Source organism: Microbacterium sp. SORGH_AS_0888 (genome assembly GCF_030818905.1).
In the GTDB taxonomy this organism is placed as follows: domain Bacteria; phylum Actinomycetota; class Actinomycetes; order Actinomycetales; family Microbacteriaceae; genus Microbacterium.
This window is the reverse complement of record NZ_JAUTAZ010000001.1, coordinates 1,304,428-1,418,311: the sequence shown is the minus strand read 5'-3', so window position 1 is coordinate 1,418,311 and position 113,884 is coordinate 1,304,428. Positions and strand designations below refer to the sequence as shown.

At 72.1% G+C, this 113,884-nt stretch carries 95 protein-coding genes and 5 pseudogenes (2 of these 100 running past the window's edge); 39 read left to right on the top strand and 61 right to left on the bottom strand.

All coding sequences use genetic code 11. The features are described from left to right. The 3 genes from QE381_RS06945 to QE381_RS06935 all read right to left on the bottom strand — a co-directional run. Nucleotides 1-878: the 5' portion of an NtaA/DmoA family FMN-dependent monooxygenase gene (locus QE381_RS06945; protein WP_307216685.1), read on the bottom strand. 613 nt of this gene lie to the left of the window's left edge; 878 of the gene's 1,491 nt are visible here — the first part of the coding sequence; its start codon is at nucleotides 876-878; its stop codon lies off the left edge, out of view. After that, nucleotides 875-2,377 carry an aldehyde dehydrogenase gene (locus tag QE381_RS06940; RefSeq protein WP_307216684.1) on the bottom strand — a complete coding sequence of 501 codons (1,503 nt, stop codon included), beginning with the start codon at nucleotides 2,375-2,377 and terminating at the stop codon, nucleotides 875-877. The genes QE381_RS06945 and QE381_RS06940 overlap by 4 nt, the downstream gene beginning before the upstream one ends. Nucleotides 2,378-2,550: 173 nt before the next feature. Next, nucleotides 2,551-3,147: a helix-turn-helix domain-containing protein gene (locus QE381_RS06935; RefSeq protein ID WP_307216683.1), complete on the bottom strand. Its 597-nt coding sequence runs from the start codon at nucleotides 3,145-3,147 to the stop codon at nucleotides 2,551-2,553. 40 nt (nucleotides 3,148-3,187) lie between these two features. Here QE381_RS06935 and alr point away from each other — a divergent pair, with 40 nt between their 5' ends. The 6 genes from alr to QE381_RS06905 are packed head-to-tail and all read left to right on the top strand — an operon-like array spanning nucleotide 3,188 to nucleotide 7,768. Then, nucleotides 3,188-4,309, top strand: coding sequence for an alanine racemase (alr, locus tag QE381_RS06930; protein WP_307216681.1), 1,122 nt, complete (start codon nucleotides 3,188-3,190; stop codon nucleotides 4,307-4,309). Between the two features lie 54 nt (nucleotides 4,310-4,363). Beyond that, nucleotides 4,364-4,864: a tRNA (adenosine(37)-N6)-threonylcarbamoyltransferase complex ATPase subunit type 1 TsaE gene (tsaE, locus tag QE381_RS06925; RefSeq protein WP_307216679.1), complete on the top strand. Its 501-nt coding sequence runs from the start codon at nucleotides 4,364-4,366 to the stop codon at nucleotides 4,862-4,864. A gap of 24 nt (nucleotides 4,865-4,888) precedes the next feature. Beyond that, on the top strand, nucleotides 4,889-5,557 hold the full coding sequence (gene tsaB / locus QE381_RS06920) for a tRNA (adenosine(37)-N6)-threonylcarbamoyltransferase complex dimerization subunit type 1 TsaB (protein WP_307216677.1): 669 nt from the start codon (nucleotides 4,889-4,891) through the stop codon (nucleotides 5,555-5,557). Next, nucleotides 5,554-6,159: a ribosomal protein S18-alanine N-acetyltransferase gene (gene rimI / locus QE381_RS06915; RefSeq protein WP_307216675.1), complete on the top strand. Its 606-nt coding sequence runs from the start codon at nucleotides 5,554-5,556 to the stop codon at nucleotides 6,157-6,159. The genes tsaB and rimI overlap by 4 nt, the downstream gene beginning before the upstream one ends. Next, the gene (tsaD, locus tag QE381_RS06910) at nucleotides 6,159-7,205 is read left to right on the top strand and encodes a tRNA (adenosine(37)-N6)-threonylcarbamoyltransferase complex transferase subunit TsaD (protein ID WP_307216673.1); all 1,047 of its coding nucleotides are present in this window, start codon (nucleotides 6,159-6,161) and stop codon (nucleotides 7,203-7,205) included. The genes rimI and tsaD overlap by 1 nt, the downstream gene beginning before the upstream one ends. After that, the gene (locus tag QE381_RS06905) at nucleotides 7,202-7,768 is read left to right on the top strand and encodes a hypothetical protein (protein ID WP_307216671.1); all 567 of its coding nucleotides are present in this window, start codon (nucleotides 7,202-7,204) and stop codon (nucleotides 7,766-7,768) included. Before tsaD ends, QE381_RS06905 begins: the two co-directional genes overlap by 4 nt. On the opposite strand, the gene QE381_RS06900 is transcribed toward QE381_RS06905, so the two are convergent. Beyond that, entirely contained in the window at nucleotides 7,747-8,961 is a 1,215-nt protein-coding gene (locus tag QE381_RS06900) for an SAM-dependent methyltransferase (RefSeq protein WP_307216670.1), read from the bottom strand. The genes QE381_RS06905 and QE381_RS06900 overlap by 22 nt on opposite strands. Before the next feature lie 139 nt (nucleotides 8,962-9,100). Here QE381_RS06900 and groES point away from each other — a divergent pair, with 139 nt between their 5' ends. The 3 genes from groES (at nucleotide 9,101) to QE381_RS06885 (ending at nucleotide 12,131) form a co-directional block, all read left to right on the top strand. Next, nucleotides 9,101-9,397: a co-chaperone GroES gene (gene groES, locus QE381_RS06895; RefSeq protein WP_047543013.1), complete on the top strand. Its 297-nt coding sequence runs from the start codon at nucleotides 9,101-9,103 to the stop codon at nucleotides 9,395-9,397. A gap of 186 nt (nucleotides 9,398-9,583) precedes the next feature. Further along, the gene (gene guaB, locus QE381_RS06890; RefSeq protein WP_307216666.1) at nucleotides 9,584-11,086 is read left to right on the top strand and encodes an IMP dehydrogenase; all 1,503 of its coding nucleotides are present in this window, start codon (nucleotides 9,584-9,586) and stop codon (nucleotides 11,084-11,086) included. A 199-nt stretch (nucleotides 11,087-11,285) separates the two neighbouring features. Further along, nucleotides 11,286-12,131 (top strand): endonuclease domain-containing protein, encoded by an 846-nt coding sequence (locus tag QE381_RS06885; RefSeq protein WP_307216665.1) that lies wholly within the window; start codon nucleotides 11,286-11,288, stop codon nucleotides 12,129-12,131. 79 nt (nucleotides 12,132-12,210) lie between these two features. Here QE381_RS06885 and QE381_RS06880 read toward each other — a convergent pair whose 3' ends face one another. Further along, a complete protein-coding gene (locus QE381_RS06880; protein WP_307216663.1) occupies nucleotides 12,211-13,638 on the bottom strand; it encodes a DHA2 family efflux MFS transporter permease subunit in 1,428 nt (475 codons plus the stop codon). Nucleotides 13,639-13,714: 76 nt separating this feature from the next. Between QE381_RS06880 and QE381_RS06875 the strand changes: the two genes are divergently transcribed. The 5 genes from QE381_RS06875 to guaA are packed head-to-tail and all read left to right on the top strand — an operon-like array spanning nucleotide 13,715 to nucleotide 18,404. After that, on the top strand, nucleotides 13,715-14,326 hold the full coding sequence (locus tag QE381_RS06875) for a TetR/AcrR family transcriptional regulator (RefSeq protein WP_307216661.1): 612 nt from the start codon (nucleotides 13,715-13,717) through the stop codon (nucleotides 14,324-14,326). Between the two features lie 43 nt (nucleotides 14,327-14,369). Continuing rightward, nucleotides 14,370-15,485, top strand: a complete 1,116-nt coding sequence (locus QE381_RS06870; protein ID WP_307220432.1) for a GuaB3 family IMP dehydrogenase-related protein — start codon at nucleotides 14,370-14,372, stop codon at nucleotides 15,483-15,485. After that, on the top strand, nucleotides 15,482-16,318 hold the full coding sequence (locus QE381_RS06865; RefSeq protein ID WP_307216659.1) for an SURF1 family protein: 837 nt from the start codon (nucleotides 15,482-15,484) through the stop codon (nucleotides 16,316-16,318). Before QE381_RS06870 ends, QE381_RS06865 begins: the two co-directional genes overlap by 4 nt. A 10-nt stretch (nucleotides 16,319-16,328) precedes the next feature. Continuing rightward, nucleotides 16,329-16,799 carry a DUF3817 domain-containing protein gene (locus QE381_RS06860; RefSeq protein ID WP_307216656.1) on the top strand — a complete coding sequence of 157 codons (471 nt, stop codon included), beginning with the start codon at nucleotides 16,329-16,331 and terminating at the stop codon, nucleotides 16,797-16,799. A gap of 21 nt (nucleotides 16,800-16,820) precedes the next feature. After that, nucleotides 16,821-18,404, top strand: coding sequence for a glutamine-hydrolyzing GMP synthase (gene guaA, locus QE381_RS06855; RefSeq protein WP_307216654.1), 1,584 nt, complete (start codon nucleotides 16,821-16,823; stop codon nucleotides 18,402-18,404). Between the two features lie 129 nt (nucleotides 18,405-18,533). Here the strand turns inward: guaA and QE381_RS06850 are convergent. Beyond that, nucleotides 18,534-19,413, bottom strand: a pseudogene (locus tag QE381_RS06850) (Bax inhibitor-1/YccA family protein). Between the two features lie 170 nt (nucleotides 19,414-19,583). Here QE381_RS06850 and QE381_RS06845 point away from each other — a divergent pair. Genes QE381_RS06845 through QE381_RS06835 form a run of 3 tightly spaced genes read left to right on the top strand, consistent with a single transcriptional unit; the run spans nucleotide 19,584 to nucleotide 22,605 of the window. After that, nucleotides 19,584-20,555 carry a glycerophosphodiester phosphodiesterase family protein gene (locus QE381_RS06845; RefSeq protein ID WP_307216652.1) on the top strand — a complete coding sequence of 324 codons (972 nt, stop codon included), beginning with the start codon at nucleotides 19,584-19,586 and terminating at the stop codon, nucleotides 20,553-20,555. Nucleotides 20,556-20,605: 50 nt separating this feature from the next. Next, complete coding sequence (locus QE381_RS06840) at nucleotides 20,606-21,517, top strand: ABC transporter ATP-binding protein (protein WP_307216650.1); 912 nt, start codon at nucleotides 20,606-20,608, stop codon at nucleotides 21,515-21,517. Continuing rightward, complete coding sequence (locus QE381_RS06835; protein WP_307216648.1) at nucleotides 21,514-22,605, top strand: ABC transporter permease; 1,092 nt, start codon at nucleotides 21,514-21,516, stop codon at nucleotides 22,603-22,605. The genes QE381_RS06840 and QE381_RS06835 overlap by 4 nt, the downstream gene beginning before the upstream one ends. 8 nt (nucleotides 22,606-22,613) lie before the next feature. Here the strand turns inward: QE381_RS06835 and QE381_RS06830 are convergent, their stop codons facing one another. The 10 genes from QE381_RS06830 to QE381_RS06785 form a co-directional block, all read right to left on the bottom strand. Then, complete coding sequence (locus QE381_RS06830; protein WP_307216646.1) at nucleotides 22,614-23,588, bottom strand: helix-turn-helix domain-containing protein; 975 nt, start codon at nucleotides 23,586-23,588, stop codon at nucleotides 22,614-22,616. A gap of 12 nt (nucleotides 23,589-23,600) precedes the next feature. Continuing rightward, nucleotides 23,601-24,587 carry an ABC transporter permease gene (locus tag QE381_RS06825; protein WP_307216644.1) on the bottom strand — a complete coding sequence of 329 codons (987 nt, stop codon included), beginning with the start codon at nucleotides 24,585-24,587 and terminating at the stop codon, nucleotides 23,601-23,603. After that, nucleotides 24,587-26,173, bottom strand: coding sequence for a sugar ABC transporter ATP-binding protein (locus QE381_RS06820; RefSeq protein WP_307216642.1), 1,587 nt, complete (start codon nucleotides 26,171-26,173; stop codon nucleotides 24,587-24,589). The genes QE381_RS06825 and QE381_RS06820 overlap by 1 nt, the downstream gene beginning before the upstream one ends. Beyond that, nucleotides 26,170-26,823, bottom strand: coding sequence for a hypothetical protein (locus tag QE381_RS06815; protein ID WP_307216640.1), 654 nt, complete (start codon nucleotides 26,821-26,823; stop codon nucleotides 26,170-26,172). The genes QE381_RS06820 and QE381_RS06815 overlap by 4 nt, the downstream gene beginning before the upstream one ends. 594 nt (nucleotides 26,824-27,417) lie before the next feature. Further along, entirely contained in the window at nucleotides 27,418-28,833 is a 1,416-nt protein-coding gene (locus QE381_RS06810; RefSeq protein WP_307216638.1) for an amidase, read from the bottom strand. A gap of 153 nt (nucleotides 28,834-28,986) precedes the next feature. Next, nucleotides 28,987-30,612 carry a DHA2 family efflux MFS transporter permease subunit gene (locus QE381_RS06805; RefSeq protein WP_307216636.1) on the bottom strand — a complete coding sequence of 542 codons (1,626 nt, stop codon included), beginning with the start codon at nucleotides 30,610-30,612 and terminating at the stop codon, nucleotides 28,987-28,989. Nucleotides 30,613-30,657: 45 nt separating this feature from the next. After that, nucleotides 30,658-32,526 carry a glycogen debranching N-terminal domain-containing protein gene (locus QE381_RS06800; RefSeq protein WP_307216634.1) on the bottom strand — a complete coding sequence of 623 codons (1,869 nt, stop codon included), beginning with the start codon at nucleotides 32,524-32,526 and terminating at the stop codon, nucleotides 30,658-30,660. 50 nt (nucleotides 32,527-32,576) lie between these two features. Then, a complete protein-coding gene (locus QE381_RS06795) occupies nucleotides 32,577-33,431 on the bottom strand; it encodes a carbohydrate ABC transporter permease (RefSeq protein ID WP_307216632.1) in 855 nt (284 codons plus the stop codon). Between the two features lie 5 nt (nucleotides 33,432-33,436). Beyond that, nucleotides 33,437-34,528 carry a carbohydrate ABC transporter permease gene (locus QE381_RS06790; protein ID WP_307216630.1) on the bottom strand — a complete coding sequence of 364 codons (1,092 nt, stop codon included), beginning with the start codon at nucleotides 34,526-34,528 and terminating at the stop codon, nucleotides 33,437-33,439. 2 nt (nucleotides 34,529-34,530) lie between these two features. Further along, a complete protein-coding gene (locus QE381_RS06785) occupies nucleotides 34,531-35,778 on the bottom strand; it encodes an extracellular solute-binding protein (RefSeq protein ID WP_307220430.1) in 1,248 nt (415 codons plus the stop codon). 152 nt (nucleotides 35,779-35,930) lie between these two features. Between QE381_RS06785 and QE381_RS06780 the strand changes: the two are divergent. After that, nucleotides 35,931-36,930: pseudogene (locus QE381_RS06780) on the top strand (LacI family DNA-binding transcriptional regulator). A gap of 67 nt (nucleotides 36,931-36,997) precedes the next feature. Here the strand turns inward: QE381_RS06780 and QE381_RS06775 are convergent. The 3 genes from QE381_RS06775 to QE381_RS06765 all read right to left on the bottom strand — a co-directional run bounded on the left by QE381_RS06775 (nucleotide 36,998) and on the right by QE381_RS06765 (nucleotide 40,704). Beyond that, nucleotides 36,998-38,866 (bottom strand): alpha/beta fold hydrolase, encoded by a 1,869-nt coding sequence (locus tag QE381_RS06775; protein ID WP_307216628.1) that lies wholly within the window; start codon nucleotides 38,864-38,866, stop codon nucleotides 36,998-37,000. Nucleotides 38,867-39,042: 176 nt separating this feature from the next. Further along, nucleotides 39,043-39,411: a gamma-glutamylcyclotransferase family protein gene (locus QE381_RS06770; protein ID WP_307216626.1), complete on the bottom strand. Its 369-nt coding sequence runs from the start codon at nucleotides 39,409-39,411 to the stop codon at nucleotides 39,043-39,045. 18 nt (nucleotides 39,412-39,429) lie between these two features. Further along, complete coding sequence (locus tag QE381_RS06765; RefSeq protein WP_307216624.1) at nucleotides 39,430-40,704, bottom strand: DUF445 domain-containing protein; 1,275 nt, start codon at nucleotides 40,702-40,704, stop codon at nucleotides 39,430-39,432. Between the two features lie 36 nt (nucleotides 40,705-40,740). On the opposite strand from QE381_RS06765, the gene QE381_RS06760 reads away from it, so the two are divergent. Further along, complete coding sequence (locus QE381_RS06760) at nucleotides 40,741-41,013, top strand: metal-sensitive transcriptional regulator (RefSeq protein ID WP_307216621.1); 273 nt, start codon at nucleotides 40,741-40,743, stop codon at nucleotides 41,011-41,013. Between the two features lie 3 nt (nucleotides 41,014-41,016). Here the strand turns inward: QE381_RS06760 and QE381_RS06755 are convergent, their stop codons facing one another. The 4 genes from QE381_RS06755 to QE381_RS06740 form a co-directional block, all read right to left on the bottom strand. Then, a complete protein-coding gene (locus QE381_RS06755; protein ID WP_307216619.1) occupies nucleotides 41,017-42,018 on the bottom strand; it encodes an aldo/keto reductase in 1,002 nt (333 codons plus the stop codon). 7 nt (nucleotides 42,019-42,025) lie between these two features. Beyond that, nucleotides 42,026-43,135 carry an acyl-CoA dehydrogenase family protein gene (locus QE381_RS06750; RefSeq protein WP_307220429.1) on the bottom strand — a complete coding sequence of 370 codons (1,110 nt, stop codon included), beginning with the start codon at nucleotides 43,133-43,135 and terminating at the stop codon, nucleotides 42,026-42,028. A gap of 44 nt (nucleotides 43,136-43,179) precedes the next feature. Next, on the bottom strand, nucleotides 43,180-43,929 hold the full coding sequence (locus QE381_RS06745) for an alpha/beta fold hydrolase (RefSeq protein WP_307216617.1): 750 nt from the start codon (nucleotides 43,927-43,929) through the stop codon (nucleotides 43,180-43,182). A 231-nt stretch (nucleotides 43,930-44,160) separates the two neighbouring features. After that, entirely contained in the window at nucleotides 44,161-45,366 is a 1,206-nt protein-coding gene (locus tag QE381_RS06740; protein ID WP_307216615.1) for an MFS transporter, read from the bottom strand. Between the two features lie 374 nt (nucleotides 45,367-45,740). Here QE381_RS06740 and nrdH point away from each other — a divergent pair, with 374 nt between their 5' ends. Genes nrdH through nrdF form a run of 4 tightly spaced genes read left to right on the top strand, consistent with a single transcriptional unit; the run spans nucleotide 45,741 to nucleotide 49,588 of the window. Beyond that, a complete protein-coding gene (gene nrdH / locus QE381_RS06735) occupies nucleotides 45,741-45,974 on the top strand; it encodes a glutaredoxin-like protein NrdH (RefSeq protein ID WP_307216613.1) in 234 nt (77 codons plus the stop codon). 3 nt (nucleotides 45,975-45,977) lie between these two features. Beyond that, the gene (nrdI, locus tag QE381_RS06730; RefSeq protein ID WP_307216611.1) at nucleotides 45,978-46,442 is read left to right on the top strand and encodes a class Ib ribonucleoside-diphosphate reductase assembly flavoprotein NrdI; all 465 of its coding nucleotides are present in this window, start codon (nucleotides 45,978-45,980) and stop codon (nucleotides 46,440-46,442) included. After that, nucleotides 46,424-48,580 (top strand): class 1b ribonucleoside-diphosphate reductase subunit alpha, encoded by a 2,157-nt coding sequence (gene nrdE, locus QE381_RS06725; protein ID WP_307216609.1) that lies wholly within the window; start codon nucleotides 46,424-46,426, stop codon nucleotides 48,578-48,580. Before nrdI ends, nrdE begins: the two co-directional genes overlap by 19 nt. Before the next feature lie 33 nt (nucleotides 48,581-48,613). Then, nucleotides 48,614-49,588, top strand: coding sequence for a class 1b ribonucleoside-diphosphate reductase subunit beta (nrdF, locus tag QE381_RS06720; protein WP_307216607.1), 975 nt, complete (start codon nucleotides 48,614-48,616; stop codon nucleotides 49,586-49,588). A 341-nt stretch (nucleotides 49,589-49,929) separates the two neighbouring features. Here nrdF and QE381_RS06715 read toward each other — a convergent pair whose 3' ends face one another. The 9 genes from QE381_RS06715 to QE381_RS06675 all read right to left on the bottom strand — a co-directional run bounded on the left by QE381_RS06715 (nucleotide 49,930) and on the right by QE381_RS06675 (nucleotide 58,945). Continuing rightward, complete coding sequence (locus tag QE381_RS06715) at nucleotides 49,930-51,336, bottom strand: AMP-binding protein (RefSeq protein WP_307220428.1); 1,407 nt, start codon at nucleotides 51,334-51,336, stop codon at nucleotides 49,930-49,932. After that, complete coding sequence (locus tag QE381_RS06710) at nucleotides 51,333-52,475, bottom strand: MSMEG_0565 family glycosyltransferase (protein WP_307216605.1); 1,143 nt, start codon at nucleotides 52,473-52,475, stop codon at nucleotides 51,333-51,335. Before QE381_RS06710 ends, QE381_RS06715 begins: the two co-directional genes overlap by 4 nt. Nucleotides 52,476-52,513: 38 nt before the next feature. Beyond that, nucleotides 52,514-53,368, bottom strand: a complete 855-nt coding sequence (locus QE381_RS06705; RefSeq protein WP_307216603.1) for a carbon-nitrogen hydrolase family protein — start codon at nucleotides 53,366-53,368, stop codon at nucleotides 52,514-52,516. 32 nt (nucleotides 53,369-53,400) lie between these two features. Then, nucleotides 53,401-54,660: an MSMEG_0569 family flavin-dependent oxidoreductase gene (locus QE381_RS06700; protein WP_307216601.1), complete on the bottom strand. Its 1,260-nt coding sequence runs from the start codon at nucleotides 54,658-54,660 to the stop codon at nucleotides 53,401-53,403. Continuing rightward, entirely contained in the window at nucleotides 54,657-54,956 is a 300-nt protein-coding gene (locus QE381_RS06695; RefSeq protein WP_307216598.1) for an MSMEG_0570 family nitrogen starvation response protein, read from the bottom strand. Before QE381_RS06695 ends, QE381_RS06700 begins: the two co-directional genes overlap by 4 nt. Then, complete coding sequence (locus QE381_RS06690; protein ID WP_307216596.1) at nucleotides 54,949-55,851, bottom strand: carbon-nitrogen hydrolase family protein; 903 nt, start codon at nucleotides 55,849-55,851, stop codon at nucleotides 54,949-54,951. The genes QE381_RS06695 and QE381_RS06690 overlap by 8 nt, the downstream gene beginning before the upstream one ends. Before the next feature lie 10 nt (nucleotides 55,852-55,861). Next, on the bottom strand, nucleotides 55,862-56,281 hold the full coding sequence (locus tag QE381_RS06685) for an MSMEG_0572/Sll0783 family nitrogen starvation response protein (RefSeq protein ID WP_307220426.1): 420 nt from the start codon (nucleotides 56,279-56,281) through the stop codon (nucleotides 55,862-55,864). Nucleotides 56,282-56,450: 169 nt separating this feature from the next. After that, the gene (locus tag QE381_RS06680) at nucleotides 56,451-57,851 is read right to left on the bottom strand and encodes an MSMEG_0567/sll0787 family protein (protein WP_307220424.1); all 1,401 of its coding nucleotides are present in this window, start codon (nucleotides 57,849-57,851) and stop codon (nucleotides 56,451-56,453) included. Further along, nucleotides 57,851-58,945: an MSMEG_0568 family radical SAM protein gene (locus tag QE381_RS06675; RefSeq protein WP_307216594.1), complete on the bottom strand. Its 1,095-nt coding sequence runs from the start codon at nucleotides 58,943-58,945 to the stop codon at nucleotides 57,851-57,853. The genes QE381_RS06680 and QE381_RS06675 overlap by 1 nt, the downstream gene beginning before the upstream one ends. A 233-nt stretch (nucleotides 58,946-59,178) precedes the next feature. Here QE381_RS06675 and QE381_RS06670 point away from each other — a divergent pair, with 233 nt between their 5' ends. Both QE381_RS06670 and QE381_RS06665 read left to right on the top strand, forming a co-directional pair. Further along, on the top strand, nucleotides 59,179-59,391 hold the full coding sequence (locus QE381_RS06670) for a hypothetical protein (protein ID WP_307216591.1): 213 nt from the start codon (nucleotides 59,179-59,181) through the stop codon (nucleotides 59,389-59,391). Between the two features lie 80 nt (nucleotides 59,392-59,471). Continuing rightward, nucleotides 59,472-60,149: a hypothetical protein gene (locus tag QE381_RS06665; protein ID WP_307216589.1), complete on the top strand. Its 678-nt coding sequence runs from the start codon at nucleotides 59,472-59,474 to the stop codon at nucleotides 60,147-60,149. 62 nt (nucleotides 60,150-60,211) lie between these two features. Here the strand turns inward: QE381_RS06665 and QE381_RS06660 are convergent, their stop codons facing one another. Further along, complete coding sequence (locus QE381_RS06660) at nucleotides 60,212-61,360, bottom strand: methyltransferase (protein ID WP_307216587.1); 1,149 nt, start codon at nucleotides 61,358-61,360, stop codon at nucleotides 60,212-60,214. A gap of 39 nt (nucleotides 61,361-61,399) precedes the next feature. Between QE381_RS06660 and QE381_RS06655 the strand changes: the two genes are divergently transcribed. From QE381_RS06655 to QE381_RS06645, 3 genes are all read left to right on the top strand, one after another. After that, the gene (locus QE381_RS06655; protein ID WP_307216585.1) at nucleotides 61,400-61,753 is read left to right on the top strand and encodes a hypothetical protein; all 354 of its coding nucleotides are present in this window, start codon (nucleotides 61,400-61,402) and stop codon (nucleotides 61,751-61,753) included. Between the two features lie 143 nt (nucleotides 61,754-61,896). Next, nucleotides 61,897-63,873, top strand: a complete 1,977-nt coding sequence (acs, locus tag QE381_RS06650; protein WP_307216583.1) for an acetate--CoA ligase — start codon at nucleotides 61,897-61,899, stop codon at nucleotides 63,871-63,873. A gap of 25 nt (nucleotides 63,874-63,898) precedes the next feature. Continuing rightward, entirely contained in the window at nucleotides 63,899-64,363 is a 465-nt protein-coding gene (locus QE381_RS06645; protein ID WP_307216581.1) for a MarR family winged helix-turn-helix transcriptional regulator, read from the top strand. A gap of 37 nt (nucleotides 64,364-64,400) precedes the next feature. Here QE381_RS06645 and QE381_RS06640 read toward each other — a convergent pair whose 3' ends face one another. The 4 genes from QE381_RS06640 to QE381_RS06625 form a co-directional block, all read right to left on the bottom strand. Beyond that, complete coding sequence (locus QE381_RS06640; RefSeq protein ID WP_307216579.1) at nucleotides 64,401-64,556, bottom strand: hypothetical protein; 156 nt, start codon at nucleotides 64,554-64,556, stop codon at nucleotides 64,401-64,403. Nucleotides 64,557-64,634: 78 nt separating this feature from the next. After that, a complete protein-coding gene (locus tag QE381_RS06635) occupies nucleotides 64,635-65,495 on the bottom strand; it encodes a 3-hydroxyacyl-CoA dehydrogenase (RefSeq protein ID WP_307216577.1) in 861 nt (286 codons plus the stop codon). Continuing rightward, a complete protein-coding gene (locus QE381_RS06630; protein WP_307216575.1) occupies nucleotides 65,492-66,118 on the bottom strand; it encodes a TetR/AcrR family transcriptional regulator in 627 nt (208 codons plus the stop codon). Before QE381_RS06630 ends, QE381_RS06635 begins: the two co-directional genes overlap by 4 nt. Nucleotides 66,119-66,136: 18 nt before the next feature. Continuing rightward, nucleotides 66,137-66,811, bottom strand: coding sequence for an EI24 domain-containing protein (locus QE381_RS06625; protein WP_307216573.1), 675 nt, complete (start codon nucleotides 66,809-66,811; stop codon nucleotides 66,137-66,139). A 240-nt stretch (nucleotides 66,812-67,051) separates the two neighbouring features. On the opposite strand from QE381_RS06625, the gene QE381_RS06620 reads away from it, so the two are divergent. The 3 genes from QE381_RS06620 (at nucleotide 67,052) to QE381_RS06610 (ending at nucleotide 70,887) form a co-directional block, all read left to right on the top strand. Next, the gene (locus tag QE381_RS06620) at nucleotides 67,052-69,601 is read left to right on the top strand and encodes an ATP-dependent Clp protease ATP-binding subunit (RefSeq protein ID WP_307216571.1); all 2,550 of its coding nucleotides are present in this window, start codon (nucleotides 67,052-67,054) and stop codon (nucleotides 69,599-69,601) included. Between the two features lie 117 nt (nucleotides 69,602-69,718). Continuing rightward, nucleotides 69,719-70,492: an LLM class flavin-dependent oxidoreductase gene (locus tag QE381_RS06615; RefSeq protein ID WP_307216569.1), complete on the top strand. Its 774-nt coding sequence runs from the start codon at nucleotides 69,719-69,721 to the stop codon at nucleotides 70,490-70,492. Continuing rightward, nucleotides 70,489-70,887, top strand: a complete 399-nt coding sequence (locus QE381_RS06610) for a hypothetical protein (protein ID WP_307216567.1) — start codon at nucleotides 70,489-70,491, stop codon at nucleotides 70,885-70,887. Before QE381_RS06615 ends, QE381_RS06610 begins: the two co-directional genes overlap by 4 nt. A 124-nt stretch (nucleotides 70,888-71,011) precedes the next feature. On the opposite strand, the gene QE381_RS06605 is transcribed toward QE381_RS06610, so the two are convergent. Beyond that, a complete protein-coding gene (locus QE381_RS06605; protein WP_307216566.1) occupies nucleotides 71,012-72,418 on the bottom strand; it encodes an MFS transporter in 1,407 nt (468 codons plus the stop codon). 113 nt (nucleotides 72,419-72,531) lie between these two features. Here QE381_RS06605 and QE381_RS06600 point away from each other — a divergent pair, with 113 nt between their 5' ends. Continuing rightward, nucleotides 72,532-72,912 (top strand): hypothetical protein, encoded by a 381-nt coding sequence (locus QE381_RS06600; protein WP_307216564.1) that lies wholly within the window; start codon nucleotides 72,532-72,534, stop codon nucleotides 72,910-72,912. A gap of 9 nt (nucleotides 72,913-72,921) precedes the next feature. Here QE381_RS06600 and QE381_RS06595 read toward each other — a convergent pair whose 3' ends face one another. From QE381_RS06595 to QE381_RS17830, 3 genes and pseudogenes are all read right to left on the bottom strand, one after another. Next, the gene (locus QE381_RS06595) at nucleotides 72,922-73,575 is read right to left on the bottom strand and encodes a response regulator (protein ID WP_307220422.1); all 654 of its coding nucleotides are present in this window, start codon (nucleotides 73,573-73,575) and stop codon (nucleotides 72,922-72,924) included. Continuing rightward, entirely contained in the window at nucleotides 73,572-73,793 is a 222-nt protein-coding gene (locus tag QE381_RS06590) for an ATP-binding protein (protein ID WP_307220420.1), read from the bottom strand. The genes QE381_RS06595 and QE381_RS06590 overlap by 4 nt, the downstream gene beginning before the upstream one ends. A 364-nt stretch (nucleotides 73,794-74,157) precedes the next feature. Then, nucleotides 74,158-75,198, bottom strand: a pseudogene (locus QE381_RS17830) (histidine kinase); the annotation flags it as partial. 151 nt (nucleotides 75,199-75,349) lie between these two features. On the opposite strand from QE381_RS17830, the gene QE381_RS06580 reads away from it, so the two are divergent. Beyond that, nucleotides 75,350-76,870 carry a CitMHS family transporter gene (locus tag QE381_RS06580; protein ID WP_307216562.1) on the top strand — a complete coding sequence of 507 codons (1,521 nt, stop codon included), beginning with the start codon at nucleotides 75,350-75,352 and terminating at the stop codon, nucleotides 76,868-76,870. A 44-nt stretch (nucleotides 76,871-76,914) separates the two neighbouring features. Here QE381_RS06580 and QE381_RS06575 read toward each other — a convergent pair whose 3' ends face one another. Next, on the bottom strand, nucleotides 76,915-77,778 hold the full coding sequence (locus QE381_RS06575; RefSeq protein WP_307216560.1) for an NYN domain-containing protein: 864 nt from the start codon (nucleotides 77,776-77,778) through the stop codon (nucleotides 76,915-76,917). Nucleotides 77,779-77,859: 81 nt separating this feature from the next. Here QE381_RS06575 and QE381_RS06570 point away from each other — a divergent pair, with 81 nt between their 5' ends. Continuing rightward, nucleotides 77,860-78,222, top strand: coding sequence for a PLDc N-terminal domain-containing protein (locus tag QE381_RS06570; protein WP_307216558.1), 363 nt, complete (start codon nucleotides 77,860-77,862; stop codon nucleotides 78,220-78,222). Nucleotides 78,223-78,226: 4 nt separating this feature from the next. On the opposite strand, the gene QE381_RS06565 is transcribed toward QE381_RS06570, so the two are convergent. Further along, nucleotides 78,227-79,219, bottom strand: coding sequence for a Gfo/Idh/MocA family protein (locus QE381_RS06565; protein WP_307216556.1), 993 nt, complete (start codon nucleotides 79,217-79,219; stop codon nucleotides 78,227-78,229). Between the two features lie 91 nt (nucleotides 79,220-79,310). Here QE381_RS06565 and QE381_RS06560 point away from each other — a divergent pair, with 91 nt between their 5' ends. From QE381_RS06560 to QE381_RS06550, 3 genes are all read left to right on the top strand, one after another. Continuing rightward, nucleotides 79,311-80,318, top strand: coding sequence for a LacI family DNA-binding transcriptional regulator (locus QE381_RS06560; RefSeq protein WP_307216554.1), 1,008 nt, complete (start codon nucleotides 79,311-79,313; stop codon nucleotides 80,316-80,318). 9 nt (nucleotides 80,319-80,327) lie between these two features. Then, on the top strand, nucleotides 80,328-81,035 hold the full coding sequence (locus tag QE381_RS06555) for an L-ribulose-5-phosphate 4-epimerase (protein WP_307216552.1): 708 nt from the start codon (nucleotides 80,328-80,330) through the stop codon (nucleotides 81,033-81,035). An 86-nt stretch (nucleotides 81,036-81,121) separates the two neighbouring features. Next, nucleotides 81,122-82,564 (top strand): LLM class flavin-dependent oxidoreductase, encoded by a 1,443-nt coding sequence (locus tag QE381_RS06550; RefSeq protein ID WP_307216550.1) that lies wholly within the window; start codon nucleotides 81,122-81,124, stop codon nucleotides 82,562-82,564. Nucleotides 82,565-82,804: 240 nt separating this feature from the next. Here QE381_RS06550 and QE381_RS06545 read toward each other — a convergent pair whose 3' ends face one another. From QE381_RS06545 to QE381_RS06465, 18 genes and pseudogenes are all read right to left on the bottom strand, one after another. Further along, nucleotides 82,805-83,746, bottom strand: coding sequence for an NADP-dependent oxidoreductase (locus QE381_RS06545; RefSeq protein WP_307216548.1), 942 nt, complete (start codon nucleotides 83,744-83,746; stop codon nucleotides 82,805-82,807). 37 nt (nucleotides 83,747-83,783) lie between these two features. After that, a pseudogene (hrpA, locus tag QE381_RS06540) lies at nucleotides 83,784-87,717 on the bottom strand (ATP-dependent RNA helicase HrpA). A 36-nt stretch (nucleotides 87,718-87,753) separates the two neighbouring features. After that, complete coding sequence (locus QE381_RS06535; protein ID WP_307216546.1) at nucleotides 87,754-89,715, bottom strand: hypothetical protein; 1,962 nt, start codon at nucleotides 89,713-89,715, stop codon at nucleotides 87,754-87,756. Nucleotides 89,716-89,749: 34 nt separating this feature from the next. Then, complete coding sequence (locus tag QE381_RS06530; RefSeq protein ID WP_307216545.1) at nucleotides 89,750-91,474, bottom strand: hypothetical protein; 1,725 nt, start codon at nucleotides 91,472-91,474, stop codon at nucleotides 89,750-89,752. A gap of 48 nt (nucleotides 91,475-91,522) precedes the next feature. Next, nucleotides 91,523-92,773 carry an FHA domain-containing protein gene (locus tag QE381_RS06525; RefSeq protein ID WP_307216544.1) on the bottom strand — a complete coding sequence of 417 codons (1,251 nt, stop codon included), beginning with the start codon at nucleotides 92,771-92,773 and terminating at the stop codon, nucleotides 91,523-91,525. Nucleotides 92,774-92,937: 164 nt separating this feature from the next. Then, nucleotides 92,938-94,437 (bottom strand): serine/threonine-protein kinase, encoded by a 1,500-nt coding sequence (locus QE381_RS06520; RefSeq protein ID WP_307216543.1) that lies wholly within the window; start codon nucleotides 94,435-94,437, stop codon nucleotides 92,938-92,940. Next, nucleotides 94,434-94,736, bottom strand: a complete 303-nt coding sequence (locus QE381_RS06515; protein ID WP_307216542.1) for an FHA domain-containing protein — start codon at nucleotides 94,734-94,736, stop codon at nucleotides 94,434-94,436. Before QE381_RS06515 ends, QE381_RS06520 begins: the two co-directional genes overlap by 4 nt. 80 nt (nucleotides 94,737-94,816) lie before the next feature. Next, nucleotides 94,817-95,521, bottom strand: a complete 705-nt coding sequence (locus QE381_RS06510) for a hypothetical protein (protein ID WP_307216541.1) — start codon at nucleotides 95,519-95,521, stop codon at nucleotides 94,817-94,819. Then, the gene (locus tag QE381_RS06505) at nucleotides 95,518-96,369 is read right to left on the bottom strand and encodes a PP2C family serine/threonine-protein phosphatase (protein ID WP_307216540.1); all 852 of its coding nucleotides are present in this window, start codon (nucleotides 96,367-96,369) and stop codon (nucleotides 95,518-95,520) included. Before QE381_RS06505 ends, QE381_RS06510 begins: the two co-directional genes overlap by 4 nt. 11 nt (nucleotides 96,370-96,380) lie before the next feature. Continuing rightward, on the bottom strand, nucleotides 96,381-97,733 hold the full coding sequence (locus tag QE381_RS06500) for a DUF5684 domain-containing protein (protein WP_307216539.1): 1,353 nt from the start codon (nucleotides 97,731-97,733) through the stop codon (nucleotides 96,381-96,383). Nucleotides 97,734-97,824: 91 nt separating this feature from the next. Then, entirely contained in the window at nucleotides 97,825-100,338 is a 2,514-nt protein-coding gene (locus QE381_RS06495) for a transglutaminase domain-containing protein (RefSeq protein WP_307216537.1), read from the bottom strand. After that, nucleotides 100,335-101,690, bottom strand: coding sequence for a DUF58 domain-containing protein (locus tag QE381_RS06490; RefSeq protein ID WP_307216535.1), 1,356 nt, complete (start codon nucleotides 101,688-101,690; stop codon nucleotides 100,335-100,337). Before QE381_RS06490 ends, QE381_RS06495 begins: the two co-directional genes overlap by 4 nt. After that, complete coding sequence (locus tag QE381_RS06485) at nucleotides 101,687-102,652, bottom strand: MoxR family ATPase (RefSeq protein WP_307216533.1); 966 nt, start codon at nucleotides 102,650-102,652, stop codon at nucleotides 101,687-101,689. The genes QE381_RS06490 and QE381_RS06485 overlap by 4 nt, the downstream gene beginning before the upstream one ends. A 43-nt stretch (nucleotides 102,653-102,695) precedes the next feature. Then, on the bottom strand, nucleotides 102,696-105,677 hold the full coding sequence (locus QE381_RS17825; protein WP_373426920.1) for a hypothetical protein: 2,982 nt from the start codon (nucleotides 105,675-105,677) through the stop codon (nucleotides 102,696-102,698). Nucleotides 105,678-106,062: 385 nt separating this feature from the next. Continuing rightward, nucleotides 106,063-107,928, bottom strand: a pseudogene (locus QE381_RS17820) (Ig-like domain-containing protein); the annotation flags it as partial. Nucleotides 107,929-108,699: 771 nt separating this feature from the next. Continuing rightward, nucleotides 108,700-109,839 carry a serine/threonine-protein kinase gene (locus QE381_RS06475; RefSeq protein WP_307216530.1) on the bottom strand — a complete coding sequence of 380 codons (1,140 nt, stop codon included), beginning with the start codon at nucleotides 109,837-109,839 and terminating at the stop codon, nucleotides 108,700-108,702. Nucleotides 109,840-109,953: 114 nt separating this feature from the next. Then, entirely contained in the window at nucleotides 109,954-110,967 is a 1,014-nt protein-coding gene (locus tag QE381_RS06470) for an FHA domain-containing protein (RefSeq protein WP_307216528.1), read from the bottom strand. Nucleotides 110,968-111,000: 33 nt separating this feature from the next. After that, nucleotides 111,001-112,545, bottom strand: coding sequence for a dolichyl-phosphate-mannose--protein mannosyltransferase (locus QE381_RS06465; protein WP_307216526.1), 1,545 nt, complete (start codon nucleotides 112,543-112,545; stop codon nucleotides 111,001-111,003). Nucleotides 112,546-112,580: 35 nt separating this feature from the next. Between QE381_RS06465 and rsmI the strand changes: the two genes are divergently transcribed. Together rsmI and metG are read left to right on the top strand one after the other, a co-directional pair. Beyond that, nucleotides 112,581-113,399: a 16S rRNA (cytidine(1402)-2'-O)-methyltransferase gene (gene rsmI, locus QE381_RS06460; RefSeq protein ID WP_307216523.1), complete on the top strand. Its 819-nt coding sequence runs from the start codon at nucleotides 112,581-112,583 to the stop codon at nucleotides 113,397-113,399. 76 nt (nucleotides 113,400-113,475) lie between these two features. Beyond that, nucleotides 113,476-113,884: the start of a methionine--tRNA ligase gene (gene metG, locus QE381_RS06455; protein WP_307216521.1), read on the top strand. It continues 1,163 nt past the right edge of the window; the window shows 409 of its 1,572 coding nt (coding positions 1-409); it begins with the start codon at nucleotides 113,476-113,478; its stop codon lies beyond the right edge, outside the window.

Genomic DNA, 113,884 nt, shown 5'->3' with positions numbered 1-113,884 from the left:
TCGGTCGGCGCGACCGTGACCGTCATCCCGGTCACGACCTTCACCTCGTCGGCGTCGCGACCGTGTCGTGCCGCCTGCGCGCGGATGTCGGCGACGTGCGCCGCCGCGGTCTCGATCGACTGCCCCTGGATGAACACGGCCTCGGCGTTGCGGGCGGCGTAGGCGCGGCCACGGTCGCTCGTGCCCGCCTGGAACAGCACGGGGGTCCGCTGGCGGGTCGGAGGCACGGCGAAGACGCCGGCGGCGCGCTGATGCACGCCATCCACCTCCACCCGGTGCAGCTTCGCGGGGTCGGCGTACACGCCGCGCTCGCGGTCGCGCACCTCGGCGTCGTCATCCCAGCTGTGCTCCCAGAACCGCAGGCATGTGTCCAGGAAGTCGTCCGCCGCGTCGTATCGGGCATCGTGGTCGAGCGTCGCCGTCACCCCGAACAGCTCGTCGGTCGTCGCCTGGGAGCTGCCGGTCACGACGTTCCAGCCGATGCGCCCGTCCGTGAAACGGTCCAGCGTGGCGAAGCGGCGCGCCGTCGCGTAGGGGCGCTCGACGGTCGTCGGGGAGGTCACGACGAAACCGATGTCGCGCGTCTCTCGCGCGAGGGCGGCGATCGCGAGCATCGGGTCGAGGGCGGGGAACTGGATCCCGTGGGCGGCGACCTCCTCCGGCATCCGGCCGCCCAGGGTCGCGTAACCGTACGTGTCGGCGAAGAAGAGGAAGTCGAAGCCCGCCGCATCCAGTTCGCGGGCCAGCCCCAGCCAGTAGCCGAGGTCGTCCCAGTCGTCGCCGCGTCCCTCGGGATGCGTCCAGGTCGGCATCCCGTTGCTGGGGTTCATCGTCTCGAACACTCCCAGCAGGATGCGTCCGCCCGCCGCCCCGCTCACAGCACCATCACCACGCTCTTGGTCTCCAGGTAGTTCTCCAGACCCTGTGGCCCGTTCTCGTACCCCCAGCCGGACTCCTTGTGGCCGCCCTTGGGCAGCTCCGGGCCGAGGAACGAGTGACAGTTGACCCACACGGTGCCCGCCTGCAGGCGCGCGGCCAGGCGGTGCGCATCGCCGAGGCCCTCGGTCCATACGCTCGCGGCCAGGCCGTAGTCGGAGTCGTTGGCCCAGCCGACGACCTCGTCGAGGTCGTCGAAGGGGGTGACGACCGCGACGGGCCCGAAGATCTCCTCCCGCATGAGGCGGGCCCCGGGCCGGACGCCGGTGAGCACCGTGGGGGAGTAGAAGGTGCCGGCCGCGCCGCTGCGCTCTCCGCCGGTCACGACCGTGACGCCGTCGGCGGCGCCCTCCGCGACGAAGCGCTCGACGCGTTCCGCCTGCGGCACGCTCACGAGCGGTCCGAGGTCGGCCTCCGGGTCGAGGCCGTGTCCGAGGCGCAGCTTCTCGCCGGCCGCCGCCATGCCAGACACCACGTCATCGTAGACGTCGCGGTGCGCGTAGATGCGGGCGCTCGCGACGCAGACCTGGCCCCCGTTGTCGAAGATGCCGCTGGAGACTCCCGCGACGGCCGCCGTGAGATCGGCGTCGGGCAGCACGATCGACGGCGACTTGCCACCGAGCTCGAGGGTCAGGCGCTTGAGATTGCCGGCCGCGCTCGCCAGCAGCCGCTTGCCGACCGCGGTCGATCCGGTGAAGGCGATCTTGTCGACGCCGCGGTGATCGGCGAGGGCCTGGCCCGCCTCGCCGCCGAACCCGGTGACGATGTTGACGGCGCCGGCGGGGAGCCCCGCCTCCTGCAGCAGCCGGCCGAGGAACAGCGCCGTCAGCGGGGTGTTCTCGGCCGGCTTCAGCACGATCGTGCAGCCGGCCGCCAGCGCCGGGGCGAGCTTCATCGCGGTCATGATCATGGGGGAGTTCCACGGCACGATCGCGCCCACGACACCCACCGGCTCGCGGCGGGTGTAGGCGAACAGCGACGCGCCGGGAGGCGTGCGTCCCACCGTCGCGGGCAGCACCTCGCCCATGATCTTGGTCGGCCATCCGGCGTAGTAGCGGAACTGGTTGATGGCCGCCGGGATCTCGCCGAACCGCGAGGTGCGCCAGTTCTTGCCCTGATCGAGGGTCTCCAGCTCGGCCAGCTCGTCGAGGTGCGACTCCATGAGGTCGGCGACGCGCCACAGCAGCTTCGAGCGCTCCGGCGGAGTCATGCTCGCCCAGGCGCCGCTCTCGAGCGCGCGTCGGGCCGCGGCGACCGCCCGGTCGACGTCGGCGGACTCTCCGCGGGCGACGTCGGCGAGGTGGCGGCCGGTCGCGGGGTCGGTGGTTGCGAACCGGCGGCCGGAGGCGGCATCCGTCCACTCCCCGTCGATCAGCAGGCGGCCGGGGTCGTCGGCGAGGAAGCGCGTGACGCCGTCGCGCAGGGGGATGTCGGTGGCCATGCCCCGACGCTAGCTACCTATCGTTGATAACCCATACCAATCACGTTACGCCCGCGTTACACGCCCCCGTCCATTCCGCGAGACCAGTCCGGCGCGCCGAGACCGGCGAGAAAACCGCCGGTCTCGGCGGCTCGGACTGGTCTCGCGGTCAGGGGAGGGGCATGGGGGCGCGGTCAGGGGAGGAGCGGAGCGTGCACGAGCAGCACGGTCGCGCCGGCCGCGTCGCGCACGGCCCACCGGTTGCGGAGCGCGCCGGGGTGCGCGAGCGCGTCGCCGGGGCCGAGCTCCCACTCGCCGCGACCGTCGATCATCACGGTGAGCTCGCCCTCGACGACGTAGATCGTGTTCTCGCCGTCCGACTCGAACCAGTCGCCCAGGTACGGGCCCGCCACCCGGTACTCCTGCACGGTCGCGCCACGCTCGGTCTCGGTCGAGATGATGCGGCTCGACGCGCGGTCGTCGCGCTCGGACACGGGCACCGTCTCACTGTCCGCGCGTCGGCTCACCCGCACGGGCGACGGCTCCGGCGGGCTCGGCAGCAGCGCCGAGGGCGAGATGCCGAGGACCTTCGCGATCCGGAAGAGGGTCGAGATCGAGGGCATCGTGTGGCCGGACTCGATCTGGCTGAGGAAGGGCTGGCTGATGTCGGCGGATGCCGCGACCTGCCGCATCGAGAGCTTCTTCGCCGTGCGGGCCGCCCGGATCTCCCGCCCGAGCGATAGCCCGATGAGCGCGTCGTCCCCCGCGGCGGGGCTGGGGGACGCGGACACGGCCCCAGCATAGGCGCGGGCACCCGGTAGCGTGGGACGCATGGGTCGACTGCCGGCGGGGGTCATGCGCGAAGCCACGATCGACGTGGGCGCGATCGAGGACAACGTGCGCCACCTGCGGCGTCTGGTGGGCGTCGATGTCATCGCGGTCGTCAAGGCCGACGGGTATGGCCACGGCGCGGCGCGTTCGGCCGCCGCCGCGCTCGCGGGCGGGGCGACCCGTCTCGGCGTCGCCGACCTCGCGGAGGCGCTCGCGCTTCGGCGCGGCGGGGTGGATGCGCCCCTCGTGGCCTGGCTGCACGCCCCGGGGGCGGCGTTCGGCGAGGCGGTGGAACGCGGTGTGGAGCTCGGGATCTCGAGCCTGGACCAGCTCAACGCCGCCGCCGCGGCGGCGACCGCCGAGAGGCCGGCGATCCTCCACCTCAAGCTCGAGACCGGCCTCGGCCGCAACGGCGTGCCGCCGGCGGAGTGGGCGCTCGTGTGCGCCGAGGCGGCCCGGCTCGAGCGCCTCGGGCGCGTGCGGGTCCTCGGCGCGTTCAGCCACCTCTCCAACACCTCGGCCGATGACGACCGTGCCGCGCTCGCCGCGTTCGAGGCGGGTCTGGGAGTCGCCGCATCCGCCGGGCTCGCCCCGCGACTGCGCCACATCGCGGCGACCCATGCCGCGATCGCGCTGCCCGAGACGCGGCTCACCTGCGTCCGGCTCGGGATCGGCATCTACGGCCTCTCGCCCTTCGAGGACCGCTCCTCGGCCGACCTCGGCCTCCGGCCGGCCATGACCCTGCGCGCTGCCGTCGCCGCGGTGCGGCGGGTGCCCGCGGGGCAGGGCGTGTCCTACGGCTACGCCTATCGCACGGACGCCGAGACGACCCTCGCCCTCGTGCCCCTCGGGTACGCGGACGGCGTGCCGAGGCAGGCATCGGGAACCGGACCGGTGCTGATCGGCGGGCGCCGCTTCCGGGTCGCCGGGCGCATCGCGATGGACCAGTTCGTGGTGGATGTCGGCGACGCGCCGGTCGCGGTCGGCGACGAGGTCGTGCTCTTCGGTGATCCGACGCTCGGGATGCCGGCCGCGACGGAGTGGGCGGATGCGGCTGGCACGATCAACTACGAGATCGTGACGCGGGTGGGCGCCCGCGTCCCGCGCCGGCAGGTGTCCTGAGGCGGCCCGTGCCCGCGGGGCTCGGTCGGAGAGGGCGTAGGGAAGGAGAGGCGGATGTCGGGACTCGACGATCTGCGGGGAGAGCGTGAGATCGCGTCTCCCGCGGCCATGGAGGCGCTCGGCCGTGAGGTCGGCGAACGCCTGCGCGCCGGAGACCTGCTCGTGCTCACCGGCGCGCTCGGCGCGGGCAAGACGACGCTCACCCGCGGCATCGCCGCCGGACTCGGGGTGCGCGGGCCCATCCAGAGCCCCACGTTCGTGATCGCCCGGACGCATCCCTCCCTCACGGGCGGCGCGCCGCTCGTGCACGTCGACGCGTACCGGCTGGGTCAGGCGGCGGAGCTCGACGACCTCGACATCGACTTCGCCGGCTCCGTCGTGGTCGCCGAGTGGGCCGCCCCCTTCGCCCACGCGGTCGCCGACACCTGGTGGGAGATCGAGCTCGACCGCGAATGGCACGGTCGCGGCGTCGACACGGCGTGCGGGACCTACGGGCACGGGGTCGACCTCGATGCCGAGACGCCGCGCCTGGCCAGGATCTCCCGGCGGCCTTAGCCCGCGCACGGCTACCCTGGAACGATGCTCCTCGGTATCGACACCTCGATCGGCACCGCCGTCGCGGTCATCGACCCCGACGGCGTGGTGCGTGCCGAACGCTCGAGCGAGAACCCCCTCGGCCACGCGGAGGTCATCGGGACGCTGCTGCGCGACGCGCTCGAGGACGCGGCCATGGCCCCCGCCCAGGGCGTCCTCGCACCCGCGCCGGATCTCGTCACGCACGTGGCCGCAGGCATGGGGCCGGGCCCCTTCACGGGCCTGCGCATCGGGATCGCGGCGGCCCGCGCGTTCGCGCTGGCGCGCGACATCCCCGTCGTCCCGGTGGTCAGCCACGACGCCGTCGCGCTCGGCATCCTGCTCGGCGCCCAGCTGGCCGACACCGACACCGGCGCGTTCGCCGTGGTCACGGATGCGCGGCGCCGCGAGTTCGCGTACACGGTCTACGACGGCATCGACGACGACGGGCTGCCCGTGCGTGCGACGGAGCCCGCTCTCGTGGCCCGTGACGGCGTCGATGCGCGACTGGCGGGGATCGCGCGCGTCGACGCGACGGCCGTGCCGGCCTCGATGCTCGCCCTCGTCGCGGCGCGCGCGCTGGCGGCCGGGCGGTCGAGCGGGCCGGACCAGCCGCTCTATCTGCGTGCGCCCGATGTGACGGTCGGTCAGGGGCCCAAGCGGGTGAGCGCATGATCCGCACCGCGACGCTCGACGATCTCGCCGAGATCATGCGGCTCGAGCGGGCGAGCTTCCCGACCGACGCCTGGAGCGAGGCCATGATGCGCGAGGAGCTCGGCTCGCCGCACGGTCACTACCTCGCGCTGGATGTCGCCGGCCGCCTCGCCGGCTACGCGGGGCTCCGGGCGGTCGCCGGCGCCCACGACGGCGACGTGCAGACGATCACGGTCGCGGAGCACGCCCGCGGGCGCGGGAGCGGACGTCTGCTGCTGCGCGCCCTCCTCGAGATCGCCGCCGAGCGAGGGGTGCGCGACGTGTTCCTCGAGGTCCGGGACGACAACCCCGTCGCCCAGCGGCTGTACCTGTCGGAGGGCTTCGTCGAGGTCGGGCGGCGGCCGCGGTACTACCAGCCCGACGACGTCGACGCGATCGTCATGCAGCTGGACGTGCGGTCCTGGGCCGGCGCCGCCGTGTCCATAACTCAGGCAGATCGGCCGGATACGGCCGGGCAGGCGCCTTCGGCGACGATTCTGCCTGAGTTGCGCGCACCCGGCGCCGCGGATGCCGCGCCCGCCGCCGACGTCGCCCGGACGACCGCGGGAACGGGGTGGTGCTGATGGACGAGCCGCTCGTGCTGGGAATCGAGACGAGCTGCGACGAGACCGGGATCGGGATCGTCCGCGGCCGGACCCTGCTCTCGAACACGATCGCCAGCTCCATGGACGAGCACGCCCGCTACGGCGGCGTCGTACCGGAGGTCGCCGCGCGCGCCCACCTCGAGGCGCTGCAGCCCTCGATCGAGGCCGCGCTGGCCGAGGCAGGGGTCGCCTTGGCAGACCTGGACGCCGTGGCGGTCACCTCGGGCCCGGGTCTCGCGGGCGCGCTCATGGTCGGGGTGGGGGCGGCCAAGGCGCTCGCCGTGGGGCTCGGCACGCCTCTCTACGCCGTCAACCACCTCGTCGGGCACATCGCCGCCGACATCCTCTCGCCGGGCGAGTCCGAGCTCGAGTACCCCACGGTCGCGCTCCTCGTCAGCGGCGGGCACACCTCGCTGCTGCTCGTGCGCGACCTCACGACCGACGTCGAGCTGCTGGGCGAGACGGTCGATGACGCCGCGGGCGAGGCCTTCGACAAGGTCGCGCGGCTGCTGGGCCTGCCCTACCCGGGCGGTCCCGAGATCGACCGTGCCGCGGCGTCGGGCGACCCGACGGCGATCCGGTTCCCCCGGGGGCTCTCGCGCGCGTCCGACATGGCCGAGCACCGCTACGACTTCTCGTTCTCCGGGCTCAAGACCGCGGTCGCCCGCTACGTCGAGCAGAACGCCGACGTCCGCGTGCCGGATGTCGCGGCCTCCTTCCGCGAGGCCGTCGTCGACGTGCTCGTGACGAAGGCGCTCGACGCCTGCGAACGGTTCGGCGTACCGCGGCTGCTCCTGGGCGGCGGCGTCATCGCCAACCGGCGCCTGCGCGACGTGGCGCTCGAGCGGGCGACGGCCGCCGGCGTGACGCTCCGCATCCCGCCGCTGCGGCTGTGCACGGACAACGGCGCGATGATCGCCGCGCTCGCGAGCGAGCTCATCCGTTCCGGGCGGACGCCCTCGACGCTCGCCTTCGGCGCCGACTCCACGCTGCCGGTCACCGAGATCCAGGTCGCGCGGTCGTGACCGATCCGCAGCGGCCGCAGGATGCCGAGGCGGTGCGCCCGCTCCCGGACATCACGATCGAGCCCGTCGACCTGCCCGGCACGGGGGCGCCCGAGCCGACCCCGGCCCGTCGGCGCGACGGCGCAGCGGCGGTGCCGACGCGAGTCGAGCCCGCCTCGCCGGATGTCGTGCTGCCCCTCGACGACGCCGCGGTCCCCGGTGCCCACCGCGGTGGTTTCACACGTCCGCCCACGGCGCCGGTGGACGTGCTCGAGCTGCACCCGGCCGAGCTCGGTCCCGCGCCGTGGGAGCCGGAGACGCCCGAGACACCGCTGCGTGCTCGCGAGAGCACGGGCGTGGGCGGTTACGCCCTCGCGCTCGCCGCCATCGCCCTGGCCGCCTCCCTCGTCGTCGGCTGGGTGTTCCCGCTCGGCGTGGCGGCGCTCGCGCTCGCGACCGTCGCGGTCCGTCGCCGCGTGCAACGCGTCCTTGCGGGGTGGGCGATCGCGCTGGCGGCGGCATCCCTCGTCTACAGCGCGGGGTGGCTGCTGTTCGCGGCGCGTCAGGCGGGCTGGATCGGCTGAGCCGCGCTCGCTCCGACGCGATCGGCGAGGATGGCGCGACGGCCCGCAGCCGTGCGTGTCAGCAGCAGGGTCGCCGCGCCGTCGCCGGCGAGCTTGAGCCGTGTGCGCAGCGCGGCGGGGTCGACATCGACGCCGCGCTTCTTGATCTCGAGTCGTCCGATCCCGCGTGCGCGCAGCGCCTTCGACAGCTTCGCCGGGTCGGCCGGCAGCTCCTCGCGTACTCGGAACGACTGCACGAACGGGCTCGTGAGCGGCGCGTCGGAGGTGAGATAGGCGATCCTCTCGTCGAGCATGCCCGCCTGGAGGGCGCGGGCGACGTCCCCGATCAGCCGTGCGCGGATGACGGCGCCGTCGGGTTCGTGCAGGAAGGCACCGAGCTGGCGCACCTCGGCGTCCTCCGCATCCGTCGCGGCCGTGAGCTCGTGCGCGGTCCCGCCGCGGATCACGAGGGCCGCCCGTCGCACGCCTTCCCGCGCGAGCGCCCCCCACCACAGCACGAGCTCGATCGTCGAGCCGTCGACCCCGATCCACTGCGCCTCGGCGTCGGCGGGGATGTCGCCGCGCTCGAACGCGGGGCCGAGCTTGATGCCGGTCGGCAGCCGCCGCGCTGTCGCGAACGCCCAGTCGAGGGCGGGCGTGTAGTCGGATGTCGACACGCGGCGCGTCTCGCCGTGCCCGGCCGTGCGACGAGCCGGGTCGAGCCACAGGCCGTCCACCCCGTCGAGCTCGACGTCCTCGGCGCGCGCGCAGCGGACCTCGGCGTCGTAGGGGGCGAGGTTGTAGGCGGCGAGGGCCGCGGTGACGTCGTCCGCGTCGACGGCGAGGACGCGCATCCCGAGGCCGGCGAAGCCCAGCGAGTCGCCGCCGATCCCGCAGCCGAGGTCCGCGACGCGCGTCACGCCCGCGTCGCGGAACCGCGCGGCGTGCAGGGCGGCGACCTCCAGCCGCGTCGCCTGCTCCAGGCCGGCGCGCGTCAGCAGCATCCGATCGGCCAGCGCGCCGAACTTGCCGCGTGCCTTCGTGCGCAGGCGGGCCTGGCCGACCACGGCGGTCACGAGCTCGGGGGAGTGCCCGGCGCGGCGCAGCCGACCGACCGCCGCGGCCACGGCGTCCGTCGTCGCGAGCTCGCCGACCTCGTCGATGAGCCCGAGCCCGACGGGTGTCAGCAGCTCGCGCAGCTCCGGCATCTCCATCCGATCAGCCTATGTGCGACATCGATTGGCACTCGCGTTGCGTGAGTGCCAGGAGGACCCTAGACTGGGATTTAGCACTCTCGGTGTGAGGGTGCTAACGAGTCTTCCGTTTCACGAAGCGAGAAAGAAGAGGTAGACCGTGTCGGTTTCCATCAAGCCGCTCGAGGACCGCATCGTCATCCAGCAGGTCGAGGCCGAGCAGACCACGGCGAGTGGTCTGGTCATCCCCGACACCGCCAAGGAGAAGCCGCAGGAGGGTGAGGTCGTGGCCGTTGGCCCCGGCCGCATCGACGACAACGGCAACCGGGTCCCGCTCGACGTCGCCGTCGGCGACCGCGTCATCTACAGCAAGTACGGCGGCACCGAGGTCAAGTTCGGCGCCGACGAGTACCTCGTGCTCTCGGCCCGCGACGTCCTCGCGGTCGTCGTCCGCTGACCCGCGACTCCCGCACGAAGGGCCCGCGATGCTCCGGCATCCGGGCCCTTCGCCGTCCCCGGAGAGCGCGATGCGGGAATGAACCCGCCCGCGCCGCGCTTACAATCGGAGTCTCGGGAAACCCGCCCGAGCCTCGTCGATGTCGTCCCGTCAACGTACCCTCGTGCCGGCGGGGGAGGAGTATCCATGGACAACCACGATCCGTTCGGCTTCGTCGGACTCACCTATGACGACGTCCTGCTGCTGCCGGGCCACACCGACGTCATCCCGAGCGAGGCCGACACGTCCTCCCGCGTGACCCGCCGCATCACGGTGGCGACCCCCCTCCTGTCCGCCGCGATGGACACCGTCACCGAGGCGCGGCTGGCGATCGCGATCGCGCGCGAGGGCGGCCTCGGCATCATCCACCGCAATCTCGCGATCTCCGACCAGGCCGCCATGGTCGACCAGGTCAAGCGCAGCGAGTCGGGCATGATCACCGACCCCATCACGACGACCCCCGACGCCACGATCGAGGACGTCGATCGGCTCTGTGCCCAGTACCGCATCTCCGGGCTCCCCGTCGTCGACGGCGAGGGGCGGCTGGTGGGCATCATCACGAACCGCGACATGCGGTTCGTCTCCGGCTTCGAGCGTCAGACCACCAAGGTCAGCGACGTCATGACGACGCAGGGGCTGGTCACGGGTCGCGTCGGCATCGGCGCCAACGAGGTCATCGCCCTCTTCGCGCAGCACCGCGTCGAGAAGCTTCCGCTGATCGACGACGAGGGCAAGCTCGCCGGTCTCATCACGATCAAGGACTTCGACAAGAGCGAGAAGTACCCGCTCGCCACGAAGGACGATCAGGGGCGCCTGCGGGTGGGTGCGGCCATCGGCTTCTTCGGTGACGCGTGGGAGCGCGCCGAGGCGCTGCGCGACGCGGGTGTCGACGTCATCGTCGTCGACACCGCCAACGGCCAGTCGCAGGGCGTCATCGACATGGTGACGCGGCTGAAGGCCGATGCCTCCTTCGCCCACATCGACGTCATCGGCGGGAACGTCGCGACCCGCGAGGGCGCCCAGGCGCTCATCGACGCGGGTGTGGATGCCGTCAAGGTCGGTGTCGGGCCGGGGTCGATCTGCACGACCCGCATCATCGCGGGCGTCGGCGTGCCCCAGGTCACCGCGATCTACGAGGCGTCGCTCGCGGCGCGCGAGGCCGGCATCCCGGTCATCGCCGACGGCGGGCTGCAGTACTCCGGCGACATCGCGAAGGCGCTCGTCGCCGGGGCCGACACCGTCATGCTCGGCTCCCTGCTCGCGGGCACCGACGAGTCGCCGGGCGAGATCGTCTTCCAGGGCGGCAAGCAGTTCAAGCTGTACCGCGGCATGGGATCGCTCGGTGCGATGCAGACGCGCGGAAAGCAGACCTCGTACTCGAAGGACCGCTACTTCCAGGCCGATGTTCCCAGCGACGACAAGCTGATCCCCGAGGGCATCGAGGGACAGGTCGCCTACCGCGGGCCGGTCTCGGCGGTCGCGTACCAGCTGATCGGGGGCCTGCGCCAGTCGATGTTCTATGTCGGGGCGCGCACGGTCGACGAGCTCAAGTCGAAGGGCAGGTTCGTCCGGATCACGCCCGCGGGCTTGAAGGAGTCGCACCCGCACGACGTGCAGATCGTCGTCGAGGCGCCCAACTACAAGCGCTGACCCGCGCGTCCGCGCCGCGCGGGCGTCGCAGGATTGCGCGGAGGTCGCACGATTCCGGCGCGATCGTGCGACCCGGGCGGGGTTCTGCGACGGCGGAGCAGCGGCATCCTCTCCTCCCCAGGCTCGCCGGAGCATCGGGTTGTGCACGGATGCGGGGCCGCGCGGTCCGCGACGATGACGCCGGCGCGACGATCGGGGCATGAGGCGCACGATCGACGAGCTGACGCAGTGGCTGATCGCCCGCGGCGGCATCGCGCACCGCGACGACGCCCTCCGGGCCGGCTTCGCGATATCGCTCCTCCGGACCCTTGTCCGTTCCGGCGCCGCCGAGCTCGTCCGCCGTGCGTGGATCGCGCTCCCGACCGCGTCGGCCGACCTTCGTGCCGCGGCCGGCGCCGGCGCCCGTGTGACCTGCGTCTCGCTTGCTCGGCGGCGCGGGTGGTGGGTGCCGGAGACGACCGACGACGGCATCCATCTGCACCTGCTGCCGGGGTCGCGCTCGACCGCCGTCGGCGTACGCCACTGGGGTGTGCCGCTGGCTCCCGCCGAGCCGCGCACGCTCCTCGCGACGATCGAGGACGCGCTCGCCCATGTCGCGGTGTGTCGCGCATACGATGCGGCGCTCGTTCTCTGGGAGTCGGCGGCGCGTGTGGAGGGGCTGGCCCCCGAGTACCTGCGCCGGGTCGCCTGGACCACTCGCGCCGCGCGTCGCCTCGCCGACGCGGTGACGGGTCTCTCGGACTCCGGGCTCGAGACGCTGCTGGTCGTGCCGCTGCGCCGGTGGGGGCTTCGCGTGCGGCAGCAGGTCGTGCTCGCAGGCCGCCGGGTGGACCTGCTGATCGGCGACCGGCTCGTCATCCAGATCGACGGCTGGGCGCACCACTCCTCGAGCGCGCAGCGGGCGAGCGACATCGCGCACGATGCCGAGCTGCGCCTGCGCGGGTACACCGTGCTGCGGTTCAGCTACGCGCAGGTCGTGCACGATCGGGCAGCGGTCGAGGCGACGATCCGTCGTGCCGTGGCCGCGCGCCTCCACCTGGCATGAGCACCACAGGCGCAGAACGACGCGGATGTCGCACGATCCCGGCCGAATCCTGCGACATCCGTGCGGTGTTGCGACGTTCTCACGCCGCCGTGACGGGGTCCGGCACGGCGGTCGCCGGCGCGGCCGACCCCGCCGCGCGCCCCGCGGGCAGCCATATGGCGAGCACGGCGGTCGCCAGCAGGACCGCGGCGCCCACCACGACGGCGGGCCGGGCGGCATCCACGTACAGGTCGGGCCGCAGCTGCCCGCCCGCGCCCACGAAGATGGCGGTCATGACGGCCGTTCCGAGTGCGACGCCGATCTCTCGCACGGTGGAGTTCACCCCCGACGCGGAGGCGTGATCGGCGCCGGGGAGGGTCGCCAGGAGCGCCGTCGCCGACGGGGCGAACACGAGGCCCATGCCGATGCCGGCGAGCAGGAACGGCGGCACGAGCTCCGCGTAGGGGACGGACCTCGACATCACGATCGCGATCCAGCCGAGAGCGGCCCCCTGCATCACGAGACCGACGGCCATGAGGATGCGGGTGCCCACCCGCGGCGCGATGATCCCGGCGATCGGCGCGACGAACATGGGGGCGATCGTCCACGGGGTCGTCTGGACGGCCGCTTCGAGCGGCGTCGAGCCCTGCACGACCTGCATGTACTGGATCAGGATGAACACGGCCCCGAAGGTGCCGAAGCTGAAGGCGAAGCCGACCGCGTTCGTGAGGGAGAACGACCTGTCCCGGAACAGGCGCAGCGGCACGAGCGGCGAACGGGTGCGCGCCTGCCAGGCGACGAAGGCGACGAGCAGCAGCGCACCCCCGACGATCTCGGCCACGACCCCGAGCGAGGACCAGCCGTCGTCGTTGCCGCGCACGATCGCGTGCACGAGGGCGAGCACGCCCGCCCCGGCGAGGACGGCCCCGAGCACGTCGATGCGCGCCCGTGCGCCGAAGTCGTTGTTCAGCGCGAACAGCGCGAGGGGGATCGCGACGACCGCCACCGGGACGTTGATCCAGAAGATCGCCTGCCAGTTCCAGCCTTCGACCACCGCGCCGCCCACGAGCGGCCCGACGGCGACGCCGAGCCCGGAGACCCCGCCCCAGATGCCGATCGCGAGCGGTCGGCGCCTCTCGGGCACGCCGCCGGCCAGGAGCGCGAGGGAGAGGGGAAGCACACCGGCCCCGCCGAAGCCCTGCAGGGCGCGAGCGGCGATGAGCTGTCCGGGGTCGGTCGACAGCGCCGCGAGCGCCGAGCCGACGCCGAAGATCGCGATGCCCGAGAGGAAGACCGTGCGCCTCCCGAAGCGGTCGCCGAGGGCGGCGGCGACGAGGATCGTCGAGGCGAAGGACAGCGTGTAGGCGTTGACGAACCACTGCAGCTGCTCGACCGTCGCCCCGAGCTCGGCGTGCAGCACCGGCAGCGCGTTCGTCATGACGAGGTTGTCGAGCGTCGCCATGAACATCGGCAGCGAGGCGGCGGCGACGACGAGCCCGAACGGGCGGCGTCGAGGGGATGCGGACATCGTGGGGCTCCTCAATTGGTAATCGAATGATTACTACGATGGCGACACTGTAGTAATCGACTGATAACCTGTCAACATGGCGGATGTCGAGACGAAGGCGCCCCGGCTGAGCTCCGATGAGCGTCGGGCCCAGATCCTGGAGGCCGCCCTCGCCGTGTTCGGGGCGAAGGGGTACGTCGGCACCACGACCGACGACGTCGCCAAGGCGGCCGGCGTCTCGCAGCCGTACGTCGTCCGGCTGTTCGGCAGCAAGGAGGCGCTCTTCGTCGAGGCGACGCAGGAGGCGCTGCGACGCATCCTCGTCGCCTTCCGCGCCGCGACGGAGGACGCCCCGAGCACCGAGCCGCTCGAGGCGAGGATCGGCCGCGCCTACATGGACCTGCTCGCGGTCCGCGGGCTGCATCAGACGCTCAGTCATGCGTTCCTCCTCGGCGCGCACCCCGTGATCGGGCCCTGCGCCCGTCGCGGGTTCGCGCAGGTGTGGGACTTCCTGCGTGAGATCGGGTTCGATCCGGAGTCCGCCCAGCTGTTCCTCGCGCAAGGGATGCTGATCAACACGCTGGTGGGGATGCGGCTGGCCGACGACTACGACAGCGATCCGCGGGTCGCCGAGCTGTTCGACGCCTGCTTCCCGACCGGCAAGGCCACCGTCCTCGCCCTCGCGCCCCGAGCCGACGAGCCCTGGTGATCGGCGGCGCAGCGGGCGTCGCGGGTAGGCTGGGCGGGTGAGCATGGAGATCGAGGTCGGCCGCGCCAAGCGGGCCCGCCGCGCATACACGTTCGACGACATCGCGGTCGTGCCCTCGCGGCGCACGCGCAACCCGGAGGACGTCTCGACGGCGTGGACGATCGACGCCTTCCAGTTCGACATCCCGGTGCTGGGCGCCCCGATGGACTCGGTCGTCTCCCCGCGCACCGCGATCATGCTCGGACAGCTCGGCGGGCTGGGCGTCCTCGACCTCGAAGGGCTGTGGACCCGGTACGACGACCCCGAGCCGATCCTCGCCGAGATCGCCGCCCTGCCCGACGACGGCGCGACGAGGCGCATGCAGGAGCTGTACGCCGAGCCGATCAAGCCCGAGCTCGTGCGCGACCGCCTCGCCGAGATCCGGGCCGCGGGCGTGACGGTCGCCGGCTCGCTCACGCCCCAGCGCACGCAGGAGCTGTACGAGACCGTCGTCGCCGCCGGCGTCGACCTGTTCGTCATCCGGGGCACGACCGTGTCGGCCGAGCACGTCTCGAGCGTCGCCGCGCCGCTGAACCTCAAGAAGTTCATCTACGACCTCGACGTCCCCGTCATCGTCGGCGGCGCCGCGACCTACACCGCCGCCCTCCACCTGATGCGGACCGGGGCGGCCGGCGTCCTGGTCGGCTTCGGCGGGGGAGCGACCTCGACGACCCGGGCGACGCTCGGCATCCACGCGCCGATGGCGACCGCGGTCGCAGACGTCGCCGGCGCCCGCCGCGACTACCTCGACGAGTCCGGCGGTCGCTATGTGCACGTCATCGCGGACGGCGGAGTCGGCACCTCGGGCGACATCGTGAAGGCGCTCGCGATGGGCGCGGATGCGGTGATGCTCGGGGTCGCGCTCGCCCGAGCCACAGATGCGCCCGGCCACGGCTACCACTGGGGCCCCGAGGCGCACCACCCGAAGCTCCCGCGCGGGCGCCGCGCGCGCGTCGCGCAGGTCGCGCCGCTCGAGGAGATCCTCTACGGCCCGGCCCCGGTCGCCGACGGCACCGCCAACCTGATCGGGGCGTTGCGCAAGTCCATGGCGACGACCGGCTACTCCGAGCTCAAGGAGTTCCAGCGGGTCGAGGTCGTCGTCGCGCCCTACGGGTCGTGACCGACACGCCATCGGGGGCCGCGGAGCCGGCGGAGGTCTTTCCGCCGACGCTCCGGGAGGTCATGCTCCGCCCCCGCTGGCTCGCGATGCTCGCGCTGTGCCTGGTGGTGGCGGGCGTGTTCGCCTGGCTCGGCCAGTGGCAGCTGGCGCGCGCGGTCGACACCGCGCCGCGCGAGGAGGGGGCGACCGAGCAGGTGCAGCCGATCGACGACGTCGTGACGCCCGGCGCCTACCTTCCGGAGCCGCTCGTCGGACAGCGGGTCAGCGTGAGCGGGACCTTCGTTGCGGGCGACTTCATCGTCGTGTCGTCGCGGTTCAACGACAACGTGCAGGGCTTCTGGGTCACCGGCCAGCTGCGCCGCGACGGCGTCGCCGCCCCCACCTCGATCGCCGTGGCCCTCGGCTGGGCGGCCACGAGGCAGGATGCGGATGCCGCCGCGGCCGCGCTGGAGACGGGCCTCGACCCGCACGCCGTCGTGACCGTCACCGGACGCCTGGTCTCCGACGAGGGGCCCGTCGCACCGCCGGAGGCGGACCCCCAGGACCTGTCGCGGATGTCCCCGGCCGCGCTGCTCAGCCGCTGGCACGACATCGCAGGGCTCGACGTGTACCGGCCGTTCCTCGTCTCGGACGCGACCTCGCCCGGACTCGTGGAGATCTCGTCGCCGGCGCCCCAGACCGGCTCGGGCGTGAACTGGCTCAACATCTTCTACGCGGCCGAGTGGGCGGTGTTCGCGGGCTTCGCGTTCTACCTCTGGTACCGGCTGGCGAAGGACGCATGGGAGAAGGAGCTCGAGGAGCTCGAGCCGGAGGGCGACGCCCCGCGAGGCTAGACTGGAGGTCATGCCTCCTGCCCCGAAGCTCGCCTCGTTCCCGGCGATCCGTGGCGCGCTCCGGTTCTACCAGGTGTGCTCCATCATCACCGGAACCATGCTGCTCCTGCTCGTCGCCGAGATGGTCGTGAAGTATGCGCTCGGCTACGAGCTCTTCGCCGGCGGCTCCGGCGGCGCGCTCTGGTGGGCGCCCGTGGTGGAGACCGCTTCCGGTCATGAGTCCACGGGCGACGGCTTCAACCTGTCGATGTTCATCCTCATCGCGCACGGGTGGTTCTACGTCGTCTACCTGTTCAGCTGCTTCCGCGTGTGGAGCCTCATGCGCTGGCAGTTCCTGCGCTTCATCCTGCTGGCGCTCGGCGGCGTCGTGCCGCTGCTGTCCTTCTTCCTCGAGGCCTTCGTCGCGCGCGCCGTGCGGCGCTACCTGGCCGAGCGCGAGGCCGCGGCCGCCCCGCTGCCGCAGGCCGCCGAACACCCCTGACCCGACCCAGAGAGAAGCCCGGTGACCGAGCAGACCGAAACCTCCCAGCGCCCCGTCCTGGTGATCGACTTCGGCGCGCAGTACGCGCAGCTGATCGCCCGCCGCGTCCGCGAGGCGGGGGTGTACAGCGAGATCGTCCCGCACACGGCCACGGCCGACGACATCCGGGCCAAGGATCCCGTCGCCCTCGTGCTGTCGGGCGGGCCGTCCTCGGTGTACGAGCCGGGCGCGCCGACCCTCGACCCCGGCATCCTGCAGCTCGGCATCCCGACGCTCGGCATCTGCTACGGCTTCCAGGTCATGGCGCAGCAGCTGGGCGGCACCGTGGCCAACACGGGACTGCGCGAGTACGGCGCGACCGATGCCGTGATCGCGAACGACGGCGGCGTCCTCCTCGGCGGCCAGCCGAACGAGCAGAACGTGTGGATGAGTCACGGCGACCAGGTCGCCGCCGCCCCCGAGGGTTTCGAGGTGCTCGCGTCGACCGCCGCGACCCCGGTCGCCGCGTTCGGGAACGCAGAGAAGTGCTTCTACGGCGTGCAGTGGCACCCGGAGGTCAAGCACTCCGACTACGGCCAGGACGTCCTCGTGAACTTCCTCCACAAGGCCGCGGGGCTGCCCGCCGACTGGAACAGCGGAAACGTCATCGCGGAGCAGGTCGCCCGCATCCGCGAGCAGGTCGGCACCGGCCGCGTGCTGTCCGCCCTCTCGGGCGGCGTCGACTCCGCCGTCTCGACGGCGCTCGTGCACGAGGCCGTGGGCGACCAGCTCGTGGCGGTGTTCATCGATCACGGGCTCCTCCGCAAGGGCGAGCGCGAGCAGGTCGAGAACGACTACGTCGCCTCGACCGGTGTGCGCCTCATCACGGTCGACGCCCGGGAGACGTTCCTCACGGCGCTCGCCGGCGTCAGCGACCCGGAGCAGAAGCGCAAGATCATCGGTCGCGAGTTCATCCGCGCCTTCGAGAAGGTGCAGCAGGAGCTCATCGCCGAGGCCGCGGCCGAGGGCGATCCGATCCGCTTCCTCGTGCAGGGCACGCTCTACCCGGACGTCGTGGAGTCCGGCGGCGGCACGGGCACCGCGAACATCAAGAGCCACCACAACGTGGGCGGCCTCCCCGAAGACCTGCAGTTCGAGCTCGTCGAGCCGCTGCGCACGCTCTTCAAGGACGAGGTGCGCGCCATCGGTCGCGAGCTGGGGCTGCCGGAGGAGATCGTGGCGCGCCAGCCGTTTCCGGGGCCGGGCCTCGGCATCCGGATCGTGGGTGAGGTCACCGCTTCTCGTCTCGAGATCCTGCGTGACGCCGACGCCATCGCCCGCGAGGAGCTGACGAAGGCGGGGCTCGACGGCGAGATCTGGCAGTGCCCGGTCGTGCTGCTGGCCGATGTCCGGTCGGTCGGCGTGCAGGGGGACGGCCGCACCTACGGACACCCGATCGTGCTGCGCCCGGTCTCGAGCGAGGACGCCATGACGGCGGACTGGACCCGCCTGCCCTACGACGTGCTGTCGAAGATCTCCAACCGCATCACGAACGAGGTGCGCGAGGTCAACCGCGTCGTGCTCGACGTGACGTCCAAGCCCCCGGGGACCATCGAGTGGGAGTGACCCCCCCGGGGTCGCCTCACGCCCGAGAGGGCTCGAAACCAGATCAGGCCATCTCGCCGGATCAGGAGCTTCGCGAAGCGAAGCGGCCTGTCCTGGCGAGATGGCCTGATTCTGTGGTGAGGGATGCGGTCAGTTGTTGCCGCGGAGGATCGCGAGGATCCGCAGGATCTCGAGGTAGAGCCACACGACCGTGACCATGATGCCGAAGGCGCCCATCCACCCGAACTGACGGGGAGCGCCGTTGCGCACGCCCTGCTGGATCGAGTCGAAGTCGAGCACGAGCGAGTACGCGGCCATGATGACGACGAACACGCCGATGATGAGGCCCAGCGGGATGCCCGCGATGCGCACGTCGGAGAGCATGCCGAAGCCGCCGCCGTTCGTGCTGTTGAGCACGCCGAACATCATGAGGACGACGTTCACGAGCGAGCAACACGAGGTAGCCGACCATCGCGATCAGGAAGATCTTCGTGGCCCGCTTGGAGGCCCGGATCTTGCCGCTCGCGAAGAGGGCGAGCGTCACGCCCACCACCACGAGGGTCGCGAGCGTCGCCTGCAGGACGATGCCGGGCCAGATGAACTCGAAGAACGACGAGATCGCGCCGACGAACAGGCCCTCGAAGGCCGCGTAGGCGAAGATGAGCGCCGGGCGGACCTTGGTGCGCGAGCCGAAGATCACGACCATCGCCAGGACGAAGCCTCCGAGGCCGCCGATGATCCACGGCGCCATGGAGGGCGTGCCGCCGGTGCGGGTCACGGTCGACATCGACCACAGCCAGCCGGCGACCGCGCCGACGAGGAGGATCGCGAACAGGCCGATCGTCTTGTAGACCGTGTCCTCGACCGTCATGCGACCGGTCTGCACGGAGCCGGCGGGCGGAGCGGCGAACGCGCCCTCGAGCTGCGCGGTCGCGGCGGCGTCGACCGCGGCGGGCGGCGTCAGCCCGACACGGGAGGCGCCCTTCTCTTGGAAGGCGGGGTTGTTGAATGCGGGGTTGGACGAGGCCATGGTCTCGATCACACTCCAGGTTCCGGTGGCAGCACGGTGCTGCACCCCCCCAGGTTAGCCCAGTGTTTCCGCGGTGACTCTGGCAGATGCTGTGAGGGAGCTTTGAGCCACGGGTACCGTCGGCGGCGCCCCCACGGCGATGTCGACGGGCTGCGGTAGCGTGTGCGCCGATGCGTCCTCTCGTCATCGGCCACCGCGGTGCGCCCGGCTACCTGCCCGAGCACACGCGCGCCTCCTACGAGCTCGCGATCGCGCACGGGGTGGATGCGGTCGAGCCCGATGTCGTGCCGAGCCGTGACGGCGTCCTGGTGGTCCGCCACGAGAACGAGATCTCGACGACGACGGATGTCGCCGACCGGCCGGAGTTTGCGCACCTGAGGCGTACGCGGTCGTTCGCCGGTGTCGAGCTCACGGGCTGGTTCACGGAGGACTTCACGTGGGAGCAGCTGTCGACGCTGCGGTGCCGTGAGCGCCTGCCGCACCTGCGTCCGGGTTCCGCCGCGCACGACGACGAGCAGCCGATGCTGCGGCTGACCGATCTGCTGGACCTGCTCGATGCCGCGGGTCGCGACATCCGGCTCGTGCTCGAGGTCAAGCACGCCGCGTACTTCGCGACGATCGGCCTGGACCCGGCGTCTCTCGTCTCCGACGCGATCCGTTCGGCCGGCTGGTGGGGCGACGCGGAGCGTCTCGTCGTCGAGTCGTTCGAGCCGACCGTCCTCGCCGAGCTCCGGGCGGCGGGGCTGCCCGCGACGTTCGTGCAGCTCGTCGAGGCCGAGGGCGCGCCCGTCGACCTGCTGCTCGCCCGGGGGGCCGCGGCGCCGACCTACCGCGAGATGATCTCCCCCTCGGGCCTCGAGCGGCTCGCGGACGAGGTCGAGGGCATCAGCCTCGACAAGGCGATCGTGCTGGGGGACGCCGGTGCGCGCCTGGTCGCCGATGCGCACGCTCGCGGCCTGCTCGTCTACGCGTGGACCGCCCGGCCGGAGAACCGCTTCCTCGAGTCGCGCTTCCGGCGGGGCGAGGACCCGGCCCGCTTCGGCGACTACGCCGCCGAGTGGACGCGGATGCGCGACGCCGGCATCGACGGGGTCTTCGTCGACCACCCGGACCTGGGTGCCGCGGCGTTCGGCCGTCCGTGACCCACGTGCGGCGCTCGCCCGCGGACACAGCCTGCGCATAGGGTGGGGACGTGACCCCGGGAATCGACGTGATCGATGTACGCAGGTCGTTCGGGCGGGTGGCGGCCGTGCGTGGCATCACGCTCTCGGCGTATCCCGGCCGCATCACGGGGCTCGTGGGTCCCAACGGGGCGGGGAAGACGACCCTGCTGCTCATGCTCGCCTCGCTCCTGCAGCCGGATGCCGGCCACATCCGGATCGCCGGCGCCGACCCCGTGACCGACCCGGCGGGCGTGCGGCGCGCCGTGGGGTGGATGCCCGATGCGCTCGGGGCCTGGGCGGCGCTGAGCGCCCGCGAGACCCTCGTCTACACCGGGCGGCTGTACGGGATGCCGCGTTCCCAGGCGCAGGCCCGGGCGCTCGCGCTGCTCGAGCGGGTGGGGCTGGACGCGCTCCAGAACGCGCCCGCGCGGGTGCTCTCGCGCGGGCAGAAGCAGCGGCTCGGACTCGCCCGCGCGCTCGTGCACGACCCGCAGGTGCTGCTCCTGGACGAACCCGCCTCCGGCCTCGACCCCCAGGCGCGGATCGATCTGCGCCTGCTGCTGCGCTCCTTCGCGGACGCCGGCCGCACGGTCCTCGTGTCCAGCCACGTGCTCGCAGAGCTCGAGGAGATGGTCGACGACGCCGTGTTCGTCGTCGGCGGGCAGTCGGTCGCTGCGCCTGCGGAGCCTCGGCGGACGCGACGGTGGCGGCTGCGGGTGCTCGGCGAGCCCCCGACGCCGGTCACGGTGGCCGGGGCCGCCGGGCTCGCGCCGGACGACGTCGCGATCGATCGCGATGCGATGACGCTGCCGTTCGCGTCGGAGGACGACGCGGCGGCGGGCCTCGCGCGCCTCGTGCACGCCGGCATCCGCGTCGTCGAGTTCGTCCCGGCGGTCGGCCGCCTCGAACAGACCTTCCTCGACCTCGGAGGCGCGTCGTGAACCCCGCCCGGATGTGGACCGTCGTGCAGCTCGAGCTCGCCCAACGGGTGCGCTCGGTCGCGTGGTACGTGTTGCTGGGCGTGTTCGCCTTCGTGATGCTCGCCGTGACCCTCCTCGCGTTCATGGCCTGGTCCTGGGCGCCGGAGCCGGGCGGGGGCATCTACTCGACGATCGTGTACGTCGTGCTGCTGCTGGTCGTGCTCGTCTCGCCGACGGTCGCGGGCAATGCGGTCAACGGCGATCGGGAGGCCGCGACGCTGGCGGCGGTGCAGGTCACCCTCGCCTCGACCGCCGACATCGTGTTCGGCAAGCTGATCGCCGCGTGGATCACCGGGCTCGGCTTCGTCGTCGTGGCGGTGCCGTTCATGGCGGTCGCGGTGCTGGCCGGCGGACTCGCGCCGGCGGCGCTGGCGGTGTCGCTGCTCGTGCTCGTGATCGAGATCGGGGTGTTCGCGGCGATCGGGGTCGGGATGTCGGCGCTCATCGGCCGGCCGCTCTTCTCGATCGCGGCGACGTATCTCGTCGTCGCGGCGTTCGTGATCGGCACGCTCGTGGCCTTCGGTCTCCTGGGTGCCAGCCTCCGCACCGAGGTGACGAGCCACGGCCGCTGGTCGGAGTCGGCGGCGTGCGGCACGGGGACCTCGGACGTCGACTGCGACGGCGTGCCCGATGGAGGATCGGGGGGCCCGCTGCTGTATCAGTGCACCGCGTGGCAGACCACGAGCTATGAGGTCCCCCGCTTCGACCGCGTGTGGTGGATCCTCGCGGCGAACCCGTTCGTGGTGCTCGCCGATGCGACGCCCACCACCTACAACGAGTACGGCACGCCCAACGATCTGTTCGGCCAGATCGCGCAGGGAGTGCGCATGGCTCAGATCGCCCCGGAGGCGGAGACGTGGAACGACGGCTGCGATCAGTCCTCGTGGCAGGGCTCTCCGTCGAACGAGGAACGGGTGGCGGACACGACGCCCAGCTGGTCCGTCGGTCTGGGGCTGCAGCTGGTCGTCGCCGCGCTGTTCGTGTGGGGAGCGTGGGCGCGCACCCGCACGCCGGCGAAGACCCTGCCGCCCGGGACGCGCGTGGCCTGAGGGCGGGCTCAGGCCGAGGCGAGCCGCGACTCGCCCTGGTGCAGGTGGAGCGCGCGGTACCGGCGCGGCGAGACCCCGAACTGCTGCGCGAACGCCCGGCTGAACACCGCCGCATCCCGCATGCCCCAGCGGGACGCGATCTCGCCGATCGGCACCCGCACCTGCTGCGGGTCCAGCAGCTCGGTGCGGATGCGCTCCAGTCGCCGCTGCCGCACCACCGCCGAGACGGTCGCTCCGTGCGCGGCGAACACCCGCCGCACGTAGCGGGTGGAGAGGAAGTGGGCGCTCGCGATCGCGTCCGCCGAGACCTCGTCGTCCGTGAGGTGTTCCTCGATCCACAGGAGGAATGCGTGGAACAGCGACATGACCGTCGCGGACCCGGGGTGGCGTGCGTCGGCGACGACGGCGTGGGCCGCGGCGACGAGCGCGTCGGCGATGTGCGCGCCCGCCGCCGGGCTCGGGCGGAAGTCGGGCTGCGCGAGGCTCGCGAGCACGGCGCGCAGGAGGGGCGCGGAGGGGACAGCGGACAGATCGGTGGCGATCACGTCGGTGAACATGCTGTGCCGGAGCGCGATCGCCGAGGTCGGGATGCGGACGACGAGGTATTCGTGATGGCCCGGCGCCGTGATGCGGTAGCGCTGCGCACTCGTGTAGAACACGAAGTCGCCGGCCGCGAGATCGACCGCGCGGCCCTCCTGGGACACCCGGAGGGAGCCGGCGGCGAGGTAGCCCAGCACGACGCCCCGCCAGTGACGGGCGGCGGGCAGCGGCTCGACGTCGACGCCGCCGGAGGTGATCATCGCGATCTCCAGCGTGCCGAGCTGGTGGCGGGGCCCCATCCGAGGCTCGGTGCCGTCGCGGGTCGAGACGATGATCGCGTCGCTCGTGTCGACGGCGCGATCGAAGTTCTCGCCGCCGGACTGGAGCCAGCCGAACATCAGCCGTTCCGATCGGGCGTCGGCTCCGCTGCCGACCGTGCTCACCGCATCCCTCCCTCAGCGTCGCGCGGCGCTTCCGCGCGCTCGTGCGAGTCTCGCGAAGGCTACCGCGATCAGGAGCGCCGCACCATTGAAGACCTGCCCGACCCACGCGGGCGCCCCCACGAGCGTGAGCCCGCTGACGAGCACCGCGACGAAGAGCAGCCCGATGACCGTCCCGGGCACCGAGGGGCGGCCGACGTGGATGACGATCGTGCCGAGCAGCACGGCCGTCAGCGCCGGGAAGAGCATCGTCATGCCGCTGTCTGAGGTCGCGGCGCCCTGCCGGGCCAGCAGCAGCACGCCGCCGAGCGCCGCGACCGTCCCGGAGGCCACGAAGGAGAGGAACTGGATGCGGCGCACGTCCACGCCCAGCAGCTGCGTCGCGCGCGGGTTCGCGCCGACCGCGTACAGCCGCCGGCCGAAGACCGTGCGGGACATCAGCCACCAGGCGACGAGGGCGATCACCGCGGCGACGAGCGCGATCGTGGGCGCGCCCCACAGCTGTCCCGAACCGATCGCGGTGAGCTCGCGGGGGATGCCGTTGGTGATCTGCAGACCGCCCGTGTACGCGAAGATCGCGCCGCCGAGGAGCGTGGCGGCCCCGAGCGTCGAGATGAAGGGATTCACCTCCAGGTAGGCGACCATCCAGCCCAGGCCCGCGCCCACCCCGACGCCGAACGCCACCCCGAGGAGGACCCCGAGCCAGACGGGCAGCCCGTACGTGGCGGTGCACGCCGCGGTCACGAGGCAGCTGGCGGAGGCGACGGCCCCGACCGAGAAGTCGAAGTAGCCGGCGGCGAGGGGGAACAGGAGCGCGATGGCCACCACGAGGCCGACGCCCTGGTTCGCCACGAGCGTCTGCACGTTCAGCATGCTGCGGAACGCGGGACCCGAGGAGGGGAGCGCCGAGAACAGCGCGATCATCGCGACGACGAGGATCAGCAGCCCGAATCGTTCGACGACGGCGCCCGCGGTCGGGCGAGGAAGGACGGACGTGCTCATCAGGCGACTCGGCTCTCTTGCTGGATGGCGGCGGTCAGGATGTCTCTGCGCACGCGGGCGCCGGCGAGGGTCTGCACGAGCCGGCCGCCGTGCAGGACGATGACGCGGTCGCAGAGCTGCTCGAGCTCCTCCACGTCGCTCGAGACGACGACGGCGCAGGCCCCGCCGTCGACCGTGTCGCGCACCGTGCGATGGATGTCGTCCCGCGCCACCGCGTCGACGCCCTGGGTGGGCTCGTCCAGCAGCAGCACGCGGGGCTCGGTCTGCAGCCATCGCGCCAGCACGACCTTCTGCTGGTTCCCGCCGGAGAGCGCCGCGAGGGGCGCGCCGGCGGATGGTGTGCGCACGCGGAATCGGGAGATCAGCGCGGGTGCGGCCCGTCGCTCCCGTCGCGCCGAGACGCCGAGCCGCGTGCGGTAGCGGGACACGCTCGCCGCCGAGAGGTTCTCCCACACGGGGGCGTCGAGATAGGCGGCCTCGCGGACCCGGTCCTCGGGCACGAGGGCGATGCGGTGGGCCACCGCATCCCCGGTGTCGCGGATGCGGACGGCCTCGCCGTCGAGCGAGATCCCGCCCGTCGCGGGCACATCGCCGAACAGCGCGCGCAGGAGGGTCGTCCGCCCGGAGCCGACGAGGCCGGCGACGCCCACGATCTCCCCGCGGTGCACGTCGAGGTCGATCGCCTGGAGCGGTCCGGCCGACAGCCCTCGCACCCCGAGCACCACGGGCCCGCGGGTCGTGTCGCGCTCCTGCCGGGTCAGCCGCTCCGGGACGTGACCCGCGATGAGCGCGAGGATGCGGTCCTCGTCGAAGTCGGCGATGGGCCCCGCGCCGACCACGCGTCCGTCGCGGAGCACCGTCACCTCGTCGGCGATCCGCATGACCTCGCTGAGACGGTGCGTGACGAGCGCGATCCCGTGCCCCGCGGCGCGGAGGTCGTGGAGTCGTTCGAGCAGCCGGTCGACCTCGGTGATCGGCAGGCTCGCGGTCGGCTCGTCCAGGACGAGGGTCAGCGGAACCCCGGAGGTCTCGGCGTCCGGGTCCTCGCGCAGCGCCCGTGCGACGGCGACGAGCGTGCGGTCGCTCGGGCGCAGCGCGCCCACGGGCAGACGCGGGTCGAAGCCGAGCCCCGCACGGCGCAGGTCCTCGCCCGTGCGCGCCAGGAGGCGGCGGTCGTCGATCCAGCCCGGCAGCCGACGGGGATGCCCGCCCTCGAGGGCGAAGTTCTCGGCGATGCTGAGCTGGTCCACGAGGCCCAGGTCCTGATGGACGAAGCGGAGGCCGCCCGCGCGCGCCACGCGCGGCGAGTACGACTCGGCGGGGATGCGGCGTCCGCCGAGCACGATCGTGCCCCCGGCATCGGCCGGCACGACGCCCGCGAGCATCTTCAGCAGCGTCGACTTGCCCGATCCGTTGCCGCCCGCGAGAACGTGGACCCGTCCGGTCGACAGCTCCAGATCCACCTCGTGCACGACCCGGGTCGCGTAGGTCTTCGAGAGGCGCTCGCCGCGGAGGACCACGGCGTCGCCGCGGTCGGCGGTGCCGGCGGGAAGCCCCCCGCCGGCACCGGATGCCTCCTCGGTCACGAGACCTTCCAGAGCGCCTTGTAGCCCGCGCGGTAGTCGAGCGGTCCGTCGTAGTTCTGGCCGGCGGCCGGCAGGTTGGGCGACGCCGCGTCCAGGAGGGTCCAGCCGATGCCGTCGCTGACGGCGCTCTGGCCGTTGAAGAAGCGGTTCAGCTGGTCAGCCAGCGACCAGGCGGCGCGGCCGTTGGAGATCGCGATGCAGGCCTGGATGCCGTTCGCGTCGTGCAGGTAGCCGATCTCGTCCTGCGTGCACTCGCCGCCCAGGACGACGCGACCGTTGCCCGCGTTGCTGGCGACGAGGGACTGCTGGATGCCGCCGGCGAGCATGAAGCCGAGGTCGACGACGATCGCGTTCGCGCCGGAGGCCTGCAGCATCCCGGTCTCGAACTTCTGTCGCATCTGGGCGATGTCGGCGGGGGTGATCGAGACGGTCCCCACGACTTCGCAGCCGGGGCACTTGGCGGCGAGCTCCTCCGTGAAGCCCTTCGAGAGGTAGTCGCCGATCGCGACGCCCGTGAACTCGACGTGCAGCACCTTGGCCGCACCGCCGGTCTTCTCGATCACGTAGTCGGCGCGCAGCTTGCCGCTCTGCTCGAAGAAGTCCGCGACGCCGTGGATGCCGTCGCCGTACTGCAGCTGCGTGTCGAACATCGCCTGCCCGGCCGCCCTGGCTGGGATCGGAGCAGTCGAAGGAGGAGATCCCGGCGATCGCGACCTTCGCCGCCTTCGCCTCGGCCAGCGCCTGAGCGACGGGCGCGCAGTCGACGCTCACGAGGACGATCGTGTCGGCGCCGGACGCGACGCCCTGCCGGATGCAGGTGGCCCAGGCGCCGTTGGCGTTGTTCTGGCCGTCGCAGACGCTGGAACTCCAGCCGAGCGCGGTCGAGGCGTCGCCCAGCTGCGCGGACAGGTAGGCCAGACCCGGAACCTGCTGGAACGCCGAGACGATCCAGAGGCGGTGCCCCGGCGACACGGCGGGCGAGGAGCCGGGCAGCGGTCCGGAGGTGCCCTGGTAGGCGGCCGAGACGGCGGAGCCGACCTCGGCGGGCACGCTGCCGCCGGAGGCGTCGCCGCCGGGGGCGGCGGTGGGGGAGGAACAGGCGCTCAGCAGCAGGGCGCCGGCGGCGATGCCGGCGACCAGCAGGCCGCGCCACGATGCGCGGGGACGGGTGGACATGGAAGACGCTCCTTCTGGTGCTGTGTTCTCGGGTTCTCCGCCGCGGGGGTGGCGCAGGACGAAGCGGGTCAGTGCGCGATCCCGGCGGCGGTGGGATGGCGGCGGGTCCAGCCGAAGTGCTCCTGGACCGAGGCCGCCAGACGTACCAGCTCGCCCTCCCCGAAGGGACGGCCGATCAGCTGCGCGCCCACCGGGAGACCGGTCGCGCTCATCCGCACGGGGAGGGAGATCGCGGGCTGTCCGGTGATGTTCGCGAACGCCGTGAACGCGATCATCTGGTTCTCGGTGAGCCGCGGGCCGTCGAACGCCGCGTTCGCCTCGGCGAGCACGACGCCCACCGGCGGCGGCGTGGTCGCCATGGTCGGGGTCAGGAGCACGTCGAAGTCGCGTCCCCACTGCGCGAGGATGTCGACGTTCTCGCGGTAGAGCCGCATCGCGGCGATCGCGTAGTCGCCTCCGGTGTGGGCGCGGGCGCGGGCGCGGCGGGCGCGGATGTACGGCTCGGCGAGCTCGGCATCCTCGTAGGGCGTGGTCCACAGCCACGAGTTGATGATGACGTCGACGAAGCCGAGCACCGCCTCCCAGGAGTGCAGGAGCGGACGGACCGGCTCCACCGTGTGACCGAGGTGCTCGAGGGCGCGCGCCAGGTCCTCGGCCGCCGCCCGGCACTCGGGGTCGACCGGCACGCCGCTCGGCGCGTCGAGGAGGAGGCCGATGCGCAGGCGGGGGCCGTCGTGATGCAGCTCCTCGGCGAAGGGACGCGGCGGGAGGGGAGCGGAGTAGGGGAGGGTGGGGTCGGGCGCGGAGATCGCGTCCAGGATCGCCGCGGCGTCCTCGACGTGCCGGGTGATGACGCCCTCGACGATCGAGTGCTCCCACGTGGGCACGCGTGCCGGCACGCGTCCCCGCGAGGGCTTGAGCCCCACGAGCCCGGTGGCCGAGGAGGGCATGCGGATCGACCCGCCGCCGTCCGTCGCGTGAGCGACCGGGACGATGCCGGCCGCGACCGCCGCCGCCGCGCCGCCGGAGGAGCCGGCCGGGGAGTAGTCGAGGTTCCACGGGTTGCGGGTCACGCCGAACCGGGAGTTCTCGGTCACCGACATGGGTCCGGCCTCGGGCGAGTTGCTGCGGCCGAAGAGCAGGAAGCCCGCGTCGCGGAACCGATCCACCACGAGATCGCTCACGGGTCGCGGCGCGTCGCTCACGCCGCGCGAGCCGAACGTCCCGGGCTGGCCCGCGACCCAGGTGAGCTCCTTGATGGGCAGTGGGACGCCGTGGAAGGGGCCGACCGCGGCGCCGGCCGCGAGTGCGGCGTCGGCGGCTGCGGCATCCCGGAGGGACGTCTCGTCGTCACGCCAGATGAGGGCGTTCATGCGCGGGTCGACCGCGTCCGCGGCGCGGATCGCCTCCGTCATCAGCTCGGTCGCGGTCAGCTCGCCCTCTCGGATGCGGCGCGACAGCTCGACCGCGGACTCGTGCATCATTCCCCGTAACTCCCTCGTCACCGGCACCGACGGTGGTACCACAACGATGATGCGCAGGTGGCGAGGCGGAGAGTTGACCTGGGCGGCCCTGAAGTTGATCTCGAGACGCGCGTCCGCGGCTCGGGGCCGCCCGGACGCCGCGGCTGGGTACAGCTAGGCGCGCGGCGCGGGATCGGCGATCGCCGTCGGGTCCGTCTCCTCACGGCGGCGCGCGCCGCCGAGGCTGAACGAGGCGCCGAGGCCGAGCACGAGGAAGCCGGCGGCGGTCCAGGCGGCGATGCGGGTGCCGTCCGAGAAGGCGGACGCCGCGGCCTGCCCCGTCGCCCGGGTCTCGGGGTTCGCGAGGAGGGGCGGGATGGCGGCGCCCGCGCTGTCCACCACGGCCGAGACGACCGCCGCCGCGGCGGGCGGCGACATCCCGGCCTCGTCGAGGCGCGCCGCGAGGCCCGTGCCCGTCGCGCCGTAGAGCACGGTGCCGAGGATCGCGATGCCGAGCGCGGAGCCGATCTGGCGCGAGGTCGACTGCATGCCCGAGCCCTGTCCGGACATCTCGACCGGGACGTCGGCGAGGATGACCCCGGTCAGCTGCGCCGTCGCGAGGCCGACGCCGAACCCGTAGACCGCGAGGCCCGGGAGGAGCCAGCCCCACGCGGCGTCCGGCGCGACGACGAATCCGACGGCGGCGATGCCGACGATCTCGCAGACGAGCCCGAGACGCACGACGAGGACGGGAGCGACGCGACCGCTGAAGGCGCCGGCGAGCCCGCTGGCGGCGAAGGAGCCGCCCGCGAGCGCGAGCAGGACGAGACCGGTCTGCACCGCCTCGAAGCCGAGCACGAACTGCAGCCAGAGGGGGAGGGCGAGGATCAGGCCGAACTCTCCCAGCGCCACGACCATCGCGACGACGTTGCCGTTGCGGAACGAGGCCAGCCGGAACAGCCGGAACTCGACGAGCGTCGCTCTCCCCGCACGGTGGCGACGGCGACCTCGGAGCAGGAACAGGGCGAGCGCGACCGCCGCGAGCGCGAAGGCGAAGGGGATCGGCGACACCGGCCAGGGCCAGGTCCAGTCACCGATGCTCGGCGCGGTCTCGCTCGCCCACCATCCGAAGGTGCGGCCCTCGATGAGGGCGAACACGAGGGAGGAGAAGAGCACGACCGCGAGCAGCGCGCCCACGATGTCCAGCCCGCCGCTGCGCGGCGCCTTCGACTCGATGACCGTGAGCAGGACGCCCAGGATGATGAGGATGCCGAGCGGCACGTTGATGCCGAAGGCCCAGCGCCACGAGAACGCGGTGGTCAGCCAGCCGCCCAGCAGCGGGCCGACGGCGGCCATGCCGCCGATCGTGGAGCCCCAGATCGCGAACGCGATGGCGCGCTCGCGGCCGCGGAAGGTCGCGTTGATCAGCGAGAGGGTGGTCGGCAGCATCATGGCTCCGCCCGCGCCCTGCAGCACCCGCAGCGCGATGAGCGCACCGCCCGTGGGGGCGAGGGCCGCGCCCACCGAGGCCAGCGTGAAGATCGCGACGCCGGTCAGCAGCACGCGGCGTCTGCCCCATCGGTCGGCGAACACGCCGAACAGCAGGAGGAGGGAGGCGAACACGAGCGTGTAGGCCTCCTGCACCCACTGCACCTGGGTCGAGGTGAGGCCCAGGTCGCCGACGATGGAGGGCACCGCGACGTTCACGATCGTGGAGTCCACGATGATCAAGGACACCGCGATGCTGATGAAGACCAGTGCGGCCCAGCGTCGTCGTGAGCCGGGGGGAGCGTCGTTCATATAGCTAGAATATCTAGCTATACGAACGGATGGGTCGTCCGTGGCTCAGGATTCTCCCGCGTTCCGGACCTTCGCATCCAGGCACGTGACGGCCGCCGCCGCCGACCACGCCTGCGGGCGGCACGCCGCAGGATACGGCACCGGCCGCCCGATCGCGGAGCGCGCGTCTCCGCCGTGGAGCTCCGGCATCCGGTAGTCGAATGCCGCCGCCGCGGACAGGAGTCCGTCGATGAGCGGGCCCGGGGCGATCCCCTCGGCAGCCAGCCCGCGGATGGCGATCGCCGTGTCGTGCGCCCACACGGTGCCGCGATGATAGCCGAGCGGCCAGTAGCCGCCCGCATCGGTGGCGAGCGTGCGGAGCCCGTAGCCGGAGTCCAGGGCGGGGGAGAGGAGCCTGCGCGCGACGAGCCGAGCCTGCGCTGCGTCCAGGAGTCCCGTGCCGAGCAGGTGTCCGATGTTCGAGGTCACGCTGTCGACGGGGCGTTTGTCTGCGTCGAGTGCGATCGCGGGGAAGGCGCCCTCGGGGTCGTCGACCCAGAACCTGTCGTGGAACGCGGCACGCAACCGCGAGGCCCAGTCCCGCCACCCCGTCCCATCGCGTCCGAAGTGCTCCAGCAGGTCCGCACCGTGCCGAGCCGCCTCGTAGGCGTAGGCCTGCACCTCGCACAGCGCGATGGGGCCCTGCGCGAGCGTTCCGTCGCGCCACTGCACGCTGTCCCCGGAGTCCTTCCAGCCCTGGTTCGAGAGCCCGTGGCCGGTCTCGTCGACGTACTCCAGGAGCCCGTCGCCGTCGCTGTCGCCGAAGTCGCGCATCCAGGACAGCGCGGCCTCCAGGTGCGGCAGCAGCTCGGCCACCTCCGCGTCCGGCATCCCCGCGCGCCAGGCGTCGTGCAGCAGGCACACCCACAGCGGAGTGGCGTCGACCGTGCCGTAGTAGAGCGGGGGGAGAGCGATGGCCTCGCCCGGGATCTCGAGCGTGTCGCGGCGCAGCTCGTGCATGATCTTCCCCGGCTGCTCGGCGGTGTCCGAGACCGACTCCCGGCCCTGGAACCGTGCCAGCACGCGCAGGGTGGATGCCGCCAGGCCGGTGCCCAGGGGCAGGAGCATGCGCGCGGCCCACAGGGAGTCCCGTCCGAAGAGGGTGAAGAACCACGGCGCGCCGGCGGCGAGGAACTGCTCACCGGGCGCGCGGGTCGTCTCCAGCCGGAGCGCGTCGAGATCTCCGAGTGCCCGCTCGACCCAGCGGCGCAGCCGGTCGTCGTCGACGACGGACGGCTGCGACCACGGTACGGGCGTCGTGGGGGCCGTGACCACCGCGCGCGCGTCGGTCGCCTCGACGCGCCACTCCACCTCCGCGGCCGAGCCCGGCACGAGCTCGATGTCCCAGGTCAGGACGAGCAGGTCGCCGTCGACCCGCAGCCGTGCCCCCTCGGCGGTCACCGCGACCCGAACCGCGTCGCGGCCCCAGTGCGCGGTCGTTCCCGCGAGCTCGAACGCGGCAGGGTCCCCCGAGCGTCCGGACTTGACCAGGTCCATCGCCGCGAGGTCGCTCGAGAGTGCGATCTCCACCGTCGTGCGCAGCGGATCCGCGAGCGCGGACTCGAGACGCACGCCCTCGCGCAGTCCGCTCGCGGTGACCGTGCGTGTCCGCACCGCGCGCAGGTGCGGGTCGGCGTCGGCGTCGTCGAGCTGCCGCACGAGCGAGACGAAGACCGCGCGATCGGCGGCGTCCTCGGCGATGGCGACGTGCTCGCCGGAGGCGCCGCCCACGCGCAGGCGCAGATGGGAGATCAGCCGGATGTCGCCGAGGTACAGGCCGTGGATCGGGGCGTCGCCCATCGATCCGTCGGGGCCCTGCCAGGCCTGGACGGGCGCGCGGAGGATGACGTGCTGGTCGTGGAGAAGAGGTTGCATGGCTTCCGGAGGGAGAGGAGGACGGGAGACGACGGGGACCGGGGCGCGTGTCACTCCTTCACGGCGCCCTCGCTCGCGTTCATGATGCGCCGCTGGAAGACGAAGAACATGACCGCCACCGGCACCGTCATGATGATCGCCGCGGCGAGTTTGAGCGGGTACTGCCGGCCCTGGCTCAGCTGGCCGTTCGCGAGCTGCGCGACGCCCTTCGTCAGTGTCGTGAGCTCCGGTGACTGGGTCGACACGATGAAGTGCGCGAGCTCGTTCCACGATCCCTGGAACGAGAGGATGACGATCGTGACCAGCGCGGGGCGCGCCATCGGCAGCACGACCGACCAGAACACCCGGAAGGTGCCGGCGCCGTCGATGCGGGCCTGCTCCTCGACCGAGGCGGGGATCGACTCGAAGAAGTTCTTCATGATGAACACCCCCGCCGCATCCACGAGGAGGGGCAGGATCATGCCCGCGTAGGAGTCGTACATCCCGAGGGTGTTGATCACGAGGAACTTCGGGATCAGGAGCACGACCGTCGGCACGCTCATGACGGCGACGAGGCCCGCGAACACGACCCCGCGGCCACGGAACCGCAGCCGCGCCAGGGCGTAGCCGGCGAGCGAGACGAAGAACACCCGTCCGACCGTGACGCAGACCGTGACGATCACGGAGTTCGTGAACCAGACCGGGAAGTCCGAGTTCAGGAACAGCTGGGCGTAGGCCTCGGTCGTGACGGTCTGGGGGACCGGCGAGAGCGGGTGCGCGACGGCATCCGGGTCGGTCTTCAGGCTCGTGGCGATCTGGATCAGGAACGGGTAGATGTAGACGATCGCGAGCGCGATGAGCACGGCGTAGAGAACGGAGGTCGTGGCGATCCGCGCGGTGCCGCGCCGGCGTCCCGGAGTCGTCATGGCCGTCATCGCGGGTCCCCCGAACGTCGCTCGGCCCGTCTGACCGCCTCCAGGTACGGGCGCACGCGGCGCCGCGAGACCGCACGCTCACGCAGGATCCAGCGCTGGAGGAGCGTGAAGGCGATGATGATCACGAAGAGGATGAACGCGATCGCCGCGCCCTGTCCCCATTCCTGATCGAGGAAGGACGCCTGATACGACTGGTAGGCCGGCGTCAACGTGGTCTTGGCGGGCTGGCCGCGCGTGCCGGTGTAGATCTGATCGAACACCTGCCATCCGCCGATCAGGCCGAGCGTCAGGACGGTGAACAGCGTCGGCCGCAGCTGGGGGAGGGTGATGCGCCAGAACCGCTGCCACGCGTTGGCGCCGTCGACCATGGCGGCCTCCTGCACCTCGCCGGAGATGTTCTGGAGGGCGGCGAGGAACAGGAGCATGAAGGTCCCGCTCGTCGTGAAGACGGCCATGATGATGTACACGCACATCGCGACGCTGGGCCCGACGATCCAGTCCCAGAGCGGGACACCGAGCACCGTCGCCTGCTCGAGCGCCTCCGGGCCGCTCTGCTGGCCGAAGTGGAAGATGCCGCTCGGATCGTTGAACCAGTTCGGCCCGTTGATCCCGAGCCATCCGAGGGCCGCGTTGACGGCGCCCGTGGTGGAGAAGAGGAACAGGAACAGGACCGTGATGGCGACCGTGCTCGTGACGGACGGGAAGTAGAACGCCGTGCGGAAGAAGCTCCTGCCCCGCAGCACCTGACGATTGACGAGCACCGCGAGGAAGAGGCTGAGCGCCGTCTGCGCCGGCACCACGAGGACCACGTACCAGGCGTTGTTCTTCAGGCTCATGCCGAAGCCCTGCTCCGCCAGGCCGCCACCGAGCAGGATCGCGGCATAGTTCTTGAGCCCCACGAAGCCGACCGATCCCGAGAAGGGCGAGCCGCGTCCGCCCCAGTCGCTCACGCTGACCCACAGCGCCATGAGCACGGGGACGGCGAGGAAGAGTCCGAGGATGATGAGCATCGGGGCGGTGAACAGCCACCCCGACACGGTCTCGCCGCGACGGATGCCGCGACGAGACCGATCGGAGACGGTGGTCATGGTTACTTCAGGAGCGCTTCGAGGTTCTTCTGGGCGGTGTCGAGGATCGTGGCCGGATCGCCCGTGGCGAGGCTGCCCAGCGCGCCGTTGAAGTCGGTGACCACGGCGGCTGCGCCCTTCGCCGTCGGAACGCCCTTCGCGTAGTCGGCGCCCTTGAGGAACGGCACGAGGGTCGGGTTCGCCGCGCTCCACTGGTCTGCCGCGGACTGGATCGAGGGCATCACGCCGAACGCGCTCGAGAACGCGAGCTGCTGCTGTGTGCTCGTGAGGTGCTCGACGAGATCGAGCGCGGCCTTCTGGTTCGGGCTGTCGGCGGCGATGCCCCAGCAGTTGGTGAACTGCAGGGTGCCCTTGCCCGCCGGTCCGGCCGGCAGCTCCACCACCCGGTACGTCACGCCGGGGTAGTCGCTGGCGAGGGCGCCCGTTATCCAGTTGCCCTCGACCGTCATGGCCGCCTTCTGGGTGCCGAAGGCCTCGCCGCCCCAGCCCGCGCCGACGTCGGCCGCGAACTTCAGCTCGCCGCCGTCGAGCAGCTTCTTCACGTAGGTCAACGCCTCGACGTTGGCCGCGCTGTCGGCCGTCGCCTGCGTCGAGTCGTCGTTCATGAGGTTGCCGCCGGCGGCCGCCATGAACGCGCCGACGCGGGCGTACTCGCCGCTCATCGACAGGCCGACGTGGTCGGCGGTCGTGAGCCTGGTCGCCACAGCGGCGAGCTGATCCCACGTGGTGGGGACGTCGGCGTCCGTGAGACCGGCCGCGGACCACATGTCGCTGTTGATCACCAGCTGCAGCGTGGAGAAGTCCTTCGGCGCGCAGTACAGCTTGCCGTCGTAGGTGAAGGTGCTCCGCAGGCTCGGGTAGAAGTCGTCCTTGTTGCTGAGCTGGTCGCCGTAGGGCAGCAGCGATCCGTTGGAGGCGTATCCGGCCATCGCGTCCGCGGAGAGGTAGAAGACGTCGGCGGGCGAGCCGGAGGCGAAGCCCTGCGACAGCTGCTGATTGATGTCGCTCGCCGCCGTGACGGTCGCGCCCGTTCCGGATGAGGAGGACCAAGCGGCCACCGCGTCCTTGACCGCCGTCGTCTCGGCGTCACCGGAGGAGCCGATCAGGACGGTGAGGGGCTTGTCCGAGGCGGTGAGCGCGCCGGTCGACTCCGTCGTCGCGCCGAAGCCGGAGCTGCACGCGGTCAGCGCGAGCGCACCGACTCCGAGCAGGGTCGTGGCGCCGAGGGCTGCCCGAGTTCTGCGTGTCATCATGTCTCTCTCCTTCGATGAGCCGTGGGGACGGAATTTGATCGTTCAAAATTCCGTCGGGCATTACGCTACGAAGCCAGGGCGGCTCCTGTCAACCCGATGGCCGCGGCCTAGGATAACGATTTGAACGTTCCGAAGGATCGGGGGTGGCCATGGCGAAGGCGCCGACGGTCGAAGACGTCGCGCGAGCCGCCGGCGTCTCGCGCCAGACCGTCTCGAACGTGCTCAACGCGCCCGATGTCGTCAAGCCCGGCACGCGGGAACGGGTCCTCGAGGCGATCGCACGGCTCGGCTACCGGCCGCACACCGCGGCACGCGCACTGCGGACCCGCCGCAGCTCCACGATCGGGGTGCATCTCGACCCCTACGCCGGAGGGGTGTCGGGTGTCGTGCTCGATCGCTTCGTCCACGCCCTCACCGACCGCGCCGGAGAGCGGCGCATGCGGGTGCTGCTCTATGCGGCTCGCACGCCGCTCGAGGAGATCGAGCGCATGCGAGACCTCCTCGACGGGGGCGAGGTCGACGCGTTCGTGATCACGGGAACCTTCCACGGCGACCCGCGGACCCGTTGGCTGCATGAGCGCGGTGTGCCCTTCGTCGCGTTCGGGCGGCCGTGGGGCGACGACGACGTGGATGCGCCGGCGCACCTCTGGGTGGATGTCGACGGCGCCGCGGGCACCGCGCAGGCCACGCGCCACGCGCGGGAGAACACCGCGGGGCCGGTCGCGTTCCTTGGCTGGCCCGCCGGCTCGGGCACCGGTGACGACCGCGAGCGAGGATGGCGGGAGGCGCGCGGCGACGGAAGACGTCTCGTCGCCGAGGAGGACGTGCGCGCCGGCCGGGACGCGGTGGCCGACGCGCTCGCCGCGGCGGTGCCCATCGGGGCGATCGTCTGCGCCAGCGACACGCTCGCGATCGGCGCGCGACTGGCCGTCGCTGCGGCCGGTCGCGACGACATCCTGGTGATCGGATTCGACAACACCCCCGCCGCGGAGGCGTTGGGGCTCAGCAGCGTCGAACAGCTCCCGGAGCAGGTCGCCGAGGGGGCGCTCGACCCTGCTGATGGGCTCGACGGGCAGCGTCGTCGCGCCGCGGCCGGCGATCGCCGGAAGCGCCCATGTGCTCGTCGAGCCGCGCCTGGTCGTCCGCTGACCCACCCGATGCGCCGAGGGCCCGGCCCGCACGATGCGGAACCGGGCCCTCGGCGCCGCGGGCGGTCTCAGCTGATCGCGGGCCACATCCCGAACACCCCGGATGCCGCCAGGATCCACACGATCACGACCGTCACCATGATCGAGCCGACCCAGGTCCGGCCCGTCTTGCGGAAGAAGTACGTCCACAGGCAGGCGGCCAGCGGCCACAGCACGAGCAGCGGGATCGCGTAGATCGCGCCCATCCCGGAGGCGGTCGCCGACATCGGGTCCGAACCGAACACCATCGGGCCACCCGACCACAGCGGCACGTAGGCGATCAGCAGCCAGACGAGGGTGCCCGCCGTCATGACGATCGAGTTCACGAGCATCTCCTGCCACAGCGGCGCCTTGCCGCCACGCCACCGGAGGAAGCCGTTGAACAGGATGCCCTGGGCCAGGTAGTAGAACCCGAACGGCACGAGGTAGCCGAGGAAGGCGAAGAGCCGCGCCGGCGTCATCGGCATGAGCGCGACGACCCACGCCCGGAAGTCCACGTTCCACACCGCGTCGACGAACGTGAGGATCGCGTAGATGGGAGCGGCGACCGCGACCACGAGGAGGGCGGCGCGTCCCACCTTGCCCCAGCCGATCCCGCCACCGGTCTCGCTCACGCCGTACGACGCGAAGGTGCCGCCGCCGCGCTTCGTGAACGCGAAGTGGTTCAGGGCGATGAGCGCCCACGCGATGACGCCCACGATGACCGACCACACCATGTACACGTTCGTGAAGGTCTGCGGCCACAGCGCGTTCACGTTGATCCACGGCGTGAAGAACATGTTCTTCCACACCCAGAAGTACAGGAGCGGTCCGAGCGCCGTCGTGATGATCGCCCCGATCCACCAGCCGATCCCGCGCAGGCCGCGGTACTCCGGAACCGGGCGCACGAGCCCCGCGAACGCGCGGGTGCGCAGCAGCAGGCTGCCGCCGGCGAAGAGGAACAGGAACGCGCCCAGCAGCGCGATCGAGGTCCCGGCGAGCTTGAACGGCCAGATCTGGTCGGACGGGGCCAGGCCCTTCCCGTCGGTCAGCGTGCGCTGCATCCAGTCGACGGCGTGCCCGATCGCCGCGGCGGAGTCGGTCGAGGAGGCGTGGCCCTCCGACGCCGTGTACAGCAGGCGTGCGGTGCCGTCGGCGATGTCGCCGTACAGCTGGCCCGGGACGATGGGCTGATCGGTGCCGAAGAACGGCATGAGCGCGGGGGAGCGGACGGCGTCACCGCCGTGGCCGACGGCGATCATGACGCCCAGCTCGGTCCAGTCGCCGATCACGAGTGCGGCGTTGCGGATCTTGGCGTAGGGGGTCGCGTCGACCGAGCCGGGCGGGCCGGGCTCGGACTCCATGTAGAAGACCGACGAGTAGCCGTTCGGCTGCGAGAGCGCCGCCGCGGTGGCGGCGCAGAAGCCGCCCTGCGACATCCCGACCAGGCCGATGTGGTCGCGGTCGACCGTCGCGAGGGTCTGCAGGTACGAGAGGGTCGCCGGGCCGCCGCATCCCGCCTGCGAGCTGGCGCCGTCGGAGGACCCGTGGCCGGTCTGGTCGGCGGAGACGACGACGAACCCGCGGCGCGCGAGCTCGAGCGCCGTCTGGTCCATGTACTCCTTCTGGTTGTTCAGGCCGTGCCACATCGCGATGCCGGGTGCCGGCGTCGTGGCCGTCGCGGTCGAGGGGGTGTAGACGAGCGCGCTGATGTGCTCGCCCGTGGCGCTGAAGATCGTGACCTCGGTGATCTTCGTCGCCCCGCCGTTGGCGTGCACGAAGCCGGCCAGGACGCTGCCGAGGACCATCATCAACACGGAGACGATCGCCAGGACGGCGGTGCGATCGCGCCAGAACCTGCGGCGCGGGGTGAGGGGGTCGGCGGCGGGTGCCGCGGTGTCTGGTGGCGTCGTCGCCATGGTCTTCCTTCCTGGAGGACTCCTCGTCGGGTGCGAGGCTGCGGGCCGAAGCTATCCGAGCCGGGCCTCACGCCGCGCATGCATGCACGACACGTGCACATCTGTGCAGCTTTCGGCTCGCACACAGGTGGCTCACGGGTGGCGATCAGCCCCGCACGTGCACGTTTGCGGCGGCGTCAGTCCGCGCCGGCCGCGGGCGGCTCGCCCACGTAGATCCACGCACGCGTGCCGCTGAGCAGCGTGACGCTCGCGCGGCGGTATCGGCCGAGGTGGTACTCGTCGGCGGCGTCGAGCTCCGCCGCGGTCACCCGCAGCACGCCGCCGAGGATCTTGTCGCGCGGATCGCCGGTGCGGCGGGCGAAAGGATGCGTCGCGCCGGGCGGTCGGGCGCCGACACCCGCGTCCTCGGTGCGCGCGTACTCCAGCCGATGGCCGGGCAGCACGTCCTCGACCGCGTCGACGCGTCGTCCGAACGTGTCGAGCTGGACGTCGGCGTCACGCAGCACGCCGTACGCGAACAGTGCCTGGTCCGCATCCGCCGCCATGCGCCCAGGGTAGCGAGGTCAGCGTCCGAACAGCAGGTGCGCGAGCGTGAAGATGCCCAGTCCGGCCAGGGAACCGACGATCGTGCCGTTGAGGCGGATGTACTGGAGGTCGCGCCCCACCATCAGCTCGATCTTCTGCGTCGTCTCGGCGGCGTCCCACCGCTCGACCGTGTCGGTGATGATCGAGGCGATGTCGTGCCGGTAGCGGTCGACGAGGAAGCCCGCGGCATCCGTCACCCACTCGTCCACGCGGCCGCGCAGCGCATCGTCGGTGACCAGGCGCTCGCCGATCTGCGCGATCGCCTCCGTCAGGCGCACCCGCAGCGGGCTCGTGGGATCGTCGAGGGCACGCACGAGACCGCTCTTCGCGGTCTCCCACGCCTCGGCGGCGAGCTCGCGCACGCGCGGCGAGTCGAACACGCTCGACTTCGCGTCCTCGAAGCGGCCGATCATGGCGGGATCGTGCTGCAGGTTGTCGGCGAGGCGTTCGAGGTAGCCGTCGATCGCGCGCCGGGCGGGATGGTCGGGGTCCGCCTGGACCGCCTGCACGAACTTGACCGCCTCGTGGTAGGCGGCCTCGTCGATGAGGCCGGTCACGACGCGCGGCACCCACGACGGCAGCCGGCGGGAGACGACGCCCGCGAAGGACTGCCGGTTCGCGGCGAGCCAGGTCTCGACGTTGTCCGCCGCGAGATCGACGGCCTGGTGGTGGGCGCCGGAGGCGACGAGCCGCTCCAGCCATCCGCCCAGCGGCGGTCCCCACTCGGGCACCACGAGGTGCTCGCGGGCGAGATCGGCGATGAGCTGCTGCACGTCGTCGTCGCTCAGCGCGCGCAGGACTCCCGCAGCCATCGCGGCCCCCTCCGTGGCGACCCGATCGGCGTGTGCGGGGGTACGCAGCCATTCGCCGAGTCGTGCGGCGATCGGGGTGGAGGCGAGCTTGGTGCGCACGACCTCCGCGCTCAGGAAGTTCGTCTCGACGAACTCCCCCAGGGTGCGCCCGATCTCGTCCTTGCGCTGCGGGATGATCGCGGTATGGGGGATCGGCAGCCCGAGAGGCCGGCGGAACAGCGCCGTGACCGCGAACCAGTCGGCGAGCGCCCCCACCATGCCGCCCTCCGCGGCGGCGCGGACATAGGCCAGGGCGGGCACGCGATCCTGCAGCGAGAACGCGATCAGGAACACGATCGCGAGCGCGATGAGCGCGCCGAGCGCGATCGCCTTCATGACGCGCAGCCCCCGCAGCCGCTTCCGGTCGGAGGCAGAGAGGAGCTCTGGTGGGATGCGGGCCATGGCTGTCATCCTCGCACGGGCGCGTACGCTGAAGCCGTGATCGAGGACATCAAGAAGCGTGCGCTGCACCGCACCCGCATCCTGGAGGGACAGCTGCGCGGGCTCTCGAAGATGATCGACTCCGAGGAGTACTGCATGGACATCATCACGCAGTCCCGCGCCATCCAGCGCTCGCTCGAGTCGCTCAACCGGCTGCTGCTGGAGAACCACCTGCGCACGCACGTCACGCACATGTTCGACGAGGGCGGAGCGGAGCGCGACCAGGCCGTCGCCGAGCTGCTGAAAGCGTTCGACTTCGACGGAAAGTGATGCTCAGGCGGCCTCGCCGCGCTGGCTCGTCCAGCCGCGGTCGAAGCTGCGATCGCCGCGGATGCGGCCGGCCACCGTCTCCAGCCGGGCCATCGTCTCCGCGGACAGGCGCGCGTCGACCGCCGGCAGCCACTCGTCCACGTGGGCGGCGAAACGCGAGCCCGGGATCGGCGCGATCGGGATGCCGAGGTCCGCGGCGCGGGTGAACAGCCACGACAGGGCCAGCTGCGCGCCCGTGAGGCCTGCCTCGGCGGCGATCGCCAGCACCTCCGTGCGCAGCGCGGCGTTGGCCGCCAGGGTCTCCGGCGCGAACCGCGGGAAGCGCGGGCGCCCGTCGCCCTCGCCGATCTGCGCGGGCGAGAAGCCGTCGGTCAGCCAGGCGCGGCTGAGCGGCGAGTAGGGCACGAAGCCGACGCCGAGCTCGATCGCCGCCGGCACGACGCCGGCCTCGACATCCCGGCTCACGATGCTCCACTCGGTCTGGACGGCCGCGATCGGATGCACGGCGTTCGCGCGCCGCAGCTCATCCGCCGTGCACTCGGACAGGCCGAGGTGGCGCACCTTCCCCGCGGCGACGAGCTCAGCCATCGCGCCCACGGTCTCCTCGATCGGCACGGTCGGGTCGACGCGGTGCTGGTAGTAGAGGTCGACGTGGTCGGTGCCGAGCCGTCCGAGGCTCAGATCGATCTGCTCGCGCACGTAGGCCGCGTCGCCGCGGATGGTGCGCGCCCCGATCGCCCCGCCGGCGATGCCGAACTTGGTGGCGAGCACGATCTCATCGCGTCGGTGGGCGAGCAGGCGCGAGATGATGCGCTCGCTCCGGCCCGCGCCGTAGATGTTCGCCGTGTCGACGAAGGTGAGGCCCGCGTCGACCGCGTGGACAAGGGTGGACAGCGCGGTCTCGTCGTCGACCGGGCCGTAGACGTCCGACAGGCTCATGCCCCCATAGCCGAGGGCGCTGACGGCGAGGTCGTCGCCGAGGGAGACGGTGGGGATGCGGGACATGTCGCTCCTAGTTCGGGACCGGGCCGAGCCAGGCGCTGGCGACGGTCGCGTGCGCCGACTCGGGGTCGGAGGGGTGGAACTGGCCGGCGAGGACGTCGCGGTACAGGCGTCCGAGCTCGGAGGTCTGGAAGTAGGACGACCCTCCGGCGACGAGAACCGCCTGGTCGACGATGTCCTTCGCGGCCGTCACGGCGCGGTGCTTGAGGCCCGACAGCAGCGAGAACCAGCGCGGTCCGTGATCCGCGGCGACGTCGACGTCGTGCGCGATCGCGGCGATCTGCGGCACCAGGCCGTCGTAGGCGAGCGCCATCTCGGCGATGCGCCAGCGGATGTCGGGATCCTCCGCGTACGAGCGCCCGGTCTTCTTGGAGGTACGGTGCCTCGCCGTCTCGACCGCGACGTCCAGCGCCCGCCGCGCCAGGCCCGTGTACACCGACGCGAGCAGGATCTCGAACACGCTGAAGATGCCGAACACGATCGGGTCGGGGTTCGGCCCGGGCGCGACGCGCCGCACGACGCGGTCGGCGGGTGCGACGGCGTTCGACAGCACCGTCGTGCGCGACTGGGTCGCGCGCATGCCCACGGTGTCCCAGTCGTCACGGGTGGTGACGGCGTCCGTGCGGGGGACGAAGGCGTAGACCAGCTTCGGCGCGTCGGCCGAGGTCGTGTCCAGGCCGTGCAGGCCGAGCTGCGTCCACGCGGGCGCCAGCGAGGTGAAGATCTTCGTGCCCGTGAACGCATAGCCGCCGTCGGGCAGCGGGACGGCCTGCGTGTCGCTGCCGAAGAGGACGAGGTCGTTGCCCGCCTCGCTGATGCCGAACGCGAACAGCTCGCCCGCGGCGGCTCCCGTCTGCACGAACGCGAGATCGTCGATGCCGCGGTCGCGGAGGACCTTGGCGACGCCCGTCCAGACGAGGTGCATGTTGATCGCGAGCGCCGTGGCCGGGGCGGCGGAGGCGAGGCGCTGCTGCAGCACGGCGACCTCGGCGAGCCCGAGCCCGGCGCCGCCGCGGTCCTGCGGCACGAGGACGGACAGGTATCCGGCCGCGCGGAGGTCGGCGACATCCTCGTCCGGGAAACGGTTGTCGCGGTCGTAGTCGGCGGCGCGGGCCCGCATGCGCTCGAGCAGCTCGTCGGGCAGGTGGGCCGAGGGGTCGAAGCTCACGCCAGCACCTCCCGGAGGATGCGGATGGTCTCCTCGGGTCGGTCGCGGTGCGGGGAGTGTCCCGCGCCGGCGACGATCGACATCCCGATCGCCGGGTTCGCGGCCGCGATCGCTTCGTCGATCTTGCCCGCGTAGATGCTGTGCACGGCGGGGTCGGAGGCGATCACGTGCGTCCGGACGCCCAGTCGCGGCACGGCGTCCAGCACGCTCCACTCCGGGTTCTGGGCGCTCGTCTGCTCGACCGCCCACCGGCTCGCCTGGGACGCGGCGGCGGACTTCAGCTCGACGTCGTTCGGATGCCAGTGGGGGTGCGCCCGGCGGACGGCCTCGACCGAGGTGTCGGCGAAGCTGTCCTGCTGGCTGTGCCGCACGGCGTCGCGGTCGACCGGCAGCAGGTGCAGGGCGGGGTCGATGAGGATCAGCCGTCGTGTCCAGTCGGGATCGGCGGCCGCGGCGAGCGTGGCGGCGGCCCCGCCGAGCGAGTGGCCGATCACCAGGTCCCACGGTCCGCCGGGGGTGGCGGCGACATCCGCGGCGTAGGCGGCGAGGGTGTAGTCGAGGGCACGGGGAGCGGTGCCGTGTCCGCGGAGGTCGACCGCGGTGGCGTGCCAGCCGTCCTCGGCCAGGGCCGTCCCGTAGCGCCACATGAGAGCGCCGTTCGAGCCGAGGCCGTGAACGAGCAGCGCGCGGCGGGATGCGTCGGGAGCCCCCCAGGCGCACGTGGGCAGGGAGAGGGGTACGGGCATACCGCCAGCGTAGAACGCCTTCGGGGGAGGCGGGGGCGTGGTGTCCCTGCGTGACGAGGCGGCGCGGCGGCCGGCGTGTGCGTGCGCCGGTCCTCTCCTGCGGGGATCGTGCGCGCCACGCCGTCGTCCGGGCCTCGGCCGCGGCGTGTCGGCCACGATCCCCGCCGTTGCGGAGGGCGGACGGCGGCGCGGACGCACCGGGCCGGGGCGGCGGCGGGCGGATGCCGGGGCTCAGGTGATGATCGGGCTCGGCTCCGTGTCGGGCAGCGGGCTCGCATCGCGGTGGCGGAGGTCGGGGAACGCCCGGGCGAACAGGGCCGCGACGGCGAAGCCGGCCACGGCGAAGACGGCTGCGGCGACGTAGGCGCCCTGCGGACCCGTGCCGTCGATGAGGAACCCGGCGACCGCGGAGCCGGCCGCGGCGCCGATGAGCTGGCCCGTGCCGATCCAGCCGTAGGCCTCCGCCGTGTCGGAGAACTTGACGCTCGCGGAGGTCATCGCGAACAGCACCGCGAGCGCCGGGGCGATGCCGATGCCCGCGGCGAACAGCGTGCCGCCGAGCCACCACACGTTCAGCGACAGGCTCGTGAGCACGAGCCCCGCGGCCACGATCGCGAGCCGGCGGGCCATCGCCCAGGAGCCGATCGGGATGTGGCCGAACGTCAGGCCGCCGGCGAGGCTGCCGATCGAGAACACCGCCAGGACGAGGCCCGCCTCCGGGCCGCCGTGACCGAAGGTGGACACGACCCCCGCCTCGACGGCGGCGCAGGCGCCGATGAGCAGGAACCCGATGACGGTCGCCAGCAGCACGGGCGGCCGCGTGAGCACGACGCCGAACCGGCGTTTGCTCCGGGGGATGCGGACGCGCCCGACCTCGGGGGACAGGATGAACCACGAGCCGCCGCCGACCAGGATCACGACGATCACGATGAGCGCCTCCCACGTGCCGATCTGGGTGGCGACGAAGGTGATCAGCACCGGGGCGATGATCCAGATGATCTCCTGCAGCGAGGCGTCGAGCGAGAACAGCGGGGTGAGCTGGCGCGAGTTGACGAGCTTGGGGTAGATCGTGCGGGCCGCGGACTGCACGGGCGGCGTGGAGAGCCCCGCGATCAGGCCCAGCGCGATGTAGGCGGGCAGGACCATCTCCACGAGCGCGATCGTCGTGATCGCCACGGCGCAGATCACGGTCGTGAGGCCCAGAACCTTTCGCATGCCCCACATGCCCATCCAGCGGCTCGTCACCGGGCCCGAGATCGCCTGGCCGACCGAGGTCGCCGCCAGCACGAGCCCCGCCGCCCCGTAGGATCCGGTCACGTGCTCGATGTGCAGCAGGAGCGCGAGGCTCGTCATCCCGTTCGGGAAACGGGCGGTCAGCTGCGCGGCGATGATGCGCAGCACTCCCGGTGTGCGCACCAGATCGCCGTATCCCGCCATGGTCATCCATCGTAGGCGTGACCGCGGACACCTGATCGGGCCTCCGGCGCGTCGTCCGACACGCCGTGCGACACGCCGGACGCGAGATCCGGATGTCGGTGGTCCGGCATAGCGTCCGTCCTGTGGAGAGCGGCTCCCGCGACCGCGGAAAGCGGCCTCGTCCAGCGTCTTTCCAGGCTTCGGCGGATGTCGTCGCCTGTGGATGAAACGGTGGACAACCTGTGTTGTACATGGGGACAGCGGAGGAAAAACTACACGGATGTAACTACTACCCCTTGTGGTGCTTCCTGATGTCGACACCCATATGTAGTATTGAGGTCCCGGCAGGCCGGAACGCCGGAATCACCTACCGTAAGAGGGGAGAGGGCCCGAACATGGCGATCACCGTTTACACCAAGCCGTCGTGCGTACAGTGCACGGCGACCTACCGCGCGCTGGACTCGAAGGGGATCGAGTACGAGATCCACGACCTGTCCGAAGACCCCGCAGCGCTGGAGCAGGTCAAGGCGCTCGGCTACCTGCAGGCCCCCGTCGTGATCACCGACGAGGACCACTGGTCGGGCTTCCGTCCCGACAAGATCGACGAGCTCGCGTCTCGTCTGGCCTGAGCCATGACGACCGCGACGGCTCCTGTCCCCGCGGTCCGCGAGAACGAGACCGCGAGTGTGCTCCTGGTCTATTTCTCCAGCGTGTCGGGCAACACGGCGCGCTTCATCGAGAAGCTCGGGATGCGGAATCTCCGCATCCCGCTTCATTCCACCGATCGTCCCCTCCAGGTAGACGAGCCCTTCGTCCTGGTCACCCCCACCTATGGGGGCGGCCAGGGCCGGGGCGAGGAGCGGGGCGCGGTGCCCAAGCAGGTGATCCGATTCCTCAACGACGAGGGAAACCGACGCCTGCTCCGAGGAGTGATCTCCGCGGGCAACACCAACTTCGGCGAGGCCTACTGCATCGCCGGTGACATCATCAGCCGCAAGTGCCGTGTGCCGCACTTGGATCGGTTCGAACTGTTCGGCACGCCAGAGGACGTCGAGCGCATCGGCGTCGGATTGGAGACATGGTGGGCGCGGCACTGACCGACACGACGTTCAAGACGGACTCCCGCTTCGACGGGCTCGACTATCACGCGCTCAACGCGATGTTGAACCTGTACGACGAGCACGGGAACATCCAGTTCGACGCGGACAAGCGGGCGGCGCGGGAGTACTTCCTGCAGCACGTCAACCAGAACACGGTGTTCTTCCACTCCCTCAAGGAGCGCCTGGACTACCTGGTCGAGAAGGAGTACTACGAGGGCGCCGTCCTCGAGAAGTACCCCTTCGAGTTCGTCAAGGCGCTGCACGAGCGCGCCTACGACGCGAAGTTCCGCTTCGACACCTTCCTCGGCGCGTTCAAGTACTACACGAGCTACACGCTGAAGACCTTCGACGGCAAGCGCTACCTCGAGCGTTTCGAGGACCGCGTGGTCATGACCGCCCTGGGCCTCGCCGACGGCGACCAGCAGCTCGCCGAGGCGATGGTCGACGAGATCATCTCGGGCCGTTTCCAGCCGGCGACCCCGACCTTCCTCAACACCGGCAAGGCGCAGCGCGGCGAGCTGGTCAGCTGCTTCCTGCTGCGCATCGAGGACAACATGGAGTCGATCGCGCGCGGCATCAACTCCGCCCTGCAGCTGAGCAAGCGCGGCGGCGGCGTCGCGCTGCTGCTCTCGAACATCCGCGAGGCGGGTGCGCCGATCAAGCAGATCGAGAACCAGTCCAGCGGCATCATCCCGGTCATGAAGCTCCTCGAGGACAGCTTCAGCTACGCGAACCAGCTCGGCGCCCGTCAGGGCGCCGGCGCCGTCTACCTCTCGGCGCACCACCCCGACATCATGCGATTCCTCGACACGAAGCGTGAGAACGCCGACGAGAAGATCCGCATCAAGACGCTGTCGCTCGGCGTCGTCGTGCCCGACATCACGTTCGAGCTCGCGAAGAACGACGAGGACATGTATCTGTTCTCGCCCTATGACGTGGAGCGCGTCTACGGCGTGCCCTTCGGCGACATCTCGGTGACCGAGAAGTACCGCGAGATGGTCGACGACCCGCGTATCAAGAAGACGAAGATCAACGCGCGGCAGTTCTTCCAGACGCTCGCCGAGATCCAGTTCGAGTCGGGCTACCCCTACATCATGTTCGAGGACACGGTGAACCGGGCCAACCCCATCAAGGGCCGGATCAACATGTCGAACCTCTGCAGCGAGATCCTCCAGGTCAACACCCCGACGACCTACAACGAGGACCTGTCCTACGACCAGATCGGCAAGGACATCTCGTGCAACCTCGGATCGCTCAACATCGCGCTCGCGATGGACGGCGGCGATCTCGCCAAGACGGTGGAGACCAGCATCCGCGCCCTCACCGCGGTCAGCGACCAGAGCCACATCCGCTCGGTCCGTTCGATCGAGGACGGCAACGACCGTTCGCACGCGATCGGCCTCGGGCAGATGAACCTGCATGGCTTCCTCGCGCGGGAGCACATCCACTACGGGTCCGAGGAGGGCCTGGACTTCACGAACATCTACTTCTACACGGTGCTCTACCACGCGCTGCGGGCCTCCAACCGCATCGCGATCGAGCGCGGCCAGGTGTTCGAGGGCTTCTGGGACTCGACCTACGCCTCGGGCGAGTTCTTCGACAAGTACCTCGAGCGCGAGTGGGCGCCCGAGACGGAGCGCGTGCGTGAGCTGTTCGCAGGCCACCACATCCCGACGCAGGCCGACTGGGCGGAGCTGAAGGCCTCGATCCAGAAGCACGGCATCTACAACCAGAACCTGCAGGCGGTGCCCCCGACGGGCTCGATCTCGTACATCAACAACTCGACGTCCTCGATCCACCCGATCGCCTCGAAGATCGAGATCCGCAAGGAAGGCAAGATCGGGCGGGTCTACTACCCGGCCCCGTTCATGACGAACGAGAACCTGGAGTACTACCAGGACGCGTACGAGATCGGCTACGAGAAGGTCATCGACACGTACGCCGCGGCCACGCAGCACGTCGACCAGGGCCTGTCGCTCACGCTGTTCTTCAAGGACACCGCGACCACGCGCGACATCAACAAGGCGCAGATCTACGCATGGCGCAAGGGCATCAAGACGATCTACTACATCCGCCTGCGTCAGATGGCGCTGGAGGGCACCGAGGTCGAGGGCTGCGTCAGCTGCACCCTCTAGTGCGCTGATCCGGGATTTTCTGAAAGAGGAGTGATGGGCGAGAAGCTGCAGCTGCTGAACCACGTGCAGGCGATCAACTGGAACCGCATCGAGGACGAGAAGGACCTCGAGGTCTGGAACCGCCTCACGGGCAACTTCTGGCTGCCCGAGAAGGTGCCGCTGTCGAACGACGTGCAGTCGTGGAACACGCTGACGCCGGACGAGCAGACGCTGACGATGCGGGTGTTCACGGGACTGACCCTGCTCGACACGATCCAGGGCACGGTCGGCGCGGTGTCGCTGATCCCGGATGCGGTCACCCCGCACGAGGAGGCGGTGTACACCAACATCGCGTTCATGGAGTCCGTGCACGCCAAGAGCTACTCGTCGATCTTCTCGACGCTGTGCTCGACGCAGGAGATCGACGACGCGTTCCGCTGGTCCGTCGAGAACGAGAACCTGCAGCGCAAGGCGCACATCGTCATGGACTACTACCGCGGCGACGAGCCCCTCAAGCGCAAGGTCGCCTCGACCCTGCTCGAGTCGTTCCTCTTCTACTCCGGCTTCTACCTGCCGATGTACTGGTCGTCCAAGGCGAAGCTCACCAACACGGCCGACATCATCCGCCTCATCATCCGTGACGAGGCCGTGCACGGCTACTACATCGGCTACAAGTTCCAGAAGGGGCTCGAGAAGGCCACCGAGGCGGAGCGCGACGAGATCAAGGACTACACGTTCTCGCTGCTGTACGAGCTCTACGACAACGAGGTGCAGTACACGCAGGATCTCTACGACGGCGTCGGCCTCACCGAGGACGTCAAGAAGTTCCTGCACTACAACGCGAACAAGGCGCTCATGAACCTCGGCTACGAGGCGATGTTCCCCTCGACCGTGACGAACGTGAACCCGGCGATCCTCTCCGCCCTGTCGCCGAACGCGGACGAGAACCACGACTTCTTCTCGGGGTCGGGCTCGTCGTACGTCATCGGCAAGGCCGTGTCCACCGAGGACGAGGACTGGGACTTCTGAGACCCTGATCTAGCTCGGCCCTGACAAGGGCTGGTGAGAGGCCCGGACCGCGGTTTATCGCAGCTCCGGGCCTCTTTTCGCGCGTTCTCGATGAGGCGGAGGAGGACACAGATGAACACCAGAGCCCTTTCGGAGCGGCACGCGTGTGGCACGCGCGCACCTTCCGGGCATGCGCGGGCATCCCTGGGGCGCCGAATGTCGATTCGACGTGCCGTCCAGGCCGTGCCGCTAGTGCCACGAGAGCTGCTCCGTTCGACGCAGAACGCCAGGTCAGCGCGAGGCACAGGAGTGTCGGCGACGTGGATGGCGCGCGAGACGGATGTCGGCCGGCCCGAGGCGGCTCACTCGATCCGGTACCGAGCGGCGAGCCGCGCGCGGCGGAGCTTGCCGGCGTCGTTGCGGATCGGCTCGGTGGTGCGGTGGATCGTGGTCGGCGCCCGGGAGCCGAGACGCTGGGCGGCATACGCGAGCAACGTCTCGAGCGGCTCGTCGGCATCGCCGACCCGCACGACGGCGTGCACGGCCTGCCCCAGATCCTCGTCGGGGACGCCGAACGCCGCCGCCTCGAGGACGCCGGGGTGCGACTCCAGGACGGCCTCGATCGTCGCGGGCGCGATCTTGTCGCCGCCGCGGTTGATCATGTCGTCCGCGCGGTCGTGGATGTAGAGGTAGCCGTCGTCGTCGAGGTGGCCGACGTCGGCGAGTGTGTCCCATCCCTGCGCGTCCCGGCGTGACGAGGCCCCGACGTACTCGTACGTGCTGGCGTCCCCCCGGTGCATCCAGATCAGCCCCGGGCGGCCCGCGGGGAGCTCCCGCCCGTCGTGGTCGAGGATACGGATGCTCGTGCCGCCGATTCCCCGCCCGACGCTGCCGGGACGGGCGAGCCATTCGGTGCCGGTGATGTGGGTGAGACCGTTGGACTCGCTTCCCGCGTAGACCTCGTCGACCCGCTCCGGACCGAGCCACTCGAGGAAGGCGCGTTTGAGGTCCGGCGGACAGGGGGCGCCCATGTGCAGGACACGGTCGATGCTGCGCAGCCGCGCCCGATCGCGGACCTCGGGGCGCAGGCGCAGCAGCCGCGACATCATGGTGGGAACGAGCATCCCCCACGTGGCGCCGTGCGCCTCCACGAGGTCGAGCCACTCGCGCGGGTCGAAGCGGCTCATGATGACGAGCCGGTGCCCGGTGAGCAGCCCACGGAAGGCGTACGTGAAGACCGCGGAGTGCCACATCGGGCCGGCGACGAGCTGCGTGGCCCGATGCGGGAGGAACGATGCGACGGGGCTCTCGGGATCGAGCAGCGCAGGAGCCGATGCCCGCACGATCTTGGGGCGTCCCGTGGAGCCGGACGTCGGGACCGCCTTCCAGCAGGATGCCGCGAGATCGGGCAGGGGTCGGGCGTCGGGCGCGACGCGGGCGCTCGGCAGCCAGGCGATGCCGGGCGATGCCGGGTGGAGGCCGATGGCGGCGGCGGGCCGGCCGATCCTCTCGAGATGATCGCGTTCGTCGTCGGTGAGCGCCGGGGAGACCGGTTGCGGTGTGGCGCCGGCGCGCCAGACGCCGGCGCAGGCGACGACGTGGTCGCGGCCGTTGGGCAGGCCGACGGCGACCGTGTCGTCGGGAGCGACGCCGTGGCGGATCAGCGCGTGGGCGAGGCTTGTCGCGGCGAGATCGAGCTCCCGGGCGGTGAGCGCTCCGCCCCGCGTCGACCACGATCGGGCGCGCCGGGTCGGTACGGGCGCGGTCAGCGATGATCCGGGAGAACGACACCCGGGCCACGGGCACCTCCGGTGATCAGCATCTCCCGGTAGAACGCCTCGTGCGCGGCGGCCGCGGCCTCCCAGGTGTGCCGGGCGGCGAGGTCGACGCCCTCGTCTCGCCGCCGCGGGGCGGGATCGGTGAGGACCTCGTGGACACGCGCGGCGATCTGCGGGCCGTTCCGCGCGTAGCGGACCGTGTCGCCGAAGACCTCGCGGATGACGGGAAGATCGCGCGCGATGACCGGGACGCCGGCGGCGACGGCCTCCATCGCGGCGAGGCCGAAGCCCTCCTTCGTGGACACGAAGGCGAGAGCGCGAGCCGCGGCGACCAGCGCGGGCAGGTCCGGCTCGTCGATCGTGCCGAGGATGACGGGGGTGATGCCGAGCTCGCGGGCGCGCTCATCGAACCGGGCGCGGTAGTCGCGATAGTCGAACAGGGTCTCGCCTCCGCCGAAGACGAGGGCGAGCCCCGGATGCGACGCGCGGGCGATGGCGAATCCCTCCAGGAGATCGAGCGAGCCCTTGCGGGGCTCGATGCCGCCGAGAGCGAGGATGTAGTCGCCGAGGCGTCCACGCCAGCGGGAGCGCCCGGCCTCGCCCTCGGGGCCGGCGGCGAGGGCGAAGCGCTCGCTGTCGACGCCGTTCGGGATGACGGTGGGACGCACGCCGTAGGCGTCCTCGACCTCTCGGGCCACGGCATGAGAGACGCACAGGCGCGCGAAGGGCTCGGTGACGGCCCTGTCGTGGCACTCGACGAGCTGCGGCGTCGTGAAGGCGTCGAGATGGTGGATCGTGCGGATCACCGGGATGCCCCGGCGGACGGCGGCGTTGGCGGAGATGCAGTCCTGGGCATGGACGACGTCCGCGTCGATGTCGAACGCGCTCGTCATCGTCCGGATGGAGCGTTCGATGCGCTCGCCCACGTCCTCTCCGTCCCGGGGCGGGAACGGGATCACGCGGATGTCCACCCGCGCGTCCACGGGGCGGAAGAAGGCCGTATCGGCGCCGCGTCCGAGCGTCCACACCTGGACGTCGTGACCGCGGTCGGCGAGCGCCTCCGCGAGCGCGAGGGTGTGCACGACGCCGCCGCGCGGCTTGGTGGAGTACGTCAGCTGTGCGATGCGCATCGGTGTCCTTCCTGCGGGGCTGTCCGCGGCGTCTGGACTCAGGGATGGACGAGCCGGTAGGCGTGCACGGCTCGCTGGTTGAGGTGGTGGAGGGATCGCCGGGCGCGCGAGATGTCGGCCGTGACGTCGGCGGTGGCGACGGCCAGACCGCCCTTGGCCCACGTCTTGGCGATGATCTCGCCGGCCGGGTCCACGATCTTCGCCTGACCGAGGAACCGCAGCCCGCCCAGGACACCGGTCTGGTTGGAGGACACGAGGTACACCTGGTTCTCGGCCGCGCGCGCGCAGTCGTAGAGGTCGAAGAGGTGTGCCTGGCGGTCGTTGCGGATGCGGTCGGAACGATCCGTGACGCTGGCGGGCCACGCGCTGAGGCAGGCGATGATCTCGGCGCCGTCCAGCGCGACGGAACGGGCGGCCTCCGGGAACGTCTTGTCGAAGTCGATGAGCATCCCGATGCGGCCCACGGGGGTGTCGAACGCCTGGAAGGTGGTGCCGGGCTCGTAGACCTCGGACTCGCCGAGCGGGAGATGGACCTTGCGGTGGACCCCGAGGACGCCATCGCCGGTGACGCAGACCGCGGCGTTGTACCGGTGCCAGACGCCGTCGCTGCGACTCTGCTCGGCGATCCCGAAGCAGATGGTCATGTCGCGCGCCATGTCGATGATCGCGGCGACCTCGGGGCCGTCGAGCTCGACGGAGTGCGGGATGCTGTCCCCGTCGTCCACCGGGTGGTGCAGGTCCAGGAGATAGCCGCCGAGCGTCGCGTCCGGGAGGACGAGGAGGTCGGCGCCGTGCTCGCGGGCGTCATTGACGATGCCGGGGAGCTTCGCGAGCGTGCGTTCGATGTCTCGCCCGAAGTGTGCCGCCACCGCGGCCATGGTCACGGAACCCATGCCCTGAGATTACGCGGCGGCGGCACACCGGCTCAGCGGGACGCGAGCGCGGCTCGGACCGTGTCGGAGATCAGGCCGGCGACGTGCTCGGCATCCCGGGCGATCGCGTGGAACCTCCCCGACCCCCAGGTGTGCAGCCAGGGCAGGCCGATGAAGTGGAACCCGGGGACGGCCGTCGCGCCGCGCTCGTGAGCGGGGTGGCCCTCGGGATCGAGCACGCCGAGGCCGTCGAGCCACGACCAGTCCGCGCGGAACCCGATCGCCCACACGACGCCGGCGATCCGGTCGAGCGGAAGCCGGCTCGGCCCGGCCGGGGGCGTCCACACCGCGGTGTAGCGCTCCTCGACGGGGGCGTCGATCCCCTCGCGGGCGATGTAGGCGTCGATGTCGTTCTTGATGGACTCGGCGACCGAGTCCGCGTGGTCGAGGTTCTGCGCGAGGGTGTCGTCGAACTGGACGGCGCCGTCGGCGATCCCCCGCGCACGCCCGTGGAGGGTCATGCCCTGAGCGGCGAAGGCCCGCAGATCGATGTCGCGACCCCCGTCGCGGCCGGTGACGTAGTGGTTGGTGGACTCCCGCTTGGCGAGCCCGCGGGTCGAGACGGGGATGTCGTACACGCCCATCTCCGCCAACCACGTCATGCAGTCGCGGCCGCGGTAGAACCGTGCCACCCGGGGAGCGCGGCCGACCGCGAGATGCACGGGGCGCCCCTCGAGGTGCAGATCCTCCGCGATCTGGGTTCCGGACTGGCCCGTGCCCACGACGAGGATGGGCCCGTCGGGGAGCTGGCCGGCGTTGCGGTAGTGATGCGAGTGCATCTGCACCACGGTCGGGGGCAGGAGGTCGGCCCAGTCCGGTGTGACGGGGCGGTGGTACCCGCCGGTCGCAGAGGTGACCGTGTCGGCGGTGATCGTGCCGGCGCTGGTGGTGACCGAGAACGTGCCGTCCGGCCGTCGGCTCACGCCGTGCACCTCGACGCCTTCCGCGACGGGGGTCTCGAACGTGTCCGCGTAGGCGCGGACCCAGGCGTAGACCTGGTCCCGCGTCATGAACCCGTCCGGGGCAGGTCCCTCGTAGGCGTACCCGGGGAGCCGGCAGTGCCAGTTGGGCGTGACGAGCGTGAAGTTGTCCCACCGGCCGTCGCGCCATTCGTGCGCGACGGAGTCCCGTTCGAGCACGACGTGGGGGATGCCGGCATGCGTGAGGTGCCAGCTGACGGCGAGGCCGGCCTGACCGCCGCCGACGATGACGGCGGGGTAGTGGTCGCCGTCCTGCACGGTGATCGGGATCATGCGGCGCCTCCCGGCAGCGGCGGCTCCATGCTGAGCACGGTGACCTCGCCGTCGCGGTAGCCGGCCGCGTTGGCGGTGATGCTCTCCTGGGAGGCCATGGCCGACGTGCACGCGAATCCGTACTTCTCCCGCACCCGGGCGCTGGCCGCCTCGAGGGCCTCCGTCGTGCGGGAGACGAACTCCTGCACCGGGTATCGCCCGCCCGTGACGAGGAAGTCGTGCATCACGAGGCTGGGGGAGTAGTGGGAGGTCTCGGCGCCGTCGGGCCAGCGGACCGCGAATCGCATCTCAGGCATGAGCGAGCTCCCGCCATCCGTTCACGTTGTCCCCGGCGGTCTCGATCACCGGGCCGTACACGTCGGGACGCCGGTCGCGCAGATGGAACATCCCCGCCCGCATGGTCCGGAACGTCTCGGCGACGTCGATCTCGGCGATCGCGAGGCCCGTCCCCAGCAGCGTGGTGGCCAGGACGTTGCCGCCCGGGTCGACGACCTTCGCGTTTCCGACGTAGCGCAGCGAGCCGAACGTTCCGGACTGGTTGGACGCCATCCAGAACACCTGGTTGTCCAGCGCCCGGGCGATGTCGAACTGGTTGAAGCGGTACGTCCAGCGGTCCTCCTGCAGGTCCTCCGCGGTCGCGGTGCGCGCGGCGGGCCATGCGGACAGGCTCACCACGATCTCGGCGCCGTCGAGGGCGAGCATGCGCGCCGCCTCCGGGAACGCCTTGTCATAGCAGATCTGCATGCCGATCCGACCGACCGGGGTGTCGAACGCCCGGTAGGTGTCGCCCGCCGAGTAGGACATGTTCTCGCCGAGGGGCTGGTGCACCTTCCGGTACGAGCCGTAGATGTTCCCGCCGTCCAAGCAGACCGCCGCGTTGTAGCGTGTCTCCCCGTCGTCCGCGAGCTCGCAGAACCCGATCGTGACGATCGTGTCCCCTGCCAGCTCCTGCACCCTGGCGATCTCCGGGCCGTCGATGCGGAGCGCGGGGGGCATGGACCGCGTGGTGGTCTTCACGGTGTCCCCGTGGTTCCCCAGCGAGGAGAGGTATCCGCCGAGCGCGGCCTCGGGGAAGGCCACCAGCGAGACGCCTTCGGCGCGAGCCTGTTCCAGGAGCTCCTCGATGAGGGCGTAGTTCTGCTCGAGATCTCGGGTGAAGTTCGCCGAGACGGACGCGACTGTGATCGTCATGCCGGTGTCCTCAGAGGTTGTACGTGGAGTTGATGATCGCGCCCTTGCGCGCGTAGTAGATCAGCGCATCCTGGACGTCGAGCGGGTGCGCGGGGATGACGCCCTCGATGAGGTCCTCCTCGCGGATGCCGTGCAGGGCGAGGCCGAACCGGCAGCAGTAGACCGTGCCGCCCTCCTTGATGAAGGTCTCCAGCGAGTTGTTCGTGTTCAGCTCGCCCGGGAACCCCGAGTCGCCCGTGGTCGGGAAGCCGCGGTTGGCGCTCGCGGCGAGCGTTCCCGGCCCGTACAGGTAGATCGCGGACTCGAACCCCTTGCGAAGGGCGCGCGTCGCCTGGAGGATCGCGACGAAGCTCACCGACGACTCGTGGGGGATGCCGTGGATGAGGGTGAAGTAGGACTCGCCGTTCTCCGCCTGGAAGTCGGGGAACAGCTTGGTGGAGCCGTAGATGTTGCTGCCCTTGGGCAGGGAGGGGTGCGGGAATCTCGCCGAGGGAGGCAGCGATGTTCTCCGCGATCTGGGCGTCGAGGTCGTCGGTCATGGTCATGGTCCTTTCGTCGGTGGTTCGAGGTGGGGGTCGGTCGGAGGGGGAATGCGCGGGTCAGGCGGGTCCGAGGCCGGTCGCGACGGCGTCCGATGCGGTCGTCTCGACGCCGTCCGGCCACCGCAGGACGACGTCGCGGGCCGGAATGAGCTCGCCGATCGCGGCGGTGCGGGCGATGGGCGAGCGGAGGGGCTCCGTCCCGGCTCCGGCGGCGGTGACCATCCCGAACCCGGGGAAGCAGGTCAGCCAGTCGCCGAACGGCGCCTCGGCGGGGGACGGGATGGCCGCGACATCGATGCGCGCCCCGCTCCCGGCGGATTCGGCGAGCATCGCGACCGTGCCGACGATGCCCGCCATGCTGACGTCCTTCGCCGCGGCCGGCCGCTGGTCGGGCACGAGGGAGGCGAGGTGGCGCAGCTCCTCCCCGGAACGGGTGGAGCTGGAGTCCCATTGACGATGGCCGAAGCCGCGCCGCCACCGACCATGCAGGTCGATCGTGAGATCCAGACGGTCGCCGATGCGGCCGGCGCCGGCGCGGACCGGGTGAGCGGTGCGTCCCACGGCGGTGACGGCGAGGGACGAGGTCCCCCCGAGCTGGGTGTGCCCGCCCAGGATCGGGATGTCCCAGGCCACCGCGGCGCTGCGCAACCCGGCCACGATCCGCCGCGCGAAGGATGCCGTCGGCGCGGAGACCGCGTCCATGAGCCCGACCGCGTGCGCGCCCATGGCCGACAGGTCGTTCGCGTTGACGAGCACGCCGCACCACCCGGCCCACTCGGGGTCCTTGTCGATGATGGCGGGCAGGATCGCGTCGGTGGCCGCGACGACATCCGTGCCCGGGACGAGCGCCCCGTCGTCCCCGACCAGGCCGTCGCCGCCCAGTCCCGCGGGATGATCGTCCCGGATGCCGGAGAGCACCTCGCCGAGCGAGCCCTTCGTGGTCTCGAGCAGGCGGCTGATCCGATCGATCGGCCACCGCATCCGCACGTGCGGCACGCCCGCGAGGGTCGTCGTCGCCCAGGGCACCCAGCCGAGGTGGCGGAAGAGCGGCTCGTTGTGCGCCTGCACCGTCGCCTCGAAGCGCAGGACGCCGCGCGCCACCGCCTGGCGGCAGGCCTCGCGGACGAGGGCCGACCCGATCCCGCCCGCGTGGCGAGCGCTGCGGCGGACGGCCAGGCGGCCTCCGGTCCACCAGCCGATGTCCCGGCTCGTCGCGGGCGCCAGCCGGACGCCGCCGAGGACGTCGCCGTCGGGGCCGACCGCGACGAGGACCACGGCGCGCGGGTCGTCGTCGACATCGTCGCGGTCCGTGCCGGCGAAAAGCTCCTGCTCCTCGACGAACACCTCGCGGCGGATGCTCCGGTACGCGGACACCTCGGTCTCGTCGGCGACGCGGATCTCCCACGTCGGCCGCTCCAGCCGCACCGAGGTGCCGGTGAGCACGGGCACGTCGAACATCACGCGCCCGCCGTCTTCAGCACGCTGCAGGCGCCGCACGCGGCGCAACCGGCCCGTTGGTCCTCGCCGCGCATCCCGGCCGCCTGCAGCAGCTCGGCCACGCGGGCCGTCACGCGATCCAGGACAGCGCGATGCGGGGCCGGCACCTTGTCGACATCCGTGGCCAGGGTTCCCTTGAGCGGGCGGAACGGCACGACGAACGGGTACACGCCCATCTCGATGAGCTCGCGCGCGCCCTCGACGAGCTCGTCGGGATCTTCTCCCATCCCGACGATCAGATAGGTCGAGACCTGGTTCCAGCCGAACACGCGGACCGCCTCGCGCCACGCCGCGCGATACTCGTCCATGCCGACCCGCGACTTCCCCGGCATCCAGCGCCGTCGCACCGCGTCATCCATCGACTCGACGTGGATGCCGATCGAACGGGCGCCGGCCTCGTACAGGTCCGTGATCGCCCGGAGGTCGGCCGGCGGCTCGCACTGCACCTGGATCTCCAGCCCGGGCACGGCGGCTTTGACCGCCCTGACGCACCGGGCCAGGTGCTTCGCGCCGCGATCCCATCCATTGGAGGTGCCGGTCGTCATCACCATGTGGGTGACGCCGTCCAGGCGCACGGCCGCCTCGGCGACCTCGGCGAGCATCGCCGGCGTCTTCACGGCGATCGTCGACCCGGTCAGCAGCGAGGCCTCGATCGCGCAGAACCGGCACCGCTCGCTCTCGTCGTACCGCACGCAGGTCTGAACGACGGTCGTGGCGAGCACGTTCCTGCCGTGGAGCTTCGCGATCTTCTCGTACGCGATCCCGTCGGCGGTCTCCAGGTCGTAGAACCGGGGCCGGGCGACGGGGGACACGTCGAAGCCCAGATCCGCGCCGTCGAGGGTCAGCCGTCCCGACGGCGAGACCACATAGGGACTGTCGGGGTTGAGGGGGATCGCGGCTCCCTCGCCCTCGATGACGAAGTGCCCGTCGTCGCTGGGGCCGGCGCCGCCGGTGCGCCGCACGGGCGCGTCGCTGCGGACGCCGAGCAGGGCGATGCTCACCCTGGTGGACACACGGTGCTGATCAGCGGGTGCGATGCCGGCGTGGGGGGTCATGTGTCCCAGTAGAGCCCCGCTGTGTTTCGATATGACGACGACCAGATAGCGGTCGTGTTTCCGGTCGAAACGATCGTGTTTCGGTCGTGGGGCGCGTATCCGGCTCGTCCGTCGCCGTCAACCGGATGACGCGCGCGACGCGATGTGTGACATTTCCCGGAGTCGACACGTCTCACCTGTGGACGCTCTCCGCGTCCGTCGGTCATGAGTCGACACAGAGGAAGGGAACTCCCATGCGCAAGAACATTCTGATCCTCCTGGTGGTCGCCGTCGCCGCCTACCTGGTGGGGGTCGAGTCGGCGAAGTCGCGCGGCAAGGACTACGAGGACCTCCGGCACCAGCTGGAGCGGCTGTGGACGAGCCCCGAGGCCAAGAAGGCCCGTCGTCGCCGCGCCAAGCAGGCGCGCAAGATGATCGAGAAGGCGCGCAAGAACCTCAACCGATGACCCGTGAGTCGCGGTCCCGGTCGGTTGTGTCGCGCTAACGTCGGAGGCGTGACGCCGATGTACGAGAGCTGGGTCCGCTGATGGCATCACCGGGCTGGTACGAGAACGCGGGCGGGCCCGTGCGCTGGTGGGACGGCCGGCACTGGACCGGCCTGCGCGTGAAGGACGGCGTTCCGGGTGTCGACTGGTGGATGACGGAGCCCCCCGCCCTGGCCTGGGCGGCGGGGATCGTCTTCCTCGTGCTCGGCGGCTTCCAGCTCCCTCTTCTCGTGCTCCCCGCGATGTGGTTCGCCACCGCCGTTCCGTCCACGCGCGTTCGACGGATCCCCGCGCCGTCGACGGCGCCCGTTGCGCCCGATGTCGTGCGTCCTCTGCCGGGTGAGGCGGAGGCGGACGGAGCCGGCTGGTACCGCCTCTCGTCCTCCGTCTCGCGGTGGTGGACCGGCGCGCGGTGGGCGAACTACACCGATTCGCGGGCGGGCCTGCGCCCGACCTTCCATGCCCCGTCCGTGCTCCGGGTGTTCCGGGTGCTCGGGGTCTCGGTGTTCGCCCTGGGCGCCGCGGCGATCGTCGTCGGCGCCGTGCTCGTGTTCCTCGGGCACGGCTCCGACGACGGGGCGATCCGCGGCGTGGGCTGGCTCGGGGTGATCGGAGGCCTGTGCTGCGCGGGGCTCGGGGGCCTCGTCGTGGCGATACGTGCTCAGCAGAAGAAGCTCCTCGCCCTCCCGGAGGCTCCGCCACGCGGGCTGACGGGCTGATCGGCGTCCCGGCGCCTGATCCGATGCCTGCCGCGGCCGAGCGGACCACCGGCGGGCCGGGCTCAGTGGCGGGTGGAGACCGTGAGGGTGAACTTCGGATCGCGTGCGACCTGTCGCGTCGGCCCCACGAGGCGTTCGAGCGCGGCGCGGTAACGCAACGGAGAGTTCCACACGGTCCACAGCTCGCCGCCCGGTCGCAGAGCGCGGGCGGCGTCGGCGAACATGCGCGCCGCGATCGCGTCGGTCACGGCCGCCCCGGAGTGGAACGGCGGGTTGAGCGCGACGAAGCCGGTCGAGCCGTCCGGGAGGACGTGCAGCAGGTCGTCCTGCGCGACCGTGACACGGTCCGCGACGCCGTTGGCCGCGGCCGTGGCCCGGGCCGACGCGCAGGCGGCGGCCGACACATCGGACGCGTGCACCCGGCGGTCGGGGTTCCGCAGGGCCAGCGTCGTCCCCACGACCCCGGTGCCGCACGCGAAGTCGACGAGCGGGCCGCCGGCCGGAAGGTCGGCCGGCAGATGGGCCAGCAGCATCCGCGTGCCGATGTCGAGCGTCGCGCCGGCGAACACTCCGCCGTGGGCGCAGAGCACGATCTGCTCCGCCGGGAGGTGTTCGCCACGCTCCGGCAGCGCGATGCGCGCAGAGCGCGGTGCGAGGGGCGCCCGGGGAGTCGGAAGCGGGACGCGGGCGACGAGCACGCGCGACTTCTGCCGCGCGTGCGTCACGTCGAGGCGGGCGAACCGGCGCCGCAGGACCTCGTTCATCGAGACCGCCATGTGCTTGAGCCGTCCGCCCGCGAAGACGATCACCTCCGGGTCGGCGTGCGCCGCGATCATCGTCGCCATGTCGTCGAGCGCATCGAGCGACCGCGGCAGCCGCAGCAGGACGACCTTCGCGCCCCGCAGCAGCTCGACCCCGAGCGGCAGGGAGGTGAACGCGTCCTCGAGCCCGAGCGCCGCCGCGTTCCGGGCGAGCGCCCGCTCACCGGTCAGCGCGTCCTGATGCACGCGGATGCCGCGGGCCCCGGCATCCGCGGATGCCAGCGTCAGCGCGCCGTGCGTGTCGCCGATGACCGCCAGCGCACCCGCGTCCAGCGTGCCGCGAGCGCTCGCCGACTCGTCGAGCAGCAGGCGGTCGGCCGTGTCGAAGGCGGCGAGCCCCGGCCCCTCGACATCGGGTGCGCGTCGCAACGTCTCGAACGCGAACTCCACCCCGCCACGCTAGCCGCTGCGGGCGGATACCGTGGAGACATGCTGCCCGACACCTGGATCCCGCACACGCGACCCGACGGCGAGACGGTCGGCTGGATCGAGCCCGTCGACGACGCCTTCGTGGTGCACGACCGCCTCGGGCGCACGGTCGGCGAGCCGGTCGACTGGCTCACGGCGGAGGAGACCCTCGACGCTCTCGGCATCGGCTTCCTCGCGGAGCGCTGGCTCTACCCGCACACCGACGGGACGCCGCGTCCCGTGCGGATCTCCGAGGTCACCGCCGACCACGTCGACATCGTCACGGACGACTTCGGGGCGGCCGCCGCCGTCGGCGCGACGCTCCAGCGCATCCGCCTGCCCTTCCCTGCGCCCGCCGAGCTCCGCCGGGCCTGAGCGCGCAGGCGCGACCCGGCCAGGCCAGCCGCGCCGTCGCGGACGCGACGACGATAGCCGTCACAGACGGTCATTCGTTTTTGCGGGACGAGGGCACGGGGCGGATGCTTGATCCCACCGCCCTTCTCGGAAGCAGCACGCGCATGCCCAGCCACGACGACACCATCCACAGCCTCCTCGACGAACGGCGCACCTTCCCGCCTCCCGCCGGCTTCGCGGCGCGAGCCAACGTCACCGAGGAGTGGCTGCGGCGCGAATGGATCGAGCGCGCGGGCGGCGACCCGGAGACCTTCTGGACGCACCGCGCCGACGTGCTCGACTGGGCCTCGCCCTGGCACACGGCGCACAGCTGGACCCCCACCGACGGCGAAAGCGTGCCCGAGGCCCGCTGGTTCGACGGCGGGCGGCTCAACGCCTCCGTGAACGCGGTCGATCGGCACGTCGCGGCCGGGCACGGAGACCGCGTCGCCTTCCACTTCGAGGGCGAGCCGGGCGACCGTCGCTCGATCACCTACGCCGAGCTGCAGCGGGAGGTCGCGCGCGCCGCCAACGCCCTCACCGCGCTCGGCATCGAGAAGGGCGACCGCATCGTCGTCTATCTGCCGGTGCTGATCGAGACCGTCGTCATCCAGCTCGCGGCCGCTCGCATCGGGGCGATCCACTCGCTCGTGTTCGGCGGGTTCTCGGCCGAGGCCGTGCGTTTCCGCGTCGAGGACACCGGTGCGAAGCTCCTCGTCACGACCGACGGGCAGTTCCGCCGCGGCCAGGCCGTTCCGGTCAAGGCGCAGGCGGATGCCGCCGTCGAGGGGGTGGACAGCGTCGAGCACGTGCTCGTCATCCGTCGCACCGGCTCCGACATCGCCTGGACGCCGGGGCGGGACATCTGGTGGCACGACGTCGTGGACACCGCGTCCGACGTCCACGAGGCGGAGGCGTTCGACGCCGAGACGCCGCTGTTCATCATCTACACGAGCGGCACGACCGGAAAGCCCAAGGGCCTCGTGCACACGACCGGCGGCTGGCTCACCCACGTCGCGTGGACCTACTGGGCCGTGTTCGACGCGAAGCCCGAGACCGACGTCTACTGGTGCACGGCCGATCTCGCCTGGGTCACCGCTCACAGCTACGAGACCTACGGCCCGTTGCTGAACGGCATGACGAGCGTGCTCTACGAGGGCACGCCCGACACACCCACGTGGGAGCGTCACTTCGAGATCCTCGAACGCTACGGCGTCACGACCTACTACACGGCCCCGACCCTGATCCGCTCGCTCATGAGCCGGTTCCCCGACGGGCCGCCGGAGCGTTTCGACCTGTCTGCCCTGCGGCTGCTCGGCACGGTGGGGGAGGCGATCAACCCCGAGGCGTGGGTGTGGTTCCACACCCACCTCGGGCGGGGCGAGACCCCGATCGTCGACACCTGGTGGCAGTCCGAGACCGGAGCGGCGATCGCGGCACCGCTTCCCGGGGTCTCGACGCTCAAGCCGGGCTCCGCGCTGACGGCCCTGCCGGGGCTGAGCGTCAAGGTCGTCGATGCCGAGGGGCGGGACGTCGGCCCCGGCGGCGGCGGCCTGCTCGTGGTCGAGGGGACGTGGCCGGGGATGTCCCGCACGGTGTGGGGCAATCCGGAGCGCTATCGCGACTCGTACTGGAAGCGCTTCGCCGAGCAGGGCTACTTCCTCGCCGGCGACGGCGCGAAGCTCGACGCCGACGGGGATCTCTGGGTGCTCGGACGGGTCGACGACGTCATCAACGTCTCGGGCCACCGGCTCTCCACGATCGAGATCGAGTCCGCGCTGGTCTCGCATCCCTCCGTGGGCGAGGCGGCGGTCGTCGGCGTGGCCGATCAGCTGACCGGCCAGGCGATCGCCGCGTTCGTGACGGGCGCCTGCGATCCGGCGGAGCTCCGCGCGCACGTGCGCGCGGTGATCGGGCCGGTCGCGCAGCCGCGCCAGGTGTTCGTCGTGCCGGATCTTCCCAAGACCCGCAGCGGCAAGATCATGCGCCGGCTGCTCGTCGACCTCGTCGACGGGCGGCCGCTCGGGGACACGACGTCGCTGCAGGACGAGACGGTCCCCCCGCGGATCGCGGAGGTCGTCGCGGGGGTTCTCGGCCGCTGAGCCGTGCCCTGGCTACGATGAAGGGATGCAGCAGCACGAGACGCAGGCCCCGCCGACCGCGGTGAGCCGGAGACCGCCGTTCAGCCCGGTGGTGTCACTGCTGACGATCGCCTCGGTGTGGGACGGTCAGCTGAACGCGGCGTTGCGCGGCCTCGGGCTCACGACGCGCAAGTACGGGCTGCTCGCGCACGTGCGTGCCACCCCGGGGATCTCGTTCTCCGAGCTGGCGCGCCGCTCGCAGATCACGGTGCAGACGGCCCACACGGCGGTGAAGTCGCTCGTGGCCGACGGCCTCGTGCACGACGGCACGGCGCATGCCGGGGCGGCATCCGATCTGCGCGTGACCGACAAGGGAGCGCGCACCCTCGACGAGGCGGATGCGCAGCTGGCGCGGCTGGACGGGATCTTCGCCGCCGGTCTCCCGCAGCTGTCGGATGCCCTGAGGGGTCTGCACGAGGAGCCGTTCGGAGAAAACCTTCAGTTAGACTGAAGCTTTTCTGTGGTCAGCGATCCGGCCGGAGGATCGGCTACTTGGCCTTGAGGTGGATCGGCAGCGCCATCGCGAGCGAGATGAGCAGGATGCCGCCGACGAAGATGATCGCCTGGAAGCCTGGGACGGCGAACGCGATGCCGAACGAGAAGATCCCGAGCAGGAACAGCAGCAGGGAGACGACGTACAGCATGGGGCTCCTTCGGCGAAGACTTCCACCAGGATAGTCGGTGCCGGCGCCCGTCGGTGACATCGGGCGCCGGCCGAGGCGTCACTTCTGGGGATAGGTGTAGAAGCCGGCTCCGCTCGAGGTGCCGAGCTTGCCCTGATCGAGGTACTCGCTCTTGAGGCGCGCGGCGAAGCGCCTGCTCGTCTCATCGCCCATGAGGGAGATGTTGTAGGCGGTCACGAGGCCCACGATGTCGAAGATCTGGAACGGGCCGAGCGGGGCGCCCGTGCCGATCCGCCAGGTCTTGTCGATCGTCTCGATGTCGGCGACATCGTCGACCCACAGGGCGGAGGCGGCGTTCAGCAGGGGCACGAGGAGCGAGTTCAGCACGTAGCCGGGCTGTTCCTTCTTGAGCTCGATCGGCACCATGCCCTGCTCCTTCGCGAACGCGACCACACGGGCGTACACCTCCGGCGAGGTCTTCGGGGTGCCCATGATCTCCGCCGTGTTCTGCGCCCAGATGTGGTTGGCGTAGTGCAGGGCGAGGAATCGGTCCGGCCGGCCCGAGGCGTCCATGAACGCGCTCGGCAGCAGCGTCGAGGAGTTCGTGGCGAAGATCGTCTTGGCGGGTGCCGCGGCGCCCACTCTGGCCCAGACGTCCTTCTTGATCTCGGGGTTCTCCGGGACGGCCTCGATCACGAGGTCCGCGTCCGCGGTCGCGTCGGCGAGATCGGTGGTGGTGCGGATGCGCTCGAGCGCGGCGTCCGCGCGCCCGTCGGCCGCACCCGCCACCTCGGCGGCGTAGGTCTTCGCGAGCTCGGCGAAGCGCGCGCGGGCGGACGCGATCGCGGCGTCGTCGACATCCCATGCGACGACGTCGAAGCCGGCGTATGCGGTCTGGAACGCGATCTGCGATCCGAGCACGCCGGTGCCGAGCACCGTGACGGTCGTGAAGGTGTTCATTCTTCTCTTCTTTCCTCTGTGGCCGCGGCGTGGTGGCCGCGGATGACGATGTCCAGCTGCGGGGTCAGCAGCGGGAGGAGGTCCGTGCCCTCGAGGTCCGCCTCGAGGATCGCGAGATGGACCGTCGCGTACACGGCGTGCGCCGCGGCGAGAGCCGGGTCGGGCTCCGCGGCGGGGGGTGCGGGGGTGTCCTCGCGGAGGATGTCGGCGATGCGCGCGACCAGCTCCGCCACGAGCTCGCGTGCGGTGCTCGCGTGCGGGCTCGCGGCGCTGCCGGCGACCGCGTGGCGCTGGTAGGTCGCCACCCGGGTGAGCCCGGTCGGGTCGTCGACCAGGGGGGAGAGGAGCGCCCACAGGCGGTCGCGCACGCTGCTCCGGTCGCGCGCGCGACGCGCACCCTCGTCGAGGGCGTCGCGGAACCACGCGTTGCCGGCCAGGAGCAGCAGCTCGCTCTTGGTCGCCGCGTAGCGGAACAGCGTGGCGTGCGAGATGTCGGCGCGCTCCGCGATCTCCGCGGTCGTGACGGCGTCGTAGCCCCGTTCGTCGAAGAGCTCGCCCGCGGCGGCGAGGATCCGTTCGCGCCGCTCGCGCGTCGTGCGCTCGCGTCGTCCTGACGGGGTCATCCTGCGCCTCCTGAAAGCTCACTTATTTATGAGCGTACTCCGTTTTTCCGCGAGACGGACCGCGAGCGCCGTTGCGCCGACGACGGCCGCCGGCATGGTCACCACGGCGCCCAGCGGCACGAGGAAGAACAGCTGGGTCGCGATGCCGAACCCGAGCGTGCGCGGACGGGCGCTGCGCAGCAGCCGTCGTCGTCCGCGGCGGTCGATGCCGCGAGCGGTCAGTGCGCGGGAGGTCAGCTCGTCCGCGAGGAGCCAGCCCGTCCAGGCCACGCCCACGACGGCCGCCGCCACGCCTCCCACGAGGGGGACGAGTCCGATGAGGAAGCACACGACGCCGACCCCCGCGCCCCGCGCGACGAGCGAGAGCGCGTCGGCGACGCCACGCCAGAAGCCGGTGCCCTCGGCGGGGACGGCGCCGGTGAGGCGCTCCTCCGTGGCCCGCCAGATGCGGTCGTAGAAGGGCTCGCCGACCATGAGGGTGAGCGCCGTGAAGGTGACGGCCACCAGGGCGAGCGCCGCTCCGAAGATCGCAGCCCCCAGCGTCACCCGCAGGAGCACCGCCCAGACGCCGGGCCAGCCGTCGGCGAACGGCGTGACCGCATCCGTCAGTGCGGGCAGGCTCGCGCCCAAGGCGATCAGCCCGGCGCCGAGGACGAGGCTCACGATCGCCGCGGGGAGGAGGCCCAGTGCCATGAGACCGGGGCGCACGCCCCAACCCGCCGAAGCCGCGCAGCAGCAACGCGGCTCCGCGGAGGAGCTCGCGAAGGGGGCCGTCGTTCGGATGGGCGTTCTCGGTCATGGGCGTCCTCGGCTGCTCGGCTCGCACCGAGCGTAGCCGGGAATACCCCGTGGGCATCGGCGTTGAACTTGATACGTGTGGCATCAAGTTCGTAAACTTGACACGCATCGACTCAGATTCACTCAGGAGATTCCATGCCCGAAGACTTCACGCCCGCCGACGGCACCGACGGTCAGCGCGCGTTCGACGAGTTCCTCGCCCGTTACCTCGAGGGCGAGCGCGCCCGCGCGTCCCGTTCCGTGGACATCGGGCGTTTCCTCGGTGCCCGCACGCAGGAGATCCTGCAGGCGGCCGGGCGCTACGCGCTCGAGCGCGGCCAGCACGAGCTCGACGCGCTCCACGTGCTCCACGAGCTCGTCGGCGCGGCTCCCGTCCGCGAGGCCGTGACCCGCATCGGGGCCGACCCGGCACGGATCGTCCGCGCCGTCGAGGAGCGGCTTCCCGCCGCATCCGCCCGCGCGGAGGTGGACGGCGCGGTCGTCACGCCGTCCGTGCAGCGCGCCCTGTTCCACGCGTTCCAGGTGGCGCGCTCGTCCGGATCGACCTACGTCGACCCGGAACACCTCTTCTTCGCGCTCGTGCTGGCGCAGGACGCCCCGGCGGGGCAGATCCTCAACCAGGCGGGCGTCACGGCGGAGGCGCTCACCCAGGGCGTCCGGGAGACCGTGACCCCCGACGGAGAGCCCGCCGCCGCCGAGCCCGAGTCGACGACGCCGATGCTCGACCGCTACGGCACCGACCTCACGGCGCGTGCCCGAGCCGGTGAGCTCGACCCCGTCATCGGCCGTGACGCCGAGATCGAGCAGACGATCGAGATCCTCAGCCGTCGCACCAAGAACAACCCGGTGCTGATCGGCGAGGCCGGCGTCGGCAAGACCGCGATCGTCGAGGGCCTGGCCCGCGCGATCGTGGCGGAGGCCGTGCCGGAGCAGCTGCGCGACACGAGGGTCGTCTCGCTCGACCTGCCCGCCATGCTCGCCGGGGCGCGCTACCGCGGCGACTTCGAGGAGCGGCTGACGAAGACCATGGACGAGATCGCGGCGCAGAAGGGCGAGCTCGTCGTCTTCATCGACGAGGTCCACACGGTCGTCGGGGCGGGAGCCGGCGGCGAGGGCGCGATGGATGCCGGCAACATCCTGAAGCCGCGCCTCGCGCGCGGAGACCTGCACCTCGTGGGGGCCACGACCCTCGCCGAGTACCGCACGATCGAGAAGGACGCCGCCCTCGAGCGGCGGTTCCAGCCGGTGCGCGTCGGCGAGCCCTCGATCGAGGACGCCGTCGCGATCCTGCAGGGCCTGCGCGGCGCCTACGAGGAGCACCACCGCGTCACCTACACGGACGAGGCGCTGCGTGCGGCCGTCGAGCTCAGCGACCGGTACCTCACCGAGCGCGTGCTGCCGGACAAGGCCATCGACCTGATCGACCAGGCGGGGGCCCGGCTGCGGCTGCGCCTCGGCGTCGCCGTCGACACCGATGCGCTCCTCACGCGGCTCGCCACCCTCGAGAGCGAGAAGAACGCGGCCGTGGCCGCGGAGCGCTACGAGGACGCGTCCCGCATCCGTGACGCGATCACCGAGGTCCAGGCGCGCCTGGAGGAGGCGAGCGCGCGGGGTACGGCGGCTCGGGGCGAGGCGATCGTGGACGAGAGCCAGATCGCCGAGGTCGTCAGCCGCGCCACGGGCATCCCCGCGACCCGGCTCACGGAGTCCGAGCGGATGCGGCTGGCCGGCCTGGAAGGCGAGCTCCACGCGCGTGTCATCGGTCAGGACGAGGCGGTCGAAGCCGTCGCGACGGCCGTGCGCCGCAACCGGACCGGGATGGGAGACCCCCGTCGACCCGTCGGCTCGTTCCTCTTCCTCGGCCCGACGGGCGTGGGCAAGACCGAGCTCGCGAAGGCTCTCGCACAGTCGCTGTTCGACGATGAGAACGCCATCGTGCGCTTCGACATGAGCGAGTTCGGCGAGCGCCACACGGTCTCGCGGCTCGTCGGCGCCCCTCCCGGATACGTCGGCTACGACGAGGCGGGCCAGCTGACCGAGCGCGTGCGCCGCAACCCCTACTCGGTCGTGCTCTTCGACGAGATCGAGAAGGCACACCCGGACGTGTTCACCCTCCTGCTGCAAGTGCTCGACGACGGCCGTCTCACGGACGGCCAGGGGCGAACGGTCGATTTCCGCAACACCGTCATCATCATGACGAGCAACATCGGCGGGGATCTGCTGGCCTCGCGCTCGGGTGCCATCGGCTTCATCGCCGACGGCGGCGGAGCGACCGGCTTCGGCTCGGAGAAGGACCTGCGCGACCGCGTCTTCGGACGGCTGCGGGAGGCGATGCGACCCGAGTTCCTCAACCGGATCGATGAGATCGTGCTGTTCCGCAAGCTGGACGCGGCCCAGCTCGGCCGGATCGTCGGTCTGCTGCTGGATGGGACGCGCGCCCGTCTCGCGAACCGGGAGATCCGGCTCGAGGTGACGCCCGCCGCCGAGGCGTGGCTCGCGGAGCACGGTTACGAGCCGGAGTACGGTGCACGGCCGCTCCGTCGGCTCATCCAGCGCCGGGTCGACGACCGCATCGCCGATCTGCTCGTGCGCGGTGAGCTGGCCGACGGCGGCGCGGTGAGCGTCGACGTCGCCGGCGGGGAGCTCGCGGTGACCCCGGTCGCGGCGTTCGCGTCCGCGGCGTAACCCGGCCAGTGCGCATAACTCAGGCAGATTCAGGCTCGGTCGGCGCGGATGCGCCGGATCCGGCCGGATCGCCTGAGTTATGCGCACCCTCGCGTCGCGAGGGTGCAGGCTGGGACCATGACCGCATCCGTCTCGCTCGGCATCGCCGGCACCCTCGCACCCGACCTCGTGGCGGGCATCGCCCGCGCCGCCGAGGACGCGGGCCTGCACGCCCTCTGGGTCAACGACACGCCGGACGGTGACGCCCTCGTGCGCCTCGCGGCGGCTGCGGCCGTCACCTCCCGCCTCGGGCTGTCCACGGGCGTGCTTCCGCTGGACCGTCGCCCGGCGGCGTCGCTCCCGGGCGAGATCGGTCCGGCGGTCCCCGCGAGCCGCCTGACCCTCGGCATCGGCTCCGGGGCGCTTCGCCGAGGTGCGCTCGCGTGCGTCGCCGACGGCATCCGGACGCTGCGCGCGGCGGGCGGGTTCCGCATCCTGGTCGGCGCGCTGGGCCCCCGGATGCGGCGGCTCGGCGCCGAGGACGCCGACGGCGTCCTGCTCAGCTGGCTGACCCCCGGCGTCGCCGCGGCCCAGGCGGCCGAGGCGCGCGAGGCGCGGGCCGGAGCCGTCGCCGCGCTCTACGTGCGCACGGCGTTCGACCCCGACGGCGGCGCTCGCCTCCGCGAGGAGGCCGCTCGGTACGGATCCTACCCGCAGTACGCGGCCAACTTCGCCCGGCTCGGCATCGCCCCCGGCGACACCGTGCTCACCGCCGACGACGGCGACGTGGCGGCGGGTCTCGCGGCCTATCGTGAGGCCGTGGACGAGGTCGTGCTGCGCGCGATCGTCGCGGAGGAGACGCTCCCGGCCTATCGCGAGTTCATCGACCGAGCCGCGCAGGCCCTCGCATGAGCGCCGCCGCCGTGGTCGGCCGCTGGCTGCTCGCGCTCCTGCTGGTCGCGGCGGGCGTCTCGCACCTGACGTGGGGCCGTCGCGGCTATCGCATCGTCGTGCCCGACTGGGCGACGCGCCTCCTGCGCACGGACGCGGACACGATCGTGGTCGTCTCGGGCGTCGTCGAGATCGGCCTGGGCGCCGCCGTCGTCGCCCTGCCGCGCGAGCGCCGTCGGGTGGGCGCGGCGATCGCAGCGTTCTTCGTCGTGGTCTTCCCCGGTAACGTGCACCAGTGGCGCACGGGTCGGTCGGCGCCGGGCCTGCGCACCGATCGGGCTCGCCTCATCCGGCTCTTCCTGCAGCCGCTGCTGGTCGCCTGGGCGCTGACCTGCACAGGCCGGCGCACGTCCTGAGCCTGCCGCGGCGGGAGTCCGGCGCGAGGCGGTGGGCGGTCCGGGATCGGATGGAGGGCGGCGCCGGCGCGCGAGCCCTCCCCGCCGGCCTGGTGCTGCGCCGGCGGGATGAGGACGGCGATCGTCAGGCCGGCTCGTCCTGGATCGGCACCGTGGGCAGCAGCAGGCAGGCGCCGAACAACGCCACGGCCGCGATCACGATGCCCGCGAACACGGCGCTCGCCCCCGCGTGGAGGGCCGCCCCGTCGCCCGACGCGGCGATGACGGCGTTGGCGATCGCACCGAACACCGCGACCCCGCCCGCGCCGCCGACGGAGCGGGCGAGCGCGTTCGCCCCCGAGACGACGCCGCGTTCGTGCTGGACCACGCTGGACTGGGCGGCGATGAGGGTCGGGTTCGCGACCAGCCCCAGTCCGAGCCCCACGACGAAGCACCCGAGGGCCGTGAGCGGCACCGAGGCCGCGAAGGCGAGCCCGGCCACGAGCGCGGTGCCGGCGATCGTGACGACGGCGCCGATGAGCGCGGTGCGCCGGAACCCGATCCGCAGGTAGAAGAGCCCCGCGAGCGACGCGGTCACGGGCCAGCCGAGCGTCAGCGTCGCCAGTGCCAGCCCGGACACGATGGGAGCGGCTCCTGCCGCATCCTCGAGGAAGGGCGGCACGAAGGACACGAGGCCCATCATGACCACGCCGATCAGGAGCGCCGCCAGCGTGCTCGTGGAGACGATGCGTCGCCGAAGCAGCCACGGGGCGAGGATCGGATCCTCCGCACGCCGCTCCGCCCACAGGAACGCGAGGAGCAGCACGAGACCGGAGCCGAACACCGCGAGCGACGGCCACGACATCCATCCCCAGGCATCCCCGCCCTCGAGCACGCCCAGCACGAGCAGCACGAGCGTTCCGGTCAGCAGCACCGCGCCGGCGTAGTCGATGCGGCGCGGGCGCCGGGCGAAGTCCTCGCGGTACGCGCGCCAGAGCAGCCAGAGGGCGAGCACGCCGATCGGCACGTTGACCCAGAAGATCCAGCGCCAGCTCACGAACTGCGCGAACAGCCCGCCGAGGGTGGGCCCGGCCACGGACGCCACCGCCCAGACCGTCGCGAGGTAGCCCTGTGCCCTCGCCCGCTCCCGGACCGTGTAGATGTCGCCGGCGATCGTGAGCGCGGTGGGCATGATGGCCCCCGCCCCGACGCCCTGCAGCGCCCGGAACGCGATGAGCCAGACCATGCTGCCCGCGAGCGCGCACAGCACAGAGCCGAGGAGGAAGACGCCGATCCCGACGACCATGACGGGCTTGCGCCCGAAGGTGTCGGCGAGCTTCCCGTACACGGGGACCGTGGCCGCCTGAGCGAGCAGGTACACCGAGAAAAGCCATGGGAACTGATCGAACCCGCCGAGCTCGCGCACGATCGTGGGCACGGCGGTCGACAGGATCGTCGAGTCGATCGCGATGAGGAACGTCGACAGCATGATCGACAGCAGCACCGGGCCCCGCGCCGATCGCAGTCCCACTCCGTCGATGCGTGTGCCCATCCCGCCATCCCACCACGAGCGACGGCGCCCGGCGGACATCGTGTTCGGAGAACGGAAGGCGGATGCGGCGTCCAGCCCTCGACAAAAGCGCGGCGCCGCGGTGGAATCGGGGGATGAGGACGTTCGCACGGTGGCTGCTGGCCGCCGCCATGGTGTTCGCGGGGATCGGTCATCTCACCTGGGCGCGCCGAGAGTTCCGCGCCCAGGTGCCGGAGTGGACGACGCGGATCGCGCCGCTCGACGAGGACGGGGTCGTGCTGGCCTCGGGCGTCGTCGAGGTGGCGCTGGGGGTCTCGCTCGTGGCGTGCCGTCGGCGGCGACGACTCGCCGGAGCCGTGCTCGCCGCCTTCTTCGTCGCGGTCCTCCCCGGCAACTGGGCGCAGTTCACACACCGTCGCGACGGCTTCGGCCTCGACACCGACGTGAAGCGGCTCGTCCGCCTGTTCCTGCAGCCGGTGCTCGTGGCGTGGGCGGTGTGGAGCACGCGTCGCTGAGGCCGGTGCTCAGTGCCGGAGCGCGCGGAAACGGTGCTCAGGGCGGCCGGTCGAGCCGTACCGGAGCGTGACCTGCACGAGGCCTCGCCCCGCGAGCGCCGTGAGGTGCCGCTGCGCCGTCGCGCGTGACACGCCCGCCCGCTCTGCGACCTCGGATGCCGACGCCTCGGCGTCGCCGAGCGCTCGCAGCACGGTCCGAGCGGTGACCGAGCGCGAGAGGCTCGCGGTGTCGTCGGCGTCGCGGAGCACCGCGAGCGCCCGGTCGATCTCCTCCTGGCCGAGCGGCCGCGACGTGGCGAGCAGGTTGCGGTAGCGCGCGTAGCGGTCGAGGCGTGCGATCAGACCCTCGGTCGCGAAGGGCTTGACGAGGTAGGCGAGGGCTCCGGCGCGGAAGGCGCGGCGGACCGTGGCGGCATCGGTCGCCGCCGACAGCACGAACGCGTCCGCGTCGGCCGCGCGGACCAGCTCGATCCCGTCCCCGTCCGGCAGGTAGACGTCCGCGAGGAGCAGGTCGGGGCGCTCGTCCCGCAGCGCCGCCAGCGCCTCCGCCGCGGTGCGCACCGGGGGCAGCGGGGCGAAGCCGGGACGCGAGGCGACGACATCCCGGTGGATGCCGCCGACGCGGAAGTCGTCGTCCACGATCAGGACGCGGATCTCGGTCATGTGTCCTCCTGTCGGTGAGCGGGGCGGATGCAGCCCGGCAGCCGGGCGCCGAAGACGGCGCCCGCGCCCGCTCCGGCGGCGTCGATGAGCCAGACCTCGCCGCCACGGCGGCGGGCCAGCTCGCGCGACAGCGGCAGGCCGATGCCGAGCCCGTGCACGGCTGACGGGGGAGCCTCGCCGGGCGACCGCCGCGCGAAGACCCGGTCGGGCGCCGACACCCCGGGCCCGGAGTCGGCGACCGTGACCACGAGCGCGTCGCCCGTCGTCGAGGAGCGTCACCTCGACCCAGCGCGGGGCGGACCCGCCCGCGGCCGCGACGATCGCGTTGTCGACCAGGTTGCCGAGCACCGCGACGGCATCCTCGACGTCCTCGACGCGGCCGCCGAGGAAGGTCTCCTCCCCGACGCGCAGCGACACGCCGCGTTCGGACGCCGTCACGGCCTTGGCGCCGAGGAACGACTGGAGGAACGCATCCGAGACGAGCGAGATGCCCGGGACGGCGTAGTCGATCGAGCCGCGGTCGGCGAGCTCGCCGATGAACTCACGCGCCTCGGCGCTTCGTCCCGCGTCGATGAGCCCGGCGGCGGCGTGCAGGCGGTTGGCGTACTCGTGCCGCTGTGCGCGCAGCGCGTCGCTCATGGTCCGGACGCTCTCGAGCCGCTCCGCGAGCGCGAGGAGGTCCGTGCGGTCGCGGAGCACCGCGACCGTGCCGAGCGAACGCCCTCCGCGATGGACCGGTCGCACGTCGACGTAGACCAGGCGGTCGCCGAGAACGACGCCTCCTGCGGCGCCGCCGCGGAGCGCGTCGAGGGCGGCTGGCGCGAGGGCGAGCCGGGCGAGGGGGCGGCCGACCGCATCCGTGACGCCGAGCATCGCCGCCGCGGCGGCGGTGCACACCCGCACGACGCCGTCGTCGTCGACCGCGACCACGCCGTCCCCCGACCCCTCCAGGACCGCGGCCTGGGTCTGCACGAGCGCCACGAGGTCCTCCGGCTGCAGGCCGAGGGTCACGCGCTCCAGGCGTCGCCGGGAGAGCTGGGCGGCGAGCAGCCCGATCGCGACCGACGCCACGACCGCGACGCCGATCCCCCCGAGCAGCGCCGGCAGGTCGTCGAAAACGCTGGCCCGCTCGAAGCCCACGCTCACCTCACCCACCGGGGCGCCGCCGCCGGGCGGGTACACCGGCACCTTCGCGCGAGCCGACTCGCCGAGCGTGCCCGTCTCCCACGTCACGACCTCGCGCCCGCTCAGCGCCTCCTCGAAGCTCGTGCTGACCACCTCGCCCAGCCGTACGGGATCCGGGTGCGCCAATCGGATGCCGTGGTCGTCCGTGATGACGACGAACAGGCCAGAGGTGCGCGCCGTCACCTGGCTCGCGTAGGCCTGCAGCGCCCCGGCCCGCAGCTGTGCGGCATCGGGAGTGCCCGGATCGGCCGAGAAGTCGGCGACCAGCTCGCGCACCTGCGGCGACTCCGCGACCGTGCGGGCGATGCTCAGCGCCGCCGAGTCGGCCTCGGCGCGCAGCTGCTGGACGCCGAGCCAGGCGAACACGGCGGCGCAGACCGCGACCGCCCCGATCTGGACGGCGACCTGCACGAGGAGGGTCCGTGTCGAGAACCGCATGCGCGCTCCCATCTGCGCAGAATGCGCGAAACCCACGCTACGCGCACAACGCATCGCAATGCGGGATACCGCGCGTGCCGGCCCGATCGCCGCCTAGTGTCGCGGCAACCACCTGCGGGCGTCCCGACGACGCCGCGACGAAGGAGTCGAGATGCAGCCGTTGCTCATCCCCGCCACGGCGACCGAGGACACGGTCGCCTTCGTGCCGCCGGAAGGCGTGCTGGTCGTGCTCGGGTTCGCCATGATCCTCGTGTTCATGGCGCTGATCATGACGCGCCGCCTGACGCCGATGGTCGCCCTCATCACGGTGCCGGCCGTGTTCGGTCTGTTCGCCGGCGCCGGGCTCGGCCTCGGCGACATGGTGCTCGACGCGATCGGCAGCATGGCCCCCACGGCGGCGCTGCTGATGTTCGCGATCATGTACTTCGGGATCATGATCGACGTCGGCCTGTTCGACCCGCTGATCCGCCTCATCACGCGGCTGCTGGGCGACGATCCGGCCAAGGTCGTCGTCGGCACCGCGATCCTCGCCGGCGCGGTCTCGCTCGACGGCGACGGCTCGACGACCTTCATCATCACGACATCCGCCCTGCTGCCGATCTACCTGCGCCTGGGCATGAGCCCGGTCGTCCTCACCTGCGTCGCCGGTCTCATGAACGGCACGATGAACATCGTGCCGTGGGGCGGCCCGACCGTGCGCGCGGCGACCGCGCTGGGCCTCCAGCCCACGGACGTGTTCGTGCCGATGCTGCCCTCGCTCGCTGCGGGCATCGTCGTCTCGCTCCTGTTCGCATGGATGCTGGGACTCGCCGAGCGCCGGCGGCTCGCCGGCCGGGTCGACACCGCCCGGCTGAGCGAGGGGGAGGGGCCGCTGCGCGGGCCCAGGCTCTTCCGCGGCGCCGAGCGCAAGCCGGGCGCGATGGCCACGCTCGCGACGGGCAACCTCGTCACGGTCCGCGGCGGTCGCTCGGCGATCGCGGCGGCGGATCTCGTCGACACGGCCGACACGGCCATGGCCGACACGATGCTCGACCCGAACCGGCCGACGCTGCGACCGCGTCTCATCTGGGTCAACCTGGTGCTGACGCTCGCGGTCATGGTGCTGCTCGTGCTCGACCTGTTCCCCCTCGCCTTCGTGTTCATGGTGGGGGCCGCGCTCGCGCTCGTGATCAACTTCCCGAAGCTCAAGTCGCAGGCCGATGAGATCGTCGCCCATGCGCCCAGCATCGTCGGCGTGGTCTCGATGGTGCTCGCGGCGGGTGTGCTCGTGGGCGTCCTGAACGGCACCGGGATGGTGGCGGCGATGGCGAACTGGGTCACGCAGGTGATCCCCGACTCCCTCGGCCCGTTCATGGCGGTCATCACGGGCGTGCTGTCGATCCCGTTCACGTTCTTCATGTCCAACGACGCGTTCTACTTCGGCATCCTGCCGATCCTCGCCGAGAGCGCGACCGCCTACGGCATCCAGCCCGTCGAGATGGCGCGCGCCTCGATCACGGGTCAGCCGGTCCATCTGCAGAGCCCGCTCGTCCCGGCCATCCTGCTGCTCGTCTCGCTCGCCGGGGTGAACCTCGGCGACCACCACAAGAAGGTGCTGTGGCGTGCCGCGATCGTCTCGCTCGTGATGCTGGCCGTCGGAGTGCTGTTCGGCGCCGTCCCGCTGGCGGTGTGAGCTCGCTCCGGCCCCCGCGATCGGTCGCGGGGACCGGAGCGGACTCAGCGCTTCGACTCGACCAGCCGGATGCGCACGATGTTGTCGGTGTCGTCCATCTCCGCGATGTCGGGATGCGCGGCCACGAAGTCGCTGAAGCTGCGGTGCCCGAGCGCCTTCTCGCTGAACGAGGGATCGAGCCGCGTGATGAGGCTCTTGACGGCCGAGGCGTGCTGCCACTGCGACGGGTCCTTGTCGTTCTCCAGCCGCAGCGCCCGCTCGAGGAGGTCGGCCGCCGGGTCGACGGAGCGTTTGCGGGCGCGGGGCCGCTGCTCCGCCGCATCCTTCTTCGCCTTCTCGGGCGAGGAGACGCCCGGCAGCGAGTCGTAGGCGTCGAAGCGGTCGCAGGCCGCCGCGAGCGACTTCGCCGTGGATCCGGCCACGCCCACCCCGACGACGAAGCGCCCCAGCCGCCGGCAGCGCTGCGCGAGCGGCACGTAGTCGGAGTCCCCCGCCACGATGACGACGTGCGTCAGGTCGGGCAGGCGGAACATGTCCTCGACCGCGTCGACGGCGAGCCGGATGTCGGCGCCGTTCTTCGCATAGGCGGCCGCCGGGAACAGCTGGACGAGGTCGACCGCGCGGGACACGAGCTGCGTGCGGTACTCGGCGTTCACGGGCGACGACCAGTCGGCGTACGCACGCGTGAGCACGAGCGTGCCGAACGACGTGGCGTAGTCGATGATCGCACCGACATCGACCGTCGCCGCCGCGAGCTTGGCGGCGATCTCGGGATCGGCCGGATTCTCGGCGATGCGCTGGCGGTCCCGTGAGTAGCCGTTGCGGCCGTGCACGCGGTCGTACCAGCTCATCACGATGTTGTCGAAGTCGAGGTAGACCGCGACGCGCGGATCCGAGGTGCCAGCCATGAGACCAGTGTCGCAGGTGGGGTTGTCCACCTCCTGCAGATACGCGGCTCGTCGGGCATAGCGATCCCCTAGGATCTCGGCATGCCGGTCGTCCTCTCGCTCATCGTGCTCGTGCTCATGGTCGTCGCGATCATCGACATCATCACGCGCGACGAGGGCATGGTGCGCTACATGCCCAAGGTCGTCTGGATCCTGCTGGTGGTCCTGCTGCCGTTCATCGGCAGCGTGCTCTGGTTCGTGCTCGGGCGGGAGTGGCCGGCGCGATCCGTGACCCGCCCCTCGCCGCCGCCGTTCGCGCCGTGGGCGTCGGAGCCCGCCCCGCCGCCGACCCGTGACACCCGGACGACGGAGCAGCAGCTGGCCGACCTCGAACGCGAGATCGAGGAGGAGCGGCTGCGCGCCGAGCTCGCGCGCCGGCGTGCGCAGCGCGACGAGGACGCCTGAGCGCTCATTCCTGCGGGTAGCGCAGCCCGATCTGCTCGCGCACCGTGTCGAGCGTGCGCATGATGGCCACCGACTCGGCGAGCGGAAGGACGTCGGAGTCGATCGCGCCCGCTGCGATCAGGCGTTCGGCGGCGAGCGCCTGGAACTGCATCCCGCGGCCGTCCACGCGCGAGACGTGATCCTCGAGCACCGTTCCGTCGGGGCCGAGCAGCCGGAACGAGGTGGGGCAGTACCAGACCCGGTCGATGTCGATGCGGGCCTCGGTCCCCACGACGTGGGCCGTGTTGGGTCCCGCGGCGCGGGACGACGAGATCGAGGTCGAGAGCGCGCCGCCGGTGTGCGTCATGATCGTGGCGACCTCGGCGTCGGCGCCCGTCTCGGCGAGCCTTGCCCGCGCCGTGACGGTCTCGGGCGCGCCCAGCACGTCCCAGGCGAACGAGACCGGATAGATGCCGAGGTCCAGCAGCGCGCCGCCGCCGAGCTCGAGCGCGTTCAGCCGGTGCGCGGGGTCCGTCGAGATCCGCTGCGTGTGATCGGCGAAGACCGTGCGCACCTCGCCGAGCGCTCCGTCCGCGAGCAGCTCGCGGATGCGTGCCATGTGCGGCAGGTAGCGCGTCCACATGGCCTCCATCGCGAGCACGCCGGCCCCGGCGGCCGCGTCCGCGACGCGAGCCGCCTCCTCGCCGGTGAGGGTGAACGGCTTCTCGACGAGGACGTGCTTTCCCGCCGCGATCGCGGCGAGCGCGTTCTCGGCATGCGCCGGATGCGGCGTCGCGACGTAGACGATGTCGACCTCGGGGTCGGCGACGAGCGCCTCGTAGGAGCCGTGGGCGTTGGCGATGCCGAACTCGGCGGCGAAGGCCTCGGCGGATCGGGCGGAGCGGGAGCCGACGGCGCGGACGTCGAGACCCGCCGTCCGGAGGTCGGAGGTGAAGGCGTGCGCGATGCCGCCGGTGGCGAGCACGCCCCAGCGCAGTCCGGCGGGCTTTTGGGTCACGTCTCCACCGTAGCCGTCGGAGCGGCCCGGGGGCGCGGGGCATAATGACGACAGCGACCCGCCGATCGGCCGTCGCGCGGGAGAGTGGTGGATGAGCGACGCGGCGACGGGCAGGCGCCCGAGCATCCGGGATGTCGCCCGCCTGGCGGGAGTGTCGCATCAGACGGTCTCGCGCGTCATCAACGACCACCCGAGCATCCGGCCCGAGACCCGCGAGCGAGTGCTCGGCGTCATGGCCGAGCTGCGGTACCGGCCGAGTCGGGCGGCACGTGCGCTCGTGACGAGCAGGTCGCAGACGCTCGGCATCCTCTCCGCGTCGAGCACGGAGTACGGCCCCGCATCCGCGATCGCGGCGATCGAGGCAGCGGCGCGGGAGCGCGGCTACTGGGTCGGCACCGTCAACGTCGAGCCGGGAGACCCGGACTCGATCACGCGCGCGATCGCGCACCTGCTGGCGCAGTCGGTCGAGGGGCTGGTCGTGGTCGCGCCGCAGGAGCAGGTCGCCCGTCTCCTCGCGGCCCAGCGCCTCGACATCCCCGTCGTGACGCTGCAGAACACCGCGGTGGACGCGCGCCAGGCGCTGTTCGTCGACCAGGTGGCAGGTGCGCGGCGCGCGACCGCGCACCTGATCGAGCTCGGCCATCGGCGCATCGCCCACCTGGCCGGTCCCGGCGGCTGGTTCGAGGCCGAGGCCCGGATCCGCGGGTTCGGGGCGGAGCTGGATGCGCACGGCCTGACCGCGGCGGCGTCCGTCGTCGGCGACTGGACGGCCGAGTCGGGCTACCGTGCCGGCCGGGAGCTCCTGCGCGCGGGCGAGGCGACGGCCGTCTTCTCCTCGAACGATCAGATGGCGCTCGGCGTGCTGCACGCCGCCCACGAGGCGGGACGCGACGTGCCGGGCGAGCTCAGCGTCGTCGGCTTCGACGACATCCCGGAGGCCGCGCACTTCTGGCCGCCGCTGACGACGGTGCGCCAGGACTTCGCTGAGCTCGGTCGCCGGTGCGTGGAGGTGCTGCTCGGCCCCGAGGGAGCGGCGGCCGCCGAGCGCGCCGTCATGCCGGAGCTGATCGTGCGTGCGTCGACGACGGCGCCCCGCTAGTATCACCATGTGAACGGTCACAAAGAGTCGACGGCGTCCGAGATCGATGCGGCCATCGCGCGCGTGCGCGCGGACGTCGCCCGGCTGCACGCGGAGCTCGTGCGGTACGGGCTGGTCGTGTGGACCGGCGGCAACGTGTCGGGCCGCGTGCCGGGCGCGGACCTCTTCGTCATCAAGCCGAGCGGGGTCTCCTACGACGAGCTGACGCCGGAGAACATGATCCTGTGCGACCTCGACGGCACGGTCGTGCCCGGCACGCCGGGGAGTGAGCGCTCGCCCTCGAGCGACACGGCCGCGCACGCCTACGTGTACCGCAACATGCCCGAGGTCGGCGGGGTCGTGCACACCCACTCGACCTACGCCGTCGCCTGGGCCGCCCGCGGCGAGGAGATCCCGTGCGTCATCACGGCGATGGCCGACGAGTTCGGCGGCCCGATCCCCGTCGGCCCCTTCGCGATCATCGGCGACGACTCGATCGGCCGCGGCATCGTGGCGACCCTGCGCGGCCACCGCTCGCGCGCCGTGCTCATGCAGAACCACGGCCCCTTCACGATCGGCACGGACGCGAAGGATGCGGTCAAGGCGGCCGTGATGCTCGAGGACGTCGCCCGCACGGTGCACATCGCGAAGCAGGGCGGTCCGCTCGTCCCGATCCCGCAGGAGGCGATCGACGCGCTGTTCACGCGCTATCAGACGGTGTACGGCCAGCCGTCCTGACGCCCGGCCGGCGACGCCGCGCGCCGTGTATGACGGAGTGAGTCGCAGGAGTGGTGTCGCGCCCGCCCGGGTGTGACACTCTCCGCATGGTCAAGCGCATCATCCTCAACGCCTTCGACATGACGTGCATCAGTCACCAGTCGGCGGGAACCTGGCGGCATCCCGAGAGCAAGGCCGTCACGTACAAGGACCTCGAGTACTGGACCGAGCTCGCCAAGCTCCTCGAACGCGGACGGTTCGACTCGCTGTTCATCGCCGACGTCCTCGGCACCTACGACGTCTACCGCGGCTCGGCGGCGACCGCGCTGCGCGACGCCGACCAGGTGCCGGTCAACGACCCGTTCCTGCAGGTGCCGGCGATGGCGCTCGTGACCGAGCACCTCGGCTTCGGCGTCACCGCCGCGCTCACCTATGAGCAGCCGTACGCGCTCGCCCGCAAGTTCTCGACCCTCGATCACCTCACGAAGGGCCGCGTCGCGTGGAACGTCGTGACGAGCTACCTCAACTCCGCGGCGGTCAACCTCGGTCTCACGCAGCAGATCGGCCACGACGAGCGCTACGACCTCGCCGACGAGTTCATCGACGTCACCTACAAGCTGTGGGAGGGGTCGTGGGAGGAGGACGCCGTCGTCGCCGATCGTGAGCGCGGCGTCTACACCGACCCCACCAAGGTGCACCCGATCGGACACCAGGGGAAGTACTACACGGTTCCCGGCATCCACCTCTCGGAGCCGTCGCCGCAGCGCACGCCCGTCATCTTCCAGGCCGGCGCCTCCTCGCGCGGTCGCACCTTCGCCGCCAAGCACGGTGAGGGGGTGTTCATCAGCCCCGCGAACCCGGAGCAGGCGCGCGCCATCGCGACCGACATCCGCGATCTCGCCGAGGCCGAGGGGCGCTCGCGCGACTCCGTGAAGATCTTCGTGCTGGTCACGGTCATCACGGCCGCCACGGATGCCGAGGCGCAGGCGAAGTACCAGGAGTACCTGTCGTACGCCTCGGGCGAGGGCGTGCTCGCGCTCTACGGCGGCTGGACCGGCATCGACTTCGGGCAGTGGGACCCGGACCAGCCGCTCGAGGAGGTCGAGAACGACTCCCTGCGCTCGGTGCTCGCCTCGCTCGCCAAGATCGACCCGGAGCGTCAATGGACCCCCGCCGACATCGTCGAGCAGCGCTCGATCGGCGGCATGGGCCCCGTCATCGTCGGCGGCCCCGAGACCGTCGCCGACGAGCTGGAGCGCTGGGTCGACGAGGGCGACATCGACGGCTTCAACTTCGCGTACGCCATCACGCCGGGCACGTTCGAGGACCTGGTGGACTACGTCGTGCCCGAGCTGCAGCGCCGGGGTCGCGCTCAGACCGAGTACGCGGGGACGACCCTGCGGGAGTCGCTGTACGGCGAGGGGCAGAAGCGCGTCGAGCCGACGCATCCCGCCGCTCAGTACCGCGGGGCGTTCACGAACGGCGCCAGCTCGGACGACGGCACGCTTCCCTCGAAGATCGCCGATCACTTCGCGGCTCAGCCGGCCTGACCCTCACCCCGCCGCGGCCTGCGCCTCCTGCGGCCCGTGCCTCCTGCGGTCTGCGCCTCCTGAGGTCTGCGGCTCCTGCATGTCCCACTTCGCCACCCTGCATGTCCCACTTTGGACCGCTCAGCGAACGCTCGAGCGGTCCAAAGTGGGACATGCAGGGGAGGAGAGGGGAGCGGAGAGTGCGGGGAGGAGGGACACAGGGCACAGGGTGCCGGGGCAAGGCATCAGGGGATCAGGGGATCAGGGGATCAGCGTGATCTTGCCCGGGGCGTGCGACTCGACCAGACGGTGCGCCTCGGCGGCCTCGGCGAGCGGCAGCTGCGGGCCGAGCTCGACCGAGAAGGCGTCCGCGGCCAGCAGCGCGAGGGTCACGGGCACGGCCTCCGCCCGCCAGGCGTTCTGCTGCGCCGTGAGCGGCTCGGGGCTGCCGCCGGAGAAGGCGCGGATGCCGAGGCCCGCCGCATCCGCGCCCCGCACGATCGTCGCGATGCGGGACCGGTCGGCCACGAGCTCGAGCGAGACGTCCAGCGCCTCGTCGGTGCCCGCGGCGTCGAACGCGACCGTGACCCCGTCGGGAGCGGCCTCGCGCACGCGATCGGCGAGGCCCTCGCCGTAGGCGACGGGCGTCGCGCCGAGCTCGCGGACGCGGTCGAAGCGCTTCGGCGAGGCGGTGGCCACGACCTTCGCGCCCCACAGCACCGCGAACTGGATCGCCGCCTGCCCGACAGAGCCCGATCCGCCGTGGACGAGCAGGGTGTCGCCCGCGCGCACGTCCAGCGAGCGCAGCGACTGGTAGGCGGTGCCGGCGGGGATGCCGATCGCTGCGCCGACCGCGGCGGAGACCTGCGGTGCCCGATGGTGGAGCTTGGCCGCATCCACCAGGACGTCGCTCGCATAGGTGCCGGAGGTGCCGAAGAAGACGACCTCGTCGCCCGGCCGGAAGCCGTCGACGTCCTCTCCCACGGCCGTGACCACACCGGCGCCGTCATTGCCGACGCGTCGCGGATGCGTGATGGCGGCCGAGGCGCGCCGTCCGCCGCGGAGCTTCGCGTCGATCGGGTTGACCCCCGCGGCCTCGACGCGCACGAGGACGTGCCCGGGGGTCGGCTGCGGTGTCTCGACGTCGACGAGGGTGAGGACCTCGGGCCCGCCGAAGGCGGTGTAGACGATTGCGGTGCTCATATCGATCGGAACGCTGCGGTGCGCGACGTATTCCGCGTCAGGGCCGCAGCGCCTTCGCGATGCGCTGCGGGGAGACGGGTTCGGCGGTCCCGAGCGGCTGCGCGAACAGGCTCACCCGGAGCTCCTCCAACAGCCACCGGGCACGCACCAGGTGCGGCGGGGCGTCTGCGGCCGGCGGAATCGCGCCCCCCGCCTCCGCGAAGGCGGCGGCGGTCCGCTCGTACTCGGTGAGCCGCTGCCGGTCGCGTCCCGGATTGTCCGCGAGCCCCTTCACGCGATCGAGCGCGCCGCGCAGGTACCGCGGGTAGTGCGCGAGCCGCGCGAGCCCGGTCCGGGAGACGAATCCCGCGAAGACGAGACCGGAGAGCTGGCCGCGGACGTCGTTCAAAGCGCCGAGCAGGGTGAGCGAGTTCTGGCGGGCGAGCTCGCGCTCGACCTCGCGATGCGCGATCAGGATGCGGGCGCTCAGGGAGACGGCCTGGAACAGGTCCTCCGTCACGGCGGCCGAGAAGGCGTCGCGCAGCCGCTCGAACCCGATGCGGTCGCGCACGATCCCGCTCGGCTCCACGCGGGCGATGACCGCGTCGGGCGACGGCGATCCGGGCGTCCTCGACGAGCGCCTTCGCGTTCGGATAGGGCGAGGCGGCGAGGGCCAGCTTCTCGGTCGCGGTCAGATGGTCGAGCACGTACGCGGCGGGAGACGGCGAGGCCAGGAGCACGAGGCGCCGGACGCCGGCGCGGGTCGCCCGTGCCGCGGCATCCGGAGTCGCCTCCATGCGCAGATCGACCGCTGCGCCGGTGTCGACCAGGGCGGGATAGCCGCGCACGACACCGCCGGGCACGGTCGTGTCCACGAGCTCGGGAAGCTCGCCGAACGTCCAATCGGTGAGCCCCGTGCGCTCGAGCGCGGAGGGGGCGGCCGCAGCTCCTGCCGGGGACGGGCCCGGCGACGGTCCGCGCCGTGCCCCGGTCGGGGCGGCGCGGAGCGTCCGGGCGACCGCATCCTGCGCGCGCCCGGCCAGCCGACCCTGGAGCTCGGCGAGATCGCGGCCCGAGCCGATCGCACGTCCGCGGGTGTCGACGACACGGAACGAGACGCCCAGGTGCGTCGGCAGGCGCTCCAGATCGAAGTCCGCGGCGCTGACCGGCTGCGACGCCACGCGTTGGATGCGGGCGGCGAGCGCTTCGCGCAGCGTCGTCGGCGGGAGGCCGTCGTGATGCTCGGGGCCCGCGGCGGCGAGATCCTCGGCGAAACGCGCCGCCCAGTCCGCGGCGGGAACGACGTGCCGGCGGATGGCCTTGGGGAGGACACGGATGAGGCCGGCGATGAGCTCGTCCCGCATGCCCGGGACCTGCCAGTCGAAGCCGTCGGGGCGCAGCTGTGCGAGGAGGGCGACGGGGACGACGACGGTCACGCCGTCGTCGGGCGCTCCCGGCTCGAACCGGTAGGCGAGGGAGAGCACCTGATCCCCCTGTCGCCAGCGCGTCGGGAAGTCGCGCTCGTCGGCACGGCTGCTCTCCTCGACCAGGTCGGCCTCGGACAGGTCGAGCAGTCGAGGCGTGCGGGCGGACGTCTCCCGCCACCACGCCTCGAACGACCGCACGTCGAAGACGTCAGCGGGAACGCGCGCGTCGTAGAAGCCGTAGACGGCCTCGTCTCCCGCGAGGATGTCGCGCCGGCGTTCGCGCTCCTCGACCTTCTCGAGCCGGCGGCGCAGCTCGAGGTTGCGCCTCGCGAAAGCCGTGAGCGGCTTCGGCAGCGCGGCCTCGTTCCAGTCGCCGTCGACGAGCGCGTGGCGCAGGAACATCTCGCGGGCGAGGGGTCGGTCCACCCGCGCGAGCTGAACGCGGCGGCGCGGGATGATCTCGACGCCGAAGAGGGTGACCTTCTCGGCGGCGACGGCCGCACCCGCGTCCTTGGACCAGTGCGGGTCGCTCAGCTGCCGCTTGGCGAGATCGCCGGCCAGCGGCTCCGCCCACGCCGGGTCGATCGCCGCGACCGTTCGGGCATAGAGCCGGCTCGTCTCGACGAGCTCGGCGGCCATGACCGCCTGCGGTGCGCGCTTCCGGAGCCCCGAGCCGGGGAAGATCGCGAACCGCGCCCCGCGGGCGCCGCGGTAGTCGGGACGGGTCGGCTTGCCCTTCGCGGCCTTGGCATCGCGTTCGTCGAGCACGCCGATGTGCGAGAGGAGTCCGGACAGCAGCGCGCGGTGGATCGCGTCGGGCGCGGGCTCCGTCGCCGCCGCATCCTTCGGCGCCCGCAGCAGCTGGGACAGCTGCCGGTGCACGTCGAACCACTCGCGCACGCGCACGTAGTTGAGGAACTCCGCCCGGCACAGCCGCCGGAAGGCGCTGGAGCCGAGCTCGGCCTGCTGCTCGCGCAGGTGGTTCCACAGGTTCAGCAGGGTGAGGAAGTCGCTCGTCGGATCCGTGAAGCGGGCATGGGATGCGGCCGCCTGCTCGCGCTGCTCGTCCGGCCGCTCGCGGACATCCTGGATCGAGAGCCCCGCGACGATCGCGAGGACGCCGGGGAGGACGTCCGTGCGCTCGGCCTCGACGAGCATGCGCGCGAAGCGCGGATCGATCGGGAGCCTCGCGATCTCGCGCCCGACCCGGGTGAGGTGGGTGCCCTCACGGTCGCGGCGCACGGCTCCGAGCTCGACCAGCAGATCGAAGGCCGCGGCGACCCCCCGCGAGTCGGGCGGCGTGAGGAAGGGGAAGGACGAGATGTCGCCGAACCCGAGCGCGAGCATCTGCAGCACGACGCTCGCGAGCGAGGTGCGGAGGATCTCCGGCTCCGTGAACTCGGGGCGGCGGTCGAAGTCGTCCTCGGCGTAGAGGCGGATCGCGACGCCCGGCGCGGTGCGTCCCGCGCGACCGGCGCGCTGGGACGCGGATGCCTGCGAGATCGCCTCGATCGGCAGTCGCTGGATCTTCGAACGGCTGCTGTAGCGGGAGACGCGGGCCGTGCCGGTGTCGATGACGTAGCGGATGCCGGGGACCGTGAGGCTCGTCTCGGCGACGTTGGTCGCGAGCACGACACGGCGGCGCACGCCGGCGACGCGCGAGGGCTCGAAGACGCGATGCTGCTCGGCGGCGGAGAGCCGGCCGTAGAGAGGAAGCACCTCGGTGGGGGCGGCATCCTTCGCGTAGGCGCCGCGAACGGCATCGGCCGCGTCGCGGATCTCGGCCTCGCCGGGGAGGAACACGAGCACGTCGCCCGCGGGTTCCCGGTCGAGCTCGCGCAGGGCCGCGACGATCGCCGAGACCTCGTCCTCCTCGCCCTGCTCATAACTCAGGCTGTTCGGGGGCTCCGGGGTGGCAGAAACCGGTTTCCCGGGGTCTTCTGCCTGAGTTGTGGACACGAGCGGGCGGTAGCGGACCTCGACGGGGTACGTGCGGCCGGACACCTCGATGATGGGAGCCGGTGTCCCCGCCGCGTCCGCGAAGTGCGCGGCGAAGCTCTCCGGGTCGATCGTGGCGCTCGTGACGATGACCCGCAGGTCGGGCCGACGCGGCAGGATGCGCCGAAGGTAGCCGAGGAGGAAGTCGATGTTGAGCGATCGCTCGTGCGCCTCGTCGATGATGATCGTGTCGTAGCGGGTGAGCAGCCGGTCGCGATGGATCTCGTTGAGGAGGATCCCGTCGGTCACGAGGGCGACCTGCGTGTCCGCGGACACCTTGTCGGTGAAGCGCACCTTGTACCCGACGGCCGTGCCGAGCGGGACCTGCAGCTCTTCCGCGATGCGTTCGGCGACCGTCCGGGCGGCGATGCGCCGCGGCTGCGTGTGCGCGATGCGGGTGCGGCCGAGCTCCAGGCAGATCTTCGGCAGCTGCGTCGTCTTGCCCGACCCGGTGGCTCCCGCCACGATCACGACCTGGTGGTCGGCGATCGCGCGCGCGATCTCGTCCCGCGCGGCGCTGACGGGCAGCTCCGGCGGGTAGGAGATCACGGGGACGGGCGAGGACACAGCCTCCGATGGTATCCCGCCCGCGGACGCCGGGCTCTACGCGCCGCGCGCGCGGAGGGCGGCGAGCACCTGCGGGTCTCCCGTTGCGGCGAGCCACGAGACGAGCTCGGGATACAGCGCCGGGTTCGCCGCGAGGGCGGGCCACAGGGCCGGGTCGGAGGTGTAGCCGTAAAGCTCCTCTGCGGGGGTCGACGGATCGGCGGCGCGGCGGGCCTCCTCGCGCACCGGCGGTGCGGCGGGCGCGTAGGCCGGGACCTCCGGCGCGGCGGGCGCGTAGGCCGGGACCTCCGGCGCGGCGGGCGCGTAGGTCGGTGCCGCGGGCGCGTAGGCCGGGGGCTCGGCAGCGGGCGGCGCGTACTGCTGCGGAGCGGCCGGCGTGGGCTGCTGAGCATACGCCTGCTGCGGCTCCGGATACCCCGCCGTCTGCGGCGCCCCGGCCGGCGGGTAGGTCTGCGGCGCGTAGCCCTGCGGTGCCGCGTACGCGGTCGGTCGCTTCGGGGCGTGGGCCGCGTAGTAGGCCCGGACGTCGCGGGGGACCGTGAGCGCGTAGGCGACGAACGCGGGCAGGCCGACCGCCACCAGGTAGGTAACGGGAACGATCGAGAGGAATCCGATCATGCTGCTCCCGCCCTGCGAGACCCCGGCCAGGATGAGCGCGACGAGCTGCACCGCGGCGATGCCGCCCACGATCGACAGGACGACGGTGCGGGAGCGCTCGGGTGCCGAGACCAGCTGGACGCGTCCGATCAGCGCGCCCACGGCCGAGACCACCTGGCACAGCAGGATGCCGATGAAGAAGCCGACGCTGCCTCCGACGACGAGCGCCGCGACGGCGAACACCGCCAGGACGCCGGAGACCACGACCGTGACGACGAGCGTCTGGCGAGCCGCGACGAACCAGGTCGTCAGCGGCGCCTGCGGGCGCATGCCGGCCAGCAGCGCGGGCGAGGTCATGACGGCCGCGAACGCGCCCAGCCACAGGAAGACGTATCCGCCCTGGGAGAGCGAGACGATGCCCATCCCGAGTGAGAAGCCCGTGAAGGAGGCGATCACGGTCGCGACGAGCACGGCGATCCCGACGGCGGCGGCGATGCGCGGCGCGCTCGGGGAACGTCGGAGCACGAACACCGCCGGCACCAGGACGGCGGCGTCGAAGGCCACGACGCCCGCGAAGCCGACCGCGATGAGCACGCCCGTCGGAGCGGAGGGGGCGCCGAGGCCATCGGCGAGGGAGGTGTACTGCCCGTACGAGAGCATGAGTCCCGACAGGGCCACGGAGAGCAGGATGAGCCCGATGAGCACGGTGAGGGCCACGACGCCCAAGAACACGGCGGTGCCCGTGTAGGCCGCGCGCACGATCGGCCAGCGCCGGTCTGCGGCGCCCACCTCGTGCGCACGCGGCGACGCGGCGAACAGGGCGCCGGCGAGCCCGAGCGTCGCGCCCGCGCCGAGCCCGACGCCCGTGCCGAGGTCGCCGACCTTCGCCGCGTCCAGCACGACGTACACGAGGATCAGGAGGGCGTAAGGGGCGTTGAGGGCGGCTCGGAGGGCTGCCGTCCTGCCCGTGGTCATGCCGGCGCCGAGCGCGCCGAACCGTGCGAGGTAGGTGACGGCGAGCGAGAGCACCGACAGGACCGTGATCAGCACGACCTCGATGCGTGTCGCGCCGACCGCGACGTACCCTCCGTCGTACGAGCCGATGGTGAAGCGCAACGACCACGGCATCGCGAGCGAGACGAGCAGCAGGACGAGGGCCGCGCCGTCGCGGACCCAGTCCGAGACCGGCATCGTGGCGAGCGGGTTCGGCCGCGGCTGGGCAGGCGCCGGCGCGGACGCCGCCGGCGCCTCCCAGGTCGTGGGCTGCGGGTAGCCGCCGCCGGCCGGGTAGGCCCCGGTGGGCTGCGGATACCCGCCGGCCGGGTACGCGCCGGTGGGCTGCGGCGGGGGATAGGCGCCGGTGGGCTGCGCGGGCGGGTAGGCGGAGGGGTCGTACGTCACGGTGTGGGTCCTTCGTCGATGCGGGCGGCGCGTGTCACTGGAACAGCTCGTCCAGCGTGCCGCTCTCGTAGTAGGGCAGGATGTGGGTCGTGACGACGCCGATCGCGTCGCCGATCGTGGCGGTCGGGCTCACGAGCCAGCCGCCGTCCTCCTTGACCGCGATGAGCGCGAGGTCGTCGGCGCCGAGCTTGGTCGCCCCCGGGATGTCCGCGAGACAGCCCGAGCCCTGAGCCGTCTCGACGCTCCAGCTCGATCCTCGCCGAGAGAAGGAGTAGCCGTTGTAGGACGGGTACTCATAGGACCAGTCCGCGCAGGTTCCCGCGATGCTCCAGGTGGACACGAGGTCTTTGCCGACATCCTGGTTCGGGGTGCGGACGCTGACGCCCAGCTTCGTGATGGACAGCCGGGCGTGGTCCCCGTCGATGGTCGAGGCGAAGGACGAGTCCGTCAGCGAGACGTTCCTGACCGCGCTCCGGTACGAGTCGCGCACCCCTTGGGGCAGAGCCGAGCCGTAGATCGACAGGAGGCGCCGCTCTGCCAGGGGCAGCGAGCCCGCCAGCTGGTCGATGTCGCCGGAGAGGGCCGCCTGAGCGAGCCCGGATGCGGCGTCCTCCGGTGTCGAGTAGCTCGTGGCGGGGACGATCTCGGTGCCGAGGGTGCCGAGCCTCGCGGAGTCTCTGCTCTGCTGGTAGGCGATGTCGGCGTAGCTCAGCAGGGGGCTCACGTACCAGCCGCTCCCTTCGTCGACCATCACGAGGGAGGCCGGGATGCCGCTGTCGCCCGAGACCTTCTCCGGCGTGATGGTCTGCGGCAGGTCGATCTCGTCGGTGAGGGAGCGCTTCTGGTCGGCGATCGCGTCGTCGATCTCGGACGAGCCGTAGCCCATCTGCTCGTACTGCGAGCGCAGCGCGGGCTCATAGGCGCGGACGACGGCGTCGGCGATCTTCGCGGCGTCGCCGTCGATCGTGATCTGGCCGCCGGTCCAGGTGACGCGCGCGACCGTGTCGGCGATCGGGGCGGTCGTGTAGGTCATGTCCTTCGCGCCGACGTGGACGTTGGACCTGATCTGATCGAGCAGCTTCTGCACGTCGACGCCCTTGTCGGCATCCTTCGGCCGGGCGTTCACGATCTTCTCGATGGGGTCCTTCAGCAGCCCGACCTCGCTCGGGGCGAAAGAGCCGTACAGGGTGAGCGGGTCCATGCCCTCGACTCCCGAGACCAGCTTCGAGAAGGCCGCCTCCGGGCTCGATGCACCGCCCAGACGCGAGGCGAAGAACCACCACACGCCACCGCCGGCGAGCACGAGCGCGACGACCACGCCGATCGAGAGCCCGATCACGAGGCCCTTGCGGCTCTTGCGCGGCGTCGTGGGTGCCGGTGCACCGTCCTGCGATGCGGGGGAGGAGGCGGTGTACGGCGCCGCGCCGGGGAAGGGCGACGCGGGCTCCTGAGCGTATGCTGCGGGCCCGGCCGCCGCGGGGCCGCCGAAGGGATCCACCGGCGGCGCGGGTTGGGCGAAGGGATCGGCGGGCGGCGCGGCCGGGGTCGTCGCGGCGGGCTGCACGGACTCCGCGGCGGGGGCCGCCGCGGGCTCGGGCGGCGCCGGTTGCGCGTAGGTCGCGATCCACTGCTGCAGCTCGGGGTAGGCGTTCGGGTGCGCGGCGATCCAGGGGCCGAGCTCCGGGTGGGCGGCGGCGAGCTCGGAGAGACGCTGCGGGGAGGTCGACGGGTCTTGGAGCTCGGAGTACGGGTCCGTCATGGTGTGTGTCCTTGTGGTGCGGGGCAGATGGATCGTGGCGGTGCGGTGTCAGGGCACCAGGTCGACGCGCAGCTCGGCGAGCAGGAGCGCATCGCCCGGTGCGACGCGGAGGCGTTCCCCCGCGGCGCACTCGCGCGCTGCTCCGTCGGCGGGCAGGAGCATGGTGCCGTTGGTCGAGCCGAGGTCGGTGACCCAGACCCCTTCGGCGTCCGATTCCAGCACCGCGTGCGACTTCGAGAGCATCCGCACGGGGTCGAGCAGAATGACCGCCTGCGCCGTCGGATGGGATGAGGGCGGAGCCGGTCGCCGCCCGATGACGGCGACCGCGGGCAGCGCGACGAGCGAGTCGTCCGGCAGCCGGAGGCGCCACGTCGCCGGCCGGTTCCGCGGTGTGAGGATCGTGGCGTCCGCGTCCTCGTCGGCCTCCGTGGTGCCACCCGTCGGGGCGGGAGCGGCGGGCGTCGGGGCGAACGCCGACACGGGGGGCGGGGGCGCGAACGAGGTGGTGGGAGGGGGCTCGAAAGCCGGAATCGCCGGTGCGGGCGGGGGCGGCACCGTGGAGGCAGCCGGGGCTGCGGCGGGAGGCGGTGGGGGCGGTGCGGCGAACGACGGCGGTGTCGCGGTCGAAGACGGCGGCGGCGGTGCGGCGAAGGGCGGCGGTGGGGGTGGCGGCGGTGCGGCGAAGGACGGCGGTGGCGCGCCGAACGAGGACGCCGGTGGGGGTGGCGGTGGCGCGCCGAACGAGGACGCCGGCGGTGCGGCGAAGGACGGCGGTGGGGGCGGCGGTGTCGGTGGCGCGGGGAACGACGGCGGTGGGGGCGGCGGTGGCGCGCCGAACGAGGACGGCGGCGGAGGCGGCGGCGCGGTGGCGAAGGGCGGAGAGCCGAAGGCGGGGCTCGTCGGCGGGGCCGACGCGGATGTCGCGGGGAAGGGCGTGGGGGCGGTGGCGGCCATGGCGGTCTCGCCGACCGTGGGGTCGAGGTCGCCGAGTGCGCGATGCAGCGCCGCCACGAAACCCAGGACGGCCGCGTTGGCGGCCGGACCCGGGTCGGCGCTCGCCGAGACCGTGACCTGCGTACGACCGCCGGAGAGCCGCATGGTCACCGTGAGCTCCGCGAGCGGGGAACGGCCGGCATCCAGGACCGTGAACCGCGGCTGGCCCGGCGTCGCCGCCGCCGGGACGTAGGACGCCTGCCGCGTGGCCGAGCGCTGGGCCGCGAGGTAGGCGCACGCGGCGACGCGCTCCGCCGTCAGCGCGGTCTCGAAACCGGCGACATCCGTCGACGACGCGTGCGGCATCTCACATCCCCCCGTGCCGCGCGCGTGCGCGATGTCCGTGTGCGCTGCGCCGGCTAGCTCCTCACCCTAGCGGTTCCGCGGCCGTACGCGGGAGTGACGGACGTCCCGCTGACCCCCCGCAGAGCCGCCGGTCGCGCGCCGTGAAGGCCCGAGGGAAACCTCGGTCAGCCGGCCGTGGCCAGGAGCACGATCGCGCAGATCGTCGCGGCCAGGACGAGCGCGGTGCCGGCGGCGAGAAGGATCAGCCGTCGCCGCAGTCGTGCCCGCGCGCGCCCGTGGGACGCGGCCCCCGACGTCGGGATCGGGGGCGCGACGGGCGAGGGGGCGGCACGCTGCACCGGGGGCGTCGGCAGGGCGTCCCGAACTCCGTAGGCGAGCCGTTGGGCGCCCTCCGCTCCCGGGTCGTAGGCCGTGCGGGATGCGGCGGGCGCCGCGCGTCCGGTCGGAGCGTCGGCGCGGGGCGGGCGCGCCCCACGGAGCATCGTCCTGTCCTCCGGCTCGGGGCGCTGCACGAGGGAGGTCCGGTCCTCCGGCTCGGCGGCCGGCCTCCGCACGAGCATCGTCCTGTCCTCCGGCTCGGGGCCGGCGTCGTTCGACGGCTGCCGCCGAGGAACGACGGTGGTCCTGTCCTCAGGCTCCGCGGGCGGACGTCGGACGAGCATCGTCCGGTCCTCGAGGCGCGGTGCGGGGACCGGCGAGGCCGTGTCCCGCGCGACCCGCGTCGTGCGGTCGTCGGGCTCGGGGCGGGAGACGATGCTGGTGCGGTCGTCGGGTTCCGCGGCAGGTCGCCGGACGAGCGTCGTCCGATCCTCCGGCTCAGCGGCGACGCTCCCGGCGACGTCCAGATGAGTGGTGGGAAGGTTCAGCTCCTGCTCGACCCGTTGCAGAGCGAGTGCGAACTCCGCGGCCGAGGCCGGCCGATGGGAGGGGTCCTTCGCCATCCCGAGCCGGAGGATCCGATGAAGCGCCTCGGGGGCGTCCGACCTCGGCAGCACGGGCACCGGCGCCGACAGGATCCGTGCCGTCCGCTCGGCGTCGTCGGCACGTCCGTCGGGGTCGAACGGTCGCGTGCCGGCGAGCAGCGTGAACGTGGTCGCCGCGAGGCCGTAGACATCCGAACGGGGTTCCGCCGGCGCTCCCGCGAGCACCTCCGGGGCGCTCCAGGCGCGTGCGTGCGCGGCGGCGCCCGACGCGATCGTCGAGACGTCGAAGCCGCCCAGCGCCGGCCACCCGTAGTCGGTCGTGAGCACATGAGCCGGTGCGAGCGCGCGATGCAGGATCCCGGCCCGGTGCGCGGACTCGACCGCGCCCGAGATGCGGATCATCGTCTGCAGCGTCTCGGCCACCGACAGCCCGCCGGCGCGCAGCCGTTCGGCCACGCCCGGGCGTGAGCAGTGCTCCATGACCAGGAGCGCCCGGCCGTCGGGGGCGACGTCGGCGTGGTGGATCGTCACGACGGCCGGATGGGACGACAGCGCGACGAGGGCGGCGGCCTCGGTGAGGAAGGCGCGGGCGGCCTCCGCGTCCGCCGGAGCCGCTCGGAACACCTTGACCGCCACGGACCGGCCGTCGCTCAGCCGTCGGCACAGATACACGTCGGCGGACGCGCCCGAGTGGATCAGCCCTTCGACGCTCAGCCCGGGGAGTGCCGGGGGCTGGATCACGTCAGGTCTTCCACGCGCAGCCGCACCCCGCCGAGGTCGAGGACCGCGCCGGTGTCGAGCAGGGCGGCCTCGCCGGACTGGAGCCGCCGCGCGCCGCCCGCGCCGCTGATCACGGTCGTGCCGTTCGCGGATCCGAGGTCCTCGACCACGACGCCCTCCCCGGCGATCGAGACGCGCACATGATTGCGCGACACGTCGCCGGGGGCGCCCTGGAGCGGGACGAGCGTCGGCAGCCGACCGCCCGTGACGCGGTCGGACCGAGGGCCCCGGCCGATGATCATGGTCCCGGTGATCGGCACCCGGCGCCCGTCGGGCAGGATGACGGTGGCCGGGGGCCGTGGCCCCTCGTCGACGGCCGCGGGCGGCAGCGGCGCCGCGATCAGAGCCGGCTCGACCGCGCGACGGGCGGCGCCGGCGGCAGCGCCGCAGCCGGGAGGGGGGGCGCCAGGGCAGGCTCGTCCGCCGTCGAGGGCAGCGTCGCGACCGGGTCGAGGGAGGTGACTCTCGTCTCGCCGTCCAGCTCCGGATCGACGGGGACGAACAGGTCGTCCGGGAACGCGTCCGCGAACTCCGCGGTCCGCGGCGCGGCGACCGGCGGCCCCACGACGGTGAACAGCGGCGCGAGCGGCTGCGGCGATCGGAACACGACCTCGGCGACGCCGAGCGGACCCGGCTGCGCCTCGCGCTCCTCATCCGGGACCGACAGCAGATCGATCCGGGTCGGTGCGCTGAAGCCGACGGCGATGCGGGCGACGCCGTCGAGCGCGAGCTCCTGCCAGGTGCGGGCGTGCTGGCCGTTGACGTAGAAGCGATGCCAACGGTCGTCCTCGACCGTCACGACGGCGCTGCCGCGCACGAACGCCGTGAGGGATCCGTCGACGAGGGTGCCGACGAAGAAGTCCGGAGCCTTTCCGAGGCCGTCCGCGATGAGGACGTCGATGACGTCCTCGAGCGGGGTGGCGGCGGTGACGGTCGCCAGCAGCGTGCGGGCGCTCGCCTCGGCGCCCTCGCCCGAGATCGCGATCAGCGTGTTCTCGCGGAGGATGGCCGGATGCGGTCCGGGAACGTAGGACCAGCCGCTCATCGCCGACGTCCTCTCCGGACGGACGGGCGTGTGTCCTCGTCCAGCGCGATCGAGGAGGTCGCCGCGGCCCCGGTGTGCGCGAGCCCTCCCGTCACGTCGTCGGAGTCGGGATTCGCGCCGCCCGCGAGGACGTCGACCACGATCGCGGTGATGTTGTCGCGACCCCCGCGCTCCACGGCCTGGGCGACGAGCGAGTGCGCCGTCTGCGCGGTGCCGCCGCCGAGGGCGAGCCCCGCACGCAGCGCCTCGTCGGCGAGCTCGCCCGACAGCCCGTCCGAGCACACGAGCAGCCGTTCGCCCGTCACCATCGGCACGAGCCAGTAGTCCGCCTCGCTCGCAGGGTCGCCGACGGCGCGCGTGATGACGTTGCGTCCCTTGTAATTGGACATCTGGTCGCGCGCGAGCGTGCCGGCGTCGACCATCTCCTGCGCCACGGAGTGGTCGACCGTCACCTGCTGCAGCGAGTTGCCGATGAGCCGGTACACGCGGGAGTCTCCGATGTTCACGACGAGCCAGAGCCGATTCTCGTTCTGCCGCACCGCGACGATACCGGTCAGGGTCGATCCCGCCCCGCGGTGGGTGGCGCCGCCGATCTGCCCGACGGCCGCGTGGGCACGCGCGACCGCGGCCGTCACGGCCTCGGGCGGCACGTCCTCCTGACCGACGAGCGGACGGAAGGCCTCGACGACGGCTGCGCTCGCGAGGTCGCCCGCGTCGTGGCCGCCCATGCCGTCGGCCACGACGAAGACCGGGTACTCCGCGAGGTAGGAGTCCTCGTTCACCGTGCGTCGCCGACCGGCATCGGTCTGAGCTCCTACGCTGAGCGAGAGCGGCGTCATCACGGTCATCTGCCCTGCCTTCACCCCTCGACGATACGCAGTTCGGCGTCGCCGAGGAAGAACCGCGGCGTGAGCGGCTGGACGCCGACGAGCTCGACCTCCGCGTCGTCCAGGACGAGAGCGGTGCCGTTGGTGGAGCCGAGGTCCTCGATCGACCAGCCCTCCGCCGTGCGGCGGAGGATCGAGTGGGTCTTGGAGATCGTCTTGGTCTCGTCGTCGACCGACACCAGCTGCGCTCCGCCCGTCGCCGCCGTGGCGACGGGCGCACGGCCGAGCAGCACGATGTCGGAGGTGAGTGCGACCTCCGAGCCGGTCGGCAGCACCAGCCGGTGCTCACGACGGCGACGCGGGGCGATGACCGTGCGCTCGTCGTCCTCGTCGACGCCGGCGGATGCGGCCGGCTCCGGGGCGACCGTGGCCGGCTCCGGCGCGGGCGCGGCGACGACCGGGATGGCCGTCGTCGCCGCGGCGGGCACGGCCGCGGTGGGCGGTGCCCAGGAGTCTGCGGTCGGGGCGGGTGCGGGCTCGGCGACCGCGGGCGCCGGGACGGCCGTGGTGGGCGGCGGTGGCGGCGGCGCGAAGGAGGGCGCTCCGGCCGGCGCGGGGGCGACCGCCGGCGCCGGAGGCGCCGCGGCGAAGGCGCGCGGTGCCGGGGGTGCGGGCGGTGCCGGAGGCGTCGGCGGGGGTGCCGGAGCGAACGACGGGGGCGCCGGGGCCGCCGACGGCGGCGCGGGGGTGAAGGCGGGTGGCGGCGGGGGAGCGGGGGCGAACGAGGGCGGCGGCGGAGGAGCGGGTGCGAACGCCGGAGGCGCGGGAGGCGGCGGTGCCGCCGCGAAGCCCGGTGCCGCGGGGGCGGGCGCGAACGAGGGCGGAGGCGGGGGAGCGGGGGCGAACGAGGCCGGTGCCGGGGGTGTGGCCGGGCCCGTGGACGCGTTCGGCGTGAACGGGCCCGGGGGCGGCGGCGTGGGGCGGGGCTCGTAGCCGGTCGTCTCCACCCCTCCGCCGACGAGCGGGCGCGCGGAGCCCCAGCCCACGATGCTCGCCCAGACGGGGAAGACGAGCACGCCGAGAACCGTGTAGCCCACGCCGAGACCGAAGCGGGTGTTCACGGCATGGAGGGCGATGATCGTGAAGACGACGGCGACGATGTTGACCACGGGCAGCAGAGCGAGCAGCGCCCACCAGCCCGCCTGGCCGCCCAGCTCGAGCAGGGTCCAGGAGTTGAGGATCGGGACCCAGGCCTTCCAGGACGGCTCGCCCGTCTTGCGGAAGACCGCGCCGAGCGCGAGCGCGACCCACACGTAGAGGGCGAGCGGGATGAGAAGCGCGAACAGGCCCGCGCCGATGGCGGCGCCCACGTTCGGCTCGCTCATGAAGATCACGTGCACTCTGCGTCCCTTCTCCGTCGGCCACGGGGCACCGACTCATCATCCCGCGGGGGAAGGCCCCTCCGTGGGGATCACCCTAGCGGCGTTTGCGCTGCCTCTCCGATGCGACGAGCGCTCGTCCTGCGGACCGGCGGAGCGACCGCAGCGAGAGGCGCGTGCGCAGTCGCCGCCACCAGCCCAGCTCCGACGCCATGCGCCGACGTTCGCCTTCCACGAGCTCCCAGAACGCCTCGCTCTCGGCATCGCTCGGCGCGTCGTAGGCGAACACCGAGCGGTCCGCCCAGGTCGCGATCGCGACCGCGCCGCCCGTCCGCTCCGCGTCGTACAGCTCCGCGAGCTCGACGCGGGTCTGAGTCCGGGGGAGCGGCATCCCGTGATCCACCGCGGTGTCGACGTACTCGTCCCAGCCTCCGACGACGCGAGCCACCGGATCGTCCGCCCGACGCCGTGACCGACGTCGGAGGAGCTTGGCGAGCAGCACCGCGAGGAAGGGGCCGAGGACCACGAGCGCGATCAGCAGCACGATCCCGCCGATCCGCAGCCCCGCCCAGAGGGCGCCGAGGTCGGGGCCTGTGGACGGGTCCTGCTGGTTCGAGGAGCCGCCGTCGGCGGGCGCCGCATCCGGCGGGGGCACGAGCTGGGCCTTCTCCGGCTCCACCTTCGTGGGATTCTGCGGATCGCTGCGCTGGTCGATCTCGGGGGCGATCGGATTCCGGTGCTGCGGGCTCGTGTCGATCGCGACCCACGCTCCCGTGGTGTCGCGCACCTCGATCCAGGCGGCCATGTCCTTGCCGCGGCACTGACCGTTCTCGCAGGCGGGCAGCGTCTCATCCGTCGAGCTGAGACGTGCGCCGAGCACGATCCGCGTGTCGTAGCCGAGCTCGTCGGCGATGAGCGCGCCGGCGACCGCGAACTGCTCGTCGTCTCCCGCCGCGGCCACGAGAGCCGCATCGTCGGTGCCGCCGACATCCTGCTGGCGCTGGAGCAGCGAGCCGAAGAGCGCGCCGATGCGGTCGAGCGAGTGTCCCGCCCGACTCGGCTCGAAGGAGTACCCGCCGAGGTCCGCGGCCCATGCCGGGGGATTCGCCGGATCGTAGTCGAGGGCGTGGCTGAGGTACCCGCGCGCGCGGAGCCGGTCGATGAGCAGCGTGAGACCCGAGCCGTCGGCCGGGGCGTCCTGCGCCTTGATCCAGTCCGTCACCGTCGCGGGCACGCGATCCTCCGGGATGAGCGTCCCCGCCGAGGCGGACGGGCTGAGCTGCGCGAGGTCGCCGGCGCGGGCGTCGGTCCCGGTCTGCGTGTACGAGACGCCCGACACGAGTCCCGGGTCGGCGAGCTGCACACCGGTCCCGGAGGCGTCGTTGTAGAAGAAGCCGTCGGAGAGCGCGCTGCGGTTCGCCCCGTCGAAGGAGATGCCGTTCAGCTGGCCCACGACCGGCACCCAGATTCCGGTGTAGCCGTCGATCCGGACGGTCGACCGGGTCGTCGCGCCCGGAGCGCCCGCCGGCACCCGCACGAAGGAGGTGCGCTGGGCGTCGACAGCGCCGGAGGGATCCATGACGCGCGCCACGACGCCGTCGTAGAAGCTCAGCGTCGCGACGCGCACGCGATCGTCGGCGCCGTCCGTGCTGACGTCGAACAGGACCTTGTCGTACTCGTCGTCGCTGAAGTACTCCCGGTAGGTCGTCAGAGGGCTCAGCGCGGCGCGGACGCGCAGGTCGGGGTCGACCCCGGTCCGCAGCACGTCCCGGGGCGTGCCGGCCAGTGCCAGGGGCGCGGTGAGGACCGCGACGAGCACCGCGACGAGGGTCATCCCCGCCGCGATGAGCCAGCGGCCCAGCGCGGGGCGCCCCTGGCGGCGCACGGTCACTCCCGAGCCGGACTGCGCGACGCGCAGCGCCTGCGCACGCGAGGACGCGGTGCGCCAGACGTACCAGGCGAGCGCTGCCAGCAGCGCGCCGACGCCGGTCAGCAGCTCGGTGGCGCCGGAGACCGTGACCGGGCCGAGCCGGAGCACGCCGCGCACGGCGCTCGAGCCGAACAGGAGACCCGTGACCGGGATCGTGAGCGCCGCGGGCATGGCGAGGGTCCATGTCCGCCGTCCGCGCCAGGCGAAGGCGAAGGCCACGAGGGGCGCGACGAGGAAGACGATGAGCGCCGGGGCGAGGGTCGCCTGGTAGGTGCCGAGCGGCAGATCGAGCGTGAGGAGGTTCTTCCACCCGGTCACCGGGGCGGTCGCGACGGAGACGAACGCGTTCGGCAGTCGCGAGAGGTCGCCGAGCGCCGACGGGGCCGCCAGCGGCACGCCGACAACGAGGTAGGCGCCGAGCGCGGTGACCGCGACCCACCACCAGCGCCAGCGCCGTCGCACGGCGACGACCGAGATCGCGGCGGCGATCGCGAAGGCGACCGCGGCGACGAGCAGCAGCCAGGCATCCTGGTAGACCGGCCACCAGGCCACGACTCCGAGCGCCGCGACGGCGAGCAGGAAGATCGCGTCGATGCCGAGCGCGACCCTCCCGCGCCGCGCGGCCTCGCTCTGGGTGCGCCGGTTCCGGCGGGCGCGACGCGAGCCGAGCGCGGAGCTCATGCGCCCGCCCCCCGTCCGAGGATGTGGCGGAGGTCGTCGAGCAGTCCGATCGAGACGACCGCGATCTCGCCGAGGCGGCGATAGCCGGGCTCCGCCTCCGGATTGCAGACGATGGCGGCGACGCCGACGTCGGAGGGGAACGCGAGAGCCGCCGACTGGATCTGGTGGGCGGTCACGGTCGAGCCGAACACGAGGAAGCCGACCGAGACGTCGCGGTGGGTCTCGACCGCGAGGGAGGCGACATCCACCAGCGGGTTGACGGACTCGACGCGATCGATCCCCGAGAGCTGGTCGAGCAGCACGCGGGTCGTGACGGTGGGGAGCTCGCGGATCGTGCGCGTGACCCGACGGGCGAACTCGGGGATCTCGCCCCCGACGATCACGTTGACATCCCTGCCGTCGCGGATGCCGCGGACCCCGAGCGAGCCGACGGCGCTGACGGCGAGCTCGAACTCGTCGTCGGTGGCGAACTCGCTCTCCGCGGTCGCGAGGGCGATGAGCATCCGGGAGCGCCGGGACTCCTCGTACTGGCGGACCATCAGGGTGCCGGTCTTCGCGGTCGACTTCCAGTGGATCTGCCGTTGCGAGTCGCCCGGGACGTACTCGCGGATCGCGTGGAAGGAGATGTCGGCGTCGACGATGAGGCTCGAGGGGTTGCCCTCGAGGTCGCGGATGAACCCGGTGCTGGTGGAGGGGATCGCCGTCGTCACGGGATGCACGTAGAGGGTGTGCACGTCTTTCCACGTGTTCTCGCGGCGGAGGATGCCGAGTGGATCGCCCCGGACGGTGCGCGCAGGGCCGACCGAGATGATCCCGCGCCGGTGCGCGGGCACGGAGACGTCGGTGTCGAAGGTCGCGCCGGCCCGCAGCAGCGGCACGTTGATCTCGACGATGCCGTCGCCGATCGGGACGTCGACGCTTCCCGGCAGCGCGATGCGCCGCCCGACGTTGCGCACCGAGAGGGCCCCGGACACCTCGGTCCCCGCGACCACCCGATCGTGCCCGAGCGAGAGATCGACGGAGTAGGAGCGGGCGCCGAACAGGAACGGCACCGACATGACCAGCAGCGCCGCAGCGATGATGCCCGCCACGACGAACTCGATCCAGCCGAACATGAGTCCCGCCACGAGCCCGATGACCACGGTCGCCACCAGCAGCCATCCGGCCACCCCGACCGTCTCGGAGACCCAGGTCCAGCCCTCGGCGACGGCGTTGCGCACGCGACGCCAGAACTTGATGCTGCCGACGACCACGACCGTCGTGGTGCGCGAGGTCGTGTACCTGGTCCGGGACGTCGAGGTTCCGGTGGCCGCCGATGTGCGGCTGATGCGGGACTCGGTCTGGAAGCTCACACGGACTCTCGCTGGGTCGGCGGCGTGGTGTCGAGGAGGACCTGGCCGATGACGGCGTTCGCGGTGACCCCGTCGAACTCCGCCTCGGGATCGAGGATGAGACGGTGCGCGAGCACGGGCTCGGCGAGCGCCTTCACGTCGTCGGGGGTCACGTAGTTGCGACCGTGGGCCGCGGCCCAGGTCTTGGACGCCTTCGTGAGCGCGAGCGCGCCGCGGACGCTGACCCCGAGCCGCACCTGCGTGGCGTTGCGCGTGCCCTCCACGATCCGGGCGATGTAGTCGAGCACGAGCGGGTTGAGGTAGACGTCGCGGGCGATGTCGGCGAGCGTCACGACCCCCTGCGGGGTCACGACGGGCGCGAGCTCGCGCTTCGTGGTGGCGGTCCCCTCGAGGATGCGCACGGTCGCGGCGTGATCCGGGTAGCCGAGCGAGGTCTTCAGCATGAAGCGGTCGAGCTGGGCCTCCGGCAGCCGGTAGGTGCCCGCCTGCTCGACCGGGTTCTGCGTGGCGACCACGAGGAAGGGCAGCCCGACCGGGCGCGTCACGCCGTCGACGGTGACCTGGCCCTCCTCCATCACCTCCAGCAGCGCCGACTGGGTCTTCGGGCTCGCCCGGTTGATCTCGTCCGCCAGCACGATGTTGGCGAAGATCGGGCCGGTGTGGAACTCGAACTCGCCCTTCTTCTGGTCGTAGACCGTGATGCCGGTGACGTCGCCGGGGAGGAGGTCCGGGGTGAACTGGATGCGGCTGGAGGTGCCCTGCACGGACTGGCCCATGGCACGCGCGAGCGAGGTCTTGCCCGTTCCGGGGAAGTCCTCGAGCAGCAGGTGGCCTTCGGAGATCATCGCCGTGAACGCCAGCTCGATCACGTGGCGCTTGCCCAGCACGACCTGCTCCACGTTGGCGACGAGGTTGTCGAACGTCTCCTGGAACCAGGCGGTCTGCTCGGGGGTGATGGTCATCGGGGTCCTTTCGGGAAGTGTCTTCTCAGCCGTTCGTGTCGGGTCAGCCGCCGGTGCCGGAGCCGCCGCCCCCGGTTCCGCCACCGGTTCCGCCGCCGCCCGTGCCGCCACCGCCGCCACCGGTTCCGCCGCCGCCCGTGCCGCCGCCGGCGGGAACGCAGTTGCTGTACTCGCGGGTGGCGGTGCCGAAGGCTGCCAAGTCGTTCTTGAACGTCACCGTGCCGGTCGGAGCGGCGGCGGTCGGGGCCGTGAAGCTCCAGTCGTCGTGGGTCGTGGCGGCGCCGGTGTTGGGGTTTCGCATGGAGGGCTGCTCCCCGCAGGTGGCGGCGAACGTGAGCTGGACCAGGTAGCGGGCCGCCGTGGTCGAGGTCACCGCGACGCTGTCCGAGCAGGATCCGCCGTCGGTCGTGCACGTCTTGGCCGTGATGTCGGCCGCCGAGGTCAGCCCGCTGATCAGCTGGGTGAAGTCGGTCGTGCCCTGGCCGCCGTCCGCGTAGTACACGACCTCGAAGCCGTCGTCGCCCGCGGACAGCGAGGGCTTGTGCGTGAGCGACGCCGTGCGGGTCGCGTTGCCGTCCTTGCCGCCGAGCTCGATCGTGTACGTCGCGTCACCGGTGGGCTTGGGGATGCTGCTGCCCGTGATCGCGTGCGCGGTGCTCGTGACGGTCACACCGAAGGAGTTGCCCTGGTAGCGGTACTCGGCGCAGCCGTAGTACGTCTTCGGCCAGATGATCCCGACGTTGCTGTAGGTCTTCGACGCCTGACCGGTGCGGCCGTCGATCGCCACGGAGGGCGTGCAGTCGTTCGCATCCGGGCTGCTGCCGAATCCGATGTACAGCGAGCCCGAGCCGGCGTTGGACTGCGCGACCGTCGCGGTGACCGTCACCGATCCGCGGAAACCGGAGGTCGCGCCATCGATGAAGGACAGGGCGACGGCCGGCTTGCCGATGCCCCAGGCCTGGCCCGTGGTCGTCTTGCCCTCGCTGCTGCCCGCGGCCACGTCCGCCGGCGGGACGACGTTCTGCGTGAGCGGCACGGCGGTCACATCGACGGGGGTCGCGTTCGACCCGACGTTGACGTTGTCGAAGACCGCGACTCCGCCGGAGACCGGCTGCGCGCCGGACTCCGTGCCGTTGTAGCGCAGCTTCACGGAACCCGTCGACGAGTCCGCGATCGCGACCGTCACCCGCGCGATCCCGTCGCCCGTGGGCTCGGATGTCACGCTGGTGGGCGCGTCGGGCGCCTGGTAGGCCCACGCGGAGCGGGACACGGCGTTGCGCGACTCGCCGACGGAGTTGACCGCCCAGGCCTGGAACTGCGTCCCGCCCCCGGTCGTGGTGGCAGCCGGGATCGGGGGACACACGCCCGCCGCCGAGCAGGTGACCTGCTGCCCGCCTCCGCTGACGCGGTAGCCGGTGACGGCGGGGTAGGAGCTTCCCTCCGACACGACGGCGAGCGTCACGCTCTTGCCGTCGTAGGCGGTCCAGTTCAGGCGGGTCGGGTCGGCGGGAAGGCCGTGCAGGTCGAGGATGATCGTGCCGTTGCGGTCGCCGCTGGACTGGCGTCCCTGCGCGTCCTGCACGACGAAGGAGCCGGTGCAGTCGCCGGCGCCGGGTGCGTCCGCGGACCAGGACGCGGTGACGGCGCTGCTGCCCGACTGCGTGAACGTCACGCCGCGGCAGTTGCTGGGGCCGGTCACCGACACGAGCGTGAGGGGCGTGCCCGGCAGCGGGTTGACCTCGCCGCCGGCGCCGATCACCTGGATCGTGCACGAGGCGTTCCCGCCCGACTGCGAGCACTGCTGGGTCGCGGTGCCGCCCTTGGGGAGGGTCGAGGGCGCCGGGCCGACCGTGAGCACGAGCGTGGCGGCGGCGGCATCCGGGTAGTTGGTGATCTTGACGATGACCGGTTCCTCGCGACCCGGACGCGATGCGTCCTTCGCCGTCACGGTCAGCTGCTGACCCTGCTGGACGACCGTGAACTGATCGCCGGAGTACGCCGCGGCGTACTGCAGCGAGCTGAAGTCGCTCGTGCCCTGCCAGGTCGTCATCCCGGTGAGGTCGTAGGTCGTCTGCGAGCCGGGGCTCACGCTCAGCGAGGCGGCGCGCAGCTGCGGCTGCGGCGCCTCGGCGATGACCGTGATGCGCAGTGCCAGGAAGGTGTAGTCCTCCTGCGAGGCGAGCTTGACCGGTACCGTGCACACGTCCGTGTAGGGCGCGCCCGCCCCCGCGTCGTAACGGATGGTCGTGCCCGACACGAGAGAACAGGTCGCCTGGGCACGGGCGCCGCTGGCGGCGAGCCCCGTCGTGCCCACCTGCAGCGTCTGCCCCGTGGGGAAGGCCACCGCCTGCGACATGTCGACCTCGACCGAGGCCTTCTCGTTGACCTGCACCTCGGGGAAGGACGTGCGCAGCGTGAGCTGGATGTCGTCGTCGCCGGGGATGCGCAGGAAGCCGTAGGAGGTCACCTCGGTGCCGCTGAACGAGGTCCCCGTCAGCTGGAACGGCACGATGAGGGACTTCTTCGGCAGCGGACCCGAGATCCTCGATCCGCTCACGCTCATGCCGTTCGCGTCGCCCCACAGCGAGAGCTTCAGCGACGAGACGTCGCCGCCGGTCCAGGAGACCTTGCCCGCGACCACGTCGACCCCGCCGGCGAGGTTCTCGCGCGTCTCGGCCGTGAGGGTCGTGTCGGTCACCACCGGGAAGTCGGGGACGGCGCCACGCACGACCTTGAGCACGATCAGCCCCTGCGCGGTGTCACCCGTGCGGTTGCGCACCGTGTAGACGAACGAGAAGGTGCCCAGCTGCGTCCCCGCGCGCAGCCGCACCGAGCCGTCCTCGGTGTCGACCTTCGTGAGCATCGACTCGAGCGTCGTGTACTCGGCCGTGCCCGACTGGGCGTTCGGCTTGACCTCGACCAGGCTCAGCGCGCTGCCGGTGGGGTCCACGTCGTTGTCGGCCGGATGGACGACGACCTCGCTCGCCTCGCCCGCCTGCGCCTGCGCGTAGTCGCTGTACGTCACCGGGCTCGGGTCGGACTGCGCGTTCAGGATGCCGATCCGCACGGTGGCCGTGCCGGTCGCCCCGAACGGGTCGCGGACCCGGTAGGTGAAGGAGTCCTGCCCGCTCGAACCCGGGGCGCTCGTGTACAGCAGCGAGGTGCCGTCCGCCGAGATCGAGGGCCGAGCCCTTGGCGGGCTGGCTCACGACGCGGTCGAGGGTCACCGCATCCCCGTCGGGGTCGATCGCGTAGTCGTCGAAGGGGACGGTGACGCTCGCGCCGCTCAGCACCCGGCCGGTGAGGTCCCGGGGCACGGGTGCGCTGTTGCTGTCGGCCGAGATGACGGTGATGAACACCCGCGCCGTGTCGGTCAGCTCGGGGAAGCCGAGCCGGTAGACCGTGTAGCTGAGCGAGTAGGTGCCGGCCGCGGCGGGCGCGAGGTAGCGCACGACGTTCGGGGTGGCGAAGGCGAGGCCCGCATCGGACTCGTTGACGAGCTTCGACGGGTCGATCGCGATCAGCGCGCCCGCGGGTGCCGTGTCGTTGTCGAGCACCGGGATGTCGACCTGCGCGCCGGCCCGTACGGTCACCGTGTCGTCGACCGCGATCGGCGGCTCGGCCGCCGGTGCGGGCAGCAGCACGACCGTGAGCTCGCCCGTCGTGGTCGCGAGCGGGTTCCCGCTGCCGTCGGAGACGGTGTACCCGACGGTCCCGATCGTCCCCGGCTGCCCGCTGTCGGTGCTGCCCGAGACCCGGATGAGGTTCTGCCCCACGGAGTCGACGCTGAGCGATGCGTCGGGCAGCGGCTCCGGCCGGAGGTCGCTGACCAGCAGCACGGCGCCCGCGGGGTTGTTCACGGCGGCCACGACGTTGACCGAGGCGTCCTCGTTGGGCCGCACGAACGCCGTCAGCGGCGGGGTCGAGATCTGCGCGGTCGCCGGATCGAGCATCGTCAGCCGTGCCGTGCCGGACGCCTCGCCGCCCTTGTCGCGCACGCTGTACTGCACGATGTAGGAGCCGGGCTGGGCTGCGGTGAACACGAACGACATCGCCGCGGGGTTCGGGACGACGGAGCTCGTGCTCTCGTTGAGCGCCTTCGCGGAGCTGAGCGTCAGGGCGCCGTTCGCGTTGTGCACGCGTGAGCCGAGCGACACCGTCAGCGGGGTGCCTGCATTGCCCGAGATCGCGAAGGAGTCGGCCGTCAGCTGCGGAGACGGTGTGACCGCGATCGTGAGCGTGCGCTCGGTCGTCGCGCCGCGGGAGTCCGACACCGTCACGGCGATCTGCACGCTGAGCGCATCGGCCGCGTTCGCATCGGGATGCTGATAGGTGATCGTGCCGCCGGGGTCGGCGGAGACCGTGCCGACACCGGTCTGGTTGACGGCCGAGGCGAGATAGATCGGATCGCCGTCGGGGTCCACCCAGCCCGCGAGCACGTCGACGCTCGTCGTGCCGCCGGGGAGCACCTGCGGACTCGGCCAGGTCGCGAGGCAGTCCTGCACGCCGCACCAGACGGGTGCGTTGTTCACGTTCTCGGGGACCACCGTGAGCGTCACGGTCGCGGGCTCCGAGAGCAGGCCGTCGGAGGTGGTGCCGTCCGTGACGCGGTAGGCGAACGTCGCCGACCCGGTGGCCCCGGGGGTCACCGTCACGACCAGCTCCTGGTCCTCGTTCGTGGTGCGCACGGTCCCGAAGCCGGGATCCAGACCCGTGACGGAGCTCGGGACGATCGTGAGCACGTCCTCGTTCGGGTCGTGGTCGTTGAGCAGAACGGGCAGCACGACGTTGCGACCCGCGCGCACGCCGAAGGCGTCGGGCACCGCCACCGGGGGCTTGGGGTCGATGACCCGCTGCACCTCCTGCTGCTGGTCCTTGCGCTGCTGGCTCTTCTCGTCCGAGGTCCACTGCTGCGAGGAGGCCACGAGCTGCCCGTCCGGCACCGTCCACACCCAGCCGGCGGACGTCTCGTTCAGGATGGCCCGCGACCCGTTGACGGCGAACGAGGGCGTGACCTGGTCGCCCAGCGACGCCCCGCCGTAGGAGAGGTCGGACGTGCCGGTCGCCGAGGACCAGAGCACGCCCGAGTCGCCGCCGAGCCAGCCTGCGTACAGAGTCCCGGACACCTCGGTGGGGGCGGCGGGCGTCCCGGCGGCCTGCACCGGGCGCTGCTGCCCCGAGCCGTCCAGCGCGATCGAGACGAGCCCGGTGCTGTCGGCGACGTACACGACGTCGCGCGCCGAGCCCGGGCGCTGCAGCAGGGCGCCGGCGTCCATCTGCACCGTGACGGCGCCGTCGCGGCGACCGTCCCACATCCGGCCCTTGTCGACGTCGAGCACGACCCAGGTGTCGCCCACCGCCGTGATCTGGGCCTTCTCGGAGTCGCCCGGATCGAACGTCTTGTCCGAGAGGATCTTGCCGGTGCGCACATCCGCCGAGTAGACGCGCTTGTTCGAGAGCGAGACGGCGTAGACGACGCCCGTGCCCGAGACCGCGATCGCATCGGCGTGGATGCGGGGGCGTTCCTGCCCCTCGTCGACCTTCACGTCGGCGAAGGGGTCGATCGGGACGGTCGCCCCGCCCGAGCTCATGGTCCCCGCGTACACGTCGCCCGTGTCGGTGAGGTAGGCGATGTCATCGCCCGTGCTCGCGACCTCGTTCGTGCCCGACGGCGTCGGCTGGAACGCATCCGCCGTGTCGGCGTCGAGGTCGACGGGGGTCGCGAGGTTCACCGGGGCGACCTTGGTGTCGCCGTCGGCGTAGACGAACAGTCCGCTCGCGCTCTGCGCGATCCCGCTCGGGTTCTCGACCTGCTTGACGGTCTCGAGCTCGTGCAGCTCCGTGTTGACCTTCGCGTAGCGCCGGCCCTCGCCCGTCTGCAGCGCCCAGACGGAGCCGTCGTCGAGCGGGGTCTGCTGCGCGTCGAAGCCGGGCCAGACGGCGGCGAGGGCGACGACGACGCCGACGACGGCCACGGTCGCTCCCGCCGTGATCCAGCGGCCGAGATGGCGGGGACGGTTGGGAGGGGTCTGGATGTTCGCCATGTGTCACAGTGCCTGGAGGAGAAGGACGACGCCGGTGGTCAGTGCGGCCGCGGCGACCGCCGCCGCCGCGCAGATCCACACGATCGTGCGCGTGCGGATGCCGGCGGGGCGCTCGGCGCCCGCGAGGATCGTGCCGTCCAGGCTCGCGTCCCGCGCGGCCTTCCTGGGGGCGCGCTGCGGACGGCGCGAGGCGTGTTCGACCGTGGGACGCACGGGGCCGCGCAGCCGGTCGTCGCTGAAGTCGATCGCGGAGCCGGCGGCGGCCCACTCGTCGACCGCGACCTCCATCGGCGTGTGCGGCAGGCCCAGCTCGTGCTGCACGAGCTGCAGCTCGTACGCCAGCTGACCGGCGGACTGCTGCCGGGCGGCCGGGTCCTTGCTCATCGAGCGCCGCAGCACGTTCTCGAGCGACGCGGGCACGTCCTCGCGTCCGATCGGGGTGTACTGGGCGCGGCGGATGCGCCCCTTCAGCTGCTCGCGCGAGTTCTGGCCCTGCCCGGGACGCTCGAACGGGCTGCGGCCCGCCAGGAGGGAGTACAGCGTCGCACCGAGGCTCCACACCTCGCTCGTGACCGACCCGGAGATGCGCTCCTCGACGACCTCCGGCGCGCTCCAGGGCACCGACATCGCGAACACCTCGTCGTCGGAACGGGTCGAGACGCTGGCGGCGATGCCGAAGTCGCTGAGCACGGGGGCGCCGAAGGCGGTCAGCAGGATGTTGGAGGGCTTGATGTCGCGGTGCAGCAGCCCCGACCGGTGCGCGGTCTCGAGGGCCGAGCCGATCTTGATGCCCAGCGCGAGGATCTCGGACACCGGGATCATCTCGCGACGGTACCTGTTGGTCAGCGAGCTCGGGCAGTACTCCATGACCAGGTACGGGCGCCCGTCGGCCGAGATGCTCGCCTGGTAGATCGTGAGGATCGAGGGATGCGAGCTGAGCCGCGCCATGACGTCGGCCTCGGCGTTGAACATGCGCAGCAGGCCGTCGTCGACGATGTCCTGGAGGAGGACCTTGACGGCCACGGGGCGACGGGGCATGTCCTGTTCGAAGAGGAACACGTCCGCGAACCCGCCCGTGCCGAGCGGACGCACGTAGCTGAAGCCGCCCAGGACCGGGGGCGCGGCAGGCAGGCGTCCAGCCACGATTGCCCTCCCCCCTGACGACACTTCAGCCGGTGCATAGATCCCTGATAGCTGCCCATGGGGCAGAGAGTTCTTCTTATCACACGCCGGTGTCCCCGAATGAATCGCTCCGGGTTAACCTCCGGGCACCACGACGGCCGTGTTGCCGTCGCCGAAATCGACCCTGTCGCCGGGCTGCAGCGCGCGCTCACGGTCGCGTAGCAGCTCGTCCGGTGCGCCCACGGGGCGCACCGTCGTGCCGTTGGTGGAGCCCACGTCGCGGACCACGATCGTGACCCCTTCCGCCCGCAGCTCGGCATGGGTGCCGGAGACCTCCTTGCGGGGGGAGACCAACGCGTGCGGGCGCGTCCCGGGGCGCGCGAAGGGCGCGCGTCCGACCACGACGACCCCGTCGACATCCAGCACGCTGCCGTCGTCGAACCGCAGCCGCGGGGCAGGGGGAGCGGGAGGCGCGGCGGGGGCCGCGGGGGTCGCAGGAGGTGGGGCGGCGGGGGTCATCCGGCTCCCGAGCACGGTCGCGTCGAGGTCGTCCTCCAGCTCGGAGGTCGCGGGCGCGGCGGGCGCACGGCGTCCCCGGCGTGCGGAACCGAGCACGGTCGCATCGTCGAGCTCGTCCTCCGCGTCGACCCCCGCGGCCCACGCCGGCGGCCGCTCGGCCGGGACGGGAGGCGCGAGCCGAGGCAGGGGGACGCCCCAGTGGATCTGCTCGGTGCGCACGACCCCGCGCGTCAGCGGCAGCCGCACGGGCCCGGGCTCCTCACCGCGCAGCCCGACCGTCATCTCCGCGATGCTCTGCGCCGAGGCCTCGACCCAGGTGCCCGCGCCCTTGCCGGAGAGGTACCGGCCGGGGGTGCCGCCGAGCTCCGCCCGGCCGCGACCGCGCAGGGCGACCGAGATCGAGCCGGTCGGTGCGTCGATCAGCTCCACGAGGGCGAAGTCCGGCAGCGTCCGCACGCCTCGGGCCGCCAGCAGCTCGAGGACCTCCTCCATCGTCGCGTCCTCGCGCACCACGGTCTCCCAGATGCGCAGGACGAGCTCGGCCGGCCCCTCGATGACCAGCACGAACCGGTCGGTCACGAGTCCCCAGGACTCGACCTCGCCCGTGCTCGGGCTGGTGTAGCTGAACATGAGCACAGCTTAGGCAATCGGCTCGCGGGGCACTCAGATCCAGGTCGGGAGCCAGTTGTGCAGACGCCAGAACTCGTAGGGCACCGGGAGGGCGGTCTGCACGGGATACCAGAAGGCGGCCAGCACGACCGCGACGACCACGAAGACCGTCACGACCCGGATGCCGGCGACCCGGCGCTCCGGGGAGCCGCCGCCGACGATCTCGCGCGCGGCGAGCGCGATCGCGATCACGAGGAAGGGCAGGATCGCGATCGTGTAGAACTGGAAGATCGTGCGGCTCGGGTAGAGCAGCCACGGCACGTAGGTCGCGGCGATCCCCGTCAGCACGAAGGCGTAGGCGACCCGGCGCGTGCGCACGAAGAGGTAGATCAGGAAGACGGCCGCGGCGACGCCGCCCCACCAGATCAACGGGTTCGGGATGCTCGAGATCGCCTGGACGGTGTCGCCGTCCTGCTGCCAGTACATGGATGTCGGGCGCACGAGCAACGGCCACTGCCAGGCGGGGCTCTCGTAGCTGTGCGGGGTCGACAGCCCCACGTGGAACCGGTACATCGCCTCGTGGTAGTTCCAGAGGCTCTGCAGGGGCAGCGGGACCCACGACCAGAACCCCGTGGCGGGATCGCTCACGGCGCTCTGGCGCATGTAGCCGTCGCTGCTGAGCAGCCAGCCGGTCCAGCTGGACAGGTACACCACGAACGCCGTCGGCACGAGGTAGAGGAACGCCACGATCCCCTGGCGGACGGCATCCATGGGCCACATGCCCACCTGGAGGCGACGCCGGGCGAGGGCGTCCGTGACGACGACGTAGACGCCGAGGGCGGCGATGACGTACACGCCCGACCACTTGACGCCCGTCGCGGCTCCGAGCGCCACCCCGGCGGCGATCAGCCAGGGCCGGTTCCAGCTCAGCGGACCCCACCACGGCGGATCCTGCGTGCCCGCCAGCGCGCGATCGAGGCGTGCGGTGTGCTGCCGCTGGTCCCACAGCACGAACCAGAAGGCGAGCAGCACGAAGAAGGCGAGGAACACGTCGAGCAGTGCCACGCGGCTCATCACGATCGCGAGCCCGTCGATCGCCATCAGGCCGCCCGCGAGCGTCGCGACCGGGGTCGACCGGGTCAGCGTCCGGGTGACGAGGTACACCAGCAGCACGAGGGCCGTGCCGAACAGCGCCGTCGAGAAGCGCCATCCGAACGAGTCGCCCGGGCCGAACAGCCACATGCCGGCGCCGATGAGCCACTTGCCGAGCGGCGGATGCACCACGAAGCTCGCACCCGTCTCGCTCACGTCGACGGCGCCCGAGGCGAAGGCCTTGTCGGCGTCCGCCGGCCACGCCGAGGGGTAGCCCAGGACCCACTGCGACCATGCGTCCTTGACGTAGTACGTCTCGTCGAAGACGATCGCCCGCGGGTGTCCGAGGTCGAGGAATCGCAGCAGCGCCGCGAGGACGGTCACCGCGATCGGCGCCCACAGATCGAGCCGCCGCGTCGCGAGCGCGGACGAGCGGAAGCGGCTCATCCCGCGGTCGTACCAGGTGACGGGCAGCGGGGGGAGCAGCGGTGGGGTGCTCGCGGACACCCGGTAAGCCTAAGGGCCGCGCCTATGCTGGCCCGGTGATCATCCTCGCCGCCACGCCGATCGGCAATCTCGGCGACGCCTCCCGCCGGCTGGTCGAGGCGCTCGAGACCGCGACCGTCGTCGCCGCCGAGGACACCCGCACCGCCCAGCGGCTGCTCGCGGCGCTCGGCGTCGCCAACCGCCCGCGGCTCGTGGCCCTCCACGACCACAACGAGAAGACCCGTGCGGCCGAGCTCGTCGCCCTCGCCGCCGAACAGGACGTGCTCGTCATCAGCGACGCCGGCATGCCGACCGTGAGCGATCCGGGCTACGGGCTCGTCGCCGAGGCGGCCGCCCGCGGCGTCACCGTGACGGCGCTGCCCGGCCCCTCCGCCGTGCTCACCGCGCTCGCCGTCTCGGGGCTGCCCACGGACAGGTTCGCGTTCGAGGGCTTCCTGCCGCGCAAGGCCGCCGAGCGCCGCGCGACCGCGACCGCATTGTCGGGCGAGGCCCGCACGCTCGTGTTCTTCGAGAGCCCGGCCCGGCTCGCCGCCTCCCTCGCCGATCTCGCCGCGGGCTTCGGCCCGACGCGACCCGCCGCCGTCTGCCGCGAGCTCACGAAGCTCCACGAGGAGGTGCGCCGCGGCACCCTCGCCGAGCTCGCGGAGTGGGCGGCCGCCGGGGTGCGCGGCGAGATCGTGGTCGTCGTCGCGGGGGCCCCCGCACGCACGGTGGAGTTCCCCGACGCGGTCACGCAGGTGCTCGAGCTCGTCCGCGACGGGGTACGGCTGAAGGAGGCGGCCGCGGAGGTCTCGGCGCACACCGGCCACTCCTCGCGCGAGCTGTACCAGGCGGCGCTCGCAGTGCGCGGCTGAGCCCGCCGCCGCCCCCGCTCCGGCGCCCGTCGTCACAGGCCGAGGCGGCGGCATCCGCCCCGCCTAGAATCGTCGGGTGAGCAACGGCCGTTCCTTCTACATCACGACGCCGATCTACTACCCCTCGGATGTGCCGCACATCGGACACGGGTACACGACGGTCGCCGTCGACGCGCTCGCGCGCTGGCACCGGCAGTCCGGGGACGACACCTGGATGCTGACGGGCACCGACGAGCACGGGCAGAAGATGCTGCGCGCCGCCGCCGCGAACGGCGTGACCCCGCAGGAGTGGGTCGACAAGCTCGTCGGCGAGGCGTGGTTCCCGTTGCTGCGCTCGCTCGACGTCGCCAACGACGACTTCATCCGCACGACGCAGGAACGCCACGAGGAGGGCGTGAAGCGCTTCGTGCAGGCGATCTACGACCGCGGCTACATCTACGCGGGCGAGTACGAGGCGCTGTACTGCGTGGGCTGCGAGGAGTTCA

What these genes read in the sequence shown, in the direction of transcription:
- QE381_RS06765 (WP_307216624.1), bottom strand. Translation starts at nt 40,704, where the DNA reads ATGGCCCGCATCCCACCAGAGCTCCTCTCTGCCTCCGACCGGAAGCGG.
- QE381_RS06710 (WP_307216605.1), bottom strand. Translation starts at nt 52,475, where the DNA reads ATGCGCATCGCACAGCTGACGTACTCCACCAAGCCGCGCGGCGGCGTC.
- QE381_RS06615 (WP_307216569.1), top strand. Translation starts at nt 69,719, where the DNA reads ATGACCGCATCCGTCTCGCTCGGCATCGCCGGCACCCTCGCACCCGAC.
- QE381_RS06635 (WP_307216577.1), bottom strand. Translation starts at nt 65,495, where the DNA reads ATGAACACCTTCACGACCGTCACGGTGCTCGGCACCGGCGTGCTCGGA.
- nrdF (WP_307216607.1), top strand. Translation starts at nt 48,614, where the DNA reads ATGGGCGAGAAGCTGCAGCTGCTGAACCACGTGCAGGCGATCAACTGG.
- QE381_RS06665 (WP_307216589.1), top strand. Translation starts at nt 59,472, where the DNA reads ATGGCATCACCGGGCTGGTACGAGAACGCGGGCGGGCCCGTGCGCTGG.
- QE381_RS06745 (WP_307216617.1), bottom strand. Translation starts at nt 43,929, where the DNA reads ATGCCCGTACCCCTCTCCCTGCCCACGTGCGCCTGGGGGGCTCCCGAC.
- QE381_RS06560 (WP_307216554.1), top strand. Translation starts at nt 79,311, where the DNA reads ATGAGCGACGCGGCGACGGGCAGGCGCCCGAGCATCCGGGATGTCGCC.
- QE381_RS06770 (WP_307216626.1), bottom strand. Translation starts at nt 39,411, where the DNA reads ATGGCGGCGGATGCGGACCAGGCACTGTTCGCGTACGGCGTGCTGCGT.
- QE381_RS06750 (WP_307220429.1), bottom strand. Translation starts at nt 43,135, where the DNA reads ATGCGGGCCCGCGCCGCCGACTACGACCGCGACAACCGTTTCCCGGAC.
- QE381_RS06795 (WP_307216632.1), bottom strand. Translation starts at nt 33,431, where the DNA reads ATGACGACTCCGGGACGCCGGCGCGGCACCGCGCGGATCGCCACGACC.
- QE381_RS06875 (WP_307216661.1), top strand. Translation starts at nt 13,715, where the DNA reads ATGGCGGATGTCGAGACGAAGGCGCCCCGGCTGAGCTCCGATGAGCGT.
- QE381_RS06700 (WP_307216601.1), bottom strand. Translation starts at nt 54,660, where the DNA reads ATGATCCCGATCACCGTGCAGGACGGCGACCACTACCCCGCCGTCATC.
- QE381_RS06900 (WP_307216670.1), bottom strand. Translation starts at nt 8,961, where the DNA reads ATGGAGATGCCGGAGCTGCGCGAGCTGCTGACACCCGTCGGGCTCGGG.
- QE381_RS06495 (WP_307216537.1), bottom strand. Translation starts at nt 100,338, where the DNA reads ATGAGCTCCGCGCTCGGCTCGCGTCGCGCCCGCCGGAACCGGCGCACC.
- QE381_RS06785 (WP_307220430.1), bottom strand. Translation starts at nt 35,778, where the DNA reads ATGACACGCAGAACTCGGGCAGCCCTCGGCGCCACGACCCTGCTCGGA.
- QE381_RS06825 (WP_307216644.1), bottom strand. Translation starts at nt 24,587, where the DNA reads ATGAGCACGTCCGTCCTTCCTCGCCCGACCGCGGGCGCCGTCGTCGAA.
- QE381_RS06595 (WP_307220422.1), bottom strand. Translation starts at nt 73,575, where the DNA reads ATGACCGAGATCCGCGTCCTGATCGTGGACGACGACTTCCGCGTCGGC.
- alr (WP_307216681.1), top strand. Translation starts at nt 3,188, where the DNA reads ATGGGTCGACTGCCGGCGGGGGTCATGCGCGAAGCCACGATCGACGTG.
- QE381_RS06705 (WP_307216603.1), bottom strand. Translation starts at nt 53,368, where the DNA reads ATGGGTTCCGTGACCATGGCCGCGGTGGCGGCACACTTCGGGCGAGAC.
- QE381_RS06580 (WP_307216562.1), top strand. Translation starts at nt 75,350, where the DNA reads ATGCAGCCGTTGCTCATCCCCGCCACGGCGACCGAGGACACGGTCGCC.
- QE381_RS06575 (WP_307216560.1), bottom strand. Translation starts at nt 77,778, where the DNA reads ATGGCTGGCACCTCGGATCCGCGCGTCGCGGTCTACCTCGACTTCGAC.
- QE381_RS06790 (WP_307216630.1), bottom strand. Translation starts at nt 34,528, where the DNA reads ATGACCACCGTCTCCGATCGGTCTCGTCGCGGCATCCGTCGCGGCGAG.
- tsaE (WP_307216679.1), top strand. Translation starts at nt 4,364, where the DNA reads ATGTCGGGACTCGACGATCTGCGGGGAGAGCGTGAGATCGCGTCTCCC.
- QE381_RS06510 (WP_307216541.1), bottom strand. Translation starts at nt 95,521, where the DNA reads ATGAGCGGCTGGTCCTACGTTCCCGGACCGCATCCGGCCATCCTCCGC.
- QE381_RS06645 (WP_307216581.1), top strand. Translation starts at nt 63,899, where the DNA reads ATGCAGCAGCACGAGACGCAGGCCCCGCCGACCGCGGTGAGCCGGAGA.
- QE381_RS06675 (WP_307216594.1), bottom strand. Translation starts at nt 58,945, where the DNA reads ATGACCCCCCACGCCGGCATCGCACCCGCTGATCAGCACCGTGTGTCC.
- QE381_RS06550 (WP_307216550.1), top strand. Translation starts at nt 81,122, where the DNA reads ATGGTCAAGCGCATCATCCTCAACGCCTTCGACATGACGTGCATCAGT.
- QE381_RS06740 (WP_307216615.1), bottom strand. Translation starts at nt 45,366, where the DNA reads ATGGCGGGATACGGCGATCTGGTGCGCACACCGGGAGTGCTGCGCATC.
- nrdE (WP_307216609.1), top strand. Translation starts at nt 46,424, where the DNA reads ATGGTGGGCGCGGCACTGACCGACACGACGTTCAAGACGGACTCCCGC.
- nrdH (WP_307216613.1), top strand. Translation starts at nt 45,741, where the DNA reads ATGGCGATCACCGTTTACACCAAGCCGTCGTGCGTACAGTGCACGGCG.
- QE381_RS06695 (WP_307216598.1), bottom strand. Translation starts at nt 54,956, where the DNA reads ATGCCTGAGATGCGATTCGCGGTCCGCTGGCCCGACGGCGCCGAGACC.
- QE381_RS06815 (WP_307216640.1), bottom strand. Translation starts at nt 26,823, where the DNA reads ATGTTCGACACGCAGCTGCAGTACGGCGACGGCATCCACGGCGTCGCG.
- QE381_RS06870 (WP_307220432.1), top strand. Translation starts at nt 14,370, where the DNA reads ATGGAGATCGAGGTCGGCCGCGCCAAGCGGGCCCGCCGCGCATACACG.
- QE381_RS06640 (WP_307216579.1), bottom strand. Translation starts at nt 64,556, where the DNA reads ATGCTGTACGTCGTCTCCCTGCTGCTGTTCCTGCTCGGGATCTTCTCG.
- QE381_RS06625 (WP_307216573.1), bottom strand. Translation starts at nt 66,811, where the DNA reads ATGGCACTGGGCCTCCTCCCCGCGGCGATCGTGAGCCTCGTCCTCGGC.
- QE381_RS06775 (WP_307216628.1), bottom strand. Translation starts at nt 38,866, where the DNA reads ATGGCGACGACGCCACCAGACACCGCGGCACCCGCCGCCGACCCCCTC.
- QE381_RS06880 (WP_307216663.1), bottom strand. Translation starts at nt 13,638, where the DNA reads ATGTCCGCATCCCCTCGACGCCGCCCGTTCGGGCTCGTCGTCGCCGCC.
- QE381_RS06545 (WP_307216548.1), bottom strand. Translation starts at nt 83,746, where the DNA reads ATGAGCACCGCAATCGTCTACACCGCCTTCGGCGGGCCCGAGGTCCTC.
- QE381_RS06620 (WP_307216571.1), top strand. Translation starts at nt 67,052, where the DNA reads ATGCCCGAAGACTTCACGCCCGCCGACGGCACCGACGGTCAGCGCGCG.
- tsaB (WP_307216677.1), top strand. Translation starts at nt 4,889, where the DNA reads ATGCTCCTCGGTATCGACACCTCGATCGGCACCGCCGTCGCGGTCATC.
- QE381_RS06610 (WP_307216567.1), top strand. Translation starts at nt 70,489, where the DNA reads ATGAGCGCCGCCGCCGTGGTCGGCCGCTGGCTGCTCGCGCTCCTGCTG.
- QE381_RS06860 (WP_307216656.1), top strand. Translation starts at nt 16,329, where the DNA reads ATGCCTCCTGCCCCGAAGCTCGCCTCGTTCCCGGCGATCCGTGGCGCG.
- QE381_RS06940 (WP_307216684.1), bottom strand. Translation starts at nt 2,377, where the DNA reads ATGGCCACCGACATCCCCCTGCGCGACGGCGTCACGCGCTTCCTCGCC.
- QE381_RS06680 (WP_307220424.1), bottom strand. Translation starts at nt 57,851, where the DNA reads ATGTTCGACGTGCCCGTGCTCACCGGCACCTCGGTGCGGCTGGAGCGG.
- QE381_RS06810 (WP_307216638.1), bottom strand. Translation starts at nt 28,833, where the DNA reads ATGATGCACGAGTCCGCGGTCGAGCTGTCGCGCCGCATCCGAGAGGGC.
- QE381_RS06655 (WP_307216585.1), top strand. Translation starts at nt 61,400, where the DNA reads ATGCTGCCCGACACCTGGATCCCGCACACGCGACCCGACGGCGAGACG.
- QE381_RS06755 (WP_307216619.1), bottom strand. Translation starts at nt 42,018, where the DNA reads ATGTCCCGCATCCCCACCGTCTCCCTCGGCGACGACCTCGCCGTCAGC.
- QE381_RS06530 (WP_307216545.1), bottom strand. Translation starts at nt 91,474, where the DNA reads ATGACGGACCCGTACTCCGAGCTCCAAGACCCGTCGACCTCCCCGCAG.
- guaB (WP_307216666.1), top strand. Translation starts at nt 9,584, where the DNA reads ATGGACAACCACGATCCGTTCGGCTTCGTCGGACTCACCTATGACGAC.
- QE381_RS06605 (WP_307216566.1), bottom strand. Translation starts at nt 72,418, where the DNA reads ATGGGCACACGCATCGACGGAGTGGGACTGCGATCGGCGCGGGGCCCG.
- QE381_RS06570 (WP_307216558.1), top strand. Translation starts at nt 77,860, where the DNA reads ATGCCGGTCGTCCTCTCGCTCATCGTGCTCGTGCTCATGGTCGTCGCG.
- rimI (WP_307216675.1), top strand. Translation starts at nt 5,554, where the DNA reads ATGATCCGCACCGCGACGCTCGACGATCTCGCCGAGATCATGCGGCTC.
- QE381_RS06525 (WP_307216544.1), bottom strand. Translation starts at nt 92,773, where the DNA reads ATGCCGCACGCGTCGTCGACGGATGTCGCCGGTTTCGAGACCGCGCTG.
- QE381_RS06885 (WP_307216665.1), top strand. Translation starts at nt 11,286, where the DNA reads ATGAGGCGCACGATCGACGAGCTGACGCAGTGGCTGATCGCCCGCGGC.
- QE381_RS06670 (WP_307216591.1), top strand. Translation starts at nt 59,179, where the DNA reads ATGCGCAAGAACATTCTGATCCTCCTGGTGGTCGCCGTCGCCGCCTAC.
- QE381_RS06805 (WP_307216636.1), bottom strand. Translation starts at nt 30,612, where the DNA reads ATGAACGACGCTCCCCCCGGCTCACGACGACGCTGGGCCGCACTGGTC.
- nrdI (WP_307216611.1), top strand. Translation starts at nt 45,978, where the DNA reads ATGACGACCGCGACGGCTCCTGTCCCCGCGGTCCGCGAGAACGAGACC.
- QE381_RS06800 (WP_307216634.1), bottom strand. Translation starts at nt 32,526, where the DNA reads ATGCAACCTCTTCTCCACGACCAGCACGTCATCCTCCGCGCGCCCGTC.
- QE381_RS06600 (WP_307216564.1), top strand. Translation starts at nt 72,532, where the DNA reads ATGAGGACGTTCGCACGGTGGCTGCTGGCCGCCGCCATGGTGTTCGCG.
- QE381_RS06630 (WP_307216575.1), bottom strand. Translation starts at nt 66,118, where the DNA reads ATGACCCCGTCAGGACGACGCGAGCGCACGACGCGCGAGCGGCGCGAA.
- QE381_RS06690 (WP_307216596.1), bottom strand. Translation starts at nt 55,851, where the DNA reads ATGACGATCACAGTCGCGTCCGTCTCGGCGAACTTCACCCGAGATCTC.
- QE381_RS06505 (WP_307216540.1), bottom strand. Translation starts at nt 96,369, where the DNA reads ATGACCGTGATGACGCCGCTCTCGCTCAGCGTAGGAGCTCAGACCGAT.
- QE381_RS06845 (WP_307216652.1), top strand. Translation starts at nt 19,584, where the DNA reads ATGCGTCCTCTCGTCATCGGCCACCGCGGTGCGCCCGGCTACCTGCCC.
- QE381_RS06500 (WP_307216539.1), bottom strand. Translation starts at nt 97,733, where the DNA reads ATGAGCGAGCCGAACGTGGGCGCCGCCATCGGCGCGGGCCTGTTCGCG.
- QE381_RS06470 (WP_307216528.1), bottom strand. Translation starts at nt 110,967, where the DNA reads ATGTTCAGCTACACCAGCCCGAGCACGGGCGAGGTCGAGTCCTGGGGA.
- tsaD (WP_307216673.1), top strand. Translation starts at nt 6,159, where the DNA reads ATGGACGAGCCGCTCGTGCTGGGAATCGAGACGAGCTGCGACGAGACC.
- acs (WP_307216583.1), top strand. Translation starts at nt 61,897, where the DNA reads ATGCCCAGCCACGACGACACCATCCACAGCCTCCTCGACGAACGGCGC.
- QE381_RS06485 (WP_307216533.1), bottom strand. Translation starts at nt 102,652, where the DNA reads ATGACCATCACCCCCGAGCAGACCGCCTGGTTCCAGGAGACGTTCGAC.